The organism is Candidatus Kryptoniota bacterium (assembly GCA_036567965.1).
In the GTDB taxonomy this organism is placed as follows: domain Bacteria; phylum Bacteroidota; class Ignavibacteria; order Kryptoniales; family JAKASW01; genus JAKASW01.
Map to the genome: position 1 here is coordinate 173,014 of DATCTN010000007.1, position 115,343 is coordinate 288,356.

98 protein-coding genes, 4 tRNA genes and 1 riboswitch (2 of these 103 only partly in view) are annotated in these 115,343 nt (G+C 49.5%); of the genes, 64 read left to right on the forward strand and 38 right to left on the reverse strand.

Translation table 11 applies throughout. The features are described 5' to 3' along the window. The 21 genes from VIS48_02385 to eno all read left to right on the forward strand — a co-directional run. Positions 1 to 776 carry the 3' portion of a hypothetical protein gene (locus tag VIS48_02385; protein ID HEY9164990.1) on the forward strand. It extends 382 nt beyond the left edge of the window, so the window shows 776 of its 1,158 coding nt (coding positions 383-1,158); the start codon falls outside the window, past its left edge; its stop codon occupies positions 774 to 776. After that, on the forward strand, positions 773 to 1,687 hold the full coding sequence (locus VIS48_02390; protein ID HEY9164991.1) for a diacylglycerol kinase family protein: 915 nt from the start codon (positions 773 to 775) through the stop codon (positions 1,685 to 1,687). Before VIS48_02385 ends, VIS48_02390 begins: the two co-directional genes overlap by 4 nt. Positions 1,688 to 1,795: 108 nt before the next feature. Next, on the forward strand, positions 1,796 to 2,212 hold the full coding sequence (locus VIS48_02395; protein HEY9164992.1) for a ubiquinol-cytochrome c reductase iron-sulfur subunit: 417 nt from the start codon (positions 1,796 to 1,798) through the stop codon (positions 2,210 to 2,212). A gap of 5 nt (positions 2,213 to 2,217) precedes the next feature. Beyond that, complete coding sequence (locus tag VIS48_02400) at positions 2,218 to 3,264, forward strand: cytochrome bc complex cytochrome b subunit (protein ID HEY9164993.1); 1,047 nt, start codon at positions 2,218 to 2,220, stop codon at positions 3,262 to 3,264. After that, complete coding sequence (locus VIS48_02405; protein ID HEY9164994.1) at positions 3,261 to 3,458, forward strand: hypothetical protein; 198 nt, start codon at positions 3,261 to 3,263, stop codon at positions 3,456 to 3,458. The genes VIS48_02400 and VIS48_02405 overlap by 4 nt, the downstream gene beginning before the upstream one ends. A 77-nt stretch (positions 3,459 to 3,535) precedes the next feature. Further along, positions 3,536 to 3,928: a dihydroneopterin aldolase gene (gene folB / locus VIS48_02410; GenBank protein HEY9164995.1), complete on the forward strand. Its 393-nt coding sequence runs from the start codon at positions 3,536 to 3,538 to the stop codon at positions 3,926 to 3,928. Next, positions 3,912 to 4,433: a 2-amino-4-hydroxy-6-hydroxymethyldihydropteridine diphosphokinase gene (gene folK, locus VIS48_02415; protein ID HEY9164996.1), complete on the forward strand. Its 522-nt coding sequence runs from the start codon at positions 3,912 to 3,914 to the stop codon at positions 4,431 to 4,433. Before folB ends, folK begins: the two co-directional genes overlap by 17 nt. Next, positions 4,426 to 5,085: a deoxynucleoside kinase gene (locus tag VIS48_02420; GenBank protein HEY9164997.1), complete on the forward strand. Its 660-nt coding sequence runs from the start codon at positions 4,426 to 4,428 to the stop codon at positions 5,083 to 5,085. The genes folK and VIS48_02420 overlap by 8 nt, the downstream gene beginning before the upstream one ends. After that, positions 5,085 to 5,276 carry a hypothetical protein gene (locus VIS48_02425; protein HEY9164998.1) on the forward strand — a complete coding sequence of 64 codons (192 nt, stop codon included), beginning with the start codon at positions 5,085 to 5,087 and terminating at the stop codon, positions 5,274 to 5,276. The genes VIS48_02420 and VIS48_02425 overlap by 1 nt, the downstream gene beginning before the upstream one ends. A gap of 34 nt (positions 5,277 to 5,310) precedes the next feature. Continuing rightward, complete coding sequence (locus tag VIS48_02430; GenBank protein ID HEY9164999.1) at positions 5,311 to 6,414, forward strand: glycosyltransferase family 9 protein; 1,104 nt, start codon at positions 5,311 to 5,313, stop codon at positions 6,412 to 6,414. Further along, positions 6,411 to 6,812 (forward strand): CBS domain-containing protein, encoded by a 402-nt coding sequence (locus VIS48_02435; GenBank protein HEY9165000.1) that lies wholly within the window; start codon positions 6,411 to 6,413, stop codon positions 6,810 to 6,812. The genes VIS48_02430 and VIS48_02435 overlap by 4 nt, the downstream gene beginning before the upstream one ends. Further along, entirely contained in the window at positions 6,781 to 7,605 is an 825-nt protein-coding gene (locus VIS48_02440) for an RNA methyltransferase (GenBank protein ID HEY9165001.1), read from the forward strand. The genes VIS48_02435 and VIS48_02440 overlap by 32 nt, the downstream gene beginning before the upstream one ends. Positions 7,606 to 7,793: 188 nt before the next feature. After that, on the forward strand, positions 7,794 to 8,117 hold the full coding sequence (locus VIS48_02445; GenBank protein ID HEY9165002.1) for a hypothetical protein: 324 nt from the start codon (positions 7,794 to 7,796) through the stop codon (positions 8,115 to 8,117). A 74-nt stretch (positions 8,118 to 8,191) separates the two neighbouring features. Beyond that, a protein-coding gene (gene prfB / locus VIS48_02450; GenBank protein HEY9165003.1) for a peptide chain release factor 2 occupies positions 8,192 to 9,311 on the forward strand; the annotation gives its coding sequence in 2 pieces (ribosomal slippage) (positions 8,192 to 8,260 and positions 8,262 to 9,311; 1,119 coding nt in all). A 3-nt stretch (positions 9,312 to 9,314) separates the two neighbouring features. Continuing rightward, positions 9,315 to 10,547, forward strand: coding sequence for an ABC transporter permease (locus VIS48_02455; GenBank protein ID HEY9165004.1), 1,233 nt, complete (start codon positions 9,315 to 9,317; stop codon positions 10,545 to 10,547). Then, positions 10,547 to 11,785 (forward strand): ABC transporter permease, encoded by a 1,239-nt coding sequence (locus tag VIS48_02460; GenBank protein HEY9165005.1) that lies wholly within the window; start codon positions 10,547 to 10,549, stop codon positions 11,783 to 11,785. The genes VIS48_02455 and VIS48_02460 overlap by 1 nt, the downstream gene beginning before the upstream one ends. Positions 11,786 to 11,791: 6 nt before the next feature. Continuing rightward, positions 11,792 to 12,469, forward strand: coding sequence for an ABC transporter ATP-binding protein (locus VIS48_02465; protein ID HEY9165006.1), 678 nt, complete (start codon positions 11,792 to 11,794; stop codon positions 12,467 to 12,469). Positions 12,470 to 12,513: 44 nt separating this feature from the next. Continuing rightward, a tRNA-Arg gene (locus tag VIS48_02470) sits at positions 12,514 to 12,587 on the forward strand. Between the two features lie 203 nt (positions 12,588 to 12,790). Continuing rightward, complete coding sequence (locus tag VIS48_02475; GenBank protein HEY9165007.1) at positions 12,791 to 13,060, forward strand: hypothetical protein; 270 nt, start codon at positions 12,791 to 12,793, stop codon at positions 13,058 to 13,060. A gap of 145 nt (positions 13,061 to 13,205) precedes the next feature. Beyond that, entirely contained in the window at positions 13,206 to 15,800 is a 2,595-nt protein-coding gene (locus VIS48_02480; protein ID HEY9165008.1) for a patatin-like phospholipase family protein, read from the forward strand. A 97-nt stretch (positions 15,801 to 15,897) separates the two neighbouring features. Beyond that, positions 15,898 to 17,199: a phosphopyruvate hydratase gene (eno, locus tag VIS48_02485; protein ID HEY9165009.1), complete on the forward strand. Its 1,302-nt coding sequence runs from the start codon at positions 15,898 to 15,900 to the stop codon at positions 17,197 to 17,199. A gap of 98 nt (positions 17,200 to 17,297) precedes the next feature. Here the strand turns inward: eno and VIS48_02490 are convergent, their stop codons facing one another. The 3 genes from VIS48_02490 to VIS48_02500 are packed head-to-tail and all read right to left on the reverse strand — an operon-like array spanning position 17,298 to position 21,402. Beyond that, positions 17,298 to 18,224 (reverse strand): phosphatase PAP2 family protein, encoded by a 927-nt coding sequence (locus tag VIS48_02490; GenBank protein ID HEY9165010.1) that lies wholly within the window; start codon positions 18,222 to 18,224, stop codon positions 17,298 to 17,300. Beyond that, positions 18,211 to 18,996 carry a 16S rRNA (adenine(1518)-N(6)/adenine(1519)-N(6))-dimethyltransferase RsmA gene (rsmA, locus tag VIS48_02495; protein ID HEY9165011.1) on the reverse strand — a complete coding sequence of 262 codons (786 nt, stop codon included), beginning with the start codon at positions 18,994 to 18,996 and terminating at the stop codon, positions 18,211 to 18,213. The genes VIS48_02490 and rsmA overlap by 14 nt, the downstream gene beginning before the upstream one ends. Before the next feature lie 57 nt (positions 18,997 to 19,053). Further along, positions 19,054 to 21,402, reverse strand: coding sequence for an AsmA-like C-terminal region-containing protein (locus VIS48_02500; protein ID HEY9165012.1), 2,349 nt, complete (start codon positions 21,400 to 21,402; stop codon positions 19,054 to 19,056). 130 nt (positions 21,403 to 21,532) lie between these two features. Here VIS48_02500 and tmk point away from each other — a divergent pair, with 130 nt between their 5' ends. From tmk to VIS48_02635, 27 genes are all read left to right on the forward strand, one after another. Continuing rightward, entirely contained in the window at positions 21,533 to 22,174 is a 642-nt protein-coding gene (gene tmk / locus VIS48_02505; GenBank protein HEY9165013.1) for a dTMP kinase, read from the forward strand. Next, entirely contained in the window at positions 22,164 to 23,816 is a 1,653-nt protein-coding gene (locus tag VIS48_02510) for a S41 family peptidase (GenBank protein HEY9165014.1), read from the forward strand. Before tmk ends, VIS48_02510 begins: the two co-directional genes overlap by 11 nt. 57 nt (positions 23,817 to 23,873) lie before the next feature. Beyond that, positions 23,874 to 25,025, forward strand: a complete 1,152-nt coding sequence (locus VIS48_02515) for a citrate synthase (GenBank protein ID HEY9165015.1) — start codon at positions 23,874 to 23,876, stop codon at positions 25,023 to 25,025. A gap of 131 nt (positions 25,026 to 25,156) precedes the next feature. Further along, positions 25,157 to 25,606 carry an HIT domain-containing protein gene (locus VIS48_02520; protein HEY9165016.1) on the forward strand — a complete coding sequence of 150 codons (450 nt, stop codon included), beginning with the start codon at positions 25,157 to 25,159 and terminating at the stop codon, positions 25,604 to 25,606. Continuing rightward, entirely contained in the window at positions 25,603 to 26,931 is a 1,329-nt protein-coding gene (icd, locus tag VIS48_02525) for an NADP-dependent isocitrate dehydrogenase (GenBank protein ID HEY9165017.1), read from the forward strand. The genes VIS48_02520 and icd overlap by 4 nt, the downstream gene beginning before the upstream one ends. 130 nt (positions 26,932 to 27,061) lie before the next feature. Further along, positions 27,062 to 27,538, forward strand: a complete 477-nt coding sequence (locus tag VIS48_02530; GenBank protein HEY9165018.1) for an Lrp/AsnC family transcriptional regulator — start codon at positions 27,062 to 27,064, stop codon at positions 27,536 to 27,538. Positions 27,539 to 27,551: 13 nt separating this feature from the next. Continuing rightward, positions 27,552 to 28,988 carry a type I glutamate--ammonia ligase gene (glnA, locus tag VIS48_02535; GenBank protein HEY9165019.1) on the forward strand — a complete coding sequence of 479 codons (1,437 nt, stop codon included), beginning with the start codon at positions 27,552 to 27,554 and terminating at the stop codon, positions 28,986 to 28,988. A gap of 126 nt (positions 28,989 to 29,114) precedes the next feature. After that, positions 29,115 to 31,829 carry an aconitate hydratase AcnA gene (acnA, locus tag VIS48_02540; protein ID HEY9165020.1) on the forward strand — a complete coding sequence of 905 codons (2,715 nt, stop codon included), beginning with the start codon at positions 29,115 to 29,117 and terminating at the stop codon, positions 31,827 to 31,829. Between the two features lie 85 nt (positions 31,830 to 31,914). Then, on the forward strand, positions 31,915 to 32,148 hold the full coding sequence (gene rpmE, locus VIS48_02545; protein HEY9165021.1) for a 50S ribosomal protein L31: 234 nt from the start codon (positions 31,915 to 31,917) through the stop codon (positions 32,146 to 32,148). Between the two features lie 226 nt (positions 32,149 to 32,374). After that, positions 32,375 to 33,763 (forward strand): 16S rRNA (cytosine(967)-C(5))-methyltransferase RsmB, encoded by a 1,389-nt coding sequence (gene rsmB, locus VIS48_02550; protein HEY9165022.1) that lies wholly within the window; start codon positions 32,375 to 32,377, stop codon positions 33,761 to 33,763. A gap of 61 nt (positions 33,764 to 33,824) precedes the next feature. After that, a complete protein-coding gene (locus VIS48_02555) occupies positions 33,825 to 35,174 on the forward strand; it encodes a class II fructose-bisphosphate aldolase (GenBank protein HEY9165023.1) in 1,350 nt (449 codons plus the stop codon). Between the two features lie 42 nt (positions 35,175 to 35,216). Then, positions 35,217 to 36,605, forward strand: coding sequence for a cation diffusion facilitator family transporter (locus tag VIS48_02560; protein ID HEY9165024.1), 1,389 nt, complete (start codon positions 35,217 to 35,219; stop codon positions 36,603 to 36,605). Next, complete coding sequence (locus tag VIS48_02565) at positions 36,602 to 37,789, forward strand: alanyl-tRNA editing protein (GenBank protein ID HEY9165025.1); 1,188 nt, start codon at positions 36,602 to 36,604, stop codon at positions 37,787 to 37,789. The genes VIS48_02560 and VIS48_02565 overlap by 4 nt, the downstream gene beginning before the upstream one ends. Further along, a complete protein-coding gene (locus VIS48_02570; protein HEY9165026.1) occupies positions 37,782 to 38,057 on the forward strand; it encodes an acylphosphatase in 276 nt (91 codons plus the stop codon). Before VIS48_02565 ends, VIS48_02570 begins: the two co-directional genes overlap by 8 nt. Next, positions 38,054 to 38,521, forward strand: a complete 468-nt coding sequence (ispF, locus tag VIS48_02575) for a 2-C-methyl-D-erythritol 2,4-cyclodiphosphate synthase (GenBank protein HEY9165027.1) — start codon at positions 38,054 to 38,056, stop codon at positions 38,519 to 38,521. Before VIS48_02570 ends, ispF begins: the two co-directional genes overlap by 4 nt. Next, positions 38,518 to 39,129, forward strand: coding sequence for a DedA family protein (locus tag VIS48_02580; protein HEY9165028.1), 612 nt, complete (start codon positions 38,518 to 38,520; stop codon positions 39,127 to 39,129). The genes ispF and VIS48_02580 overlap by 4 nt, the downstream gene beginning before the upstream one ends. Continuing rightward, on the forward strand, positions 39,122 to 40,324 hold the full coding sequence (locus tag VIS48_02585) for a hypothetical protein (protein ID HEY9165029.1): 1,203 nt from the start codon (positions 39,122 to 39,124) through the stop codon (positions 40,322 to 40,324). The genes VIS48_02580 and VIS48_02585 overlap by 8 nt, the downstream gene beginning before the upstream one ends. Before the next feature lie 7 nt (positions 40,325 to 40,331). Further along, positions 40,332 to 41,954: an apolipoprotein N-acyltransferase gene (lnt, locus tag VIS48_02590; GenBank protein ID HEY9165030.1), complete on the forward strand. Its 1,623-nt coding sequence runs from the start codon at positions 40,332 to 40,334 to the stop codon at positions 41,952 to 41,954. Between the two features lie 17 nt (positions 41,955 to 41,971). After that, positions 41,972 to 42,988 (forward strand): GntG family PLP-dependent aldolase, encoded by a 1,017-nt coding sequence (locus VIS48_02595; GenBank protein HEY9165031.1) that lies wholly within the window; start codon positions 41,972 to 41,974, stop codon positions 42,986 to 42,988. Positions 42,989 to 43,052: 64 nt separating this feature from the next. Then, positions 43,053 to 44,552 carry an anthranilate synthase component I gene (trpE, locus tag VIS48_02600; protein HEY9165032.1) on the forward strand — a complete coding sequence of 500 codons (1,500 nt, stop codon included), beginning with the start codon at positions 43,053 to 43,055 and terminating at the stop codon, positions 44,550 to 44,552. Beyond that, positions 44,549 to 45,118: an aminodeoxychorismate/anthranilate synthase component II gene (locus VIS48_02605; GenBank protein ID HEY9165033.1), complete on the forward strand. Its 570-nt coding sequence runs from the start codon at positions 44,549 to 44,551 to the stop codon at positions 45,116 to 45,118. Before trpE ends, VIS48_02605 begins: the two co-directional genes overlap by 4 nt. A 1-nt stretch (position 45,119) precedes the next feature. Next, positions 45,120 to 45,824: a TIGR00730 family Rossman fold protein gene (locus VIS48_02610; GenBank protein HEY9165034.1), complete on the forward strand. Its 705-nt coding sequence runs from the start codon at positions 45,120 to 45,122 to the stop codon at positions 45,822 to 45,824. Beyond that, entirely contained in the window at positions 45,802 to 46,968 is a 1,167-nt protein-coding gene (locus VIS48_02615; protein ID HEY9165035.1) for a transglycosylase SLT domain-containing protein, read from the forward strand. The genes VIS48_02610 and VIS48_02615 overlap by 23 nt, the downstream gene beginning before the upstream one ends. 153 nt (positions 46,969 to 47,121) lie before the next feature. Next, on the forward strand, positions 47,122 to 50,358 hold the full coding sequence (locus tag VIS48_02620) for a hypothetical protein (GenBank protein ID HEY9165036.1): 3,237 nt from the start codon (positions 47,122 to 47,124) through the stop codon (positions 50,356 to 50,358). Between the two features lie 268 nt (positions 50,359 to 50,626). Further along, positions 50,627 to 50,731: riboswitch (TPP riboswitch) on the forward strand. Between the two features lie 65 nt (positions 50,732 to 50,796). Further along, positions 50,797 to 53,364 (forward strand): TonB-dependent receptor, encoded by a 2,568-nt coding sequence (locus VIS48_02625; GenBank protein ID HEY9165037.1) that lies wholly within the window; start codon positions 50,797 to 50,799, stop codon positions 53,362 to 53,364. 7 nt (positions 53,365 to 53,371) lie between these two features. Further along, a complete protein-coding gene (locus VIS48_02630) occupies positions 53,372 to 53,995 on the forward strand; it encodes a thiamine diphosphokinase (GenBank protein HEY9165038.1) in 624 nt (207 codons plus the stop codon). Positions 53,996 to 54,001: 6 nt separating this feature from the next. After that, complete coding sequence (locus tag VIS48_02635; GenBank protein ID HEY9165039.1) at positions 54,002 to 55,444, forward strand: sodium:solute symporter family protein; 1,443 nt, start codon at positions 54,002 to 54,004, stop codon at positions 55,442 to 55,444. A gap of 10 nt (positions 55,445 to 55,454) precedes the next feature. Here VIS48_02635 and VIS48_02640 read toward each other — a convergent pair whose 3' ends face one another. From VIS48_02640 to VIS48_02660, 5 genes are all read right to left on the reverse strand, one after another. Then, a complete protein-coding gene (locus VIS48_02640; GenBank protein HEY9165040.1) occupies positions 55,455 to 56,054 on the reverse strand; it encodes a DUF5683 domain-containing protein in 600 nt (199 codons plus the stop codon). Beyond that, positions 56,041 to 56,412, reverse strand: a complete 372-nt coding sequence (locus tag VIS48_02645; protein ID HEY9165041.1) for a RidA family protein — start codon at positions 56,410 to 56,412, stop codon at positions 56,041 to 56,043. Before VIS48_02645 ends, VIS48_02640 begins: the two co-directional genes overlap by 14 nt. 4 nt (positions 56,413 to 56,416) lie before the next feature. Beyond that, on the reverse strand, positions 56,417 to 57,310 hold the full coding sequence (locus tag VIS48_02650) for a ParB/RepB/Spo0J family partition protein (protein HEY9165042.1): 894 nt from the start codon (positions 57,308 to 57,310) through the stop codon (positions 56,417 to 56,419). Positions 57,311 to 57,345: 35 nt separating this feature from the next. After that, positions 57,346 to 58,191, reverse strand: a complete 846-nt coding sequence (locus tag VIS48_02655; protein HEY9165043.1) for an AAA family ATPase — start codon at positions 58,189 to 58,191, stop codon at positions 57,346 to 57,348. Positions 58,192 to 58,309: 118 nt separating this feature from the next. Next, entirely contained in the window at positions 58,310 to 59,014 is a 705-nt protein-coding gene (locus VIS48_02660; protein ID HEY9165044.1) for an SDR family oxidoreductase, read from the reverse strand. An 87-nt stretch (positions 59,015 to 59,101) separates the two neighbouring features. On the opposite strand from VIS48_02660, the gene VIS48_02665 reads away from it, so the two are divergent. Then, positions 59,102 to 61,123, forward strand: a complete 2,022-nt coding sequence (locus VIS48_02665; protein ID HEY9165045.1) for a (Fe-S)-binding protein — start codon at positions 59,102 to 59,104, stop codon at positions 61,121 to 61,123. A 24-nt stretch (positions 61,124 to 61,147) separates the two neighbouring features. Beyond that, a complete protein-coding gene (locus tag VIS48_02670; GenBank protein HEY9165046.1) occupies positions 61,148 to 61,969 on the forward strand; it encodes a hypothetical protein in 822 nt (273 codons plus the stop codon). On the opposite strand, the gene VIS48_02675 is transcribed toward VIS48_02670, so the two are convergent. The 4 genes from VIS48_02675 to VIS48_02690 are packed head-to-tail and all read right to left on the reverse strand — an operon-like array spanning position 61,945 to position 66,061. Further along, positions 61,945 to 62,844 carry a DUF4340 domain-containing protein gene (locus VIS48_02675; protein HEY9165047.1) on the reverse strand — a complete coding sequence of 300 codons (900 nt, stop codon included), beginning with the start codon at positions 62,842 to 62,844 and terminating at the stop codon, positions 61,945 to 61,947. The two genes, VIS48_02670 and VIS48_02675, sit on opposite strands and share 25 nt — an antisense overlap. Next, positions 62,828 to 64,414, reverse strand: coding sequence for a GldG family protein (locus VIS48_02680; protein HEY9165048.1), 1,587 nt, complete (start codon positions 64,412 to 64,414; stop codon positions 62,828 to 62,830). Before VIS48_02680 ends, VIS48_02675 begins: the two co-directional genes overlap by 17 nt. Then, positions 64,411 to 65,124: an ABC transporter permease subunit gene (locus tag VIS48_02685; protein HEY9165049.1), complete on the reverse strand. Its 714-nt coding sequence runs from the start codon at positions 65,122 to 65,124 to the stop codon at positions 64,411 to 64,413. Before VIS48_02685 ends, VIS48_02680 begins: the two co-directional genes overlap by 4 nt. Then, entirely contained in the window at positions 65,114 to 66,061 is a 948-nt protein-coding gene (locus VIS48_02690; GenBank protein ID HEY9165050.1) for an ATP-binding cassette domain-containing protein, read from the reverse strand. Before VIS48_02690 ends, VIS48_02685 begins: the two co-directional genes overlap by 11 nt. A gap of 58 nt (positions 66,062 to 66,119) precedes the next feature. Between VIS48_02690 and VIS48_02695 the strand changes: the two genes are divergently transcribed. The 5 genes from VIS48_02695 (at position 66,120) to VIS48_02715 (ending at position 72,032) form a co-directional block, all read left to right on the forward strand. Beyond that, positions 66,120 to 66,749: an RNA polymerase sigma factor gene (locus VIS48_02695; GenBank protein HEY9165051.1), complete on the forward strand. Its 630-nt coding sequence runs from the start codon at positions 66,120 to 66,122 to the stop codon at positions 66,747 to 66,749. After that, entirely contained in the window at positions 66,739 to 67,188 is a 450-nt protein-coding gene (locus VIS48_02700; protein ID HEY9165052.1) for a zf-HC2 domain-containing protein, read from the forward strand. The genes VIS48_02695 and VIS48_02700 overlap by 11 nt, the downstream gene beginning before the upstream one ends. After that, positions 67,189 to 67,530 (forward strand): hypothetical protein, encoded by a 342-nt coding sequence (locus VIS48_02705; GenBank protein HEY9165053.1) that lies wholly within the window; start codon positions 67,189 to 67,191, stop codon positions 67,528 to 67,530. A 28-nt stretch (positions 67,531 to 67,558) separates the two neighbouring features. Next, positions 67,559 to 68,674, forward strand: a complete 1,116-nt coding sequence (locus tag VIS48_02710) for an efflux RND transporter periplasmic adaptor subunit (protein HEY9165054.1) — start codon at positions 67,559 to 67,561, stop codon at positions 68,672 to 68,674. Between the two features lie 226 nt (positions 68,675 to 68,900). Then, entirely contained in the window at positions 68,901 to 72,032 is a 3,132-nt protein-coding gene (locus VIS48_02715; protein ID HEY9165055.1) for an efflux RND transporter permease subunit, read from the forward strand. A gap of 71 nt (positions 72,033 to 72,103) precedes the next feature. Here the strand turns inward: VIS48_02715 and VIS48_02720 are convergent, their stop codons facing one another. The 4 genes from VIS48_02720 to VIS48_02735 are packed head-to-tail and all read right to left on the reverse strand — an operon-like array spanning position 72,104 to position 75,866. Next, the gene (locus VIS48_02720) at positions 72,104 to 72,655 is read right to left on the reverse strand and encodes a nucleoside deaminase (protein HEY9165056.1); all 552 of its coding nucleotides are present in this window, start codon (positions 72,653 to 72,655) and stop codon (positions 72,104 to 72,106) included. 25 nt (positions 72,656 to 72,680) lie between these two features. Continuing rightward, on the reverse strand, positions 72,681 to 73,493 hold the full coding sequence (locus VIS48_02725; protein HEY9165057.1) for a methyltransferase domain-containing protein: 813 nt from the start codon (positions 73,491 to 73,493) through the stop codon (positions 72,681 to 72,683). Continuing rightward, on the reverse strand, positions 73,466 to 74,980 hold the full coding sequence (locus tag VIS48_02730) for a radical SAM protein (GenBank protein HEY9165058.1): 1,515 nt from the start codon (positions 74,978 to 74,980) through the stop codon (positions 73,466 to 73,468). Before VIS48_02730 ends, VIS48_02725 begins: the two co-directional genes overlap by 28 nt. Continuing rightward, the gene (locus VIS48_02735) at positions 74,973 to 75,866 is read right to left on the reverse strand and encodes a hypothetical protein (GenBank protein HEY9165059.1); all 894 of its coding nucleotides are present in this window, start codon (positions 75,864 to 75,866) and stop codon (positions 74,973 to 74,975) included. The genes VIS48_02730 and VIS48_02735 overlap by 8 nt, the downstream gene beginning before the upstream one ends. A 325-nt stretch (positions 75,867 to 76,191) precedes the next feature. Here VIS48_02735 and kbl point away from each other — a divergent pair, with 325 nt between their 5' ends. After that, positions 76,192 to 77,385 (forward strand): glycine C-acetyltransferase, encoded by a 1,194-nt coding sequence (gene kbl, locus VIS48_02740; GenBank protein ID HEY9165060.1) that lies wholly within the window; start codon positions 76,192 to 76,194, stop codon positions 77,383 to 77,385. Between the two features lie 54 nt (positions 77,386 to 77,439). Here the strand turns inward: kbl and VIS48_02745 are convergent, their stop codons facing one another. Further along, positions 77,440 to 78,315 (reverse strand): deoxyribonuclease IV, encoded by an 876-nt coding sequence (locus VIS48_02745; GenBank protein HEY9165061.1) that lies wholly within the window; start codon positions 78,313 to 78,315, stop codon positions 77,440 to 77,442. A 29-nt stretch (positions 78,316 to 78,344) separates the two neighbouring features. On the opposite strand from VIS48_02745, the gene VIS48_02750 reads away from it, so the two are divergent. After that, on the forward strand, positions 78,345 to 79,526 hold the full coding sequence (locus VIS48_02750; GenBank protein ID HEY9165062.1) for an anhydro-N-acetylmuramic acid kinase: 1,182 nt from the start codon (positions 78,345 to 78,347) through the stop codon (positions 79,524 to 79,526). A gap of 65 nt (positions 79,527 to 79,591) precedes the next feature. Here VIS48_02750 and VIS48_02755 read toward each other — a convergent pair whose 3' ends face one another. From VIS48_02755 to VIS48_02770, 4 genes are all read right to left on the reverse strand, one after another. Further along, positions 79,592 to 81,877, reverse strand: coding sequence for a PAS domain S-box protein (locus VIS48_02755; GenBank protein HEY9165063.1), 2,286 nt, complete (start codon positions 81,875 to 81,877; stop codon positions 79,592 to 79,594). Positions 81,878 to 82,235: 358 nt separating this feature from the next. Then, complete coding sequence (locus tag VIS48_02760) at positions 82,236 to 82,781, reverse strand: YceI family protein (protein ID HEY9165064.1); 546 nt, start codon at positions 82,779 to 82,781, stop codon at positions 82,236 to 82,238. A 36-nt stretch (positions 82,782 to 82,817) separates the two neighbouring features. Continuing rightward, positions 82,818 to 83,381 (reverse strand): NAD(P)H-dependent oxidoreductase, encoded by a 564-nt coding sequence (locus VIS48_02765; protein HEY9165065.1) that lies wholly within the window; start codon positions 83,379 to 83,381, stop codon positions 82,818 to 82,820. Positions 83,382 to 83,433: 52 nt separating this feature from the next. Next, positions 83,434 to 83,895 carry a MarR family transcriptional regulator gene (locus tag VIS48_02770; GenBank protein HEY9165066.1) on the reverse strand — a complete coding sequence of 154 codons (462 nt, stop codon included), beginning with the start codon at positions 83,893 to 83,895 and terminating at the stop codon, positions 83,434 to 83,436. A 163-nt stretch (positions 83,896 to 84,058) separates the two neighbouring features. Between VIS48_02770 and VIS48_02775 the strand changes: the two genes are divergently transcribed. The 4 genes from VIS48_02775 to VIS48_02790 all read left to right on the forward strand — a co-directional run bounded on the left by VIS48_02775 (position 84,059) and on the right by VIS48_02790 (position 85,562). Then, positions 84,059 to 84,130 (forward strand) — tRNA-Gly (locus VIS48_02775). A gap of 13 nt (positions 84,131 to 84,143) precedes the next feature. Beyond that, positions 84,144 to 84,218 (forward strand) — tRNA-Val (locus VIS48_02780). Positions 84,219 to 84,220: 2 nt separating this feature from the next. Continuing rightward, positions 84,221 to 84,493, forward strand: coding sequence for a GIY-YIG nuclease family protein (locus tag VIS48_02785; GenBank protein ID HEY9165067.1), 273 nt, complete (start codon positions 84,221 to 84,223; stop codon positions 84,491 to 84,493). 295 nt (positions 84,494 to 84,788) lie between these two features. Then, positions 84,789 to 85,562: a hypothetical protein gene (locus VIS48_02790; protein HEY9165068.1), complete on the forward strand. Its 774-nt coding sequence runs from the start codon at positions 84,789 to 84,791 to the stop codon at positions 85,560 to 85,562. On the opposite strand, the gene VIS48_02795 is transcribed toward VIS48_02790, so the two are convergent. The 9 genes from VIS48_02795 to VIS48_02835 form a co-directional block, all read right to left on the reverse strand. Continuing rightward, positions 85,550 to 87,841, reverse strand: a complete 2,292-nt coding sequence (locus VIS48_02795; protein HEY9165069.1) for a DNA polymerase domain-containing protein — start codon at positions 87,839 to 87,841, stop codon at positions 85,550 to 85,552. The two genes, VIS48_02790 and VIS48_02795, sit on opposite strands and share 13 nt — an antisense overlap. Further along, complete coding sequence (locus VIS48_02800; GenBank protein HEY9165070.1) at positions 87,786 to 88,139, reverse strand: hypothetical protein; 354 nt, start codon at positions 88,137 to 88,139, stop codon at positions 87,786 to 87,788. Before VIS48_02800 ends, VIS48_02795 begins: the two co-directional genes overlap by 56 nt. A 15-nt stretch (positions 88,140 to 88,154) precedes the next feature. Then, complete coding sequence (locus VIS48_02805; GenBank protein HEY9165071.1) at positions 88,155 to 88,841, reverse strand: hypothetical protein; 687 nt, start codon at positions 88,839 to 88,841, stop codon at positions 88,155 to 88,157. Next, positions 88,834 to 89,832: a DUF72 domain-containing protein gene (locus tag VIS48_02810; protein HEY9165072.1), complete on the reverse strand. Its 999-nt coding sequence runs from the start codon at positions 89,830 to 89,832 to the stop codon at positions 88,834 to 88,836. The genes VIS48_02805 and VIS48_02810 overlap by 8 nt, the downstream gene beginning before the upstream one ends. 343 nt (positions 89,833 to 90,175) lie before the next feature. Further along, positions 90,176 to 90,562, reverse strand: coding sequence for a DUF4345 family protein (locus VIS48_02815; GenBank protein HEY9165073.1), 387 nt, complete (start codon positions 90,560 to 90,562; stop codon positions 90,176 to 90,178). Between the two features lie 638 nt (positions 90,563 to 91,200). After that, entirely contained in the window at positions 91,201 to 92,010 is an 810-nt protein-coding gene (locus tag VIS48_02820; protein ID HEY9165074.1) for an alpha/beta hydrolase, read from the reverse strand. A gap of 338 nt (positions 92,011 to 92,348) precedes the next feature. Then, positions 92,349 to 92,942: a dihydrofolate reductase family protein gene (locus VIS48_02825; protein HEY9165075.1), complete on the reverse strand. Its 594-nt coding sequence runs from the start codon at positions 92,940 to 92,942 to the stop codon at positions 92,349 to 92,351. 444 nt (positions 92,943 to 93,386) lie between these two features. After that, positions 93,387 to 93,842: a hypothetical protein gene (locus VIS48_02830; protein ID HEY9165076.1), complete on the reverse strand. Its 456-nt coding sequence runs from the start codon at positions 93,840 to 93,842 to the stop codon at positions 93,387 to 93,389. Positions 93,843 to 94,734: 892 nt separating this feature from the next. Next, entirely contained in the window at positions 94,735 to 96,108 is a 1,374-nt protein-coding gene (locus VIS48_02835; protein ID HEY9165077.1) for a hypothetical protein, read from the reverse strand. Between the two features lie 593 nt (positions 96,109 to 96,701). On the opposite strand from VIS48_02835, the gene VIS48_02840 reads away from it, so the two are divergent. Both VIS48_02840 and VIS48_02845 read left to right on the forward strand, forming a co-directional pair. After that, positions 96,702 to 97,313: a LysE family transporter gene (locus tag VIS48_02840; protein HEY9165078.1), complete on the forward strand. Its 612-nt coding sequence runs from the start codon at positions 96,702 to 96,704 to the stop codon at positions 97,311 to 97,313. A gap of 784 nt (positions 97,314 to 98,097) precedes the next feature. Continuing rightward, entirely contained in the window at positions 98,098 to 100,890 is a 2,793-nt protein-coding gene (locus VIS48_02845) for a hypothetical protein (protein ID HEY9165079.1), read from the forward strand. Positions 100,891 to 101,656: 766 nt separating this feature from the next. Here the strand turns inward: VIS48_02845 and VIS48_02850 are convergent. The 3 genes from VIS48_02850 to VIS48_02860 form a co-directional block, all read right to left on the reverse strand. Beyond that, complete coding sequence (locus VIS48_02850; protein HEY9165080.1) at positions 101,657 to 102,706, reverse strand: uroporphyrinogen decarboxylase family protein; 1,050 nt, start codon at positions 102,704 to 102,706, stop codon at positions 101,657 to 101,659. Between the two features lie 143 nt (positions 102,707 to 102,849). Next, a tRNA-Ile gene (locus VIS48_02855) sits at positions 102,850 to 102,926 on the reverse strand. A gap of 490 nt (positions 102,927 to 103,416) precedes the next feature. Then, positions 103,417 to 104,232 carry a hypothetical protein gene (locus VIS48_02860; protein HEY9165081.1) on the reverse strand — a complete coding sequence of 272 codons (816 nt, stop codon included), beginning with the start codon at positions 104,230 to 104,232 and terminating at the stop codon, positions 103,417 to 103,419. A 625-nt stretch (positions 104,233 to 104,857) separates the two neighbouring features. On the opposite strand from VIS48_02860, the gene VIS48_02865 reads away from it, so the two are divergent. Next, a complete protein-coding gene (locus VIS48_02865) occupies positions 104,858 to 108,553 on the forward strand; it encodes a P-loop NTPase fold protein (protein HEY9165082.1) in 3,696 nt (1,231 codons plus the stop codon). Positions 108,554 to 108,714: 161 nt separating this feature from the next. On the opposite strand, the gene VIS48_02870 is transcribed toward VIS48_02865, so the two are convergent. The 5 genes from VIS48_02870 to VIS48_02890 all read right to left on the reverse strand — a co-directional run. After that, positions 108,715 to 110,163, reverse strand: a complete 1,449-nt coding sequence (locus tag VIS48_02870) for a glycoside hydrolase family 125 protein (protein ID HEY9165083.1) — start codon at positions 110,161 to 110,163, stop codon at positions 108,715 to 108,717. Between the two features lie 138 nt (positions 110,164 to 110,301). Beyond that, on the reverse strand, positions 110,302 to 112,302 hold the full coding sequence (locus VIS48_02875) for an oligopeptide transporter, OPT family (protein ID HEY9165084.1): 2,001 nt from the start codon (positions 112,300 to 112,302) through the stop codon (positions 110,302 to 110,304). Between the two features lie 122 nt (positions 112,303 to 112,424). Next, a complete protein-coding gene (gene pepT / locus VIS48_02880; GenBank protein ID HEY9165085.1) occupies positions 112,425 to 113,660 on the reverse strand; it encodes a peptidase T in 1,236 nt (411 codons plus the stop codon). A gap of 267 nt (positions 113,661 to 113,927) precedes the next feature. Beyond that, positions 113,928 to 115,031: an ROK family protein gene (locus VIS48_02885; GenBank protein ID HEY9165086.1), complete on the reverse strand. Its 1,104-nt coding sequence runs from the start codon at positions 115,029 to 115,031 to the stop codon at positions 113,928 to 113,930. Between the two features lie 46 nt (positions 115,032 to 115,077). Beyond that, on the reverse strand, positions 115,078 to 115,343 hold the 3' portion of the coding sequence (locus VIS48_02890; GenBank protein HEY9165087.1) for an MFS transporter. Its footprint extends 883 nt past the window's final position; the window shows 266 of its 1,149 coding nt (coding positions 884-1,149); its start codon lies off the right edge, out of view; the stop codon is at positions 115,078 to 115,080.

Genomic DNA, 115,343 nt, shown 5'->3' on the forward strand with positions numbered 1-115,343 from the left:
TTCAAGTATACGACTCAATTTTTCTCGGACTGCTCTTCATCGGTTATATGTATGTGCTTCGTGTGCTCCCTAAGGAGGAAGAGGAGAAAAAGGAAGATCTGATATCCATGCCACGGTACCTTGTTGACATTCCTGAGGCAGCCAAACGAGGTATCATCATCGGTGCGATCTTCGTTGCAGGTGGAGCGACAATGTGGGCGGTAGCCGATCCGTTCCTGACAAGTATGAAAGAGGTTGCGTCCGGGTTAGGCCTGAGTGCGTTCGTGTTTGTACAATGGGTGGCGCCGTTCCTGTCCGAATTTCCGGAAAAAGTAACCGCCTTTTACTGGGCGCGGACGATAAGACTCGCCCCGATGGCCCTTCTTAATATGATCAGCAGCAAAGTTAACCAGTGGACGCTGCTTGTCTCGATGATTCCAATTGTGTATTCATTTTCGATGGGGGCTGTGACCACGATTCCCCTCGACGTTCATCATCAGGAAGAAATTCTTCTATCGATGATGATGACCTTTTACGGATGCGCAGCACTTGCAAAGTTGAAGTTTACAAGAATGAATGCTATCATTTTGTTTGTAATGTGGCTGGCCCAGTTTCTGTATCCGGTTAATTTCTCGTTTCTTCCGGAATTTCCGCTCGTCGGCAACAGCTCACGTTTGATCACTTCGATATTATTTGGCCTGCTGACAATCTACGAGATCATGGCACACAGGAAGGAATTCAGGATTCGCTCCGGCATTAGCGAGACGCTGCGACTCTCCAGGGAGAGGGCTCAATGACCGATCACATCGCTCAGCTGAAAAGGGAAACGGTCAAGTTCATAGTCAACCCCGTCTCGGGAAATGGCCGCACACGGAGAATCCTTCCGCGGTTGATAAGTGCGGCAGAAAAGTTTGGGTTTAAGTTCGATGTCCAGATCACAAAGGCGCCGGAGCACGCCACCGAGCTTGCAAGGGACCCTGCAAATGAATTCGACGTGGTGGTCGCGGTTGGGGGCGACGGAACGGTAAACGAAGTCGCGGCCGGAGTCGCTAAATCTGAAAGAGTCATGGGAGTAATTCCTACGGGGTCGGGAAACGATTTCGCACATGCTATCGGCAGGCTGAAGAGCCTCCAGGATTACATTCACCGTATAGTTGCAGGAAAAATCAAGTCGATAGATGTCGGAAATCTCCGTATGGAGGGCAAGGACTTCTTCTTCGTCAACAGTGTGGGAGTTGGTTTCGACGCTGAGGTTGCACGTGAGAGCTTGCGCGTCCATCGGATCCGCGGAATTGCGAAATACCTTCTTGCACTTGTCAAGACACTGTCCAAGTACAAATCGGCACAAATGAAGATAGACGTCGACGGAAGATCCATAAATCTCAAGACATTTCTGGTGGCAATTGGTAATGGAACTTCGGCTGGAGGCGGATTCATGCTGACTCCTGAGGCCGTACTGGACGACGGCCTTTTTGACGCATGCATCGTCTCGGACGTCTCGATACCCAGAGTACTCCGCGTCCTGCCGAGTGTTCTGAACGGAACGCAGGCAAAACATCCTGAAGTTACTATGCTCAGATCGAGCAGTATCAAGATCGAGAGCGAGAGCCCTGTTTCGATCCACAGGGACGGTGAGATCCCGCCGAACCGGGTCGACAAATTGGAGGTCCGCGTCATTCCAAAGGGATTGAATATCTTGGTTGATTGACGAGCGTGTTCTCCGTCAATATCACATGAGAGAAATCTCCTGATCCGGAACAAGTCACAGATGGTTTGTTGTTAGAGAATCATAATGGCAACGTCTCGGCGACAATTCTTGAATCGGATTCTTAATACGGGGGTCGCAGCAATTACGGCATATGTTGTGTATCCGGTAATCCGATTTCTTATCCCGCCACCGGTTGCTCTCGATGAGCAGTCACGTGTCGTGGTAGCTTCAGTCGGTGAACTGAAACCGAATTCCGCAAAGTTTTTCAGATTCCTCGATAAACCCGCAGTCCTTGTGAGGCTTCAGAGCGGAGAGTACGAAGCGCTTTCTGCGAAGTGCACGCATCTCGGTTGTACGGTCGATTTCGACCGGACCAAGGATTTCTTCTTTTGTAACTGCCACGGAAGCCAGTTCGATATAAACGGAAAAGTGCTGAAGGGTCCAGCGACGAAACCTCTCCCTCAGTATCTCGTGTCAGTTGCAGACAACAATATTTACGTTTCTGTCCGCAGCGATGTCGCCTGATGTCAATGAAAAATAAACTTACTGGTTTCATCGAAGAGAGATTCAATCTGGCCGACCTTAAGGAGTGGGTTGCCCATAAGACGGTTCCACAGCACAAACACTCGATGTGGTACTACTTCGGTGGGCTCTCGTTGTTCCTGATAGTCGTGCAGGGAATCACCGGCATCTTGCTTGCTTTTTACTACTCACCGAGTCCGGCCGCTGCAAATGAATCGGTAAGATACATAATGGAAAATGTCCAGTACGGATGGGTCGTACGCTCCATCCACTTCTGGTGCGCGAATCTTCTTGTGGCGGTCGTGCTTGTCCACATGTTCTCTGTGTTCTTCATGAAAGCATACAGGAAGCCGAGGGAATTGATGTGGGTTCTCGGCGTGGTCATCCTGATTCTCGTTCTCACTTTTGCTTTCACCGGGTACTTGCTCCCCTGGACAACGCTTTCATACTTCGCGACGAAAGTCGGCGTCAACACTCCGCTCGTAGTTCCCCTTGTTGGCGATTTCCTCAGCCGAGTAATGCAGGGAGGCGACGACGTGGGCGCGGCCACACTCACGAGAATGTTCACGCTTCATACGATCATCCTTCCATTCTTCGCGCTGATGTTCGTATCGCTTCACGTATTGCTGAGCCAGATCTTAGGGACAAGCATTCCCGCGTCTCAAAGCTGGAACAGGCACGCAACGAAGTTCTTTCCTGATTTTATGATGCGCGATGCTGCCGTGTGGACCGGGACATTTGCTTTGATACTCGGTGTGGTCGCATTATTTCCCGCCGGACTCAGCGCAAAAGTCAATCCTCTTGAGCCTGCTCCGGCGGGCATCAAGCCGGAATGGTATTTTTTGTTCGTATTTCAGACTCTCAAGAGCATGCCGGAACTCGCCGCCGTCGGTGTCGTCACTCTCGGAGCAATAGTGTGGCTTCTTGTACCATTCCTCGACAGACCGCTGCAGAAGCGGAAGATGGATGTCTTCCTTACTCTTTTCGGAATTGCCGTTCTGCTTTATATTCTCTCGATGACTCTGATCGCTTACATCACCACAGCACAATCATGATTCTCATTCTCTTGATCCAGGCGAAAGACACTCTGGCACTGAGAATACCTTCATTTTCGGACAGGCTGAATTTTCTTCTGCCGCTTATCGTGATCCTGCTGATAGTTATGTTCTTCCTGCTTCTTAAGTCGTTCGCTGCAAAGGAGCAATCGAAAACGAACACCGCCCGGAGCAGAGGGAAGTCCCCTATCTGACTCGCCGGCCGTCCCCGCGACACGTCGGCGCCAATCCTTGAAAATTCCTCCATACGATTCTATATTGATTAATACCGATGAAGCAACAATGTATCAGACTGAACAACGCCACATTCTACGCGTACCATGGAGTACTGACGAACGAGCAGGCATCGGGCGGAAAATTCGAAGTCGACGTCGAGATGTATGGCGATTTCTCGAGGGCGTCTCTCAGTGATCGGCTCAAAGATGCCGTAGACTACGAAAGAGTTTACCGGTCCATAAGGGAGCTCGTGACCGAAAAACGCTTCTACTTAATTGAATCACTGGGGGATCAAATAGCCGACAGCATACTGGTTAATTTTGTCTCAGTTGATCGTGTTATAGTACGCGTGAGAAAGCACACTCCACAGGTAGGGGGTGTGGTTGATTCAGTGGAATTCGAGACTGACAAAGCCCGCGGGACACCGGACGATGAAGGAAGAAGTTGAATGCTTCCTGTCGCTCGGTTCCAACCTCGGCGACAGGTTGAGGTACCTGGATGAAGGAGTTAAGGCTCTTGGCTCGCTTGAGAAAAGCAAGCTCTTACGCGTCTCCTCGATTTACGAAACTGAACCGGTAGATTATAAAGATCAACCTCAGTTCCTCAACCTCGCTGCCGGAATTGAGACCAGTATTGAACCGTTGGATCTTCTGGATCGAATCAAAGCGATCGAAGAAATAATGGGCCGAAAGCACCGGGACAGATGGAGAGAACGGGAGATAGATATCGATATAATATTCTTTGGTAACGAAACCCTCAACACAAACAACCTGGAAGTCCCACACCCCCGGGCTCATCTTCGCAGGTTTGTCCTGCAACCGCTGAGCGAGATTGCCGGTGACTTTGTGCATCCCCGCTTGCATGAGAGCGTGAATAACCTGCTGAGGCATTGCGGAGACAATTCCAGGGTTGAGCGACTGAGTTATACTCTTCATGCGGAGGCGCATGACTGACATCGAAGTCATAACGCCCGAAATAGGGCACATCGCAATAGAGGGCGTGATCGGGGCGGGAAAGACAAGTCTGACCCTGAAGCTGGCAAAATACCTGAACGGGAAAGCCGTTCTTGAGAAATTTGAGGAAAATCCTTTCCTCGAAAAGTTCTACGACGATATAGAACATTACGCCTTCCAGACGCAGATATTCTTTCTCCTAAGCAGGTACCGGCAACAGCAGGAACTAACTCAAATAGATTTATTCGATCAGTTAATTGTGAGTGACTATTTATTTGAGAAAGACAAAATTTTCGCTTACCTGAATCTGCAGGATGACGAGCTCAAACTCTATGAGTCGCTGGCAGTTCTCCTGGAAAAAACGGTTCCGAAGCCCGACCTCGTTGTTTATCTCCAGTGCAACGTCGAGCACCTGATGACAAACATTAAGAAACGAGGAAGAAAATACGAGCGGAATATTTCCAAGGAATATATTCAAAGTTTAAATGAGGCCTACAACTATTTTTTCTTTCGGTATAAATCCGCGCCACTGCTCATTGTGAACGCCGATCAAATCGATTTCGTAAACGACGAAAATGATTTTCAGAAACTTGCCGCGGAAATACTTAAGCCTCGCAAGACGGCGGAGTACTACAATCCGATAATGAAGTGATGATTAGATTACTCATCTGGATAGTTTTCATTTATGCGATTTACTATTTCATAAAGACTGCAATTCGCGGCGCCGTGAATAAGGGGATTAGAGACTATGAAGCCCGGAAAGAAACGGAGTCGAAGAAGCGGAGGGAAGTGAAGGTGGATCGCCGCGATATCGAAGATGCCAAGTACGAGGATTTGAAGTAGGCTCCAGTCGTTGAACGGTTGGAGCCAACAGGCCGTGAAAAAAATCAACCTCGAACACGTCACGAAGAAAGCTGCAAGATGGCTCCTTTCCCAACTTTCGACCAGACATCACGTAAAAGCGCGAACAGACAAAACCGAGCGCGCAAAGAGGATCATAGTAATACGACAACACAACCAGTTCGGTGATGTACTTTGCACCGTCCCGTTGCTGCGCGCGCTTCATCGGCATTTCAATCCCGAAGAGCTGGCAGTCGTTGTATCGCCTGCAAACATGACGGCATTAGAGGGTTGCAGGTACGTTACGAGACTCATCAACTACGACAAGCTCGCTTTCTACCGACATCCGAAACTCCTCCTGAGATTCATAAAGGAACTTCGCAGAGGATACGATCTTCTCCTGGTCCCCTCAAACGTGTCGATCTCCCTGACCAACGACGTGATTTCTTTTTTCACGAAGGCTCGCACGAAGTTCGGCCCCCGAACTCTCGAGACAAAATCGAACCGGACAAGCTCCGTTTACGACATTGCGGTTGATCTTCGATGGGGGGACAAGATCGAGCATCAATCTTTCAGGAACATGGAAGTTGCGGCCCCACTTCGAATCGAGACTCATGAAAGAGACGGTGAGCTCGAATATGCGATTCCCGCTGATGCCGCGGCCGAGGTGGACCTTTTCATTTCTAGGGTCTCCAACCGCGCAGCGAAGAAAGTCGCGATCCATGCCGGCGCAGGAAAGCCGGGGAACCAGTGGAAGCCGGAGAACTTCGCTGCGGTAGCAGATATGCTCCATCACGAGTTCGAGATCGAGTTGTATTTGACGGAGGGGCATATGGATCACGAGGTGATCGATTACCTGACCACGCTTCTCAAGGCGCCATTTATCCGTGTGCGAAACATGTCAATTCCGTTTGTCGGGGCTCTTCTCAAAAAAATGGATCTTGTAATATCGAACGACACCGGGATAATGCATCTGGCGGCTGCGGCCGGTGCTCAGACGCTCTCACTCTTTGGGCCGACGGATCCTCTTCAATGGGCGCCGCTAGGACGGCAGCATAGATTCGTCCTCGGTGCGAAGGGTGATATCAACACCATCCAGGTCGGAAGGGTTGTGAACGTCGTGAGAAAGATGCTGACGTGAGAATCAGCCGCCGAATTCCTTCTCTCTCGGATATTAAAGACAGAATTGTTGCGAACCTTTCCAGATTCCAGTTTTCTCAGGAGCCTGTTCTTCTGATTTTCGCGGCAGTCACCGGAATCCTCGGCGAAATTCGCCAGGCGCTCACCGATAAAGAGGTGAAGAATCTCCTGGATGTCCTGGTTGTCAAGGATATTTTGGTTCCGACTAAATTAAGTGTTACTCAGAATGAAGATCTCTCTTTTGCACTCAAGCTCATGATTGATGCCGGCGTGCCTTCTGTACCGGTTGTAAGAGAGGGAAATCAACTAATGGGAATGCTCTTTCTCAACGACGCGACACAGGCGTACGACAAGAAACTACTTATGAGTGAGGTGTCAACTGAGTCTGACAAACGCTGAACTTAAGATTCTTTCGGCTCTCAAAGATCGAACTGAAAGACACAGGCAGAAGCGATTTCTCATTGAAGGGAAACGGAGCGTTACGGACGCGCTTAAAGCGAACGCGAGCGTATCCAGGTTAATTCTGAGTCTCGGCTCCAGAACCGATAGGTTTACCGATGTTCTTAGTCTTGCGGAACAAAAAGAGATCGAAGTGGTCGAATTGCCGGCCGATAAGTTCAGGAAGCTCACGACGACTGAGACAAGCCAGGGAATAATTGCCGTCGGCGATATCCTGGAAAGTTCGGTCGATGAATATGTTTCAAAGGCACGGTCGAAGAGACAGGCAATTCTGATCATTCTCGACAGAATTGCGGATCCAGGCAATCTTGGGACAATCCTCAGATCGGCAGTGTGGTTCGGAGTTGAAGCGGTCATCACTGCCCAGGGAAGCGTCGATGTCTACAACCCGAAAGTGGTCCGTTCCGCAATGTCCGCGCTGGCAAGTCTGCAGGTGATCGAGGATGCCGATCTTGGTGAAAGCATTGCTGCGCTGAAGAAAATCGGATTCAAGATTATCGCCTCTTCCCAGGACGGCAGGGATGAATACACGAGCTTCGATTACCCTCCGAAAATTGGATTAGTCTTCGGATCTGAAGCGACCGGAATAAGAAACGAGATTCTCTCCGCTTGCGACTGGACTGTCTCGATACCGCGTCGCGGAAAAATGGAATCGTTGAATGTGGCCGTCGCCGCTTCCATAGTTCTTGCCGAGATGTGGCGTCAGACAAGCTCAAGGGTCGTGAAGAAGTAGCCGGGCGACTGATCTAGGTACGCCTTCCATAGCCCGGGTCGAGTACTTGAGCTCCCTGTCCAACTAGAATATTCATCTACCTCTCTTCTGCATTTTCAGCAGATCGAATGCGACTGTCTCTGCCGTTCTCGTGCGATCAACCTCCATCTTCAATCTGAATAATGTTAGCCGATTGCCTGATATTCGTAGTGCATCTGAATAACGATGTGGTCGTACCAGACAATTGGCTGGAAGGGATGATCGAGTGCACGGAAAGTTTTCTGGAAATTTGTATCGTCGGACCAATGAGCAACAGGATAAGCGGTTACCAACTCGAATCGAATGCAGCATACAAGAAAGTCAGTCAGATGCACCGGTTCGCGGCGAATTATCGAAGGAAGAACAGGAGAAAATGGATGAAAGCTCCGAGGATTGCCTGGTTCTGCATGCTCATCAAGCGAGAGCTCATTGACAGGATAGGCGGACTCGATGAGGCGTTCGGGACACGGAGACCGTTTAAACCTCCTGGTTAAAGTCTGAATCGGGAGAACCGAAACATTGTCTATGTTCGGTGGAAGGGTTAAATTAACCCTAAAAAGGGACAGAAATGTTCGAACCGCACAAGCAGAAAGCATCAGACCTCAGGACCAGGATCGAAAACCTCCGGAGGTATCTTTGACGTCGAGGGCAAACAATCTGAAATAGAAAAACTTCATCAGAAGACCCAGGAGCCTAATTTCTGGGATGATAACAGGGCGGCACAGGCGGTGATGGGGCAGCTCAACGATCTGAAAGCGTGGGTTGATGAATGGGGAGAAGCTTCGCGAAATGTCGACGATGCGATAGCGTTCATTGAACTCGCGGAAGAGTCGGGAGACGAATCGCATACTAAAGACGTTGAGACAGAACTCGATAAGGCGGAGAAGCTCGTTTCCGATCTCGAGTTCAAGAAGATGCTCGGGAGCGAAGACGACGAAAAGAACGCGATCCTGACGATTCACGCGGGAGCCGGCGGGACTGAAGCCCAGGACTGGTCCCAGATGCTCATGCGAATGTACATCCGCTGGGGAGAACGAAACGGGTTCAGTATGGACATCGCGGACATTCTAGAAGGTGAAGGCGCAGGAATCAAGAGCGCGACAATTGAAGTCATCGGGAAATACGGATATGGTTATCTCAAGGCAGAGAACGGTGTGCACAGGTTGGTAAGGATTTCGCCCTTCGACTCCAATGCAAGGCGCCACACAAGCTTTGCTTCGGTGTTCGTTTATCCCGAGGTTGAATCCGATGTCGAAATTGAAATCGACCCGAAGGATATAAGGTTTGAAACATTTAGATCGGGAGGCCACGGCGGTCAGAACGTGAACAAGGTGGAGACAGCTGTCAGACTAATCCACGTCCCTACGAATATCGTTGTTGCTTGCCAGCAGGAACGCTCGCAGTTTCAAAACCGGGAGCGCGCGATGAAAATGCTCCGGTCAAGGCTGTACCTCCTCAAGAAGGAAGAAGAAGAAGCAAAGAAGAGCGTGATCGAAGGCTCGAAGAAGAAGATTGAGTGGGGAAGTCAGATAAGATCGTACGTGTTTCACCCGTACAATCTGGTCAAAGACCATAGGACCGGAGTTGAGACGAGCGACGTGCAAGGCGTCATGGATGGCGATCTTGATCAATTCATAAGAGGATACCTGATGGAGTTCGGACTCGCCGGAGGTGAGGGCGCCAAATAGGAAATGGGATACCCCTCGTTCATAGCAGGACGTTTTCTGCATTCGCGTGTCCATAACAGGTTCATATCTTTCCTTACGTTCTTCGCTACTGCCGGCCTTGCTATTGGGACGATGGCGCTTCTCATCACCGTTTCCGTTCTCAACGGCTTCCAGAAAAAGATCACCGAAAATGTGTCGAGCTTTACGTCGAATATTGAAATTCAAGGGTTCGAAGGGGTCCCGCTTCCCGATTATAAATCTGCTTTGAACAAGATCATGAAAGTAACAAACGTGAAATCTTCTTCTCCGTTTGTTTCGCATGAGGCAATGATCAGGGCAAGATCGGCGGGCGCGTCGTCTTCGACGGACGGACTCCTTCTAAAAGGGATTGATCCCGCGTACGATAGCAGCAGTCTCCGCAACGAAGTCGTGAGTGGACGCTACAATTTGTCGCCACTCGGATCGATGAACCCGCTCATGCTTGGGTCGAAACTTGCGAGGAGACTCGGGGTCAGTGTCGGCGATACCATGTTCGTGTTCGGGGTCGAAGGCCTGCCGTCGCCGATGAACCCGCCAAGAGTCCTGCCGTTCGTGCTGACCGGAATTTACGAAACCGGCATGTCGGACTACGATGATATCTACGGGTACACGAACATTTCTTCCGCTGCATATCTCTTCAACCTTCGCGCGGGTGAAGTGACAGGTTATGACATAATGGTGAACGACGTCACCCAGGTGGATAACACCTCAAACAATTTGAGGAGAGCACTCGGATATCCTTTTTACCCGCGGACGATGTTTCAAATGTACCGGAATCTCTTCGCATGGGTGGAATTGCAGAAGAAACCAATACCGATAATAATTGCGCTTATCATCATCGTGGCGACTTTTAATATAATCGGAACACTCCTGATGATGGTACTTGAAAAGGTCAACGCGATTGGGACGCTCATGACGCTCGGTGCTACCAGGGGAGCGATCACTCGCATATTCCTGGCCCAGGGTGCCTTCATAGGTATTCTCGGAACATCCGTCGGCGCGATCATGGCATACGTGCTGCTGGAGCTGCAGAAGAAGTACGAGTTGATCAGGATACCCGGAGATGTCTATTTCATGAACACGGTGCCGGTGTCAGTGCACGCCGGAGATTTCATTCTCATCGGTGGTACAGCTTTCATTCTCTCGCTTCTTGCGTCTTATCTCCCGGCAAAGGCGGCATCATCTCTCGACCCTCTCGAATCGGTGAGGTTTCATTAATGTCGTATTCAAGTTTCATAGCGTTCAGATACCTCAAGTCCAAACGAAAAGTCGCATCAGTTTCGATCATCTCGCTTATATCTCTGATAGGAGTGATCGTCGGGACCGCGGCGCTGATTGTTGTCATATCCGTATTCAACGGTTTTCAGGAAATTGTCACAAATATTTTGATAAATTTCGATCCGCACGTTCGCGTTACTTCGATGTCGGGAGAATACCTGTCAGATCCTCAAATCACGCTCGCGAAAGTTGAGCAGCTCCCGGAGGTCAAGAATGCCACGATGTTTCTCAGCGGAAAGGCAATGATCGTATCGGGCGGAGTAAATAGGGCAGTGAACATAGAAGGCATAGTGCCCTCGGAACACGATCGCGTCTCGAGCTTGTCAAAATCCGTGGCGCTGGGTCAATTCCTGGATCCGTCTCGAGACGACCAGATTCTAATCGGCCTCTCCCTCGCCGACGTACTCGGCGCTGTCGTCGGTGACACAGTCGCAATAATTAGTCCCGCAGGAATTGAACGGAGCCTTACACAGTTCTTCGAACCGAAAGTGGTGAAATACGTCGTCGTCGGGATTTACCAGTCTGAGAACAAGGATTATGATGCTTACTATGCCTACATGAATCTTGCTTCCGCTCAGCAACTCTTCGCATCGCCCGGTGCCGAGGCTTCTGTCGGAATGGTAAACGGAATTGATGTCCGACTCTGGGATATCGGGAGGTCGGCTGAAGTGAAAGCGAAGCTTCAAGACAGTCTGAGCGGCGTGAAAGTCGAAACCTGGTTCGATCTGCACAAGGATCTCTACAGGATGATGGAGATCGAGAGGATAGTTGCGTTCATCGTTCTGTCCCTGATCGTCCTCATCGCGGCATTCAATATCCTCGGCTCACTCACAATGACAGTGATAGAGAAGAGACGTGAGATTGGCGCACTAAAGGCTATGGGGGCCACTCCTATCGGGATTATGAAGGTGTACTTGATAGAAGGTACGTCGGTGGGCATAATTGGAAGTGTGATTGGACTGGTCCTCGGATATGCCGTCGATGAAGCTCAGATAAAATTTCAACTCTTCAAACTTGATACGAGCGTTTATATCATTCCCGCTATTCCGATATCGATGCACCTTATGGATTTTATCATCGTGGGTTTGACCGCAGTTATAATTTGTTCGCTCGCGGCTTTGTATCCTGCTCGACGTGCCGCAGCAATCGATCCGGCAGAAGCAGTGAGATGGGAGTAATAGACTTTGGCTAAGAGAGTCCTTGAAGGATCTGAAATTCACAAAAGTTATTTCATCGGGAGGAGCGAACTTAAAGTGCTCAAGGGCATCTCGCTCGATATGAGGGAAGGCGAGATTGCTGCGATCGTCGGTGTCTCCGGAGCGGGAAAGAGTACGCTCCTGCACATCCTCGGGACGCTTGACCGCCCAACCTCCGGCACCGTGAGTTACGACGGCAAGGACGTGTTCAGCATGAGAGACGATCGACTTGCACGTTTTCGCAATCTGAAGATCGGATTTGTTTTCCAGTTTCATCATCTCCTTCCGGAATTCACGGCTCTTGAGAACGTTTCGATGCCCGGGCTGATTGCCGGGAAGAAAATGTCCGAGGTGAAGAAGAGCGCGGCAAAATTACTCGATGAAGTCGGCCTGGGTGAACGCTTGGAGCACCGGCCGTCGGAGCTGAGCGGCGGCGAACAACAAAGGGTTGCCGTGGCAAGAGCCCTTGTAAACTCTCCGCAGGTCGTTCTTGCGGACGAGCCATCTGGAAATCTCGACATGGTAAACGCCGAATCCCTCCACGAATTAATCAGCCGTATATGTAAGAGCCATGGAACAACATTTGTCATCGCGACGCACAACGAGCACCTGACGAAGCTGGCGAACAGAGTTCTCAAGATCCAGGATGGCATGCTGACGTCATGACCGGCACAATTGTTTCATGTTTGCCTTCTCCTTAACTTCTAGAAGGGCACGTAGCTCAATTGGACAGAGCGTTGGCCTCCGGAGCCAAAGGTTGTGGGTTCGAGTCCCACCGTGCTCACGGTGACATAAGCTGCTACTTGCAGAATTTACGTTGAGTAAGAAAATTGCAAATGTTATTCGTGGCGTCCGTTGGCGGAGGGGCAAATCAAATCTATGGGTGAAGTTTTTTGATCATTGTTAACAGAGTTAACGCGTGGGCTCCAGCATGTTTGGAGTCGAGCAAACCGTACGCGGCTGTTGCTGCCCGGATCGAGACGACTTATGAAATTCGGTAAATGTCCCGATTGCCTCGCGACGGCAAGGCTTCAGTCGGACTATCCGAGTTCTTTCCTTACTTCTTTTCTCAAATCGATCGGTCTCATCAGAATCAAGAGATGCTCGAACTGCAACGCTGAGGTCTTTGTCGTAATTGGACTGTTCACAACTTCTCGCAAAAGGTTCAAGGTCATCGGTAATCGCATTTTTTGGTCGGCGTTCATCCTCTGGCTCTTGATAGTAGGTTATGTAGTCATTGAGGCAATGGTAAAGTAGGAGCGGGCACTTTCCGGCCCGGACATGTGGATCTTCAGCCGGTCGTCCTCCCGTGCGACATGAGTGCTGTCGCTCATCGTTCCTTCCATCAGTCGACGCGCTTCCATATATTTTAGATTGTTATGAAGAGCAATTGGTCTGTGTCATGAGGAGAATAATAGCCGGGTGGAGGTGGGTGCTACTTCTGCTCCTGGCAGCTTTATCCGGCACCGCTCCGGGCCAGGAAGGAGCGATGAGGATTGCGGGCAAATATTTTGTCCGACTGGAAAAAATTCGCCCGCGAGTTGCTCTTGTCCTTTCGGGTGGAGGATCGCGCGGAATCTCGCAGGTGGGCGTTCTTGAAGCCCTGGAGGAAGCTCATATCCCGGTTGACGTAATAGTGGGCACAAGCATGGGAAGCATTATCGGGGGATTATACGCGTCCGGTTATAGTGCCGATCAGCTTGACTCCATCGCCGTCTCGCAGAACTGGAACGAACTGCTCGCTCTATCAGATGCCGTGAACCGAAGCAATTTGTTCCTGCAGCAGAAATTGGAGGAAGAGCAGAGCTTTCTCGTTATAAGACTAAACGGCTTCACTCCGGTTCTGCCGTCTGCCCTGGTCAGCGGGCAAAGACTCACCACCTTGCTCACTCAACTTGTTTTGAACGCGCCGTATCGGGTCATTCGAACTTTTGATGATTTGAAAATACCATTCAGGTCGGTCGCGACCGATATGGTTTCCGGCAAACGGATTGTTATTTCGAACGGTGATCTCGCCCAGGCTATGAGAGCAAGCTCTACTGTCCCGGTGGTTTTCACACCAATCTATTCCGACTCTCTCCAGCTCGTTGACGGCGGACTCATTTCAAACATTCCGGTCGATGTCGCCAGGGATCTCAAGGTGGACATAGTCATCGCCGTGAATACTACAAGTCCACTGCGTTCTGTAACGAATATCGAAACTCCCTGGGATGCCTTGGATCAGGTCACGAGTATTATGATGCAGCTTTCAAACAAACTTCAGTTGGAGAAAGCCGACATCGTGATCACGCCTTCTCTCCAACGGCACATGGCTTCAGATTTTTCAGGACTTGACTCGCTGATTTACGACGGAAAAATCGCAACCGAAGAAGAAATGTCGAGGATCGATTCACTATATGAGGCCGCGGCATTGCGTCTGAAAGAAGATCCGTTGGCCAGAATTAGGCAAAATTCAAATGCGGCCACCTCGCCGTTTCAGGTTGACGACACTATTCAGCCGATCAAGCCTTATATGTATAATTCGCTCCTGCAGATTTCAGATGTCAATTTCTTTGGGGCCGAACGAATTCCGGACTCCATCCTGATCAAGCCGTTTACAGATTTGCTCGGCCACTTTGTAACGCCCAAACAGATTGACGACGCGTGCGAGAACCTTATACGCGTCTATCGCGACAACGATTTCGGGATGGCGCGATTGCTCGATGTCAGGTATGATTCGACCGCGGCTGTCCTGAATGTCGACCTGGATGAAGGAGATATCCAAGACATTTCGCTTCGAGGAAACGATGTGGCCAGACCCTTTCTTATCGAACGTGAATTTCCGCTGGCGAAAGAAAATATTTTCCTGACGAGCAGAGCTATCCAGGGCATCAACAATATTTACAGTACAAACCTGTTCAGCCAGGTGCTCCTCTCGACCAGGTTCGACCCCTCACCGAATCTCACCATCGATGTCACCGAGAAGAGCTCGCGCCTCCTCAGGCTCGGCCTTAGGGTGGACAACGAGCGGAACGGCCAGCTTTATGCCTCTGTCTCTGACGAGGATTTGTTTGGCTCCGGTACCCGGGCCGGCATTTCACTCTCCGGCGGATTGAGAGACAGACTCGCCGAAGCTTCCATCGGGACGACCAGGATACTGAACACCGAGCTGACGTACGACCTTAACGCATATACCGGATTCAGAAATGTCTACAGCTATTCGGACCAGCCCGTGCCCGGTGAACCCACTCTTTGGAATCTCACTACGGACGGCGAGTATCGGATGATAAGATACGGATACGAATTCTCCATCGGAACACAAATCCGGAGATTCGGCACAGTCAACGCGACTTTAGGTTACGGCTGGGACAGGTTGAAGCCGCTAAGGACTTACACCGAGAGTTATTCGGATCGAATCGTGTCGCTCAAACTTGGCTCCAACGTGGACACTCGCGACCATGCGGGATTCCCTAGCTCGGGAATTCTGAGCAACGTTTACTTTGAAACCGCCTTGAAAGGACTGAGCAGCCAAATTTCGTTTACCAAGATCTTCTTCAATTATCAGACGTACCACACTCTCTTTTCGACGGTCACTCTTGGGCAACATTATGAATTCGGCTTCGGTGATGCATCGCTCCCTGTCACACGCCAGTTCAGTCTTGGCGGGGAGGATCTCTTTTACGGTCTGCGTGACGACGCACTTCGCGGAAAGCAAATCTTTCTCGCAAGTTTCGAGCTCAGGACCAAACTCCCGGTCAAGCTTTTCTTCGACACTTATCTTTCCGGTCGATTCGACATCGGAGACGTTTGGGTGCAACAGCAGAACATAATTCTCAAGACCCTCAAGCAGGGAATTGGCGGATCGCTCGGGTTCGATACGCCTATCGGTCCGGTCGAATTCAGCGCGGGAAAAGGTTTCTATCCCGGAAGAGATCCGAAAATTCAAACATTGTCAACACCGTGGATATTCTATTTCAGAATCGGAGTGGAGCTCCCCGCGATTTCACTCTTCCCCTGAGTGGGGAAGGGGGAGTCAGGGACCAACGGCGCATAATTGATTACCTGACATGCGCAATGTAATTTTGTAGACAAAATATTTCAAACATGGAGAAAAAATGAAAATCAAATCACTGGATGCACTCGAAATTCTTGACTCAAGAGGCAATCCCACAGTAGAAGTCGACCTGGTTCTTGAAGACGGGACACACTCGCGCGCGATGGTGCCGAGCGGGGCTTCAACGGGCGAGAAAGAAGCAACAGAACTTCGCGATGGGGACAAAAAGCGTTATGGCGGGAAGGGCGTAAAGAAAGCTGTAGAAAATGTCATAAAGAAAATTGCGCCCGATGTCACCAAAAGAAATTTTGATTCTCAGCGGGAGCTTGATTATTCCATGATAGAATTGGATGGGACCCCGAATAAATCGGCTCTCGGCGCAAACGCGATTCTCGGAGTTTCAATGGCTTACGTCAGAGCGTGCGCGGACAGCGCCGGTGTGCCGCTCTATGAGTTTATCGGTGGAGTGAACGCCAATCTGCTTCCGGTTCCCTGCATGAACATAATCAACGGCGGGAAACACGCGGACAACAACGTCGATTTCCAGGAATTCATGATCGCCCCGCATAACGCCCCGTCGTTCGCCGAATCTATCCGCATGGGCGCTGAAGTGTTTCATAGCCTGCAGTCCGTCTTGAAATCGAAAGGTCTCAGCACTGGCGTAGGAGATGAAGGCGGCTTCGCTCCTGACCTCAAATCGAACGACGAAGCTGTGGAGGTGATACTGGAGGCGATAACGAAAGCGGGATACAAGCCCGGAAAAGATGTGAGCATCTGTCTCGACCCTGCTACCAGCGAAATGTGGGTCGACGACTCGACTCGTCGAGACAGCGGAAAGTATTTGTTCTTCAAGAGCTCCAAGACGCGCAAATCCAGCGACGAAATGGTAAAACTCTGGGAAAGCTGGACGAAGCAATACCCTATCGTGCTGATAGAGGATGGACTCGCTGAGAACGACTGGGAAGGCTGGAGCAATCTCACTAAAGTCCTGGGCAGTAAAATAGAACTCGTCGGCGACGATCTCTTCTGCACAAACAAGTCAATTCTCGCGAAAGGAATCGAGAAGGGAATCGCGAACTCGATATTGATTAAGCTGAACCAGATCGGGACCGTAACCGAAACCCTGGAAACGATCGAGCTGGCATACAAGAACGGCTATCGCGCATTCGTATCACACCGGAGCGGGGAGACAGTCGATACCATTATCTCTGACCTTACCGTCGCCGTAAACGCCGGTCACTTGAAAACAGGAAGCGCGTCTCGTGGTGAAAGGGTTGAGAAATTCAATCAGCTCATGAGGATCGAGAAACAGCTTGGAAAGGCTTCAAGGTTTGCGGGGAAGAAGGCTTTCAAGAACGCCTGATCATGTAAAAGCTTCATCATGCTTAAAGCCGGATCGCAATCGGTCCGGCTTTTCTTTTGGATCGATGGATTGCGACGACACGTCTCGAGGAAGCGGGATCAATTGACTTCAGGAAACTCGCTGCCTCGTTTTCTTTCAAGCTTTGATCTGAGCCATCCACCGGTGGACAGGACGAGAATCGCAAACAACACGCCTGCAATGACATCAACGGCGTAATGATATCTCATATAGACGGTCGCGAAAATCAGGCCGGCCCCGAGTGGTATGATTACCATCGCCGACTTTGCGCGGTATTTGATAGCGGCAGCAATCGTAATTATCGTCATCTCAGTGTGGCCGCTCGGGAAGCAATCGCGCTGCGCATGGACCGCCGCCTCTGCAACATTCCTGATAGATTCGCCTGAGTTGATGACGTCCCTCAAGAAATGTGTAATGACCAGTCCCGGCAACTCCGCGTCCAGGTTCGAGAAATCGTGGAGTGTGAAACGCGGTCCAATCGCGGGAACAAGAAAATAACCGACGTAAGATGTATAGAAGCCGTACATAAGCACGAATAAGAAAAAGATGAATCCTTCTTCATTGCGGTCTCTTAAAAGATCGAACCCGAGAATTACCCACATAAGGTAGAAGCTGCTGTAACAGATCTGCAGGAACTCTGTAAGCCCGGGAGTTGCGATACGATCCAGATAAGCTGTGGGGTCAGTCCCGAAAATTGTCTTGTCGAGTCCAATCAGTAGATAATCCAGATCGTGTGGGTTGATCGGATGAACCATTAAGTACAATTCCTTGAAAGTCAGAAAGATCAGGGGAAGGGAATACCACTGAACTATGAATCTCACAATTGAGTTGTGATGCGTGGCGTCATAATCAACGATTGCAATTATCGCTACCCCCACAGTGATATTAGCAAGCACTATTGCCAGAAACATTTCGATCCGCGCGTGGAATATGATCGCCACGATAGAAATTCCGGCTAATCCGATCAGGTTTAACTTATCGAGCGAGCGCAATTCAGATAATTTCAACTTTTTTCTCCAGGCTCTCGAATAGACTGTAGATCTCTTCCGGCGAAAAAGTTTCGACTCTTCTGGTCTTCCACTTTTCGTCCAGGGCATTTGCCGCAGGTTTTCCATAGTAATGTGAAACGAAATGTCTGAACATCTTTCTGCGCATTCCAAATGCTCTCTTTACAAATGTCACGAATTCCTTTTCGGTAGCGATCGCCCTGCGTTTTCCAAATGAGATCCTGATAACTCTCGAATTGACCCTTGGCATTGGTCGGAAGCATGTGGGAGGCACAAGGAACAGTTTCTCAACGTCTGCAACAAGCTGAAGCCGGATTGAAAGTGCGCCATATTCTTTTCCTCCCGACTTTGCGGAGAGTCTCGCCGCAACTTCATCCTGCACCATCAACACGGCAGAGTAGATCCTGTCACGCTCGTCCACAAGCTTGGAAACGATTTCGCTGGTGAGATTGTAAGGAATGTTCCCGATTACCTTGATAGGCGCTTCCGTAATCGGAAAATCATATTCGAGAAAGTCTCCCTGGATCGCTTTAACATTTTGGTTGAGCCGAAAACTGGTTGCCAGTCCCGCGGCAAGTTCATCGTCCTTTTCTATTGTCTCGATCCTGATTCCCCGTTCAGCCAGGATGCGAGTGAGTGCCCCTTTGCCCGGCCCGATCTCCACTACAAAATCATTCTCTTCCGGCGACAGGGCGTCGACGATTTTCGCGGCGATATTCATATCCATCAGAAAATTCTGGCCGAGCGATTTCTTCGGGATGTGGCGCTTCACCGGAGTGTCATCAAGAGGTTTAGGGTAATGTGACGGAGCGATGATTAGTAACGCCTATCACCTTGAGAGTAATACGTATTGCGGCTGGCTCGTGCGAGTCCCTGCTATTTTTCCGCCGAGTGCCACGATAGTGAAACGTGCGTCCGAAGTAGTGCCGCCCGCAACCAGTCCGAGTGAAAGTCCGCCGTCGGCATTTGGAGTCAAGTCCGGGTAAAGCGTCTTGAGGTGCGACCCAACCTGAGTGCTCACGGGCGGATAGATTCTCATCGTGAGTTTATAATCCAGTGTGCCGTCGAACCCGTGCCAGCCGTCAAGCCTGAAGTCGAACGGCTTCCCGTACGAAACCAGCCTGTTAAGATATACCCTGCCGTCTGTGATGTCGAAATTGAAATTTGAACTCGCGACCTTCACGGAATCTCTTCCGTCCGCTCCAAGGAAGGTGTATAGTTTGTTCAAAACCGAGTAGTCTTTGATGATCGCGTTTGAAATCTTCAGCGCGCCCTTTCCGCCTAATGTCGCTAGGTCGACTTTTCCGGAATCGTCATACACGCCGTTCAACGCGATCAATCCGGCACCGGCGCCTCCGGAAACGTCGACCCTCCCGAGATACCTTCGGATCAGCCCTCCAAAATTTGAAGTCGAAACGCGGGTCCTTATGCTGAAGGTCGTCTTGTCCTCCTGGCTGTAATCGCTCCAGCCGGATACGGAGAAGTTTCCGCTGGAGGATGAGTAGTCCATTTTGTTGAGTCTGACGAAATAGTCGAGAAGATCGACGTTGCCGGTCACTCTCGAGAGAGTGTCAAAAGGGAGAACGCATTTGCCGATCGAGAAGAGGAGCGAGACGTTCGCTGTCGGGAGCCAGCCGAGTGACCCCCTGCCTAGGTTGAAATTCAAATGGGGGAGTAAGCCGATGGTGCTGAACGTCCGTGACAATACGCTCAATTTTAATGACGGCATTATCGCACCTCTGCCCAGGAAGACGCTTTGGTAGTTTGTCATTGTTCCGCTCAGAACCAGATCGCTTGCACCGAGACGAACGAGCATCTTGTTGATCGTCGCGCGATTATCGCGAATCGATATGCTCCCATCGACCTCACCTCTGTAAAGTGTATCGATGCCGACTGGTATCTGGGCCAGGGCATTTTCAAATACAACTAAACCGCTCGCTTTCGTATTTTTCACGCTCCCGCCGTAATTCAGATTGTATTTTGCTCTGATAGAACCGGAGAACCGATTATCGTTCGAGATCTCGAGACTGTGTGCGAGTTTTCTCAACTCGACATTTACAAGAAGCTGAATCGTCGCGAATTGGGGAGGAGAGAGGACAAGATTTAGCGACGCATAGTTCTCGCCCAATACCGCGCCCGGCATGTAAAGTCTGAAGGCCGAAGAGTCATTTTGAAGACTGTAGTGCGTGTCCAAGTCTCCAACCGAAAGTGTGTCACCTGATCTCAGTTCCGCTCTAAAATTCTTCAGGTGAGCATAAAGATCTGCTTCAGGCGTCGATCCGTTCAGTTCATACCTAAATTTGAGGCTCAGCTTGCCTTTAATAGACTCCTCAATCACCTGGTTCTGGAGAAGTTCCGGGAGAAAACCAAACAAACTGCGGGCGGACGAATCCGTCGAGGCCGTGTAGAACGAAATCTGTGTCTGAGGATAAAATGCCAGATAAACCGATGAGTGAAGTTCGATCCCGAAAACAGAAAGATGATCCGACTCAATGTGAACCTGGTCATGTCTCGTGTCATAATCTAGTTTCGAGCTCGCGTTGATTCTTGTACCGTTGTATAAGTTCGAGTTGTCCTTCCATAGTTCGAACCTCTCGACATTGAGTCTCGAATTCAGAACAAGCTTATTCTCTTCCACCACCGTCTTTATTTTCGAGGCAAAATCGATATTCAGGAATTTTGCGGATATTCCCGTCCTGCCGTTGTACCATATTATGTTTCCGTTCGAGATCTCGAAATTTGAGAGTAGAAGACTTGAAAGTGATCCCCTGATATTTCTATTCTCCCTGTAGAATGTCTCGCTGAGTAGTTGCTCGGTATTGAGCCTGCCTCTCTGATTTTCCTCAATAAAAATTGTCGGTGAGTAGAAGATCACGTTGTTTATTTCAAGCCGGTTCTTGAGCAACGGCAGTATCTTCGCGTCGATCACCACTGCCTTCGCATCCAGCAGGTACGGGCTGTCGAATTTTCTGTAATCAGGATTCGATACTCTGAAGCCCGTTATCCTGATCCCAATGGTTGGGAAAAAAGAAAGCTCGACCTGCTCGGCGGATACGTCTCGATTCAGGAGCCGACTTATTTGAGGAAGGACCAGCGCAGAAAGCCTATCGCTGCTGAATATTAGCCGGGATGAGACAACGACAATAAGAATCAATGTCCCGATCAGGGCGAAGGCCAATTTGACGTATCGTGAGTTATGTCTCATCTAGATGAAAATATAGGTTTTGATGCGTCTAATATCAATTTGCCTGCCGAAAATGTATGCCCGATTAGATTGGAAAGACTTTACCGGGAAGTTATTTTAGCATGTGTTTATCGTATTTGAAGGAATCGACGGAAGCGGGAAAACCACTCAAGCTGAGTTGCTGTTCAAGCGGCTCTCCGGGCTCGGTACTCGTGTTGAGCTCCTTCGCGAACCGGGTGGCACAAAACTTGGCGAAGGCGTGCGTGAACTTCTCCTTCACCGGGCGGACCTGGACATAAATGCCAATACCGAATTTCTTCTCTTCTCCGCGAGCAGGGCACAGCTCGTGGCTGAAAAGATAATTCCGATGCTGAACCAGGATATTACGGTGATCGTGGATAGATATTTCTATTCGTCGATCGCTTATCAGGGATTCGGTCGAGGCATCCCGATCAGTAGCATAGAAGCTGTGAGCGAATTCGCCACTCAGGCCTTAGCCCCTGACATTGTATTCCTGATTCGGCTCGACGCAAAAACAGCTGTGCACAGACGAAAGACTGCCAAAAGGGAAGCCGACAGGATGGAAGATTCCGAAATAAGATTCTTTGAAAAAGTAAATGAGGGCTTTGAATATTGCGCCCGGAAGGAACCTGACAGGTTCGTAATTGTTGATGGAATGAATACAATTGAAAAGATTGCGGAAAATATTTTTGACGCGGTTGCGTTGAGAATGAAGAGAGCCATGGAGGAAAGAAATGCAAAGTAAGATTCTTTGGGTATTCACGAGCCTTCTTATCGCGACTAGCATAGGCTTCGTTGCAATACAGGACAGCGACACCTTCTACCAGGTCAGACAAAGCATTGACCTGTTTGGGAATGTCTATAAAGACGTTGTGGACAATTACGTCGACCCCGTCACTCCGCAGCAGTTTGTCAGAAAAGGGATTGATGCGATGTTATCTTCTCTTGACCCGTACACTGTTTACATGGATAAAGAGAATAGCGGCGAAATCGATCTGCTCACGACCGGCAAATACGGTGGTGTGGGAGTTTCCATCGGCACAAACTCCGGGAAGGTCATAATCACAGGTGTGCTTGACGGCTACAGCGCCCAACGGCAGGGACTGCGAATCGGCGACGAAATATTAAAGATAAACGGGACTGACATCACTTCTACCAAACTCGACAAAATAAGTGAGATGGTGCGCGGAGAGCCGGGAAGTCAGGTAACCCTCACCGTAAAGCGCGAAGGCGAGGAGAGACCTTTTGATGTCGTTCTCGTGCGAAGCGAAATTCGTGTGAAGTCCGTTTCCTATTACGGAGTCATCGATTCAGGCATAGGGTTCATAAAGCTCGACCAGTTCTCTCGCGGTTCGGATGAGGAAGTTAAAGATGCACTCACAGATCTTATGGCGCGTGAAAACCTCAAAGGTTTGATCGTGGACCTTCGCAATAATCCCGGCGGCTTGTTGGAATCAGCTGTCAATATTGTCGAGCTCTTCGTGCCGAAAGGGAGTTTGATAGTGATGACAAAGGGACGCGATCCGGCCTCGAACAAAAGGTATGTGTCGGACCAGGATCCGATCGCGCCTAATCTCCCGCTTGCCGTCCTCGTTAACAACAACACCGCCAGCGCCAGTGAGATTGTGGCGGGGGCGCTGCAGGATCTCGACAGGGCCGTCGTAATCGGAACTACAACTTTCGGCAAAGGACTCGTGCAGACGATCCTGCCGCTCGGGTATGAATCACAATTGAAAATTACTACGGCAAGATATTACACCCCGAGCGGAAGATGCATCCAGAAGATCAACTATGAGCGGAGTCGGGATGGCGAGGACGCCATTCTGCCGGACAGCCTGCGAAAGGAATTTCACACGCTGGACGGGCGCGGAGTTTATGAAGCAGGAGGCATAGCACCCGACTCGACCGTTGCTCCCGAAAAACATTCCGATTATGTGATTCAGTTAATGCGCGGCGGGTACATGTTCGACTTTGCGACTGAGTTCCGCTCTGCGCATGATTCCATATCTTCCGATTTCAAAGCCGGAAAGGAAGTTCTGCAACAGCTCAAGACGTTCGTTCAGAAGAGCGATTTCACTTACACATCACGTCTCGCACAGGTGATCGGCGATGCTCACAATCTCGTTTCTTCCTCTTCAAATTACGATCCTTCGATAGACAAGGATATCGTCGCGCTTTCGGATAAAATCAGGGGCGACGAAAAAGAACTGTTCGATAAGCACGCAGAAGAGATATCGGAAATCCTCACGGCCGAGATCGTAGGTCGGTTCGAAGGGAATAGCGGACAGGTCATGGTCACGCTTGGCTACGACAACCAGGCTAAGACTGCAGAGTCTGTTCTGGTTCAGCGTCCGGTTTACAGAGAAATGCTCGGCCTGGTAAATTGATTCTCCCGCCGCCGTCGGTTAAATTATTACAATCTCTCATGGAGGTTACCAAACTAGATGTCTAATCCAGCTTCAACTGCTCAAGCACCATCGACATTCGCTAAGGGTCTGGACGGAATTGTAGCAGGTCAGTCGTCTATTTGCTTTATAGACGGATTCAAAGGAGAGCTTGTTTACCGCGGCATAAACGTCGATGAGCTTGCCTCGAATGCGAGTTATGAAGAAGTAGTCTATCTGCTATGGCACGGTAGTCTTCCCAACAAAGATGAGCTCGTGAGGCTGCAGAAAGACCTTATCGCGAACCGACCACTGCCGGATCAAGTAGTCTCATTTTTGAAGGGTGTTCCAAAGAATTCCAACCCGATGGATGTCTTGAGAACTGCAGTGTCGCTTCTCGGCGTGTACGATCGCGAAGCGGACGACAGCTCGGTCGAGGCAAACTGGAGAAAGTCGGTAAGGCTGGTAGCCCAACTTCCTACGATTGTCGCGAATTTTCATCGGATCAGGCTTAATGGCGAATACCTGAAACCGGATACGGCTCTCAGCCACTCCGCGAACTTCCTGTATATGCTGAATGGAGTGGAACCGGGCGCAACCGCTTCGAGCACATTCGATTGTGCTCTCGTGCTGCACGCCGATCACGAGTTTAACGCGTCTACATTCTCTGCGCGAGTTACGGCAGCAACGCTTTCCGACATCTATTCCGCAATTACATCCGCAATCGGTACTTTGAAGGGGCCGCTTCACGGCGGCGCGAACGAAGAAGTTATGGAAATGCTTCTCGAGATTAAAACTGTCGCGAACGTGGAACCTTACCTGCAGAAACTCTTCGCAGCAAAGAAGAAAGTTCCGGGTTTCGGGCACCGTGTCTATAAAGTTGAAGATCCGCGCGCCAAGCACCTTAGGAATTTCTCAAAGAGGCTCGGTGAAACTATCGAAAATCTGAAATGGTTTGAGATTTCAGAGAAGATTGAAGAGTACGTAAAAAAAGAAAAGGGGCTCGCTCCTAACGTCGATTTCTACTCTGCGTCAACCTATTACTATCTGGGAATTCCTATTGATCTGTTCACGCCGATCTTCGCAGTTAGCAGGGTAGCAGGCTGGACCGCACATGTGATGGAACAGTACGTAAATAACAGATTGATAAGACCGATTTCCGAATACACGGGGCCTCGGGATGTGCACTTCTTACCCATCGACGAGCGCTGAGTAAGCCTTATCTCAGGTCACTTGATGTTATTCGAATTTCGCAATTGTGTTGTTCGGTTCTGGATCAGTGCACAACATCTCAGAGGCTGTTCCTGAGTATTATTATTTCCATTCCTTGAAAATGATTCATCATGCAGATTGATAATTGTGCTTTCTGTAAAATAGTCAGAGGGGAATCGTACGCTCAGTTTCTATACGAGAGCGCCGAAAGTGTCGCGTTCCTGGACATAAATCCCATCAATTTCGGCCACGCGCTCGTTGTCACGAAGGATCATTATCGCACGTTCCTCGATCTTCCGCTGCCTGTCCTCACGGATGTGGTCGAATCGTTGAGAGTAGTTTCAAGAGCGATCACAGAGACTCTCCAGGCGGCAGGACTCAATATCTTTAGCAATAACGGAAGTGCAGCGGGTCAATCAGTTTTCCATTTCCACTTTCACGTTACACCGCGATACGAGGACGATGGGCTGAAGATTCGTCCGCATCTGAAGATGTACGAGTCCCTCAGCCAAATGACTGATTACGCCGAACGAATACGCGCCACGATTCAAGTCTACGATAAACCAGGAGTACGATCATGATTACTTACGAGAAACTGTCAGCACATACAAAAGGCGGGAAGATCGAAAATGTGGACGGAAAACTGAAGGTGCCCGACAATCCGATTATTCCATTCATCGAAGGTGATGGAACAGGTCCCGACATCTGGCGAGCAAGCAGACTTGTGTTTGATGCGGCGGTTCACAAAGCATATGGCGGCAAGAAGAATATCGAGTGGATGGAAGTTTTTGCCGGCGAGAAAGCGAATAAAGTTTACGGCAGGGAGGTGTGGCTCCCGGACGACACTGTGAAAGCTATAAGAGAATACGTTGTTGCGATAAAGGGACCGCTAACTACGCCGATCGGTGGTGGAATTCGGTCGCTAAACGTGGCGCTTCGACAAATGCTCGACCTATATGTCTGCCTTCGCCCGGTAAGATACTTTAACGGCGTGCCATCTCCTGTGAAGCATCCGGAAAAAGTCGATATGGTAATTTTCCGTGAGAACACGGAGGATATATATGCAGGAATTGAATACGCCGCGGGGACTTCGGATGCCCAGAAGATTCTAGACTTCCTTGCAAAAGAATTCCCGAAAGGCTTTGATAAGATCCGCTTCAACACAAAAGCAAAAGCCGAGGAATTCTGGAACGCTGTGGGTGCAAAGGACTTTCCAAGCGAAGTCAAGATCGGAATTGGGATAAAGCCCGTGAGCTACAGCGGAAGCGTCAGGTTGATTCACAGTGCCATTTCATACGCGATCAAGTACAAACGCAAATCAGTGACAATAGTACATAAAGGCAACATTATGAAATTCACGGAAGGCGCGTTTCGTGATTGGGGGTTTAGTGTTGCCAGGGAATTCTTCGGTGCGGTCGAAATCGATAAAGGTCCGTGGTGCAGAATCCCGGATGGGAAGGCCGGTGCAGGCATAATCATAAAGGACAGCATTGCAGATATAACATTGCAGCAAGTGCTCACCCGACCGGAAGATTTCGATGTGATTGCAACGCTGAATCTGAACGGCGATTATTTGAGCGATGCTTTGGCAGCTCAGGTGGGCGGAATAGGGATAGCACCCGGGGCAAATATAAATTACATAACTGGTTTCGCAGTATTCGAGGCGACGCATGGCACCGCGCCTAAGTATGCGAATCTCGATAAGGTCAATCCGGGATCTCTCATCTTGAGTGGCGTGATGATGCTTGAGTATCTGGGCTGGAATGAGGCGGCGCAGATGATCACTTCAGCGATGGAGAAGACGATCAAGTCAAAAACAGTGACTTATGACTTTGCGAGGCTCATGCAAGGCGCAACGGAAGTCAAGACATCCGAATTCGCCCAGGCTATCGTCCGAAATATGTAAGTCAGCCTTTCAAAAGTGGTTTCGAGGCGGCTTCCGGCCGCCTTTTTTATTTTCCCTCTTGACAATTCAATCTTATTATTTTAACTTAATTGGGTTAAATAGCTTAATTAATTAGAAGACTACATCAATCATGTTAACCGGCGGCGACAAGAAGCTCGACCCGATCGATCATCGGATCCTCGAAATACTCCAAAAGAATGCGAGGACGAAACTAAACGAAATGGCGCAACAGCTCGGGCTGACGATCCCGACCATCTCGGAGCGAATCCAGAAGCTTGAAGACCGCGGCATTATCAAAGGGTACACCGCCGTTCTTGATGCGAAAAGGCTAGGCAAGGACATCACTGCTTTTATCACAGTCTCAATCGACTCAAGCAAACACTACCAGATGTTTATGGAACGTGCGAGGGAGACCGAGGAAATACTCGAGTGTCACTCCGTGACCGGCGAAGGGTCGCATCTTCTGAAAGTCCGTGCCGAAAACACAAACTCCCTCGAGAAACTTCTTTCCCGCATCCAGTCGTGGCCCGGCGTGTTAAGCACCAAGACGAGCGTCGTTCTATCGACAATCAAAGAGTCAACAGTAGTAAAAACACAAAACAATTAACCAGGAGGAACAAATGGCAAAAGGGGCCAAGTCCGCCAACGATGTTGACAAACTGCTGAAGTTTGTCAAGGACAGCGGCGCTGAAATTATCGATCTGCGATTCACGGACATCCCCGGTCAGTGGCAGCATTTTTCAATTCTCCCTTCCGAACTTGGTGAGAATTCTTTTGAAGAGGGAGTAGGATTTGACGGTTCAAGCATTCGAGGCTTCCAGGCGATCCAGGAAAGTGATATGGTTCTGATTCCCGATGCGAAAAGATATTTCATGGATCCTTTCACCGTTCACAGAACTGTCAATATTGTGTGCGATGTAAAGGACCCCATTACCGGGGAGCCGTACAGGCGTGACCCGCGATTCATCGCTCATAAAGCCGAAGCTTATTTGAGATCGACCGGACTCGCAGACACGGTTTACTTCGGACCCGAAGCCGAGTTTTTCATTTTTGATAATGTCAGGTTCGATCAGACAATAAACAGCGGATTTTACGAGATCGATTCGGAAGAAGGGTTCTGGAACAGCGGAAGGAGTGAGGGCAAGAACCTCGGCTACCGTCCTAGAACCAAAGAAGGATATTTCCCGGTTCCACCGACGGACAGTTTGCAGGATATCAGGTCAGAAATGGTGCTGACTATGAAGAAGGTTGGAATCGATGTGGAGGTCCATCATCACGAAGTAGCTACGGCGGGTCAGACTGAAATCGACATGCGATTTAATACCCTTACTCACATGGCCGACAATCTCATGACCTACAAGTACATCACGAAGAACGTTGCGAATAAGCATAGCAAGACTGTTACGTTTATGCCCAAACCGCTGTACGGCGACAATGGGTCAGGCATGCATGTGCATCAAAGCTTGTGGAAAGCGGGAAAGCCTCTTTTCTACGGCAATGGCTATGCTAACCTGAGCGAGATGGCGCTCTACTACATAGGTGGTCTCCTGAAACACGCGTCTGCTCTTTGCGCAATAACTAACCCGACAACGAATTCCTACCACAGACTTGTGCCGGGTTTCGAGGCGCCTGTGAACCTCGCTTACAGCCAACGCAACAGATCAGCTTCCGTCAGAATTCCGATGTACTCGAAGAATCCGAAAGCGAAGCGAATCGAGTTCCGTGTGCCTGATCCATCGACGAACCCCTATCTGGCTTTTCCCGCACTCATGATGGCGGGACTGGACGGCATTCTCAACAAGATCGATCCGGGTGAACCGCTTGACAAGGACATTTATGATTTGTCACCTGAAGAATTGCGAAACGTTCCGTCGACCCCAGGTTCACTCGAGGAAGCTCTGAAGGCTCTCGAGAGGGATCATGAATTCCTGTTGCGCGGAGACGTGTTCACCGAGGAACTTGTCAACCTGTGGATAAAATACAAGATGGCGAACGAAGTCAAGCAGGTTGCGTTGAGACCTCACCCGTATGAATTCATGTTGTACTACGACATTTAATCGTCCTTTCTGCAAGAACTGTCGAAAAGGCTGCCCGGGAGGCAGCCTTTTTTTTATCTCATTGAAAGAGCGAAAAAATTGTGATAAATTTTTCCATAGCACGATAGTAACAATGGAGTGATTCAAATGGCTACCACGACCAATTCGTTCAGCACCCAGAAAGAATTCAAAATCGGAAAATCAAGTTTCAGAATTTTCCACCTTGCGGCACTCACTGAAAAGAAATACGATATCTCCAGACTCCCGTACTCGATTCGAATTCTTCTGGAAAATCTGCTGCGGCATGAAGACGGAAAGATAGTTACAAAGTCTGACATCGAAGCACTTCTGAACTGGGACGGCAAGCATCTTCCTGAAAAAGAAATCGCATTTATGCCGGCAAGGGTTCTCCTCCAGGATTTCACGGGCGTGCCCGCAGTGGTCGACCTGGCAGCCATGAGAAGCGCCGTCAAGAGATTGAAGGGAAATACTGAGAAGATAAATCCTCTCATTCCTTCCGAATTGGTCATAGATCACTCGGTCCAGGTCGATAATTTCGGGACCGTCGACTCATTTCAGATAAACGCTGATCTCGAATTCAGCAGGAACACCGAGAGATATTTGCTCCTCCGATGGGGACAAAAGGCTTTTAAGAATTTCAAGGTGGTTCCACCTGATACCGGGATAGTTCACCAGGTCAACCTCGAGTACCTGGCCCGGGTAGTGGAGACGCGCGTCCAGCGCGATGTGGTCCATGCGTTTCCCGATTCGCTGGTAGGAACGGACTCACATACGACTATGGTAAACGGTCTTGGTGTTTTCGGGTGGGGTGTAGGTGGAATTGAAGCGGAAGCTGTCATGCTTGGTCAGCCTTACTTTATGCTAACGCCGGAAGTTGTCGGCGTCAGACTGACGGGAGAACTCCCGGAAGGATCTACCGCTACCGACCTCGTTCTCACAGTGACGCAAATCTTGCGGAAGAAGGGAGTGGTCGGCAAGATCGTGGAGTTTTTCGGTTCGGGATTGGAGAAGCTGAGTCTCCCCGACCGCGCCACCATCGCAAACATGGCGCCTGAGTACGGAGCTACGATGGGATTCTTTCCGGTCGATGACGAGACTATAAGATATCTGGTTCTTACAGGGAGGACTGATGAGCAGGTCGCAATTGTTGAAACCTATTGTAAGGAACAGAAACTTTTCTGGCATGAAAATGACCCGGAGCCGGTCTACAGCGATCTTGTTGATATCGACATGCGGAGCATAATTCCGTGCGTCTCTGGGCCGAAACGCCCGCAAGACAGAGTTGAATTGAAGGACGTAAAATCCTCTTTCAAGAAATCGCTCACTGCCTCTACGGCAGAGCGCGGATTTGAATTAAATAACGACCAGGCTACGAAGTCAGTCCAAGTGAAGAAAGACGGTTCGTCTTTCGAGCTGCATAATGGATCGGTCGCGATTGCTGCTATAACAAGCTGCACCAACACCTCCAATCCCAATGTCCTCGTCTCTGCGGGACTCCTTGCGAAGAAAGCAACGGAGAAATACGGTCTGCGCTCCAAGCCTTGGGTAAAGACAAGTATCGCTCCCGGCTCGCAGGTCGTGATGGATTATCTGAAGGAGGCGGGATTGGTCAGCGCTTTGGAGAAATTGAAATTCAATCTTGTCGGCTTTGGCTGCACGACATGCATCGGAAACAGCGGTCCTCTTGATGAGAGTATTTCGGCCGCAATCGAAAAAGAGGGACTTGTCGTGGCATCTGTATTGAGTGGAAATCGGAACTTCGAAGGTCGCATCAATCCGCATACTCGAGCGAGCTATCTTGCTTCACCTCCGCTCGTGGTTGCTTATGCGATTGCGGGAAGAATCGATTTTGATCCAATGAACGAACCCGTCGATTATACTAAAGACGGAAAACCTGTTTACCTCAAAGACATCTGGCCTACTCAGTCGGAAGTTGCAGATGCCGTCAGAAAATCTGTGAAACCCGGTATGTTTCGCGCCCGATATTCCCATGTGTTTGAAGGCGACAAAAACTGGAAAGGGTTAAGAGTTCCTGACGGGGATGAGTACAAGTGGGTAGCTGATTCGACATACATCCAGGAGCCGCCTTTCTTCAAAGAGATGTCCCAACAACTTTCCGACGTTGGTGACATTTCAAATGCGAGAGTTCTGGCGCTTCTCGGCGACTCGGTAACGACAGACCATATTTCACCTGCAGGCTCGATTCCCGCGAAGAGTCCCGCGGGCAAATATCTTATTGACCACGGTGTCCAGCCAAAGGATTTCAACTCATATGGCGCGCGCCGCGGGAACCATGAAGTCATGATGCGCGGTACGTTTGCCAATATCAGGCTGAAAAATCTTCTTGTCCCCGGTACCGAAGGCGGTTGGAGCGTTCACCTCCCGGACGGCGAGAGGATGACGTTGTATGACACATCAATGAAATATCAGGCGGAAGGAATACCACTTCTCGTGATCGCGGGGAAGGAATACGGCAGCGGCAGCTCCCGCGATTGGGCCGCAAAGGGAACTCTACTCCTCGGGGTCAAAGCTGTCATCGCGGAAAGTTATGAGCGAATCCACAGAAGCAACCTCGTGGGACTCGGAGTCCTTCCACTTCAGTTCAGACATGGAGAAAGCGCAACGTCGCTCGGTCTTACCGGCAGGGAAGTCTATTCGATTACCGGTATCGCGGATCGCCTTAGTCCCCATAAGATCCTGAACGTGGTTGCAAGTGATGAACACGGGAATCCAAAGACCTTCGAAGTTATCGCGCGCCTCGATAGCAACGTCGACGTTGAGTATTATTTGAACGGCGGCATTCTTCTTACGGTATTGAGGCAGATGTTGCAGGTTAGCTGAAACAAAAGCGTCAATTTTGGCAAACCGCCGAAAATTTGGAACTTTGGCAGTTTTTTAATAGATTGGTGACCTAATAGGAGATAAAATGAGAGCCGGAATTCATCCAAAATATCACACAGTGACGGTCACATGTGTCTGCGGAAATACATTCAAGACAAGATCGACAGAACCGGGTCAATTCCTGAAAGTTGAAATTTGTTCCAACTGCCATCCGTTCTTCACGGGCAAGCAAAAGCTCATAGACTCTGCGGGAAGAGTCGAGAAGTTCATGCAGAAATACGGCAAGAAGGTGAAGTCGGATCCTGCCGCTTCTGCTTAGGAGCAAACAGTCGATTCTCTATCGGGCGCCCCACCGCCGACATTGAGAGACGTTTTCGGTCATAGTTGTGTTCATGAAGAGCAGGCGTTGCACAAACGAGAATATTATCCCTAGCAATTCGAGCAGACCAATTATTCGAGTTCGTTGATCCAGACCGGGCATGCGTTGAATTCGAGTAAGTGGGCCGAGGGCTACCGCAGGCAAAGAAAGGTCAGGGGATGCAGAGATGGAACAGCCTAGAAGACATTACGGTTCTCCAAACCAAGAAGCCGACGTTGTTCTCTACGACACCGCAAGGGAAATTGCAATTAAGGTTCTAAACAGAGTCGAGAGAACCGATTCATATCTCGACAAGCTCCTCGATTTCGAATTGCGAAACTCTGACATGAGCAGGGTAGATAAAGCGTTTCTTACTGAGCTGGTCAACGGTACGATACGGTGGAAAATGCGGATCGACTACGTAATCTCGCAATTTTACCGGGGCGACTATCCTAAGCTGGACATCAATATCAAAAATGCTATCAGGCTGGCGATGTACCAGATAATGTTCCTTGAACGCGTGCCTCAGTCCGCGGCGGTGAATGAGTCGGTCGAGTTTGTCAAGAAGCTCCGGGGACAGTATCTGGCAAATCTGGTGAACGCCGTCCTGCGTTCGGCTATCAGGAAACTCGAGGTGGTCGAATATCCATCCGTCGAAGAGGATCCCGTCAAGGCTCTTGCGACTGTGCACTCATTTCCGTTGTGGATGGTCAGACGATTCATCAATCGCTTCGGAGTGTACGAGACGGAGCAATTACTGTCTGCGCTGAACGACAGGCCGCGGCTGTCAATCAGGGTTAACACGGGAAGGATCTCCGTCGATAAGCTCGTGTCAGATTTCGAAACCGTAGGACTCAAGGTGACGCGCGCACATTATATTCCGAATTTTCTTTACGTCGAAGGTCTTTCCAGGATCAGTGAACTCGACTCCTTCCGGGGCGGTCAGTTCACAGTTCAAGATGAAAGCGCGGGACTGGTTTCCAAACTTCTTGATCCGCAGCCCGGCGAACGGATCCTCGACATGTGTGCAGCCCCCGGAGGGAAGACGACTCATATCCTTGAGTTGACCGGCGGTGATGTCGAGCTCACGGCAATCGAAAAGTACGAGACACGCGGACGGCTGATTGTCTATTCTCTCGAAAGACTCGGGTATACAAACGTGCAGGTTGTTACAGCGAATGCCGCGACTTACACTCACCCTATGCTATTTGACCGTATAGTTGTTGACGCGCCTTGCACCGGCATCGGGGTCATAAGAAAGAAACCCGATTCCAAGTGGAAAAGATCTGCCGAAGATTCCACGAATCTTCATGAGGTCCAGCAGCAGATACTCGAAAACGCATCGACTCTTCTTAAACCGAACGGCATTCTCGTTTACAGTACATGCACCATCGATTCCGAAGAGAACCAGGATGTCGTGACGGAATTTCTCGGCAATCATCCCGACTATCATGTGGAAGCAGCTGACCAGTTCGTCGACCGTGCATTGGTGGGACGTGAAGGATTCGTGGAGACTTTTCCGCACCGGCACGATATGGACGGCGGCTTCGCCGCACGACTCCGCAGGTCCGCTTGATTTTCTTGTATACGATTAATCCGTTTAATAACTTTCTATCGAAAACATTTTGGAGGTGTAAATGATTAAGAATGTTGATGAACTGAGCAGCAGCGTGAAAGGTGTCGTTGATGTTGACGGCTGGAAGAGTGTGAAGATCGGAAATCCCGACAAGCTTCGGGCTTCGGTGATCGATACACTCGTTAACGAGTCGGTTTTCAATCCGAGCGAAGAAGTGAAGACGAAGACGAGATGGATGATAAGAGAGCTAGCGAGGAGTCTTGGCTGCGGTTCGGCGTCGATCCAGAATTTATACTCAGCATACGGAAAGGGTGAAGTGTCAGGATTTACGGTGCCCGCCGTGAACATACGAGGAATCACGTATGACTTCGCACGTGCGATGTTCAGAGTAGCAAAGAAGAACAATGTCGGACCTTTTGTTTTTGAAATTGCGAAATCGGAAATGGGTTACACCGACCAGAGGCCTGCTGAATATTCAGCTTGTGTGCTTGCTGCCGCAGTGAAAGAAAACTACAAGGGCCCCGTGTTCATACAGGGCGACCATTTTCAGTTCAATGCAAAGAAATTCGCTCAGGATCCCCAGAAAGAGGCGGAAGGAATACGCTCGCTTATCAAGGAAGCGATCGCGGCGGAGTTTTACAATATCGACATAGATTCCTCTACCCTCGTCGATCTCAGCAAGAAGACCACCGAGGAACAGCAGCGGAGCAATTTTGAACTTGCGGCTGAGATGACCGCGCTGATTCGCGAAGTGGAGCCGAAAGGCGTAACTGTCTCAGTTGGCGGAGAAATCGGGGAAGTGGGCGGAAAGAACTCCACTCCTGAGGAATTCAGGGAGTACATGCGCGGGTATGTGAGGACTTTAAATGCGAAGAAGAGCGGCGCGACAACAATCAGCAAGATAAGTGTGCAAACCGGCTCGAGCCACGGCGGAGTGCCGCTGCCCGACGGCACGGTCGCGCAGGTCAAAATTGACTTCGGCGTACTCCAGTCGATATCGGAAATCGCCCGCAAGGAATACAAGATGGCGGGAGCGGTGCAGCACGGCGCGTCAACTCTTCCCGAAGAATTGTTCGACAAGTTCCCGGGTGTCGGGACCGCTGAGATCCATCTTGCAACGGGCTTCCAAAACCTCCTGTTCGACGTCTTCCCCAAAGACTTCCGCAACACGGTGTACGATTACCTGAGAAAGAACTGTGCCGACGAGAAGAAGCCCGATATGACCGATGAGCAGTTCATTTACAAGACGCGCAAGAAGTCGTTCGGACCATTCAAGCAGCAGATGTGGAACCTGGGGAAAGATTGGTTCGCCACGGCCAACGCAGAGCTTGAAAAAAGACTCGAGTTCCTTTTCTTGAAGCTCAACACAAAGAACACGAAGGCCGTTGTGGACAAATACGTCAAGGTGTAATCCGATCCACGACCTCCCCGGGAGAAGGGATCAATTCGCCGATTGACGAACACAGCGTCTCATGAGAAGATCAAAGCGGCTATCAGTTCACTGGTAGCCGCGGTCTTTCTTACGACGTTCAAGCTCGCGGTGGGACTCACCACCGGGAGCCTTGGCATACTCAGTGAGGCTGCTCATTCAGGTCTCGACCTCATGGCGGCAGGCATGACATTTTTCGCGATACGTGCTGCCGATAAACCCGCCGACTCCGAACATCATTACGGCCACGGTAAGTTTGAGAATCTCTCCGCTCTTTTCGAAACGCTCCTCCTCCTTATTACTTGCTACTTCATTGCGCGTGAAGCCGTGCATCGTCTAATGGTCAAAGGTGTCGCGATCGACATTACGTTTTGGAGCTTTGCTGTCATGGCAACATCGATCGCTGTGGACTTCACGAGGGCAAGGATGCTTTCTCGCGCTGCAAAAAAATATCATAGCCAGGCGCTTGAAGCGGACGCTCTTCATTTTTCGACTGATATACTCAGCTCGGGTGTGGTCATAATCGGCTTGATCGGCGCAATGAGCGGATTCAATTTCGCCGACCCGATCGCTGCGCTCGGTGTGTCGGTCATCGTAGTTGTGATAAGTTTCCGCCTCGGCAAGAGGACCATTGATGTTCTTGTAGACAGGAGTCCGGACCCCGGCCTTGTGGAAGCAATAAGATCGGCTGCTCTAGGTACCGATGAAGTCCAACTTCTTAAGAGTCTTCGCGTCAGAGTCGCAGGCGGCAGAATCTTCGTCGATATGGTGGTCGGTCTTCCACGACTCCTCCCGTTTGAACGCGCGCACTCGCTCGTTGACGAAATCGAAAGACGAGTACGAGGTGTAAGAGATGGTGTCGATGTGGTCGTACATGCCGAGCCGGTTGAAACTCAAAAGGAAACGATAATCGACAAGATCAAGCTCTCGGCCGAGAGAACCGCGAGCAAAATTCATGAAGTTGAAGTCTTCTCAACACAAACCGGTATAGTTGTAGACCTTCACCTTGAAGTAGATGACGTCGACTCGATTGACGCCGCTCACGGGAAAGCGGACAACCTCGAAAGAGAAATCAGGAACCAGGTTCCTGCTGTGGACCAGATTTTCGTGCACATAGACACGTCGACTTCCCGTCCAAGAACCGCTAAGTCGGTTGATTTACGGAGCAGCGACCTCCCGGAAAAACTCACTAAGTATGTTCGATCCCGCCGCGGAGTAGTCACGTGCTCCAACCTGAATTTCGCCGAGAGTGAAAAGGGAATTCGCGTCGCGATGACATGCCAGTTTGATGAAACTTTTTCATTTGAAGATACCGTTAGAATCGTAAATGAGCTCGAAGAGTCGATAATCAAACAATTTCCGGAGATTTGGAGAGCCGTCATCCACCAGGAACCGATTTCACATTCCAAATGATGAGACCGTATTACACCGACCCGTACACATTGGAATTCAAGTCTGAAATTCTTAAGTCAATCATTGTTCGCGGCAAGCCGGCGGTAATCTTGAGCGAGAGTTATTTCTATCCGACCTCAGGCGGGCAGGAGCATGACACCGGAACTATTAACGGCACTGATGTAGTCGACGTTGTCGAAGAGAATGGTGAGGTTGTGCATGTTCTCGCTGAGAAGTTGAACGAAGGCCCAGCGGACTGCAAGATTGACCGCGAGCGCCGGGTTTCCAATATGCAGCAGCATACCGGCCAACATATTCTTTCCGCCGCTTTCGAGAATCTTTTCGGCATAGAAACCGTTTCATCCCGGCTTGGCGAAACCACAGGAACAATCGATCTTTCGCGTCAGCCCACTCCAGACGAAGTCTCCGAAGTGGTTTCGAAAGCGAATGAGGTGGTCCGCGATGACAGGAAGGTCATCGTTCACTTTGCCGATAAGTCGGATATTTCTTCGTTTAAGTTGAGGAAACCTCCTAAAGTCGAAGGGACGGTACGAATCATTGAAGTAAAGGACTTCGACTTCTCAGCGTGCGGCGGAACTCACTGCACCCACACATCCGAGGTAGGCCCAATACTCACGGGCAATCTTGAAAAAATAAAGGCGTCTCTCACCAGGATAGAGTTCTATTGCGGTGGCAGGGCGATCCACCAATACAACATGCTCAACGGCATCGTCCTCGAGAGCACAAGACTTCTTTCGACGCAACCGACCGAACTTTCGGTTGCGATCCAAAAATTGAAGAACCAGTCACAAGAGAAAGACGGGAAAATAAAGGCGTTGAGCGAACGGGTACTTTCCGCTCTCTGCCAGCGACTTTCGGAACAGCTGAGGAAATCTCAGGAGCAGCTTGCAATCGTCGATTTAAATGAGGAAGTTGCAGATTCGAATGAGCTAAGATATGTTTCAAGTTGTGTGGCAAGAGAAATCGATAAGTCATTTATGTTTCACAGGCAAGAACAAAACGTCTGTCAAATCAATCTGAACCTAAAGGGAGACGACAGGCAAATCCAGATCCTGATCGACTCGCTGCGCAAAGATCATGATGCAAAAGGCGGAGGAAGAAACGGTTTCTACACTTTGAACTTCGAGAGCTCGAAACTCCGGGAAATTATTGCTGTTATTAAGAAGGCACTCCTGAATGGCTGACGCACGCGCCCATCTTTTGGTAAGCGGTTCCGTTCAGGGAGTCGGCTATCGATTCTTTGCCATCCGGAAGGCGGATTTGTTCGGGCTCAAGGGATTTGTCAGGAACCTGATAGACGGCAGGGTGGAGATCGTTGTGGAGGGCGACCGAGGTCTCATCGAGGAGTTCCTAAAAGAAGCGAGGGTCGGCCCGATGGCAGCCCATGTGACGGACGTGAGAGTCGAATGGGACAAGCCGACGTACGAATTCAAAGGATTCAACAGCAGATGAAAATTGGTTTCGGTTTTGACGCGCACGTTCTTGTCGAGGGGAAAGCTCTGAAGCTCGGTGGAGTATTGATTCCCCATCCGAAGGGACTGCACGGACATTCGGACGGCGATGTTGTGCTCCATGCGTTGAGCGACGCGATTCTCGGAGCATGTGCGCGTGGAGATATCGGAGTTCACTTTCCGGACATTGACGCCTCCACTACGGGAATAGACAGCAGGGAAATACTCGCCTTCTGCCTGAAAACTGCTCTAGAGAGTGATTTGAGGGTGAGCAACATTGATATCGTCCTGATAGCAGACGAGCCCAAAATGAATCCGCATTACGAGAGTGTCCGGGAATCTATCGCCGAACAGTGCAACGTTCCTCCGAATGTCGTGTCGGTTAAATCGAAAACGACCGAAGGAACACTGGTCGGCCGAACCGCCATCGCGTGCATCGCAGTTGTCCTTATGGATGAGCTTTGACTGACCTCGAAGCTGCCATAAATTACTTGAGCCATACACAACCGGCGTACCTGTATTTGTCGCTGTTCTTCTTCGCCTACCTTGAAAACTTATTTCCGCCATCACCGAGCGATCTCGTAATAGCGTTCGTCGGTTCCCTCGTCGGAGCCGGAAGATTGAATCTTGCGGTGGCAATACTTTGCGCAACGGCCGGTAGCACGGCCGGCTTTGCGACTATGTACTACGTAGGATTTCTCATCGGGAGGAGGATCATCGACTCCGGCCGGATTCGGTTCCTTCCGCTCGGCAGGATCAAGACTGTAGAGGGTTGGTTCGCAAAATACGGGTATGGACTCGTCATCGCAAACCGCTTTCTGTCGGGGACGCGTGCCATAATTTCGTTCTTCACCGGCTTGTCGGAACTCCCGATCCGCATAGTGCTTCCTCTTTGTGCTGCCAGCGCACTCCTGTGGAACACAATCCTTATTTCCGGCGGCTGGTTTCTCGGCCACAACTGGAAACGATTGGAAATGTACCTGGAGATTTATGGGACGGTGGTACTAGTTCTGCTGGGATGCACCGCATTGTTCTTCATACTAAGATTTTTTCTGAAGCGTGCCCATGCTTAAGAAGATATTGACATGGATCGGACTTCTCATTGCTTTAATAATTATTTGTTCAGTGGGAAACGACTTGATGACGTACCAAATATTCCGCCAGGCAGGAGTGAATTTCGGGAAGTATCATGAGTATTCAGGTGTCATACATATTCATACGCAATACTCTGATGGAAGCGGAACTTACGCGTCGATCGCCAGAACATGCGACTCCCTCGGATTGCATTTCGCGATCTTCACGGACCACAATACGGTCCAGCCGTTTAGAGACAGTCTCAACAGGCGATTCGGGATGACGTTGGTCGTGCCCGCAGTCGAGATCTCGACTGACGGAGAACACGGTCATTTCCTGGTGATCGGAGACAGCGTCCCGCTGATTCCTCGCAACGGTGTGACTTCCGACTCGGTCTTTCACCAGGCAGTCAGGGACCGTAGCACCATAATACTGGCGCATGTGTTTCATCCGAGAAACACTTTGGACTGGGACAATTGGAATATCGGCAATTTCACCGGAATCGAACTATATAATTTCGATGAAGGCTGGAGGAACACACTTAACTTCTTCAGGATAAACAAACTTATCGGCGCTTGCATCGCATACCGATTCCAGGACGAGTCGCTAAACTATTTGCTCGATTTTCCTGAAAAGGAAATGAGAAGATTTGACGAGCTGAATCAGAAGCGTAAGGTCGTGGGCATCGGATCTCTTGATGCTCATTCCAATCTCAAGATTGGAAAGAACTCGTACATCGATTTCCCATCTTACGTAAGCCTCTTCAACCTGGTACAGACCGTGGTCGTAACGAGAGAGCCGTTCAACGGGAACTACGGTCATGACAGAGAAATCATTCTGCGCGCAATCAATCAGGGAAACTCCTTCGTCTCATTTTCCGGATTGGAGGAAGCTCGAGGCTTCCTGTTCACAGTGATGTCGGGGGATACTGAGGCTGTAATGGGTGACAGTATCAGACTCACCGATCAAATGCATCTTGATGTCATTCTGCCCGACAGCGGATATGTGGAGGCTGAGATCCTGCGTGACGGCACGACTATCGGCAAATATGACAACAAGGAAAGCATCAACCTAAGAATAACTGCGCCGGGAGAATATCGGGTCCAGGTTTTTCAGAAGAGAGCTATGCTGCCACTCTTCATAAAACGCTCGTTCCCCTGGATCCTGTCTAATCCGATCTACGTTTACAGGTAAGACATAGATGCCAAGATTATCTGACGTGCTGACATCTAAGATCGCGTTGTGCGCCATTTCGGGACTTATCCTCGGGCTTTCCTTCCCGCCATTTCACTTCAGCTGGCTTGCGTTCGTCGGATTCGTCCCATTTCTTATCACAATTGAAAAAGCTGAGAACTACAGAGACGCATTCAAATTATCGTACGTTGCTTTTCTTGTTCTCAATGTGGTGGTGATATACTGGATCGGTGGCTGGTCGAGGGAAAGTGATCCGTTCATGATGATCGGTGGCGTGGCGCTGATGCTCGGTCACCCTCTTTTCTTTACAGTCCCGATCTTGTTTTATCATTTCCTCCGAAAGAGACTTGGCAGGAGCACAATATTCATCTTCCCATTCATATATCTTTCGTTTGAACATCTTCACTCCATTAGTGAGGTCGCGTTCCCCTGGCTCACCGTCGGCTATTCTCAGTCATATAATCTGGCAGATATCCAGTTCGCGCAGTTTACCGGCCTTTTTGGGATTTCCTTTCAGGTTCTGCTCGCGAATACTTTTTTCGCGATAGCTGTTAAATCGTTCACAACGATGTCGGACTCCAGGTGGATGAAGGTGGCTTGTTGCACGATCGCGGGCCTCCTTCTGATTATCATCCCGGAAATATACGGCCTGAATGTCCTGCGCCATGCCGACACTTCCAATGCATCTCATATCAAAGTCGCGGTGGTTCAACCTAACATAGATCCCTATGCCAAGTGGAGCGGTTCTCCCACTCAGATACTGAGGACTTATGAAGGAGAAACGAGGAAGATTCTCAAGTCGAAGCCGGACCTTGTAGTATGGCCGGAGACGGCAATCCCATTCTACATTCTTCTTCCGCAGCTGACTTACTTTAGGAACGAACTTGAATCGTTTATCGACTCAAATGATGTCTGCCTGCTGAGCGGAGTTCCGCTCGCCTACTACTTTTCTGCCGCCGACAGTGCAAAGCCAAGCAGTCATTACGATTCGATTGAACGGAAGTACTACGATGCCTATAACGGGGCAGCCCTCTTCGAGCCGCATAGCGGAAACTTTCAGACTTACGGGAAGATTATACTTGTTCCATTCGGCGAGAGAATTCCATATGCCGACGCGGTCCCCTACCTGATCAAACCCCTCGAGTGGGGCGTCGGGATTAGCAACTGGGCCCGCGGTTTGGACACCACAATCTTCAAGCTCCCCGATGGGAATCAATTCGGAACAGTGATCTGCTATGAAAGCATTTTCCCGGATTATGTAAGACAGTTTGTGAAAAGGGGGGCGAACTTCATTGTCATCATAACGAATGACGGTTGGTTTGGCAAATCATCCGGCCCGCCACAACACGCAGCGTACGCTTCAATACGAGCTGTAGAAAATCGGAGGGCAATTGTCAGATCTGCTAATACGGGGATATCTGAAATGATTGACGAGTACGGCCGATTCATAGGAAAACCAACCGGACTCGACATAAGTGCAACTTTGGTCGCCGATGTCCCGTTGGCAAGAAGACTGACATTCTATACCAGACACGGAGATGTTATTGCTCAAATTGCCGAAGGAGTCACGTTAGTCTCTATTCTTATCGCGCTTTTTCTTAAATTCAAGTATAAAGAGAAGGAGAGTTAGTCACGAATTACATCGATCTGAGAAGTGATACTGTCACGAAACCGAATGACGAAATGCGAAGGGCAATGGCCAACGCGGAAGTCGGAGACGATGTCTTCGGCGAAGACCCGACAGTCAATCGGCTTCAGGAGCGAGTTGCCGCCCTCCTTGAAAAAGAAAGCGCCGTTTACGTTCCTAGCGGCGTGATGTCTAACCAGTTGGCACTCAAGACACACACCAACGCCGGCGATGAAGTAATTGTCGAGAAAGATTCGCACATATTCAATTATGAGACTGCGGCGCCCTCGCTATTGTCCGGAGTTCAGCTCAACCCTGTGCAGGGAATCAGAGGCCTGATGACCGCCCGTGATGTCGAGGAGGCTATAAGACCTGACCTGTACTACATGATGCCGACTCGACTCGTCTGCGTGGAGAACACACATAACAGGGGAGGCGGTACAATTTATCCGATGAAGACGATCGAGGAGATCAGGGATGTTGCTCGCCGACATAGTCTAGGTTACCATCTTGATGGTGCAAGACTTTGGAACGCGTCGGTTGCCACGGGCATTAGCGTCGCTGATTACGCACGACAATTCGATTCGGTTTCGGTCTGTCTTTCAAAAGGTCTCGGTGCACCTGTCGGATCGGTTTTGACCGGGACGAAAGAGTTCATAAACAGAGCACGGCGGTTCCGCAAGATATTTGGCGGCGGAATGCGGCAGGTGGGAATCCTGGCAGCTGCCGGACTTTACGCGCTCGATCACAACATCGGCAGACTTGCTGAGGACCATGAGAAAGCAAAAACCTTTGCGCGGATCATTGCTGAGTCGCCGTTGTTTGAGGTTAACATCGACCATGTCGAGACAAACATAGTTATCTTCGGAGTCAAGCCGCCCCTCAATGTGAATAAATTGATAGCCGACGCGAAAGGGATCGGCGTTCTTCTCTCCGCCGGCAGTGCAGGAAAGGTCAGAGCGGTCACACACCTTGACGTTTCGCGTCAGGATGTCAAGAAGGCTGCGGAACTTCTCGCGAAATATAGTATCGACTGACGGCGCTTGATGAGATATCATATTCGGGCCATGTATGCGAAACGGGCCGGGGAATTCGCGACGGATGACGCCTGACAATCTGAGAATTCCGGCACTGAGGGAATTGGAAGCTGCGAAATCCTCGGGTTATACACACTACCCGGTGGTGTCGGAGATCTTCGGCGATATCCTTACCCCGGTAGGATTGTATCTGAAATTACGTTCTCTCGGGAAGGACAGCTTCCTTCTTGAGAGCGCCGAGGGGGGAGAAAAGATCGGAAGGTATTCTTTCCTTGGTGTAAATCCATTCGCCACGCTCGCCGTGGAAGAGGGCACCGTACGCATCACCACAAAAGGTAAGACCACAAAACGGCCGGGGAATCCGATCCTCGAGCTGAAGGAATTCTTCGGGAGCTTTAGAGTAGTGCCGACCCAGGGTCTTCCGAGGTTTTCTGGAGGAGCAGTCGGATATTTCGGATATGATTTTGTAAAGTACCTGGAGTCCATCCCGATACCGAAATCAGAAGACCCTCTCCCGGACCTTCTTCTGAACGTCTACGATACGGTGGTAGCGGTGGATAATCTCAAAAGAAGGGTTGAGCTTATCTCGTTGGTTCCCCTGCAGGGCGATCCACGTGATCTTGGGAAAGCACTTGACATTCGCATAGCCGACCTGAAAAGACTTGAAGACACACTGGTGCTTTCTCACGTCGCTACAGAGGCGGATGGATTTGATTCTAACGAACCGAAATTCAATATCTCGAGGGAGACTTTCAAACGAAATGTCGTGCGGGCCAAAGAGTATATCGTTGACGGGGACATATTTCAGGTCGTCCTCTCTCAACGTGCTGACTTCGAATACAAGGGGGATCCATTCCTTCTTTATAGAGCCGTGAGGGCACAGAACCCCTCGCCGTACATGTTTTATCTTGAGTCAAATGTAAGTGGGAAACGGCTTGCTGTCATCGGTTCATCTCCGGAGATGTTTGTACGGAAAGAGGGTACAAGAATCGAGATGCGTCCAATTGCCGGAACGCGACCGAGGGGATCGACGCAGGAGGAGGATGAAGCCTTGACGCGCGAGCTTCTCAACGACGAAAAGGAAAAAGCCGAACACGTCATGCTAGTGGATCTCGGGCGCAATGACATTGGCCGCGTCGCGTCAACGGGGAGCGTATACGTCGAGAATTTCATGCACGTCGAAAAATTCTCTCATGTGATGCATATCGTCAGCGACGTCGGCGGAGGCATAGAGAAGGGAAGGGATGCAGTCGAGACCCTTGCTGCCTGTTTTCCTGCCGGCACCCTGAGTGGAGCGCCAAAGGTGCGGGCAATGGAAATTATTACAGAACTTGAGAAGAGTGCACGCCAAATTTATGGAGGAGCGGTGGGTTACATCGACTTCAATAACAACATGGATACGTGTATCGCAATCCGTACCTTCGTCGTACACGGCGACCTGGGCTCCCTGCAGGCAGGCGCCGGAATCGTCTACGATTCGGATCCCGACAGAGAATACGAAGAAACACTTAACAAGATGAAAGCTAATCTCGAAGCTCTGAGGTTGGTCAAGAATTTCAAATGATCCTTTTAATTGACAATTACGATTCGTTCACGTACAACTTATACCAGTATCTCAAGGAACTCGGTGCGGAGGTCTATGTTTCCAGGAATGATAGGATTACCATAAAGGACATAGAGGAAAAGAAACCTGAAGCGATCGTGATATCGCCGGGGCCTAAGACTCCTGCTGAAGCTGGGATCTCCGAAGAAACGATTCGGCGATTTTACAGATCAGTACCAATCATGGGTGTTTGTCTTGGTCATCAAGCGATCGGGGAGGTGTTTGGCGGTAAGATCGTCAAGGCACGGATCCCGATGCACGGAAAGACGTCCCAAATAATTCACAATGGAAAATCGATATTCAGCACGATGCCGATTCCTTTTGCAGCTACACGTTACCATTCGCTGATAGTTTCTGGCGTGGATTTACCCGAGGAGCTTGAAGTGCTTGCATGGGCCGATGGAGGCACTATAATGGGCTTGAAGCATCGGGACTATCCCACCGTGGGAGTGCAGTTTCACCCCGAATCGGTAATGACGGAAAATGGAAAAATACTCTTGCAAAACTTTTTGGATGGAAAGATTTGAAATGAGCACAACAGTAAATCATTTTCAGAACAACGATCGGATGTCGATGCTGGAGGCACGCCAGAGGGATGTCTGGAGAATATTCCGGATCATGTCCGAGTTTGTCGACGGGTTTGATTTGATGGGCCGGGTCGCGCCGGCGGTCTCCATATTCGGATCGGCTAGGATGAAGGCCGGTTCTAGGTACTATGAGCTGACTCGTCAGGTCGCACACGATCTCGCGAAAGCCGGGTATGCAATCGTAAGCGGCGGCGGAGGTGGTTTGATGGAGGCGGCCAACCGTGGTGCTCGAGAGGGCGGCGGAGAGTCCATCGGGCTGAATATCGCGCTCGACTTCGAACAGAAGGCGAACGATTTCATAGACAAAGATAAGCTTATGACTTTTCAACACTTCTTCGTAAGAAAAGTGATGTTTGTAAAATACGCGCAGGGGTTCGTGGTGATGCCGGGCGGTTTCGGAACTCTTGACGAATTTTCAGAGGCGATAACGCTGATCCAGACGAGAAAGACAAGAGAGTTTCCTGTCCTCCTCATGGGAAGCAAATACTGGGAGAAGCTCCTCCTCTGGATGGAAGAAACTGCGCTCGCCGAAGGATGTATTGCCGAAGAAGATATGAAGATGTTCCATCTTTGCGATGACCCGGATGAAGCAGTTACAATTATAAAAGATTTTGGGATACGTCATGGTTACGTCACGAATTTCTAAGCACCCCCTGCAACTAATATTGCCTGTTGGATTTCTCGTTGCGACCGGCGTCGGGTTAGCTCTGCATAACCATTTGGTTGCCGACGCGCGCGCGCAAGTCATCATGAACCCACAACACGTGAGTCGCCTCTCATCGTACAGGATTCCCGATTCACTTGAGTTCTGCGGCGAGCGGGTCCCGCTGGAAATACCTGATGTCCGGGAGCGGATGGAACAGGCGTTCTATGTGGAACTCTCGGACGCTCAGATTATCCTCGATCTCAAACGAAGCACAAAATATTTTCCCTTCATCGAACAGAATCTCAGGGATATGAATCTGCCTGAGGATCTCAAATATCTTGCTGTGGCGGAAAGCGCGCTGAGAAATCTCATTTCCAATAAAGATGCGGCAGGAATCTGGCAATTTACAGACGACACCGCGAGGAGGTATGGACTCATAGTTAATGAGTACGTCGACGAGCGTTTCAACTTCCATAAAGCAACGCAGGCGGCGCTCAGATGCCTTAACGACTTACGTACTACTTTTGGAAGCTGGTCGCTCGCTGCCGCTGCATACAACATGGGTGGCGGTGGGATAAAATCAAGCCTGGACTACCAAATGGTGAGGAATTACTACAGCCTATACCTGAACGATGAAACCTACAGATTCGTCTTCAGAATTGCGGCGATCAAGCAGATCATGGAACACTATCAGTCTTACGGCTTTGATCTTACCGAGTCAGATTTTTATCCGCCTGCCGAAACGAAGCTCGTCGTCGTTGCTCGAATTCCTGACATTGCTACGTGGGCGCGCCAACAGGGATCCAGCTACAAGGAAGTAAAATATCTGAACCCCTGGCTCGTGAACAGGAGCCTCCCGATTGGAACGTGGGCCGTTGAGCTTCCGAAATATTCGCAGCCGGTCGTGTTCACAAGTGCTGTGCCGATAATTGACGACACGACATCCGTCTCAGGCGCGCGCCAGTCCTCCTCACAGGCATTCCTTTACCTCGTGAAACCAGGTGACACTCTTGAAAGGATAGCTGAAAGATACGGGATCTATACGAAAGATATCAGAGAATGGAACGGAATGGGCAAACGAACATCGATCCACGCCGGGCAGAGGTTGAGAATCTACCTTGACAGCCAGGCGGTTGAAAAATGAAGAGTTAGAAACACCGTTCTCCGATCGGCGGACTTTCAGCTAAGGTCGTACAAGGCAGAAGAAGAAAATGAAGATTGATCCGGCGCCAACATAAGTCTCACTTACGAATACTTAGTGAGAAAGAAAATTCCCACATTGAGAAGGAGGAGGACGATGTCAATCAACACACCATTAAACGGGGCAGTGGCCGAGCCCGGAATCGCTTGGTCGCATCCAGTGCTTTTACTTATCGCGCTTTTTTTATCGGCTTTCGCGCCAGTCATCGGCATGCCACAAAAGGATACATCGGACGTTCTGCAGAATATTGAATTTCGGAATATCGGGCCGGCAGCTGCAGGTGGAAGGGTCAGCGCAGTCGTCGGAATCGCTGGACAGCCGAACATTTACTACGTTGGAGCCGCCGGCGGCGGCGTCTTCAAAACCATCGACGGCGGCATATCGTGGAAATCCGTGTTCGACAAGGAGCCATGTCTCTCGATCGGAGCGATTGCGTTGGCTCCGTCCAACCCAAATTACGTATGGGTCGGCACAGGCGAAGCGAATCTGAGGAACGATATAATCACAGGAAAGGGAGTCTATTTCTCTCCTGACGCGGGAAAATCCTGGGAATCAATGGGACTGAAAGATGCCGGTCAGATATCAAGGATCGTGATCGATCCCACTAATCCCAACGTCGTCTTTGTCGGCGTCATCGGGCATGCCTGGGGCGCAAATCCTGACAGGGGAGTGTTCAGAACTTCCGACGGCGGAATAACTTGGGACAAAGTCTTGTACGTTAATGACACGACCGGCGCTTCAGACCTCGTGATGGATCCAGGAAACCCAAAGGTTCTATTCGCGGCGATGTGGCAGGTAATGCGTTATCCCTGGGCACTTAACGACGGCGGAACGGGAAGCGGCATATATCGGTCTACCGACGGCGGTACAACTTGGAAACACTTAACGGAAGGATTGCCGAAAGGACCTCTCGGCCGGATCGCGCTCGCAGCGGCGCCGAGCGACCCGAATCACATCTACACACTTGTAGAATCGAAGGAGGGTATGCTCTGGGATTCGAAAGATCTCGGAGATAATTGGAATATGATTACTAATAATCATACTCTGGACGTTCGGCCGTTTTATTTCTCGAGATTCGTTGTCTCTCCTGAGAACGAGGACCGACTCTTCTTTCTGTCGTTCTTGATTTCCGAATCGACCGATGGCGGCAAAACTGTAAAGAGCGTCAACGGGAGAGTTCATGTCGACCACCACGACATATGGATCGACCCGTCCGACCCGAACCGCATAATCATTGGAAATGACGGCGGCGTTTATCTTTCTGCGGACCAGGGACAGACATGGCGGTTCCTCAACAACCTGCCGATTGAACAGTTTTATGAAGTTGCCACGGATGACAGCAATCCATACAATCTCGGCGGAGGATTGCAGGATAACAATGCGTGGTACGGCACCTCGAACAATTTGTACGGAGGAAGTATCACAGGCCAGAACTGGTACACCGTTGCAGGCGGCGACGGTGAGTATGTCGTCCCGGCTCCGAGCAACCCGGATATAGTCTATGCCGAATCGCAGAACGGCTGGCTCTCCAGAATCAATGTCAAGACCGGGATCTCTAGAGACATCCGTCCGTACTTGTATGACGCACCGGATATGCCTCCATCGCGGCTAAAGTACAGATTCAACTGGACAACTCCAATTGCCGTTTCACTGACTAACGAGAACGAGGTCTTCCTCGGAGCCAACGTGCTTTTCAAAACTGATGATGGCGGACAACATTGGGACGTCATCGGCCCCGATCTCACGAGGAATGACAAATCAAAACAAATCCCGAGCGGCGGAAAAGTCAATCTCGACATCAGCGGTGCGGAAAATTACGATACGATCCTATCGATCGCGATTTCTCCACTAGATTCGAATGTCATTTGGGTGGGAACAGATGATGGTCTGGTCCAGGTTACGCGAGATGGCGGAAAGAGCTGGGACGAAGTCGCGAAGAATGTCTCTCATCTACCCGAGTGGGGACGCGTTTACCAGGTTGCCCCGTCTCCAATTGATAATGGTGGATGTTATATCGCAGTCGACAGGCACGAGCTCGACGATAACAAGCCGTATGTATTCAAGACTGCCGACTACGGAAAATCTTGGACATCCATTTCAACGGGATTGCCCGCGGATGATCCTGTGCATGTCGTAAGAGAGGACCCGAACAGAAAAGGATTTCTGGTTGCTGGGACAGACGCCGGCATGTATTTTTCAACAGACAACGGAAGGGAATGGAATCAATTCAGAACCAACTTTCCGTCGGTCTCTGTCTACGACCTTAAGTTTGTAAAACAGACTCATGACCTGATTGCCGCAACACATGGACGCGGCATTTTCATCATGGACAACATTTCAAACCTTGAACAGCTAAATGAGGCGGAGGAAAGTGACGCATTTCATTTATCTGCTGCAATCCCATCCTACGCGTACCACGTGTGGGGGAAGGATGCGTTCAACGATCTTAGCACATATTCGGCGCCCAATCCACCTCACGGCGTAATAATCGACTATTATCTCAAGGACACGCTATCAACGACCAAGTCGGAAAAAAGCGAGCACGAGACGCCGGTGAAAATAGACATCAAGGACACATCAGGGACACAGATTGCAACGCTGTACGGCCCTGCAAAGAAGGGGTTCAACAGATTCGTATGGAACATGAGATATCAGAGTCCTGTTCCTCTGAAGATAGGCTCAGCCGAGGCATCTCGTGCGAATCCGTTCACAACGTCGGGCCCACTTGTCTCGCCGGGCATGTATAAGATTGTGGTATCGGCTGCTGGAGTTACTCAATCCACCGATGCCCAAGTTCTCGCGGATCCGCGATTTGAGGCCCCGGTGGAATATTTCACTTCAAATGCACGATCGGGCCTCGAAGCCCGAACAAATATTAATGCGCTCAACGAACTTCTCAATCGAACCCAATCACTCCAGGATCAAATAGCCACAATCAAGAAGTCGCTCGCGACTGACGAAGAAGGAACCCGGGCCGGCAAATATAAATCGATAAGTTCTCAGCTTGACTCATTGGGCAAGTCGATCGCCTCCATAAAGGATTCCATATACAACGGCACGATCCAGCACGAGGTTGGCGAGGACGATATCCACGCCTTTACGGATTTTCATTCTAGCCTCACCGGGATCATGTACGCATTCATGTCGCCTTACGACGGGCCGCCGTCAGACATAGCCTTGGAGATGCTAACTCAGCTGACGGTAAAACTCAGCCAATACTTGAACCGGTTCAACGACATCTTGACCGTTGACATACCAAGCTTCAACAGGTCGGCACTCGCTGAGGGCACTCCGACAATATTTGCAGGACCTGTAATCGAGCTTAAGAAGTAACAAAGAGCTGCAAGGCGGAGAGGCTGGCCGAAAGATGAGACGGATCCAGCCTCCCCGGTTATGCGTAAGTGGTGGTTGTAGAATCAGTGTTATGTTACTCTACCTCTTCTCATGCGCAGCCTCGCCCTTTGAAGCTTCTTTGCTTCTTCCTGCATTAATTTACTTCTCCCCTCCGATCCGTGACTGGGCTGAATCTTCTACGCGAGCAATAATATCTCTCCTCTCGTTAGCACGTTCTTGATTCTCTGCCGAAGCTTTCCTAGATTCCTCTGTCCGTTAGGGGTGCTGTCCCGAGCAAGTACGGGACGGCTGAGATAAACCCTACGAACCTGATCTGGGTAATACCAGCGGAGGAAAATGGACCTTGCTCTCCTCGAAGCCGTTTTTGTCTGCTGGCTCCCAGCACTCGGAAACGGCTTTTTTAGTTGAGGAAAACCAGTGAAGAAGCGGATAATTACACCTATTCTTTTCATGTTGTTAGGAGTACCCTCAGTCCAAGCCCAGCAGATCTACTCCATTGTTGGAACAGTGCTTGACGGCGCAGATGGAGGTCGCGTCGGCAATGCCATCGTCAGAATAGCTCAATCAAATCTGTCCACTCGTGCTGATTCTGCCGGCCACTTTCGGTTATCGGGCCTTGGTTCCGGCGGGTACAAGCTCATCGTCTCCGCGGACGGTTATTCGTCCGCTGACACAAATGTCACGGTGCCGGGACCAGAACTTACTATAATTATTTCCCGAAGGACCTACAGGTTGCAGCCGGTTCTGGTAACAGCTCAAATCGCCAGCGAACGAAAATCACCGGTGACGTTCTCCAATCTCTCCCGCAAGGCTATTCAGGATCAGTTCATTGTGCAAGATGTGCCCGTCATCCTGTCTCAACTTCCATCGATGATCCAGTACTCAGAAAACGGTGAAGGCGTCGGATACAGTTATGTCACCATGAGAGGGTTCGATCAGAGCCGGATTTCGGTGATGATAAACGGCATCCCACAGAATGATCCGGAAGATCATAACGTCTATTGGATCGATGTGCCTGATCTTCAGTCAAGCACACAATCGGTTCAGGTTCAACGTGGCGCCGGAAGCGAATTTTATGGACCACCGGCGATCGGCGGATCAATAAATCTCCTGACCTCAAATTTCTCAAGCGAGAAAAAACTGAATGTCACGTTTGGAATAGGCACGACTGGAAGTCCCGGTGACATCAAATTCGTGTCCCCTATTTTATCAAGCGAGTCTGGTCCCAGCTCGAGCGGGATAATCCAGAAATACTCGGCGACGTTCAGCTCGGGCATCGTTTCAGAAAGCTACTCATTCTATGCCCACATTGCCAAGACGCTGTCCGATGGCTACAGACAGGATTCCTGGGTGAATCTTGACAGCTATTTCCTAAACGCAACAAGGTACGACGATGATGCGACTACCGAGATAAACATATACGGGGGGCCGATCGCGGACGGTCTGTCTTATCTTGGACTACCCAAATTCGCAGCGCTCGACAGAACACTGCGAACGCAGAACTGGGATGATTGGAGTGCAGACAGTAACTCGGTGAGTTACTCTTCACATGCGACCAGGTACATTTCCGCCGATGGCCGCGACACAGTCTTTGCAGTTCCGAGGAGACAGCCGGAAGTAGAAAATTTTTCCCAGCCACACATTGAATTATTAAATGAATGGAAAATTTCTCCATCAGTCACCCTGAATAATTCCTTCTTTGTCGTCGACGGATCCGGGTTCTTCGACTATGACGGTTCCTGGGCAGACACCAGCTATTTCCGGATGACTTACCAGAATGGTTTTAGCCCTGTTCAGAACCCCACTGACGCGCTGATCCACGCATACGAAGACCTGCAGCAATTCGGTTGGCTGCCCAGGATCACGCTTGAGCACGACAATGGCACACTTGTCCTCGGCTCAGAGTTAAACCGCAGCTTTTCAGACCACTGGGCGAGCATTCGTTCCGCCGACAACCTGCCTGCCGACTTCCCTCTCGACTTCCGTTACAACGAGTGGCACGCACGAACCGACGTCGCGGCTTTCTACGGCCATGAATTGTATGAGCTTGCAAGTCGCACTACCGCGATGGTCGACCTAGAATACGAATTTAAGCAGTACCTATTTTACGGAGAAAAGTTTGTGGGCAATCGTTTCACAGTGCCGTACCACTTTCTTAACCCGCGCATCGGGATCAATTACGATCTATCCAGTACATCAAATATATACGCAAGCGCAAGCCGTACATCGCATGAACCCCAGCTCTCGAGTATCTACAACGCAGATGAATCGAGCGGCGGCGAGATTCCCCATTTCGGGTTGAACCCCGACAGCACGATTAATTTCGGTCACCCACTTGTCACACCCGAAACTCTCAACGACTTTGAAATGGGTTATGGTTACCATTCCGCTCAGCTGTCGCTCGGTGTCTCTGCCTACTGGATGGAATTTTACGATGAATTAATTTCAAACGGCTTGCTTGATAAGTACGGTCAACCGATCGCAGGAAACGCTAAGCGAACGAGGCATGTCGGCCTCGAGTTGGAATCAAACTGGGCCGTCAACCAAAACATATCCTTGTATGGTAACTTCACTCTCAGCCGAAATCGTCTCATTAATTTCACCGCGTACTCAGACGCAGATGGTAACCCGGTTGCGGCTGGGATCCTCCTTGACGGAAACAGGATTTCAGGATTTCCCGACTTGCTGGGTAACATTCGAGCGACGTACTCGACAGGCGATTTCTCATTAATGCTGTTGGGACAGTATGTCGGCTCTCAATATACTGACGATTTCCAACTTTCGTCGAGAGAGATAGATCCTTATTTCGTGATGAGCGCGTGGATAAGCTATACCATCAGGAACGCGTTGGCATTTTCTGCAGTCGAATTCAAATTGTACGTTAACAATCTGTTTAATACCATCTACATCGCCCACGGCGAAGGAATCTACTTTTATCCGGCAGCCGAGCGAAATTTCTTTTTGAATTGTTCAATCAATCTGTGATTCCAAGATGACCTTCGAAAACTTTGTCCTCGTGTTTTGTAATGGGATTTCGCAATCAAAAGCGCGATTAGAATCTCTCTTGCCGAAACCTTCCCTGGTGGCATGTGCTGACGGTGGAGCAAGTATTGCGATATCACTCGGGTACAAACCGGATTTCATTGTCGGCGACCTGGATTCGCTGGACCCAGGTCTTGGTAACCTTCAGAATACTAAAATCGTTAAAGTAGAATCGCAGAACGACACTGATCTCGAAAAGACACTTGATTTCCTGCTTGGTAAGGGATGCGATCATTTCATGGTCACCGCGTTTTCAGGTGGCCGAATAGACCATACGCTCGCCAACATCGAAATCGCCTGCGCCTTCTCGAGAAAGTGCACGATAGTTCTGGCCGATGAATCGTACATTCTGTTTCCCGTCACTGAACGGTATGAAGGAGAAGTTCCACCCGGAACGACGATATCCGTAATTGCCACGGAGGACGAGACGGTAGTTACAACCACGGGTCTATTCTACAAGTTGGACCATGAGAGACTCGCCAAAGGCGGTCGTGGGATAAGCAACTATTCTGTAAACGGACAGGTTGGCGTCGAGGTCCACCGCGGCACCGTTTTAGTCATGCTAAATGTCTGAACGTTGGTGAAGGCGACTCTTTCTCCGGCCGACTGGACAGTACTGGCGGTCTATTTCGTAGCTGTGGTATTCGTCGGCTTCAGGGCGGCAAGGAGGGCGCACGGTCATATCGACGAATACCTGGTGGCAGGACGAAGTCTCACATTGCCGATATTCGTTGCCACTCTTGTATCGACGTGGTACGGCGGGATACTCGGTGTCGGGGAGTTTTCGTACAGGTACGGGATTTCCAACTGGTTCATCTTTGGCGCGCCATATTACTTCTTTGCGCTTCTTTTCGCGATCTTCCTTGCCCCGCGAGTCCATAAGGCGGCGCTTCACACGATTCCGGATAAACTCAGGGAAAGTTACGGGAATCCGACCGCCACAATGGGGTCGTTCCTAACCCTGTTCATAGTCACTCCTGCACCGTACGTGCTGATGGTGGGAATAATAGTAGAAATGCTTTTCGGCTGGTCTCTTGCTGCATCGGTGACCTTCGCTACAGCTGCATCTGTGGTATATCTATATTCAGGCGGCCTTCACTCGGATGTAAGAACCAACACACTCGAATTCCTTCTGATGTATGTGGGCTTCGGAATCATTCTTCCATTTTGCTTTCTGAACTACGGAGGTCTTCCCTTCATACGGTCGCATGTCCCTGCCGGGCATCTTACTCTCACGGGAGGAAACTCATGGCAGTACATAATCGCCTGGTTTTTCATCGCAAGCTGGACTTTGATCGATCCGGCATTTCACCAGAGATGTTACGCCGCGAAGTCAGCATTCGTCGCGAGATATGGAATCATAACCTCAATTGCTTTCTGGTTCTTTTTCGATTTCATGACTTCCACAACAGGATTATACGCCCGCGCAATCGTACCCGGACTCGCTCAGCCGGCAATGTCATACCCAGCGCTTGCAGAAGTGGTGCTTCCCGGATTCGTCAAGGGGTTGTTCTATGTCGGCATGCTCGCGACAATCATGTCGAGCCTGGAGAGCCTGACGTTCATCTCCGCAGTAACTATCGGAAAAGATATCCTCTACAGGATGCTTCATTCTGCTGATGTTGGAATTGATTCGAGGAAAAAGATATTAGAATATTCGAGAATAGGAATTTTCGCGACCGCGGTCATCTCGATTGCGATCTCCCTCTTTATTCCTTCGGTGATCGCCATGTGGTACGATCTCGGCACCGTATTCGTCCCAGGACTCCTGATTCCACTCGTGACCAGTTACTTCAGTCCTCTGCGTGTTTCAGGGAAATACATTTTTCTCTCGATGACTTTCGGGTGGTTGACATCGATGTGTTGGCTCACCGTCGGTCTGCTAAACGGCAGTTCGCTCTCACCTTCCTACATGCTCGGCATACAACCTATGTATCCGGGACTCACACTCTCTGCGGTGTTTTATGCCGTCGGATTGGTGGACAAGAAATTAAACAAGAGAACGGGAATCACACGAGGGTAACAGGCTGCCGTCAAAAACTCTTTTTGAGGGACAGAGCCACACTCACGCGACCATTCGGAGACACGGAAAGACCCGGAGAGACGTCAAAACCCGATAGTTCGGCGTCAACATAGGCGTCCAGCATTGACAGCAAGTACACACCTGCGATGTACCACGCATATGAATCCCTTTGGTCATGGTACATATCTCTTTCACTCAATAGAGCTGTGCTATCCGTGTGCTGGCTGTAAAGAGATCGGTAGTTCTTGTAGTTCTTGTTGTTTGAGATCCACTGTGAAACGAAGAACGCCTGGACCCCGAAAATCACCGGCACTTTCCAATAGCTGCCGTTGTAGACCTGGCCTCCTCCTGGGATGACGGCTGAAAGGAGAACTGCCACGAGGGGAGATTTCAGTTTTTCTTTTACTGCCTCAGTATCGCCTGAGAAACTGACGCCGGCCAATGTGGTGTCGGGGATCGCGGCCGATAGGCCCAGCGCCTCTCTCAAGTCTAGACAGTTACTTGTGACGATCTTGTCGTTCAGACTCTGACTTGACGCCTTGAGCGGAGCGAACAAAATCAGAAGGATACAGATCAAAAGTAATGATCGAATTATTTTACTTCCGGGCAATTATCTCAATCTCAATAAGTGCGTTTCTAGGAAGGCCCGACACTTCAACCGTGCTTCGAGCGGGAGGATTATTCTTAAAATACTCAGCGTAGATTGCGTTGAACTTGGCGAAGTCAGACATATTCTTCAGATAAACGGTAGTCTTCACCACGTCTGAAAGTGAACAACCGCCGGCATTCAGAACCGCCGAAATATTCTTGATTATCTGGCGCGTCTGTTCCTCCAGAGTGTCGGGAAGTTCTGCGCTTTCGGGCTTCAAACCAATTTGACCCGAGAGGAAAAGGAAGCCGCCGCTTTCGACAGCCTGTGAGTATGGACCGATCGGTTCAGGCGCCTCTTTTGATTTGAGAGTCTTCACCGGTTCATTCCTCCCGATCTCCGAGTATCAGCTCAACGACGCGACCAAGATCCTCTTCGCTGTAAAACTCTATCCTCACTTCACCCTGGTTGTTCTCGCTATAGTTAATCTTCACTTGTGTGCCTAAGTGCCTTTTTAATTTATCTATTAGGTCTGATACGATTATGTCCTTTCTCGAGGGCATTTGATCCACCGAGCTCATTTCCGCCGGTCTGGACGATGCCTTGATTTTCGGGATAAGGATTCGCTTTACTTCTTGCTCAACCTGCCGAACGCTCAATTTCTCACGCGCGATCTTGTTAAACACCCTGAACAGTTCTTTCTGATCCTCAATCGCGAGTAGGGCGCGGGCATGACCAGCGGATACCTCGCCTGCCGCAAGACTCTTTTGAATCTGAGGCGGCAACTTCAGGAGTCGAAGGAAGTTCGTTACCGTTGCTCTATCCTTCCCCACCCGCTCGGCAACTTTCTCTTGCGTCAGCGCGCATTCATCAATTAGTCGCTGATAGCCGGTCGCTATCTCGATAGGATTGAGATCCTCGCGCTGAAGATTCTCGGTCAAAGCAAGCTCAAGAAGCTTAGCATCCGAGTCGATTTTGATAATGTATGCGGGGATTTCCTCGAAACCCAGCTCAATGACCGCCCTGAGTCGTCTCTCACCTGATATTAACTCGAATCTCCCTTCCTCCACCTGTCTTACCGTGATTGGCTGGACAAGCCCGTTCTCCCTGATCGAGCTCTTGAGTTCTTCGAGACTCTCGCGGTGAAATTCTTTCCTCGGTTGATATTTGTTTGCGCTGATCCTTCCTACCGCGATCTTCGATATCGAATCTGGCGCATGGACCTTGGCGACATCCAAAACCGATTTCTCGACATGCCCAGAATCTTTCCGAATCAATGCGTCTAATCCACGACCAAGTCGAATATTAGATTTCATACGCTTGAGTTTTCTCTATTCTTGACGATAGGAGTCTCAGCCGGCACCTTCCTAACTTGAGGGTCCGGTTTGAGGTTTATCGAGTTGCGTTCCAGTAGCTCACGCGCCAATTCCATATAATGCCTGGCACCTAGCGAGGCGGCATCGTAAAGAATAATCGGCTTTCCAAAACTTTGCGCTTCGCTGAGTCTCACGTTGCGGCCGATAATGGTTTTAAAAACCATTTTCTCGAAATATCGGCGGACCTCTTCGACCACTTGGTTCGATAATTTAAGCCTCGAATCGAACATTGTCAGGAGGACCCCCTCCAACTCGAGTGTCGAATTCAGATTGCGCTTGACCATGGCGATAGTATTTAGAAGCTGTCCCAAACCTTCCAAAGCAAAGTACTCAGTCTGGACCGGCACCAAGACACTGTCAGCCGCGACAAGTGCGTTCACAGTAAGAAGACCCAGTGAAGGAGGACAGTCGATGAACACGTACTCGTATTGATTCCTGACTTCGGCCAACGCTTTCTTCAGGAGCGATTCTCGATTCTCAATTTCCACGAGCTCAATCTCGGCACCTACCAGGTTGATATCGGACGGCATCAGCTTGAGAAAGCCCAGTGACGTTTCCCTTACCACCTCGGAGGAGTTCGTTGAACCTATGAGCATTCCGTATGTGCTCGTGTGCGGCTCATTCTTGTCGAAGCCGAGGGCGCTCGTCGCATTCGACTGAGGATCTATGTCGACGAGAAGGACTTTATGTTCCAATGCGGCCAGGCACGCACAAATATTGACTGTCGTGGTCGTCTTGCCGACGCCACCCTTCTGATTCGCGACAGCTATTACTCTTCCCATTTTGCCGTCAGAATGTTATTTCCTGTGGGATAAATCACTTGAACGAAATATATATCTAACCGTTCTGATTTTCAATAAATCGACAGGAATAAAAGATCGTCCGTAATCAAGATAGATTCTATGCGACCCGGATTCGTGTGCCAGTGACACACCGGGACTCATCCGAGGCAAGGAACACAAAAGATTCTGCAACTTCGCTGGGCTCCTTCAGCGAGTTCGGGTCGAGATCGGGATAGGCTTTTCGTATCATGTCCGTTCTTGTCCGCCCCGGATCGACCATATTCACTCGCACACCAGTGTCTCTCAACTCTTCAGCCAACATCAGGGTCATTCCCTCAACTGCGAACTTTGAAGGGAGATACGGCCCCCAGTTAGGATTAGGTCGAGCAACCACGCCCGATGTCACGTTGATTATGGAACCCCGCCGCTGCTTCAGCATTTCAATTGCAGCGAGCTTGCTCAAGAGAAAGCTCCCGGTGACATTAGTTGCAAATATCTCTTCCCATTCCGCGACCGAGACGGATGTAAGGCCGACGCGATTACCAAGCAAGCCGGCCGCGTTGACAAGAACGTCAACCCGCCCATGAAGATTCATCGTTTCCGAGACCACGAGTTCACAGTCTTTCACTTTTGAAATGTCGGCCGCGATTGCTTTCACTCTTGAACCATTTCCTGATACTCCGACAACCAGAGAATCCAGAAGTGCGACATTTCTCGCGACCGCCACAACCTTTGCCCCCTCTTCAATGAACCTGAGAGCAACTCCCCTGCCGATGCCGCGGGATGCGCCCGTTACGATCGCTACCTTGTCCTTGAGCCGCATTTGTAAAATTTACTCAAGTGAATACTCGCCTTCAATTGATTGTATTGGCGCATGTCGATATATTTTCTAAATGATGCTTCGGCGAGAATGAAACTGGCCGCTTTCGCGTTGGTCTTATCGGGTGCACTCATTTTCTTTTTGGTCAATGTCAGGAGATTGGTGCGCTATCTACAGACCGGCAAACCTGAAGATCGATTCGATCGTCCCCTTGAACGGCTGAGGAAAGTACTTACAATTGCCCTCGGCCAGAAAAAGCTACTCCGGGAGCCGCTAGCCGGTTGGATGCACTTTTTCATATTCTGGGGATTCGTAATCCTGCTGACGGCGATACTTGAGACTTTCCTCCAGGGGTTTGGAAATGACCTCTCCTTTAAGTTCCTGGGAATTCTTTACTCTCCACTTGTCTTCATGCAAGATATCATGGGCGCCTTGGTCGTCATCTCCGTCATCGTAGCGTTATATCGCAGAAACATCGCTCATGTCAAACGTCTCCGCATGGCGGGTCATTCCCAATTCGACGCTAACGTGATCCTGTGTCTCATCCTCCTGATAATGATCACCATGTTCCTTCAAAACGCGGCGCATATTTCCATCGAAGCCGCAAGTGCGGGAGCTTCCGACACCTTAAACGCCCGATCAAGAATTTTCTCCAGCGCCATTTCGGGTATCTTTTTTGTTTACCCACTTGCGACCCGGGAAACTATTTTCCAGCTCTTCTGGTGGTTCCACGTTCTACTCGTACTGGGGTTCCTGAATTATCTCCCCTACTCGAAGCATCTCCACATCGGTTCGTCGTTCTTTAACGTCTACTTCTCAAGCCTTGCGCCGCGTGGAGAATTGAAGATGCTCAACCTCGAGGCCGAGAACATAACGCGGTTCGGTGCAGGCGATATCGAGGACCTGTCGTGGAAGCAGCTCCTCGACGGCTACACCTGCACTGAGTGTGGTCGATGTGACTCAGTCTGCCCGGCGAACATTACGGGCAAGCCGCTTTCGCCTCGGAAGATCATCACCGACATTCGCCGCAGGACAATGGAGAAAGCTCCGGCGATCGTGGCCGGCGAAAATGTGGACGACTCACACATCGTCGACAAATTCATCAGCGAAGAAGAGTTGTGGGCTTGTACCACGTGCAGGGCGTGCATGGAAGAATGCCCGGTGATGATAGAGCACGTGGATTCTATTGTCGACATGCGCCGGTTTCTTGTCCTCAACGAATCGCGATTCCCGACTGAGTTGGGTGCGGCATATCGTAATCTCGAGAATAACTTTTCCGTGTGGGCGTTCAACTGGCGTGACCGCGCGAAATGGACGGAAGGATCCGACATACCCATCGCGGCGGAAGTCAACGATGATTTCGATATTCTTTACTGGGTCGGTTGCGCCGGGAGTTTCGATGCACGATATCAGAAAGTCGCGAGGGCATTCTCGGAAATAATGAAGAGAGCTGGAATTAAGTTCGCCATTCTGGGCAACGAGGAAAAATGTACGGGCGACCCGGCTCGAAGAAGCGGGAACGAGTATCTGGCACAAACACTTATCAAAGAGAACGTTCAGACCCTGTCCAAACACAAAGTAAAGAAGATTGTCGCTTCTTGTCCTCACTGTTTCAATACCTTGAAAAACGAGTATCCGGATTTCGGAGGCAACTACGAAGTACTCCACCACACAGAACTTATCAATGAGTTGATCAAATCAGGCAAATTTAAACTTGGTGCAGACCAGAAAGCAAAGATCACATATCACGACAGCTGTTATATCGGACGATATAACGGCGTTTACGATGCTCCTCGTGAAGCGATGTCGCATATGGGCGGCGTGGAGCTTGTCGAGATGAAGCGCACGAAGGATAAAGGGCTGTGCTGCGGTGCGGGAGGCGGAAGAATGTGGATGGAGGAGACAACAGGCAAAAGAATTAACATCGAAAGAACGGAGGAGGCACTCGCGACCGGCGCAGGTGTCATCGCTTCAGCATGTCCGTTCTGCATGACGATGCTGACAGATGGTGTGAAGGCAAAGGAAGCATCTGCAGTGCAAGTAAAGGATATCGCCGAGTTGTTACTGGAAGCAGCCGGAGGAGAGCAGCTAAAGAGTTCTGCAACATCTTAAACAAAACATAGAACGGGAGGCAAATTGAAACCACGTGCAATCGTGTTAGTGATCATGTTTATGGCCAGTGCGAGCGTCATGGCCCAGCACAAACTTGAGTACAAGTCGTCCGGCGGTGTGCCGTTGCATTACAAGGCCCATACTCTCCTCGGAACCACTCAGTCTATGATGGGACAGGAGTCTACTGCTCAGATCGTGTCGGATCAAAGCATGACTGTGTCCAGCACAAAGAGCGGTGATGAGCTCGTCTTCGATATCACGGTCGATTCCAGCAATAACAAGACGATCCTGTCGACCGGCGACACGACACAGACCCCGTCCCCTGCTGTCGGCAAGACGAAGGAAACTCACATCCACCCGGACGGAGAGGAAATCTCGTCAAAGTGGCTCGACACCACATTCGCGAATTCGCAGGCGGGACAGTTGCGGGATCTGGGAAATTTCTTTTTCAAGCTGCCGGCCGAGGAGGTGTCATCCGGATCAACATGGAATCAGAAAAAGGACGACACCGTTCTTACGCCTGGCGGCCAGGGACAGATTTTGGTCAACACCGACACTGATTACAAGTTGACGGGTGAAGAGGAAATTGACGGTGTTACGTGCGCGAAAATTGAATATACCGGAAAAGTCAAGCTGAAGGGCGCAGCGACAATTCAGGGAATGGACCTCGCAATCGACGGCGGAGGTACCGTGACAGGAACTGCCTACTTCGATTATGGAAACGGCCGGGTTGTTAAAGTAAGCGGCGACTCGAATCAGAATATCGTTATGGCAACCTCGGGTGAAAACGCAATGACCATACCGATGACACAGAAGACGAACTACTCTCTCTTTCTAGTGAGGTAGTCCTTCCGGATTTGTCTCAGTGACCTGAGAAGGTTCTCTGGAAGCGTGGGACTCACCACGTATACTTGATTCGTGGCTGAGCTGGACAGGCAATCTAGCTCAGCTACTTTGAATATCTTGCCCGAGACTTGGCGTCCGCTGCTCTCCGAAAACTCAAATTCTACGAGGGTATTCGCGGCGGAAACGACTGAGTCGATGAAGTCCATTGCCTCAACCCCTACAAGGCTTTCGGTCGGCTCAGTTATTCTGGACGATGGCAGCTGGCGTCCATTAACTTCCCACACGGTGTCCTGCCTTACGAAGTGGTACAGAGTGTCGCCAACTTCAAACTCGACAGACTGAAGATCAGACAGGTTGGCAGTGAAAATGCGCTTCTCGCGCCAATCCTTCAGTGGTTCATCGACGAACGTTCTGAGATTTTCCGACAACTCGAGCACCTTCGATTCGCCCGCGACCTGGACGTAACATCCTTCAAAATCAGGAGTAGTGCCTCCGATATTCAAGGAAACTACTTTTCCCCCGCTCGTCTTAACGGTCAACGTCGAGGATCTAAAACCGTACGCGGCAGTATCAGATAAGTCGCTAGCAACTGCAAACCCTGAAGGGTCGGTGGAAATCTTTGAGAGAAGCATTTCAACTTGCCCCTGGTCCGCCGGATTGGCCACGGGCGATTCAAGCATCCACCTTCCCTGCTCCCTCTTCAGTCTGATTGCGAAGCGGCCGTCCAGAGATATCTCATTGATGGTCGATGTATCCAGACCGGCAAATAAATGGGTGCGGGCGGTAGTTGAAGTCCTGGACGTAAATCTCTGTATCAAGTAGCCGGCGGCCAGAACAAGAACCGCGGCCACGAGAATCTTAGTTGACTTCTTCATTTTTGTTTTCTTCATCATCCGCCAGACTTGCCTGATAAGCTTTCCGCCGGTTTACGGACCTACGCCAGTATACCAAACCGAGCACGAGAACAAGAAGTGGGGGGATTGCGATAATCGAGTCTTTGGTTGTTGCACGCGCGCCCTCTGAAACTGGCTTCAACGGCGGCGGCAGGAACGATTTCGACCGGATTGAAACCAGCCCGAGATCGTCGGCAAGATAATCGGCAGTGTTCAAGAATACTGAAAGATTTTCCGGATTGCTCAAGAAGACGTCCCGTATAAAATTTCCATTTCCCATCACCACGATTCGCTCAGTTCCTTCCTTGCGTCTGTCGGGATTCATTATCGCAAAGCGATCCGAGTCGGATACGGCGGTGTGAATCTTTCCGCTTATCGCCGCGCCGAGCAAGAGGTGATGGTCGAGGAACATGTCCTGGGTGAAATGGACGGTCGGATCAAGGTTATAAAAACCGGTCTGGATGCCGCTGTGATCGCTCGTGAAGGCAAAAGGGGTTACGTTCAGATGGAGCCCGTGTGCAAATGAAGTATCCACTTCGCTCGCGAACGGAAAAACAATCTGATGTAGATTCTGCGTGACGGTAAATGATTTATCGAAGTTGCTCACGATTGGGATGTATGGATTCGGTAGCGCGGTCTGTATGGTGAAGCCCCCCTCACGCTGCATCACCGATACTGATGCACAAGCGGCGTCCCGCACAAGATCTTTCCGAATATTGAAACCGTATGATCCGAATACACCGTTGAGATTTAAAGGCAGATCCGATGCGTACTGGCTCTGCATCGACGCGCTCGACATGCCCATCAGGAAAGCCGCCCTTCCGCGATTCATCATGTATTGATCGAGGTTGTAAAGCTGAGAGTCCGCGAAAATTGTGGTGGGCTGTATCAGAATCAGAGCGGAGACGCTGTCAGGAACAGGGGCGGAGAAATTCACCGGGAGAAGGATGTAGCGACTAGTCAAAGCGTCCTGGGCTTTCTGGATATCGGAGAAGGCCGGCTCGCCGTTCCCTTGAGCGATCGCGATCGTCTTCCGGTTCGGATTGATCAGCCTGTCGATTCTCGAAGCTACTTCGTACTCAAAGTTTGAGAGATCCTCAATTACAGGTAAGGATTGTTTTCTCGCGCGGTACTCGATCACCATCCCCATGAATGCGCGTTTCACTTCCAGTTTGTCATTGTTTACAACCTGCACCTGAATCTGGGGGATACCATCGGACATCGCCTTGTTGACATCGGCGTCGCTGGTAGGATCATAGATCTCGTATTCCAGTTTTCCTCCCGAAAGGCTGCGAAGTTCCTGAAGCATGTCGACCAGAGCCCGTCTGTTATTCACGTATGGTGACGGCAGATCCGAATTGAAATAGACTCTCACAATCATGTTGTCCTTAAGACTTCTCAGGAGTGCTTCAGTCGCAGATGAGAGAGTGTTTACTCTGTCCCTTGTCAGATCGATCCTTAGGAAAAGATTGCTCGCAACCACATTGGCAAGTACGACTACCGCAAAATAGAGAACAAGCTGAACAATCGAATCTCTCGAGGACTTTTTCATTTCGATCTGAGCTCCAGCCATTTTGAAGTGAGGCTGTAGAACAAAAGTATCACACCGCCGAAATAAACAACGTCCCTTAGATCGACGACGCCCTTGTAGAAGTTCTCGAGATGGAAATCGGAGCTCGCGTACTGGAGAACGAAGGCGACAGGCCCCGCGGTCAATGCCGTCACCTTGTCCAGGATGAATAAGATGAAAAGGATGAAGAGGCAAATTATGAAAGACGCGACCTGGTTTTGAGTCAGGCTCGAAGCAAAGATCCCTATCGAGACGTAGCTTGCCGCGAGAAACAGCATCCCGATGTAGCCTGCAAGAACGGCACCCGTATCAATATCACCAAGCGTTGCTATTACTATATAGTATAAGATGGTTGGGATCAGCGCAGCAATGACAATCGCATAGCACGATGCCATCTTGGCCGTGATCAGTTGTCCCCTGCTTACCGGATGAGTTGAAAGCACCTCTATCGTTCCGTTCTTGAACTCCTCCGCGAATCCTCGCATCGTGAGGGCCGGTACGAAAAACAAAAACAGGATTTCGGTAAGCGAGAAGAATGGCCGGAGTGTCGCCACATTCGACAGGAACAGGCTGTCCGCGAATAGGTATCCCGAAATAAGGAGGAAGACGATGATGACGACGTACGCCGTGGGAGTTTTCAGAGAAATCAAAATCTCTTTCTTCACGATCGAAACGAAACCGCTACTTTTCACTTTCCTCCGATCCAATTGTCAATTCCCTGAATACCTTTTCCAGATCTGAGCCGGCTCCGGAAAAATCCAGAATCTTGTAGCCGTTGCCGACGCATGTATCAAATATCCTCTCTCTTGCAGATTCGTCATCATCGATCGACAGCTCTATTATCACGCTTCCCTTCTCTTTGTAAGAAGAAATCCTGCGAGGGTGAAATGCAATCTCGAAAATTGATTTGACCGAATCGACCGGCGCGGTCGTTTTCAGGCGAAGTATGATGCTGCCTGCGTTGTTGTGTTGAAGTTCGTCGGAAGTCGCGTCGAGTACAAGTTTCCCCTTGTTTATGATCAGCACCCGATCGCAAAGTGCACGAACCTCCGAGAGAATATGAGTGGAGAGAATTACATATTTTTCTTTTGCCAATTCCGAAATCAAATTCCGTATTTCGATCACCTGGTTCGGGTCGAGCCCGGAAGTCGGCTCATCAAGAATCAATATCTGTGGATCGTGGATGATTGCCTGCGCGAGACCGACCCGCTGCCTGAAACCTTTCGAAAGATGGGAGATCGGATCGAAAAGCACGTCCCTCAAACCACACCGGAGGGTCACGAAGGCAAGCCTCTCCTTCACTTCCGCGTCGGTTAATCCCGAAAGCTCCGCTACGAAGCGTAAGTATTCTTGCACTTCCAGCTCGGTATAAAGCGGGTTGCTCTCCGGCAAATAACCTATCTTCTTCCTGAGTCCGACGGAATCCGTCGTGACATTCTCTCCATCGATCGATACGGCTCCAGAAGAGGCCGCGAGGAAGCCGGTTATGATTCTCATGGTGGTAGTCTTCCCCGCTCCGTTTGGTCCGAGGAAGCCTACCACGCTCGGGTTTGTTATCTCAAATGAGATATTGTCCACTGCGGGAGTGGAACCGAATAATCTTGTCAATTCCGCGACTTTAAGACTCATAACGGTTGCAAATTTATCCCTGTTGAGCAAAATTGTCAACACTGAAATGCAGAAAAAAATGAACCAGGCGCCGCCGGCTTCGTCTATTGTGAAGAGACAAAATGATAAGCGTGTTGAAGGAGAACTTCTCGATAGAGCGGTCGAAGGCGACGAATTGGCGTTTTCGGAGATCATCCGGCTTTACAGAAACAAAATCGCTGCGACCGTATACTCCATCCTTGGTAGAGAATACGTCGAGGAGGTCTCACACGAGGCGTTTATCAGAGCATTCAATTCGATCAACCGGTACAGGAGGGACTCGTCATTTTACACGTATCTCATTCGAATAACTGTAAACCTGTGCCGCGACGAAATTCGCCGGAAGCAAGTAAAGCGGATCTTCAACTTTTCGGAAGTCTTCTCTAAGGATGATGACGACAGGCCGCAGGAGCAAGTCCAAACCGGGACTGCCAGCAATCCGGTCAACATTTACGACTCAGAGGAGACTGTCAGTATTGTGAGAGAGGAAATGCAGAGCCTTCCCCCAATCCTCCGCGTGGCAGTGGCCTTGAGGGAAATTGACGAGATGAGTTACGATGAGATTGCGAAATCGCTGAAGATCAGTGTCGGTACTGCCAAGACTCGCGTCTTTCGCGCGAGACAAATTTTGCGCTTAAAACTAGCTAAGAGGCTCAACTATGAAGAATAGTTGTCGTTATCACGATCTTGCCGACAGATTTGTTCACGATGAACTATCGACTGACGAGAGAAAGGACTTCGAGAACCACATTGTAACCTGCAGTGAGTGTTCAAATGAGACTAACGGCCTTCTCCGTCTCAAGGCTTTTGTCGGAAGCGCCTACCCTGTTCAGCTCGATGAGACTTTTAACTATCGAGTCTTGACATCGTTGAGAGCTGAGCGAGAAACTTCCGTCGCGAAGGAAATGCCCGAGGCACTGGGTGATATTGCCATCAGCCTGGTGACGCTTCTGGCGATAGCCCTTCTAGGGCTTCAGCTGTTTTCGCCGACGCCGAGGATCGCGCCTGTCGAAATGGTCGGAGGACTCACAACTACCGAACAGCTTTCTCTCGAACCGTCCAATCTATCCAACGATCAAGTAGTTGAAATTGCTCTGAGGAGTAAGTAGGTGATTACCCGGAAGACATTGTGGATCGCGATCATAATTTCAATGATCGCAGGTGGGATCGCAGGGTACTTCATCGAAAGTACAAACTTCCACCGTGACAATTCTCATTTCCAGAAATCGAGGTATATCAATTACATGACGAAGGAGCTCCAGCTCAGCACGACACAGCGGCAGGAGTTCGATTCTATCGTCACAGAGGTTCACCCTAAGTTTCAGATAATCAGAGATAAGTTTAATTCTGAGATGCACATGCAAGCCGACTCGACGAGAAAGATGATTTACCGAATATTGAGCCCCGAACAGCAAGCCAGGTTGCAGGCGTTGAACAAGCAGAACCAGTAAGTAATTCTATCAGCAAACAGGATCTTAAATGAGCAAGAACAGAAAACGCGCGTTCGCTTTTATTGCCGTCGTAGTAATTCTCCTTGCGCTTTTCTCTTATTTCAGGATCAGGGCCAATGCCAGTGATCCGATAAGGAATGCAAGACCGATTCCGGTGGTCCAAGTCGCGACCAGTCAGCGCGGCTCCATCTCGAGAACAATTCAGTTCACGGGCGATATTGAAGCTTATCAAACGGCTAACATCTATCCGAAGGTAAACGGCAACCTCGAGGTGGAATCTGTCAATATCGGAGACTACGTTCAGAAGGGACAGCTGCTCGCGCTGATCGACACTACTATCTATTCAGAAAACGTCGGACAAGCCAGAGGAACCTACATGCAGGCAGAGGCGACTCTGACGAACGCTAAGATCACGTACGAACGGAACAAGAGTTTGCTTGATCAAAACCTTATTGCGAAGCAGGACCTGGACAATTCAGAGACCGCGTACAAAGTGGCTGAGGCTCAGGAGGGGGCAGCGGAAGCAAATTACAAGAACGCGGCTACACAGCTCAGCTACTGCAGGATCACGGCAACGTTTGCCGGATATATAACAAGGCGCTATTTCGACCCGGGCGTATATGTCACCTCATCGACCAATTCACAAGGTTCGACGCTGTTTACACTTGCTGAAATACAAAAAGTCAAAATCATGGTGAATGTCCTGGAAGACGATGTCCAACACCTGGGGAATGTCACAGCAGCCGATGTCACTGTCGGCGCTTACCCCAACCAGGTATTCAAAGGAATTATCACAAGAGTGAGCCAGCAATTTGATCTTGCAACTAGAACGATGCCGGTAGAAGTCGACCTGGACAATTCAGAGCATTTGCTGAAGCCGGGTATGTTTGCAAACATAAACCTGGTCCTTGCGCAGCAGAACAATGCTCTTGTCTTACCTGTTCAGGATGTAATGAAAGATGATTCGGGCAGCTTTGTGTATATCCTGGCGAAAGATACCACGGTTCATAAGACCTATGTCAAAGTAGGAATCTCACAGGACAACCGTGATGAGATCCTTTCAGGAATTAGCGACTCCGATCGAATCTTGACAGTCGGTCAGGACCTGGTAAATAACGGAATGAAGGTAAGAGTGACGAGATGACTTCGATAATCGGGATTCAAGCGGACCAAGGAATTTCGAGATTGGGAGAGAAGAGAACAGTTCTTGAGTAATCTTCGCGTTCTCCGAACTTCCATGTGTCGCCGACGGTGGTTCACGAATTCCGCAGAGATGCTTGCCCTACTGACCTTCTGCAAATTATTGCCGAACACTTATCCTTTTGTTTCATAATGAACTGATGTCAGACCTTACATAAGCAGATACAAATATGTGGTTAACTCGACTTGCGCTGAAGTATCCGATCTCGACGTTGATGGGGGCTATAGCCATCTTTGTCTTGGGGTTGGTGTCATTCCTACAACTTCCGATCGACATGCTCCCGAACATACAAATACCGGTCGTTTCTGTAATTACATTTTACAACGGCGCGGCTCCAAGCGACATGGAACAGTCTGTCACCGTGCCGTTAGAACGTTCCGTCAGCAGCACGAACGATGTCAATTACGTTCAATCCCAGACTCGTGAAGGCGTCTGTCGCGTCTATGTTTATTTCAACTGGGACGCAAACACGGATGTCGGACTCGTAGACGTTATTCAAAAGGTAAACAGGACTTTCAGCCTTCTTCCAACCGGCGTATCTCAGCCTGTCGCATTACGATTTGATATCTCAAATCTCCCTGTGTGCACCGTCGTTCTAAGCAGCGACATGGATGAACGGCAATTGTACGATCTTGCATACAACGTGATTGAGCCGCAGATAGAACATCTAGACGGTGTCGCGTCAGCGGCGGTCACCGGCGGTAGGATTCGTGAAATCCATGTCGTCCTGGACAGAAACAAGATTGAAGCGCTGAACCTCCCACTGCAAGATGTCACCAACGCTGTTGCCCAGTCGAACCTAATCATTCCGTCCGGAGATTTGAAGACCGGGGTCTTCGATTACTCGCTGACCACGGAAAGTCAGTACAACGTCGTCCAGCCGATGGGAAATATGGTGGTGAAGGTCATCAACGGGGTGCCAATTCGAATTAAGGATATCGGACACGTCGATGATTCTTTTCAGGAACAAACCGAGGTAGTGAGGGTCAACGGCCAGCACGGCGTTGTACTTAGGGTCTTGAAGTCTCCCGACGCAAACACTGTTGATGTCGTCGACGAAGTGGTAAAAGGCATACCGAGACTTCAAGGCGTTCCGCCGTCCGTCAAGTCATCTCTCGCGTTTGACCAGAGCCAATATATCAGGCAGTCAATTGACAGTCTTCAGCGGGAAGCCGCCATGGGCGCATTACTCGCCGTAATAGTAATTCTCCTCTTCCTCCGAAATGTGAGAAGTGCGATTGTAATCTTCGTCGCAATACCGCTTTCAATACTAGTTACGTTCATCTACTTCAGATTTAGCTCAACGACCTTGAATATCATGACGCTAGGCGGATTGGCACTAGGGGTCGGCAGACTGGTCGACGACTCAATCGTCGAGCTCGAGAACATAACACGGCACTACAATCTGATGGCCAAGGCGAACGTGAGCAGAATGCAGGCCACACTTGATGCTGCCCTTGAAGTGGCGGGACCCATCTTCATCTCGACTCTTACGACAGTGATCGTTTTCTTGCCTGTAATTTTCCTGAGCGGCGTCGCAAAATTACTTTTCCTTCCGTTGGTCCTAACAATTACCGTCGCACTCTTTGGTTCGTTCTTCGTATCACGAACGGTAACTCCTCTCCTCTGTTACCGCATCATCCAACCGGAAAGAGAAATCGACCCGAATTCAACCAGATATATCGACAGGCTGAGATTAAGTTCGAAGAATTTCTTCGAAGAGGTGGACAACACTTACCAGCAAATAATCCGATACGCACTGAGGCATAAGGGTTACGTCGTCTCCGGCATCGCGGGCTTCGCAATTCTATCGTTTGGATTGTTTATGTTAGTCGGAACGGAGTTTTTCCCGGATAGCGACGAGAGCCAATTCAGCATTTCAGTCAAACTTCCGGTCGGCACTCGAATCGAGGAAACAGAAAAGTATGTCACCAGAGTTGAGAATGTTATCAGGCAGAACGTTCCGGAAGTAAAAACATTAATCGCAGATTTAGGAATTCCGAGCCAGAAAAGCGGTAGCCTGTTCAGCTCGAACCCTGGCACGTATGCTGCAAACGTCCAGGTTCAGTTGATCGACCCGACGAAGAGAGATCGCACCGAAGCGGAAATCATAAACGCGCTAAGGCCCAGATTGTTGGCGATGGCCGGAGCCCGGATGTATGTCACGCCTGGCGGGTTTCTGCATTTTCTGTTGAACTTTGGCTCGGCAGCTCCGATCGATGTCGAGATAATGGGATTCGATATACCGACGGCTTCTCGTCTTGCCCAGCAGGTATCCAACATGGTACGCTCGACTCCAGGCGCGGTGGATGTTCAGATAAGCCAGGATCCTAATCTTCCACAATTACGAGTGATCGTCGATAGAGACAAGGCGGGCGCATTAGGTGTGAACGTCGGCGACGTTGCGAATACGGTTGCAACCGCGATCGATGGATCTGTCGCTTCCCTCTATCAGGATCCTCAAAACGGAAACAGCTATAACATTCTTGTCCGACTTGATGAAAGTGACCGCAACAGGATTGACGACATCCGTCGTCTGACCGTTAACAGTACATCGGGACAACTGGTTACACTTGGAAATATCGCAAACGTCGTGATGTCAAATTCCCCAGTCGAGATAGACAGAAAGTATCAACAACGTATAATCGATGTGACTGCAAATGTTGCGGGCAGAGATCTGGGAAGCGTTTCCGCCGACATCCAGAAGAAACTTAACACGCTGGCCGTGCCGTCCGGATTCCAAATTGTACAGGGCGGAAATATCGAACAGCAGAACAGTACGTTTAAATCTCTGGGCCTTGCCCTTATGCTGGCCATAATAATGGTCTACATGGTGATGGCTTCTCAATTCCAATCGCTTATTGATCCGTTCATAATAATGTTCACTATACCACTTGGAATTGCCGGAGTTGTATGGGCGCTGTTCCTGACCAACACCACACTCTCGGTCACGTCTTTTGAGGGAGTGATCGTGATGGTCGGGATAGTCGTCTCGAATGGAATATTGCTGATCGACTATATCAACCGCTTGAGAAAAAGAGGATTTGAATTGCACGAGGCTGTGATGACCGGTGGTAGAACACGACTCCGCCCGATCTTAATGACTTCCCTGGCGACCGTGTTCGGCTTGATTCCGATGGCGATTGGAGTGGGCGGCGAAAAATCACAAGCCCCGCTTGCGATTGCGGTCATTGGCGGACTTACTGCTTCAACATTTCTCACTTTGATTTTCGTGCCAGCTCTCTACACAATATTCGAAGAGAAGTTCAAGAGAGAGTTGAAGGGACAACAGGAGGGATAGGGTTGTCGTTTTCGGGAGTATGACTCCGCCGCGCAAACCCAACAGTGCGCTGTGGTACGCCAATCAACCGGTTAAAGTTTCTGCTTCGCAAAGCCGGGATGTCTCCTGAAGAGATAGTCCTGAATTGAATCGGGGACAGCCTTTCGCTCGCGAAATCTGTAAACCAGGGTTGACATCTCTTCTTCCAGTCGATATCTTATCGACTTCTCCTTAAGAAATTGCACACGTTTTATCCTGTACAGGGCGATTGCGTCTCTGCACATCGGGCACGGTTCGTAAGTGGAAACCAGTTCGAGCGAATCCCTGTCGAGCTTTTCAAACGACTCGAAACCGATTTGCCTGATCGCAGAACTAATCGCATTTATCTCAGCATGACCTGCAGCGTTCCCGTTCCTGACCACCGTGTTATACCCCTCTCCCACAATTCTGTCTCCGTACAGAATCACCGCGGATATCGGGACATCCCCCGAAGCGATGGCTGAATCACCGAGTGCAATTAGGACATTTTGAACTTCTCCGCTTATCGTCCTCGCCGGAAAGAGAAGATCCGGTCTTAAATAAAAGTAAATTGCACAGACTGCTACAAAAATAGTCGCAAGCAAAATCGGAATTCTTCTCTTCATGAATACCAACTCCTCCCTGAAGTGGTCAATGTTTCTGGAAGACAAGGACCATGAAATCTCCTGATGCTCTAAGGACTGGCCATCGCCTGATCTTAGAGTCGGCGTGTTCAAGCAGCGCACTGAGATCGGAGTGGCGCGTGAAGAAATCATCTGCCCATAGAGGGGGAGCAAGTATGTTCAATCCGAAAGAGTCGATCAGTTGAAAACCGTTCTCCGCTGCCGCATTTCTAAACGATGACATCGTGTGATAAAACAGTTGAACATTTTTTCCCCCTATCCTCGCGTTACCTCCTGCAACCCGCCGAGTCGCTTTCGAGAATTGCCCCTTTGACAGGAATATTAAAAATTCGAGGAGACAAAAGTGCGTCACTGAATTTATCAAAAAGATTCCTCCCGGCCGAATGTCCATTCCCATATTTGCGAATACCGGAGAAACCGATTCCGAGAAGTTTATTCCTCCGAAGTTGGAGATAACTGCGTCGAATTTCATATCGGCAAACCGAACATTTCGATAATCCCCCACATTGGCCTCTGCCCTGTCTGTTAGTCCTGAATTGTGAATTGACTCGTTCGCAAATGCGACCATTGTCGAGGAAATATCTATTCCCCGAACAACATGCCCGTGGCGGGCAATCTCGACAGTATCGATGCCGGTCCCACAGTTGATGTCGAGAACTCTGCTTCCGCTTCCTAGAATTGAAAGGAAATAATCTAAGACGGTTTTCCTTGCGCGAAGGAAGTGGGGCGAATAGAGATTCTCCCTATAGTCAAATGCATAACGCTCAAGAGCAGCAGCAACCTCTGCAGCGTTCAGGATGTCTTCAACGCCCTTATCGATTCCGGTTCTCCTCCCGAACGGCTATTGGGTTCCTGTAATCCGAGAGAAATCCGATTCGGATTTCTCCTTCTCATCAGTTGGAGTCCGATGAGATAAACCGGTAGAGACAACATACCATACGCCAGAGCTGCGATAGATCTCGGCTTCCATTTTTCAGACCCACTCACTATGCGGCGGATCCGGTGGAGCCTGTGAACCACCTTGTGCAGGATCCGGTAAAAAGCAGGGCGGAATTCTCCGGGAAATAGAAGCGCGATGTCGTCGCTGTCGAACCAATTTTGTTTTTCGCCCAGACGATTCTTAACCATCGCATGAAATTTGGTGCTCGGTAAAGGATACGAAACCGAAATCCCAATCTCGTCGGGCATTTCCTGCTTTACCATTTTAAGTGTATCATTTACATCAGCAAACGATTCCCCCGGAAATCCAAATTGAAGAAAATACCCGACCCTGATTCCCCGCCACTTCAGCTGGCGAGTTGCGAGTCTGATCTGGTCAACAGTAGTTCCTTTCTCCATCGAGTCGAGGATCTTCTGTGAACCGCTTTCGGCACCTATCCACACAGTTTCGCAGCCGGATGCCGCAAGCGCGTCGAAGCTGTTGTCTTTCAGGAGCAGATCGGGCCTTGAGAGGCACTTGTATCGGAATTTCAATCCGGCACAATCGACCTCGCGTCTGAATTCTTCCAGCCAACCTCCCTTCAATCCGAAAATATCGTCGCAGAACCAAATATGGTCGGGAGCGAATTTCCGAAAAAGAAAGCTTAACTCAGCAACAACCTTTGCCGGAGATCTCGAATTGTACACTCGTCCATAAACGGGTTTAGCACACCAGTTACATCCATATGGGCAGCCGCGCGTCGTCACGATATTCATTGAAAAATAGCCGGACGACCAGCACTTACGGTAAGACTGAATATCCGCAAGGTCCCAAGCGGGCATTGGGAGTTCATCTAGGTTCGCAACTGTACGACGCGGCTTCGTTCGCACAACTTCATTATCAAATTGAAATGACAGGCCATCTATTTCATCGAAGCTCCCATTCGACCTTCCGAGAATGCTGTCGCACAGTTCCAGCAGCGTGCGTTCACCTTCTCCCAATATTATGAAATCAGCACCCCGGTCGAGATATTCTGCAACATGGTCGGCCGAATCCGAAGTCGAGACTGCGACGATGCATCCCGCTTGTTTCGCAATCTTGATCATCCTGAAGGCGGCAATTCGCATTCTGCCGAGACACATCTTGGTCAAATAGTTGAAGCTGTCGTCATATATCGCGACAACCTTCGGAGAATGCATTCGGATAGCGTCGATCAACTCATTTTCCGATTGCGCAAGCATTGAATCGAAAAGAGCTACCTCAATACCGCCTTCCCTCAGCACACTTGCAGCGTAAAGAGTGGCCAGAGGAGGGTAGGGTTGGTTTGTCTTACTCTGCTTTCTATCGAACCGCAAGAAATACGAATGTGTCAAAAGTACTTCAGCCATCTAACCGTGTCAGCCTTTCAAGGTTTTCTGTTTTAAGTCGCTCCTCATACGCATCTAAAACAATCGACTGGTAGTCTTTGGGGTGCACCTTGGAAGAGTATGGCGTGGAACGAAATAGGAATTCTCTTTTCTCTCTAACAAACTGACGGTATCTCTTCGCCCATAGCTTCCTGTAATACTTCATTAACTTATTGTCAAGTTTCTCGGTGTATCCGTCGCTGAGAGGAAGCTCGAATACTTTTTGGACAAATGACCTCCGCAACCGCTTGGTTTCCCATTTCAATTTGAAATTCGGATAGAAGTTGTAAATCCATTCATTTGCGGCTAACAGTTTCCTCAAAAGCTCTTCGTTGTGAAGAGGCTGGAGAGTGACGAGCTCGGTAGCGGTGAAGACGTTTTTCTCAGGAATTTCGAGGTGGTTCTCGGACAGGAAATAGTTAAGGCACAAAAACTTCTTGCTGTTCAGAAAGAATATCTTCTTGAACATCGTCAGTATTGCCCTGCAGATCCAAAGTCTGCTCTCAGCAGTGATGATGAAGAAATCAATGTCGGCGTCACCGCTGTCAACACCTTTACTGAGTGAGCCTGACAGGTACACTCCTCTGACGAACGGGAAATGACGGATCAGATTGCCCATGAATCTGGCAGCAGCGAGCATCTTAGCAGCCCTTGCCTGCTGGGTCTTGCGAAGTGAGGCGATTTCGTGGCCTTCCCTCAGATGATAAAGTCCATCCGAGGATCTGAGTCCTGCTTTTCTCAACTTCAACGTAAACTCCTCCTTGTGTTCCTTAACTGGAAGAAAGCTGTACAGCTCTTCCTCAGTCAATGGAAAGTCGAATAAGTCGAAGTATAGCAGTGCTGCTCGCGCGTTACGCTCAAAACTCATTTCCAGTTTCAACTTCCCACCAGAGGCGCAAGTTCCGACACCGGTGTGAATTTCGTCATAGAAGTTCTGACGAGTGATCTTTAGACCCGAGATCGCATGCGAGACACGACTCTTAAATGCCGGGCACATATCGGCAATTTCAAGAATTGCTGAAATTGATTTTTCAACATTCGACTACTAAAATTGAACCGCCACTATTGCCGGCCTTGAAAGCGGCAGATTAAATCAAGCCGGAGACTCGGCCAGACCGGCCGCCGGAGTAATATTCAGAAGCGCGCACGGTAAAGCCTTTGTCGACTAATACCAGATAACCGAGGAGAAAAAAATGTACGGAAAGTTTCAGGAATACTTGAGGGATCAGCTAAATTCAATTCGTGATGGGGGTATGTACAAGGAAGAACGTATAATCGCTTCCGCACAGGGGCCCGTGATCCGGCTGAAAGATGGGCGTGAAGTATTGAACTTCTGTGCCAATAACTATCTCGGTCTTTCAAGCCATCCAAAGGTAGTAGAAGCCGCAAAACGCGGACTCGACCGGCGGGGGTACGGATTGTCCTCCGTGAGATTCATATGTGGCACACAAGACATCCATAAGGAACTTGAGCAGAAAATTTCAGGCTTCCTCAAAATGGAGGACACAATTCTCTATGCCGCGTGTTTTGACGCGAACGGCGGAATTTTCGAACCGCTCCTCACGGAGCAAGATGCGATAATATCGGACGAGCTCAATCATGCGAGCATCATCGACGGGATTCGGGGTTCTAAGGCCGCAAGGTATCGGTATAGGCACGCTGACATGACCGACCTCGAAGATAAGCTGAAGGAGTCCTCACAATCCCGGTTCAAGATGGTGGCAACAGACGGCGTCTTCTCGATGGACGGTGACATTGCAAAGCTTGACCAGATATGTAACCTTGCCGAGAAGTATGGTGCGTTAGTTATGGTGGATGACTCCCACGCGACCGGGTTTGTTGGAAAGACCGGGCGTGGAAGCATCGAATACAAAGGGGTGATGGGGAGAGTCGACCTTGTAACTAGCACCCTCGGCAAAGCCGCGGGCGGAGCTTCCGGAGGCTTTACAAGCGGCAGGAGAGAGGTTATAGAATACCTTAGGCAAAGATCCCGACCCTATCTGTTTTCTAACACATTACCACCCCCGATCGTAAGTGCAGCGATAGCAGTCTTTGATCTTCTTGAGTCCACTACGGCGCTGCGCGACAAGCTAGAGCAGAATACAAAATACTTCCGTGAGGCGATGACGCAACGTGGATTTGACATCAAGCCCGGCGAACATCCTATAGTACCGATCATGCTTTATGAGGCGAAGCTGGCTACAGCGTTCGCGAATGACCTACTCGATGAAGGAATTTACGTTATCGGCTTCTCATTTCCGGTAGTGCCGAAGGACCACGCAAGAATCCGTGTTCAGTTATCGGCGGCACACACCAAAGAGCATCTCGACAAGGCAATCGAAGCGTTTACTCGTATCGGGAGGAAGCGCGGAACAATAAAGCCCTGAAATGAAATCATCAGGCCCGGAATAAGTTTACGTAATGTAAGAGGATAGTCACGATTACTTGACCAGCGACAAAAGGGTCTTAATGTTCTTTATGTCGAATGTGTACCCGTCCTCACCCTTAGGAGTTTCGAGGAGCTTCGGGATTCTCGAGAAGCGCTTGTCGTTCATGATAAAACCAAATGCCGTCTTTCCAATTTCCCCCTTCCCGATATGCTCATGTCTATCAACTCTTGATCCAAGGGGTTTCTTGGCGTCGTTAAGATGGATTGCGTGGAGCTTGTCAAATCCGATAATCTCGCCAAACTTATCCATGGTCGCGCGGTAAGTTTCGCGTGTGCGAATGTCATATCCAGAAGCAAAAATATGGCAGGTATCGAGACAGACTCCGACTCTCGAGACATCCTTGATGTGGGAAATCATCTCGGCTATTTCCTCGAATGAGCTTCCTACCGTGGTCCCTTGTCCCGCCGTGGTCTCGATCAGAGTCATCACCTTAAAGTTCCTGGTCGACTCGTGTGCCTCGTTAAGCGACTCCGAGACCAGCAAGATGCCCTCTTTCCTCTCTCTGGTCGTGTGAGCGCCAGGATGAAAAACCAGGTAGTCGATGCCGAGCGCATGACACCGCATGATTTCTTTTGTGAACGAATAACGTGATCTGGCGAGTATCGACTCATCCGCAGCGCACAGGTTTATCAAATATGAATCATGCGAAACGACTATCCCAACTTTTGACTTATTCCTTGCGTCGAGGTATTTTTTGATGTCATCAACCGACAGCTCAGGATCTTTCCACTGATTAGAGTTCTTGGTGAATATCTGAATTGCAGTGCAACCCACCGCATCTGCCCTTTCAAAGGCGGTGTACAAGCCACCGGCCGTCGACATATGCGCACCGAGCAGAATGTGCTTATCAATTTTAACAGGTTTCATCGTGGAATTTAGTTCAACGGGAAATCAAAATGAAACTACTTGAAAGACTGGCTAAGAAACGATTAAAGCTCGCCGTCGGTCTGATGAGTGGAACAAGTGCGGACGGGATCGACGCGGCGCTTGTCAGGATCGAGGGACGCGGTGTCAAAACAAAGGTCCGGCTCATTGACTTCCTCACCGAGCCTTATCCGAATGGATTAAGGGAGATGATTCTTCGAAATTCGCAGCAGCACACGGGAGATGTCGCCGAGATCTCGCAACTGAATTTCCTGATTGCCACACTTTCATCCGAACTAGTGAAAAAACTCCTAAGTCATTCCGGTGTGAAACGGGAAAGGATCGACTTCATCGGATCCCACGGTCACACAATCCATCACATTCCGAGGCCCGTGGATTTCTTCGGTCATAAGGTATCTTCCACGCTTCAGATAGGCGACCCGTCTGTCATCGCTAAACTTACGGGAGTTATCACTGTGGGCGACTTCCGGGTCGGGGACGTCGCGGTAGGAGGTGAAGGTGCCCCGCTTGTTCCTTTCTTTGATTATATCTTCTTTCGCTCGTCGAGTGTGACGCGCGGCCTCCTAAACATCGGAGGCATCGCGAATATTACTCACCTTCCACGGCGCTGTGACACGGACGACGTCGTCGCATTTGACACCGGTCCCGGAAATATGATCATCGATCAGCTCACCAAAATGTTTTACGGAACTCCATTTGATGACGGCGGGAAAATCGCGTCCAGCGGTCGTGTACATGAGAGCGTCATGGAATATCTTTCGGCGGATGACTTCATCAGTGCACCGCCGCCCAAATCCACGGGTCGTGAAAGGTATGGAACGGAATTTGTGTCGCGACTGGTTTCGAAGTTCAATCAACAGGCGCCCGCAGATATGATTGCGTCAGCAACTGATTTTACCGCCAGATCAGTTTACACAAACTATGAAAGATTCTTGCGCAAGAACGGGAAGATCAAGGAGCTTTATGTTAGCGGAGGTGGGGCGCACAACCCGTTCATGCTCGCGTCACTGGAACGATATTTCGCAAATACGAAGGTGCAGACCGCGGAGAAGATCGGAATGTCCTCAGATGCGAAGGAGGCAATTTGTTTTGCGGTGCTGGCGAACGAAACGCTCTCAGGAAACCCCGCAAATCTTCCTCGAGTAACTGGAGCGACGAGGAAAACAGTTCTTGGGAAAATCTGTCTTCCCTGACAGTCACAAGATCGAGCTTGTGTTCGGCAGTCTGAGCCGCCGATGGTGAGTCTTGGCGCGAAATCCTATTTCAACACGTCACGAATCGCCTTGGCGAGCGCACGCGGCGTGAATGGTTTTTGAATGAAATTTATCCCTTCATCCAAAATCCCGCGATGTGCAATTACATCAGCGGTGTAGCCCGACATGAACAACGTTTTGATTGCAGGTCGCATCTTCAACACTCTGTCTCTTAATTCTTTACCGTTCATCACGGGCATGATTACATCGGTCAACAGCACTTGGATTTCCGCATTGTATGCTTCGCATAGCAGAATAGCTTCTCCGGGCGTCCATGCCGATAGCACTTTGTAACCATATTCCTCAAGACTCTTCTTCGCCAGCTCCAGCAAATCCGCCTGATCTTCCACAACAAGTATCGTCGCATTCCCTGCCAGATTATCCGTGCCTTGAAGCTCCTGGCCCGTTTCTTCCCTGCCATATGCCCTTGGAAGGTACACTCTGATCGTCGTGCCTTTTCCGGGTTCACTATATACGTTTATGTTTCCTCCGTTCTGCTTGACGATTCCGTAAACGGTGGACATACCAAGTCCTGTCCCAGCCCCTTTGGGTTTCGTCGTAAAGAACGGCTCAAAGATCTTCTCCTGTGTGTCTCTGTCCATTCCGCGTCCATCATCTGTGAACGAGACAACCACATACTCTCCAAGCAGAAAGTCTCTGTGTCCCAGTACGTAATTCTCCTCGATCTTCACATTTGAAGTCTCGATTGACACGGTGCCCACATCGTCGATCGCATCGCGGGAATTCGATGACAGGTTTATGAGTATCTGGTCGAATTGCGTCGGGTCGATCTTTGTATTCCAGAGTTCCTTCTTCAGGTTAAGCGACAGCTTGATGTTTTCGCCCATAAGACGTTGCAACATCTGCCTGATAGATTCGATAGCCGGATTCAGATTAAGAATCTTCGGGGAGACGATTTCCCTGCGCGCGAAAGCAAGGAGCTGTCTGGTGAGTTCACCTCCTCGGCTTGCCGCATTTAAAATCGCCTCCAGATCATGGTACAGAGGATCATCCTTGCGAAGCTTGGTTACCGCTAGTTCTGCATACCCAAGGATGACGCCGAGAATGTTATTGTAGTCGTGGGCGACACCGCCGGCCAGTCTTCCTATGCCTTCAAGCTTTTGCGCCTGGATAAGTTGTCTCTCGAGAGACTTGCGTTCGGTCTCATCAATCAAGTATTGCCTGATCTTGACAAGTTTACCTTCCCCGTCAAAGATCCCGACAAAATTCGCGCGAATGAAGAGCGAAGTCCCGTCCACCCTCTTCAGCTCCAGTTCGTGCTCGGTGAGCTTCTTTTTCATCCTCAGAAGTTCCAGTAATGATGCTCGATTTTCTTTGTTGGGATACAACCTGAGAATACTTGATCCGAGGGCTTGTTCACGGGACTTGAAACCGAACATTTTAACGAACGACATATTGCATTCGCTTATTGTGCCATCAACGAGCGTGAGAGCATCGGCCGTAGCATCCTCTTCAAAGAACGTTCTGAACTGCTCCTCGCTTCTTCTTAACGCCTCTTCCATTTGCTTGCGGTACGTCATGTCCTGGACGGTGGTCCTGATACCGAGAATTGACTTTGAATCATCGACCAGGATGCGATCTTCGACAAGCAGAGGTAATTCTGAACCATCCTTTCGCTTGAACTCTCGCTCGTAGCTTTTACCGGCGGGTTGTTCGCCTGCGAGCTTCCTGAGCGTTGCGCCTTTGGATTGTTCTGAATTCGCGGCAAACTCCCAGATAAAATGACCGAACATATCGTCGAGATCGTAACCGAGTAGATCGAGCTCAGTACGATTGACGCTGACAATTCTTCCACTCCGATCCAGTTCGTGGTAACCGACTGGAGCCTCATCGAACAGGCTCCTGTACCGCTCCTCGCTAAACCGGAGATCTTTCCGAAGAGCGTGTTCTTCGTTCATATTGTGTACTACGATGAGCAGGCCGCTGCGACTCTCGAACTGAATAGGATAAGAATCAATTTCAACCGTGAGGACTTTTCCCGCCGCGGAGCGATGCGAAAACGGTCCGGACCTGACAGAAGAAGAGACATTTCTCAGGAGATCTTTCGGATTCTCCGATATAAACGAAGGGTGCCAGAGTTGAGTCGCGTCCAACTTGAGAAACTCTGTCCTCGTGTAGTCATAAACTCGGAGCGCAGCGTCGTTAACCGCAAGAATCCTGAACTTATCAGAATCATGAATCCACATTGGAAGTGGATTGCAGTCGAAGACAGCGCGGTACAATGCGTTGGCATCTGATGATCTACCCGCTGACACGTCTTGCCCTGACATTTACATACTCCAAAAATGAAATTTCCAATTCTGAGCGCATTTACCTGCCACAGGATAAATGTTGCGGCCCCCGGGTCATCGCGCAAGATCGCGAAATAGCAAGCGTCTAGCCTTTGCCGCTGTTAGAGGAGGAAAACCTCCTGTGCCGTACACCGTAATCATGTATTGGACGGCGTACGGTCGGTCCGCAAGATTGAAGTTATGTTTCGTACCCAAGACATTCAACGCTCGGCATCACACTCTCCGAAGCAAAGCCACTTCTCTCTTGAACTATCACTTAGATGGATTTCAATTTGAGGTAACGAGGAAGACGATGGTGCTCAAGGTCTGAAGCCTCCATCATCTTCCCAAAAAAGTGTCAGGCCGCTTTTCTCGCCTCAGAAGCCAGGACAAACTCGGCAGCAATTTCGATTTTTACTTCGTCACCGACCACGATACTGCCTGCTTCGGTGATTGCATTCCAGTGAAGACCGAAGTCAAACCTGTTGAGTTTGCCCACGGCCTCGAATCCAACGACCTCCGACCCGTCGAATGACCGGGCAGAACCGTTGTAAGTAACATCCAGCGTAACCTCTTTTGTCGTGCCCCGAATAGTTAAATCGCCAAGCACGATATAGTTGTTATCGGATTTTTTGGTCACGGATTTCGAAAGGAACGTCATTCTAGTATGCGAGGCAGCGTCGAAGAAATCCGGCGACTTAAGATGCCCATCGCGCTGCTCGTTGCGCGTATCGATTGTGTTGACATCGATATCCACACGAATCCTTGCATCTGAAAAGTCTCTTTGATTGGATTCAATTTCGGCGTCAAACTTCCGGAACTGTCCGGTAACATTTGAAACCACAAGATGTTTCACCTTGAATTTTATTTCCGAATGAACCGGGTCTATTTTCCACGTCGACATTTTGAAATATCCTTTCGATATTGATTGTTGTTGATTTTATTTTGAATGATTTAACATTTTCGTTTCAAGGGCCAGTTTCTTGAGGGCGACGAGTTGTTGGCGTACAATTTCTTTCGTCTGTTCATGTAATAGTTTACCCTCGGGATCAAACTTGTTAGGTGCATCCGCGACCAGCACTTCAGGTTTGTTCAGGGGGATCATGTCGAGATACAGGAACACAGGTCGAAATGCGAGCTGCATGCGAACGGTGCCCCACATTCCCGTGGTAGCGCCCATAACTGCGACAGGTTTACCGGCGAAGGGACGATCGGGCCCCCGGGATCCCCAATCAATCGCGTTCTTGAGTCCGCCTGGAATCGAATAGTTATATTCAGGCGATACAATAAGAAATGCATCCGCGCCACGGATTGCCTGTCGGAATTCCACGACCTGTTCCGGTGCCGAAGGAATCTCGAGGTCCGCATTGTATAAGGGGAGTCCGCCGATATCCACGATGTCTATATGTACATCGTCGGATAAGAGTTCACTCGCTGCGCGCAGGAGTGCTGTGTTGAATGAACCCTTTCTAAGGCTTCCCGAAAATCCAACGAACCTAAGCATATCTGTCATTAACTCCTTTTGTCACAAACGCCATGTGCGTTATCGGTTCTATTCACAATCTTTCCTTAAGAGCCAGCCCGAATTTCTTCAGTAAACCCGAAAGTCGCGTGATTTCTTCTTCTGACAAAGAAGAGCTCACGAGTTCTTCGACATATCTTGCGTGTTTGACAAAGATCTCGTTAAATAACCTGGTACCTTTTGGGGTCAATCTCAGGATGTAAGCTCTGCGGTCATCGGGTGCGTCCATTCTTTCGACGTAGCCATCGCGCGTGAGGTTATCGACGACCACGGTCATGTTGCCTCCGGACGAGAGTTTTTTCGAGCAGACTTCCCCGATCTTCATCGGACCAAGATGGCCGAGAGTTTCCAGGACGCCGAATTGGGCCTCGGTGAGGCCATAACCGGCGATGTCTCTCGTGGTCAATTTTGACATGGTATCGGTCGCGCGGGCCAACTTCACCCAAAGACTCAGAGCCATGTCGGCTTTGCGACCGTATTTCCTGGTTGTCTTCATGAATAGCGTCTTTGTCTAAATATCACTAATTCAAATATAACTAATTCGAAATATCTTGTCAAGTCCAACGTGACATTTCCGCTCTGGACCCGGTCACTATTCATTGAAAAAGATCTGAAAACGGTGCATATTCATTTGAGAGAAGATTTTCGGCACTCCGCATGCGCGAGTAATTCAGTGGTAGAATGCCAGCTTCCCAAGCTGGACGTCGCGGGTTCGAGTCCCGTCTCGCGCTCAAATCACAACGCGGGCAGTTAGCTCAGCTGGTTTAGAGCACATGCCTTACACGCATGGGGTCGGGGGTTCGAATCCCTCACTGCCCACGATGTTTTATACTTACATAATCCTAAGCCTCAAGACGGGTAGATATTACGTCGGTAGCGCGTCAAATCTCGAACGCAGAGTTGATCAACACAATAGGGGTAAGACAACCTCGACACGAACGGGTATTCCCTGGAAACTTGCCTACTCCGAGGAATTCGATTCAAGAAAGAAAGCTGTAGAACGGGAGCGGTATATCAAGTCTCAAAAGAGCAAGATCTTCATCGAGCATCTTATCTCGAACGCCTCAGCCGGGCATGTAGGCCAGTTGGTTTAGAGCATCCCGATTCAACTCCTTGAATCGGGAGGGTCGGGGGCTCTCCCGTCCCGTAGGTCCAAAGGACTCCTTCGGAGGATCCCTTCGGGAAAGGGACTCCTTTCCGACGGAATCCTTCGGATCGGAGAAATCCCTCACTGCCCACAACCTTTACCCGCTCCATCCTTTGTCTTACCTAACGTTAGCTGGAAGTCGCTTGGTTTGCCGGATACCTGACCCCCATCGTGACAAGTCCGCGCGTACCAGCTTGCATTCTTTTGTGAACGCTTGTCTCCGGGAAATTGTTGAGATACAGATGCCTGAAAAACATGAACAGAATCGGAACAGTGGGAGATTGCTCGCAATCGTTCTCGCTTCATCGTTCGCCCTCTTCCCTTTCACCCTCTTTGCCGGCCCGCCGTTCCGCACAGACGACCCGGTTCCGGTGCCGTACATGCACGGAGAATTGTATCTCTTTTCATCCGGCGTCACTGATGCAAGCGCGACCTCGGGTATTGGCCCCGCAGTGGAGTTTAACTTCGGAGTCTTCCATAACACACAATTCCACGTCGTCGTGCCCCTCGCGTACAACCTCCCAAGATCCGGCACTTCATACGCAGGTTTGGGTGATACAGAAGTGGGTGTTAAGTTTCGATTCCTTAATCAGTCAGATATCGTCCCGGACGTGGCAACGTTTCCTTTGGTCGAGCTGCCGACCGGCAATGAGTCACGGAGTTTGGGCAATGGCAAGGCACAGATTTATCTCCCTCTCTGGCTGCAAAAGGACATCGGCAACTGGACGATTTACGGTGGGGCCGGGTACTGGATTAATCCAGGGACGGGTAACAGGAACTGGAATTTTTCGGGTGTACTGGTACAGTACAATTTCTCCGATGATTTTTTTCTCGGGACCGAATTGTTTCACCAGACTTCGGCCGCGGTCGACTCACCGTCATTTACCGGTCTTCACTTCGGCGGAGGAATTCCTGTTGTGAAGAACTACCAGGTATTATTTTCATGCGATGCGGGAAACGGGATCACTTCGTACAAACACTTTGCGTATTATTTGGGTTTGTATCACACGTTTTGAATCAGCTCGCCGATTTTCTCTTCCTTCTTCTTGCGGATTACTTTTCTTTCAACACCTTTCGCGGGCGGTGTCCATCCGAGCGGTACCAATAGCACCTCAATTGCCTTCATCGCGAGGTCGGTATATTTCTCAACGTCATATCCGTCTTCCGTACGATAAAAAACAAACGGCACTGCCTTGCGGCTGTCCTTCTTACCGGTGTGATCGACGATAATATATTCTGCCGTCTCACCCGGCTGAAGAGCGACTCCAGCTTCGGACATCGATTTCGCGACAACTGCCTGTGCGCTGTTGTGCTCGTATTCGTCGGCGTCCTTTGAAATTGTATGCCTGATGACAAGTTCCATCGGTGCGACGCGGCCGCTTTTCAGGTTTTCCAGATGAGCACTTAAAATGTCGAGAGCAGCCGGTATCATTTTTTTCAATTCGGCGACCGACCCGGCAGTCGCGAACAGATCGAGTATCTCACCCTGCATTTTCCTGACAAAGAGCGGGATGTCTCCGCGCCTGACCTCAATCCCGCGCACCTTCACTTCCCCGTTCGTGTACGCGCCGACATACCGGTTCGCAGTCGGGATTTCCGGATCCATTCGAGAAGCAGGAAACAAGATCCATTTATAAATTCCTTCAAGTGAAATAAGGACCCCTACAGACTTTGATATCTCCTCTCCCAATTTTTTGTAGTCGTTTTCCGTCGCGCCGGCCTTTGCAAGCCACAGGCAATCCACGATCCCATGAATTACCGAGTAACCGTTTCTCTCGGCGATAATTTTCGCTTTAAGAAGCGCTTCGCGCGAGAACGCGTTTACCGATTCATGTGCTTCTATCTTTCCGAACCGCGCGTTTTTATAACCGAGGTAACCGAACGACGTGACAAGGAGCCACTTCAAGGAGGTCTGTCTCTTGTGATATTCCTTCTTCTCGGCTTCAGCGGTTGCTTTTCGCTCACGCAACTTGTACGCTGCGCGTTTCTTTAAAACGGGATCAAGCGTTTCAGCAATAATACCGCGCCTCTTTTCACAAAGCGTGTAGTGCAGCTCCGGCACTTTGTCGTTCTCGCAGCACTGACAGTTTACTGTTTCCGGAGAAATATTGTGCATGACCATCAGGCTCGGATACATCGACGCGAAGTCGAGCTCCGCCACCTGCTCGTGATAACCCATCTTTGGCAGATATATGAGTCCTCCCCTGTCCGCAAGTAGAAGTTGGGACGCGGATTTAAATTTTTCCCATTCCTGTTTCTTCGCGGGAATCAGAACATCGTGCCGATAAGCCCAAGCAAGTTGTATCGATGACAGACCTGTTCCGATACTTTCGCGAGCCTGCCGCTGAACAGGAATTCTCGTGATGCGCGCGAGCTCAAGAAGGCCGGAGAGGTCGGACTCGTCCATGATGAAGGAATTGTACGCGTCGAGATGCCACCGTCCGGCAAGCTCGAACGACCCGGCGCGGTGCACAACCTGCCCATAACTCCAGTAGCTGATCTCTCTTGTGTGCTGATAAGCGACAGATTCGTCGCGGTTTAGGTGGATCGGGACCTTCACTTCCTTCGACAAGGTCAGGAGCATCGGGAGAATCGTATGGTCGCCATATTCGGTGATCAGGACGTCAGGATCGCATCGATCAATGTGGCTGTTGATCCGCGTGATGAGTTCTTCGGACGAATCGGCTTCGATTGAATAAATGCGTCCGTCGTATCCCGCCTCGAGAGAGATGTTGTTCCTGTATTTGGGAGCCACTTCCGAAAACGACGGGCGGAGCGTCATGATCGTAAGAGGTGGAAGAGTGTAATCGACCGCGGTTATGTCGTCATCGAGCTGTATGTCAATCAGCTTTCCGTTCCCGTCAAAAGAATAGTCACCTAATGCGAGCGGAAATATGTCGCGTTCGAACATGAATGTCTGGACAGGAAGTAGATCTGAATTAAAAAAAACGTAATATGGAAATTGGGATTCGAAGTGACGGACTATCTCCCTGAAGTGAAGAATATCCGGCACAACAACTTTGATTACTTTCAGGTGTTTGTCCGAATACAGATCTTTCTTCTCGGTCCATCCTTCGGTGACAACGCATCGCAGCCTTTTCGCGACGGCTTCCACCTGTGGCCTGGTACTTTGGTCGACGTGCACAAAAAAGGAAGGACTAAACGGGGCGTACCCGCGGACGCTTCTCCCCGATTCGTCTATGATCCAGACGACGACCCCGCCTGCTGCGGGATAAATATCAAAGAGCCATCCTCTGATCTTCAGCACGGAGCCCTGGTCTTTCCGGGAAAGCATTTCCATCTTCTATTTCATCCGCGGCCTTGCCGCAACCGTTTACAAGTCGTGTGAGTTCAGTTAGTTTATGTTCGAGGACCGCAATCGCTTTTCTCTCCTCGACAAGCATGGACATTACAATATTCTCGAACGGGATCGGGTTGACCGCATAAGCGCATGCTGCAAGATGGATTTTCGGAGCCCTGAAGAGCTCGTCAAAAATTTCCTGGTCTTCCTTTCTCAGCGCCTCCCTGAATTTTTTCCATCTCGATTCCTGTTCGTGAATCACCATCGTGAACGTCGGCACTGTGCGTCCCATCGCAGTCTCTCCTTATTAAATTCTCATCGATGCTTTTCTTGCGATTGCTTGCCGTCCCGAATGGGAAGAGGTAACTCTTCTTTCAGCCGGATACGCCGCGTTTCCGTCGAGGACGTACAATTTGTCTGCCATATCCAGCATGCACTTTATAAGACTCTTTCTTTCCGGTTGGCGAGGGATGAGGTTTTCAGAGGCAAGCACAATGGAAATTCCATTCTGCTTCATGTTCTCGAACCGTGAACGTATCCTGAGCAGGCTCTTCTGTGCTTCCCTGACGGGTACCTGGTCATCGAACAGCGTGTGGAGGAGACCGAAGACAAACACTACTCTCGAACGGATCAGCGCGAGAAAAGGAGCAACGCCGTTTGTCAGCACGGCATCCATCTGGTAGCCGGTGAAGACACGCGACAGGTATATCCTGTCCAGAATTTCAGGCGGAGCGAAGCCGTCGATCTGCGCGAGCCGGGCAAGAGTATACAGGTCAAACCTGTTCGCACCGTCGATGAGTGCGACCGAGTCTGTGCGTTTCAGAAGTTCCTCGACCATGAAAAGAGATGCACGATAGACGATCGAATCACCGTAAAGAAGGAGCGTTTTCCCCGGCGTGATTACGCCGATGTCCTTCGCAAGCTCCACGTAGCTTTCGGAAAGCGATTTACTTTCCAATTCATCATGCGATTCGTCAAATTTCGTTTCAGGCATTTTGCTCACCATTGAACATGTCCGGTTCCGGGCCGACGTCCACCCTGTCCGCGATCGCGCCGAGCTCCGGGAAATACCGGATCAAGGTGGAAGGAATCCTGACGCGGTCCTGGTCTCTCAAGCGCTTGAGGAGTTCCAGCGCGTTCGCGACAGCTTTCCCGAGAGGATGGTTGTTCGCGACGACATACAGCTTGTCACATCTTTCCTTAACCACTCTGATCTTTCTTTCTATTTCGTCGAGCTCGCCGGTTGTATACAGGTAATTGTACCTGTCGTTTCTTTGCTCATCGGCGATCTCGATTCCTTGTGCCAGCGCTTCCCTGCTCTCCGACCATTTTACGATGTTCCTGCCGTGGAGGCGGACATACCCATACTTACCCAGGTACTCCGGCTCAAATCCGACCATGCCGTTCAACATCGGCTGGTCGACAACGACAAGGTTCACGTTCAGCTTTTTCAAAAATTCCATGTCCTGATTGCTGTACCATGACAGGTGCCGAAGCTCCACGAAAAGACGATAGCCTCTGAACTCGTGGAGGAGAAACGCGAGATAAGATCTTGATTCCTCACCGGCTCTAAAATATTCGGAGAACTGTACGAGTAGCCCTCCAAGTTTCGCGCTTTCCACGAGCGGAGCAAGATATTCTTCTACTGCCGATTTATCGTCTCTGAACCCACTGGCCGGCGAACGCTTTCCGTGTGTGAAATTCTTATAGAGTTTGATTATGAATTCGAAGTTCGCATTCCCTTCCACTTCTCCCAGCCATTTTTCAATCGTCTTCGGACCGAAGTGGCGGTAGAAAGTACTATTGACCTCCACGCAGTCGAAAAATTTCGAATAGAATTCCAGTCTTGAAAATCCTTTCTCCGGGCGCTCGGGATAGAAAGGCCCGACCCAATCCTCGTAATTCCATCCGGCTGTACCCACTAACACGTCAGGTGATTTTACGTCGCTTCCGGAACTTACATTCGGTTTATATTTTCCAGTCATAAACTTCAAACTTCAATTTGAGCAAGCGGTAATTTCGATTTTTATCGATAGTAGACAAATGTTCACCTACAGAAATCTACGCTCCCCCGAATGAAAAGTCAAGATGTGGAGCAAAGTCGAGAATTATGCTACTAATACGCTGTATTCCAATATGTTATAGCGAAAACATAGAAGCGATTATTGTGAGCAATGCAGAAAAAAAGGAGTTCGAACTACAGCGGTATCAGCAGGCCGCAAGACATATCGTCGGCGATTGACGATTCTGCTGCACTCCTTAAGCCTCTATGCGCGGACGGACTGAGATTCGGCCGGATCCTCTAAATCTGTCGCATAGATCAATTCATCAGGAACTAAGATAGTGCGCCACCGCAATGATGAAAGGAATAAGCAGCTCCGGGATTAGATAAGCACGCCATACCCATTTGGGTTCTGGCAAGCCAACTTTCCAAATCGACAGTACCCTGCCGAGACCTGCCATCAGGACACCAAGAGCAAGGAGGTAAATCAGGAAGCCTTGCTGCCGAACTGTAAGCGCCGCCCAAAGAGAAATAAAACCGGTCGAAAGATATACACCTGCCCTAAAGCGATGAACATTATCGAGGCGTGGCGACACCTTGGGCTCTCCAAGATAGAACTGGAGAGAACCGCCGATAATCGCGATGGCACTTACTATGAAAAGACAAATCTGAACGACGACCTGGCCAGCGGTGATGCTAGCTTGCGGGGCCATATCCACCTCCTTAGTTTCGTTTCACGAACCGTTGGACTTCGGCTCACTCCGCAGCGAGCGGCGACTTCATTTCCTTAAATTAAGAGATGGCAAGAAGTGTCACAAAACCTGGAGGCCATAAAGCAACGGGAGAATTTTGTTTGGTTGGGAAGTTCATGCGAGGTTCCATTGTCAGGTCATCACTTCAGCTCCATGTGGAATTCAGCGGGTTGTCGCATCGCTCACGTTTGTACGAAACTCTAATCCAAGAATGGTGTATAATTTCGAGACAGGTCTCGGGACGCAAGGTGGCAAGAACCTATTGCCAGCAGCATTACAAATTGGAACCAATATCTTTTAGTTCAATGATTTGAAAAAGATTAAGTCAACAACGCAAATCTGACCTGCCCCCAATTGATGCACGAACGCTATGTCAATAATCCGCTTATGCATCACCATTGTCAAAGCGAGCGTCGTGATGAGGCACGTTAGGCGCCGTTTACACGCTTGCATGGAGTTATGTGTCCGCTCATTTTTCATACACTTTCATCACGTTGCGGTAGGGTGTACCAGTCTTGAGATCATCAGTGAAGTCTTTGATAGTGGAATTGATAATTTGTGGCACATCAGTCGTCCAAAGGTTTCGCGTTCTAGCGCGTTCACGGGTCAATCACTGTACCAATTAAACGTAAGAATGATTTGACGACAACCGCAAAGCGCTCTGGCTGGTCATAGTGGACCCCATGACCAGCTTCCCGGATTTGTTCAATCTGAAATCTCCGATTAAGACGTTGCAATTCTGCGGCCACAGCAGACGAAACCACACCTTTATCACCAATCACGAGTAAGCTTGGAACGTCAATCGCACTCACTAACTGCATATAGTCGGGGTTCGGTGGCGTGAGAACGTCGAAAGCACTCATGCTGGTTTGAAGTCGTGCCCGGGCAATTAGCTCGATGGTATCCGATGACCGATCAGGGTGTCTAATCCGGGCTTCTGCCACCACTTCATCCAATGAAGTATTGAGAATTCGCCGATGCTGATCGGCCACATCGCTATCGCGAACTTCGCGCTGAACTTTTGGACTCAAGAACGTTGGGTCAGCTAAGATTAGGCCACGAAGTATCTTTGGTTTACGACTGGCCACTACGGCTGCAGTCATGCCTCCCATGGAGTGTCCAAGCAGAATCGGAGGAGGAAGTCTTAGAGCCTGTATAAGACCGACTACATCATTTGCATGGTCTTCGTATCGGTATCCATAGTCAGGCACACTCGACTTTCCATGACCCCTGGCATCCGGCATGATTACGTCATGTTCTCCCTCTATAGCATGTGCGAAGGAAGTCCAGCAGGCTCCATTAGCAGCTAATCCGTGTAGCAAAATCAAAGGAGATTTGCTTCCTCCGGTTCTCGTATAATGTATCTTAATTCCGTTTGTTTCGCAGATTGCTGTGCTCCAGTCGGTCATTTGTTTCTTCCTTCGAGCGTAAGATTCATGGTTCGGTTTGTAATTGATGTCAACGTGGCAGCCGAGACACCCGCGTGCTAATGACGGCTAACGTCCCGCGCGAAAAAGTTCGTCCCGCTTGCCGCCATAAATATTGCTTGGCATCCAAAATGCGGCAAAGCGGGATGAAGCGAACTCCATTTATAAAAATGATGAGCGTTTTCTTCTCGCTAGTTATGCGTTCGTTGCGTTGCGCATAGTTGCTTTGTGAGGTTCTTCCTAGTTCGTCGTCGGCTTTGGCTAGCTATGAAGAGGCGTTACACCATGAAACAAACAATTTTTTCTCATTTTATTTCTTCTTAAGATCCAATAGTACCTGTCTTAACTTTTCCAGCCCGCTTGTAATTGGCAATAATAACTCCACTTGGTGTAACAATACTCTCTATTAATGTAAATGCCGCCGGAATCGCGCCATTGTCAAACAACTTTTTTCCTTTACCAAGAGTCAACGGGAAAATTTTGAGCCAAAGTTCGTCCACTAAATCATTCTTAAGTAGCAGTTGGACGAGCTTACCACTGCCCCAAACTTTAATGTCGGAGCCTTTTGAATTTTTGAGCTTTTCGATATCTGCCAAGCTTTTGAGGAAAACTGAATTTTTCCAATCCGACTTCTTCATGGTCTTGGACAGGACGTATTTTGTGACATCATTGATACCTGGCCATCCATTTTCATGCTCTGGCCAGTAGGAGGCAAAAATCTCAAATGTTTTTCTGCCCAAAAGAAGGTCTGCAGGTTTCATCTGTTTTTCGATGACCCTGCCAATAACATCGTCACCATAAGGTGCAACCCAACCGCCATATTTGAAACCACCTGATGTATCTTCCTCAGGTCCACCAGGTGCTTGCATTACTCCATCTAATGTAATCATTGATAAGACGATTATTTTTCTCATATTATTTCTCTCCTTTTATTATGACTGTCTTATGATAATTGCTTACACCAAATAGTCGTTCAATGAAACACAGAATCGACAACGCAAGCACAGGAAGTTCGATTGAATTAATGGCGCGCAGCGCGATGACGCATAACGTATGCCAGCACCAAGCAGTGGCGCCGCTCCATGTATTCTAATGACGGCGTCATTGAGCGATCCATAATAGCCTGCCTGCGGGCTGAAGTGCCCTTCGGCACGCAAGCCTGTCCCGATGCCGCTTCACGGCATCCCGACATATAAATAATTTGGACGGGACATGTTCTTGGTCGGGAAGCGTCGTGATGCGGCTTATTAGGCGCGGGAAAAGTTCCATATCAGTGGCGGTTTGCGACACAAAACAAGTTCGTTAGTGGCTGAAGCACTCACCTACCGTGGTCCTCAAAAAATAACTTCCTGAATCCATCATTTTAAAGAATCATATCGGGTCTGCAGCAAGGGCGACAAGTCCCTCTCTTTGTCTAGTAGGACAGATACCTCTTGGCAAAACGCAGCGGCCTGAGCCCCGATGTATTGTTCATATCCCGATGTCTTGATCGTTACAAAAGGCGTCCAATTGCCATTGCCTTCTTTCTGCGCCGGGAGAAACTGGCCGCACAACATATATTGCTTTTCTCCACTGGGAGTTATGAAGTGCCCAATGTGGACATCGCGAAAGCTGATCGGATGTGGGCCGTAATTATAAAAATCAGTCGCAGCTGATGTAATCAAGAACTGGATGACAGAATCTATCGACGCTTTCTGTGAATCAGGGGTGACTCCCTGAGTTTGACTGACAGCTTGTGATTGAATGCTCGCGGCTGGAGCCGTGCTGCAGGCTGTGAGCACGGATATTGCAAATAGAACTGGAAGATATCGCATGATTCTCCTTAGGCGTTAATTATAGTTTATGTTGTTTCCAGATAAAGCCGTTTTCTGGGTTGATTGGTGGTGCAGCAAGACGTCCAATCAAATGAACTTTGCTTGCGCCTAACGTGTGCTGCAATCACGTCGTCGCGCGCATTCCTTCTTGAGGTAATATAGCGAGCGCGCGATGAACCGAGCACGATCATTCAAGATAATCGAGGGTCGTGACTAGCGTTGGTGGGCGAAGTGGTTACTGAACAACCCGTCAATTGAGTCAGTGCGTTGCCTTCTCCTGTATGTAATACGGCGTGGTAACAGTAAAGCCGTATTCATCAGGCGCTCCTTTTACTACAAAATGGATCGGGAATGAGAGGCCGTGCTTCACGGGCTTTCCCCTGAAAATTGCAGGACGCCATTGTGTCGACAAGACTGCTTTACGTATCGGCGCGACCAAGATTTCCGGGCAATCCCCCACGTGGACCGAGTCCATGACGGCTCCACTGCTATCTATGACAAACCGAACATATACGCAACATTGGATATTTGCCCGTCGAGCGAGTTCGGGGTATTGAATCCGCAGAGCCAGAGAATCCCAACCCCCGACGGGATATGGCCTCGCTGAGTTAGACGAGTCAGTTCCTTGTGCAAAAACTGTTGAGCACAACGTGACGAGAAAGAAAAAAACAAAGAACTTCATTATACCAGTCCCTCCTTCTTGAAATTGCGAGCGACCATTTCGCCTAACGTCTGCGGGAATCACGCCGTCCCGCGCTCCTTGAAGCCTACTGCGTGCGCGGCATGAAGTCGAAGACCCGCCGCAGGCTTGCCGAAGGCGGGCGAGTTCGATCTCATAAAATAATCGAGCGTCATGATTCGCGTTGTTATGTGCAGTTGCGTCATGGTTGATCTAACGTGTTATTTGTTTAATGATTTCCAAATTAACTGAGGATTTGTCGTCAGTCAGATAAGGAATATTGTCTGAATCAATCCTGAACCAACCGTAAACATCCTTGAGAAGTTTGGCGGAATCCTTCGCCGCATCGAAATTAATCGCACTCAACTCAACTTCTCCCAATACGGAATCACTCGGAGCCTCAAACAAGTTATATCCTCTTCCTCCGATCCGGTCTATGGGGCCTGGAGCCAGAGCGGTGGCTTCGTTATCCTGATGCACATTCCTAAAGAACCACCATGCTTTCAGCTTGTTGACTGGCGGCTTGAGTTTCTTGAGTACCAATTCGTAGAAGTTGAAAAACATGTATGTCAATTCTATGAGAGTAAGAGAGTTAATCCGAGTCCTTCCAAATACATGGCCCAGCAAACTTTCGTCGCCGCGAAGAACGCAAACAAGGGTTCCGTCGCGCCATAAGTCGAGTATTTTATATTCGTCGCTCTTGGCCCTCCTCAGGTCGCCGCCCACAAGATCGGCACGGCCGCTCGTGTACATATCCCAACCGTTTTTTCTTAGGACAGGGGGTTGTTCCATCTTTCTTGCAATACTGTCGGAAGCTGAACTCAGAAACGCCTGAACCATTGACGAATCCACGGGGCAAATCGCTAAACCGTACGCGCGATAAGGTCCAAGTCCTGCTGCCTCGATAGCAACATCTACTTTCTTCTCGACTACTCCTTGGAGGTTTTTTCGTCTCTCCTTGTCTTCAGGTGGCTCGGAGAGTGTGAATTCAATGGCAGCGAGCCTATTGGCCACTTCTTCTCTCCAACGATTCTCCCTACCGTGGCGCAACGTGGTGTGAATCGTTTTCGCACTGGCTGGATTGCTCGAATGAGATACCCGCTCGACGTATCCGAAAAGTATCTCTTTCCGTTTGAGATTAGTGGCTGGATCAACATCCTTTGTGATGAGAAAGGGTCGAGGATCTTCCGGTTGAGCCGGTATAAATATATAGAACAGTCCCCTCGTAGGGTCGCTCTTTGATAGCGCCCAATCCGCCTCTATTCTCTCAGGTATAGGATAAATCCATTCTTTCATGACATTATGGTAGTCGGTGGGATTGATAGTCGATGTTGGAAGTAGGCTTATGGATTCAACTCTCCTTCCGAAGAAAGCTGGATTGTCGTCCTTGGTCTTTGCGCCGATTACAATGATTCCGCCAGATCGGTTGGCAAAAGAGGAAACATCCTTCGCCAACTCTTGCTTCCCTGCCTCGCGAGAAAAATCATACTTACCGCTCTTGGCATCAAAATGTTCGTCCTCGATCATTCCGATCAGGGAGTCAAACTCCCCTAAGAGTAGCTTATCTTTCAGTTGAAGAAAATCCACAAGTCACTTCCTCCTAAGATGCAATTGCACATAACTACTTGGTTAACGTATTCGTTAATCATGCTTCTTTGGCGTGGTTAACGAACTGTTTCGTTTATTCGCTTCTTGATTGTAGTCCACGACATTATTCCCACTGCCCTTTAATCGATGGAGAAAATGTAAGCGACACTTGGGCAATTATCAAGCTTGTCAGCTCTATTCGACGAACTTGTGCGTCGACATCGGGAAGTGGCCATTCACCATCCTGAAAAAGAATTCCTGGTCCACCTGCTCCTCCCCATACATGGTAACTAGCCGCAGAACAGATTGCGCTATCCCTGCTAATATTGTCGCGGAGAAGGATCATAAGAAAATTGTCCGACCGGAGATTAATCTGGAAGCTGTCAAAGAAGAACTTTTATACCTATCTTAAAGACGTGACGAGTCGTTTCGCGGGTGCGTCGCCAATAAAAGAAAATGGAGTGCCTGTTTACTTGTGTCTCAATAAAAGTGTCAGCTATAAAATCAATTACATTGCAAGAACAAACCAAACAAGCTATCAGATAATGTACAAATGGCCCTTTACACTGAACTCGTGATTGAGATCTCATAGTATGGATCTCACTGTTTTTCTCAAGGGGGTTCTTGTCGGTTTTGGGATGGCAGTCCCAATCGGTCCCATTGGAATTATGTGCATCCGCAAGACACTTGCGGAGGGACGAATTCACGGGCTGATAATAGGCCTTGGAGCTGCGACCGGGGATTTGATTTACGGTTGTGTTGCTTCATTTGGACTTACGGTCGTTTCAAACACGCTGTTTACTCAGCGATTTTGGATACGACTGGTTGGAGGAGCGCTACTCCTATTCATGGGGGTAGGAACATATTTCGCACACAGCGTCGATCCCGATATTCACATTAACAAGAATGGATTTCTAAGATCATATCTCACTATTGTTTTTCTAACGCTCACTAATCCATTGACGATCTTTGGTTTTATCGCCGCCTTCGCTACGTTTGGTTTAGGAAGAGGCCTCGGTTATTTTTCGTCATCAGTTCTAGGTGTCGGAGTGTCCGTTGGTTCGTGCTTATGGTTTCTGTCCCTCATTTCCGGCGTTACACTTTTCAGAAAGAAGTTGAACCATGTCCGACTTCGATGGGTGAACAGGATTGCCGGCATTTTGATATTCATCTCCGGCTTAATTGCCATCGCAAGTGTGCTCTGAATAACGCGTTACCCTCTTAGATGGAATCGCAGTTTCGGATCGCCATGTAATTACTGAGGGCTCTACCACGTGTGGACGGCGAGAACCGCAGGCGGTGGTGGTGTGCCATTATCTGGACTTCCCCGCTACGAATGAGTTCAAGCGCAAAGGTCACTCAAAGTGGGGGATCTTGTGGGCCCTGAGGGACTTCTCCCAGGGAGTCCCTTTCCCGAAGGGATCCTCCGAAGGAGTCCTTTGGACCTACGGGACGGGAGAACTCCGACCCGCTGATCGTGAGTCAGCATGTGGCGACAGATATCATTGATAGCTGAAGAGTTTTCGCGGGATTTTTTGGGACGTGTGCCCAATTTGTGTCCAGCCTTACTCCGCAATCCTTCCAACACTATCCGTATCTTCTTCACATTCATTTACTTCTTCAGAGTCTTCCTCTTGATATCAGTACATTCTCTCGGTGTCCTGTTTCTCTGCCATAGCCCTTCTCCTCCGAAGGAGTCCTTCACGTCCCGAAGGTCCAAAGGACTCCTTCGGAGGATCCCTTTGGGAAAGTGACCTGCGGTCGGACCTTTCTAATTAACGTACTCAAAGCCATCTCTTATTTTTCCGCCCATTTCGGTTCGGGATGCTCTGAAGGTTAACACCAGATAATCCTGACATGGAGTGAATCTATGTAAGTGCTCCAAATCCCGGGCCGCGCGTTTAATCTAAGAACTCAAAGTTTAAGGCTAACAAATAACTTCTCGCTGCATTAAATTCAAATACAAAAGAATCCTTTGAAGGTCAACAAATGTCGGCCCGACAATCATATCTTACCGAATCATTCATGAGAAGAGTCATTCCATTTATTAAGTCGTTTTCAATCCTCCTGATCCTCTTTTTGAGTTCAGCCCCGATGGCTCTCGGCAATGAACTCGGTGACGTGAGGTTTAAGTTGTCAAACAACGTGGTCGATCTAACCATCCACATCAAAGACGGGATTCTGTCATCGGAAAAGCTTGAACTATCCCCTGGCTCAATTACAGTCGGTGGTCATTTGACAACGGTCGTCACTGATGGTGGTTATTCAATAGATTTGTTTTGGACGGATTGGAGCGCTCCAGGGAAAATAAATAATGCCGACGACGAAGTGCAGATTAGTCAGAAGGATTTCAGATACGTCGGCAGCCAGAGAGAGGACAGTGCCGACGGGGGGAAACAACTCAAACTCTACTTCAAGGGAATCAATCTCCCTTTCGAGTTGGAAGCAAGCTATAAACTGGATCCGGGCGCATTCTACGTTCACAGGAGAATATCAATAAGAGATACGGTCGCCGGACTCCACTTCTTGAATCGGGTTTGGGCTCTTGACGCTGCCCTTATAGGTCCCCAAGAAGTGGTGAAGGAGGGCGGCTTCGGACAGCCGATTTCGCTGCTCGACCCGCACGGAGGAAGTAGCTTCTGGGGACTGGAATATCCTGCGAGCGAAAATAAAATACATGAGGAAAAAGATGCGATTCACATCAAATGCGGCGAAGACTTTGGTGAGAAGATCGGGCACAGTTGGCTGAGGACAGACTGGGTGGTTGAAGGAGTGGCGCCTAATAGATACGCAAAACTGTGGTTTATGGAATATGTAAAGAGAATCCGTGTAGCGCCCGCAGAGCCCTACACACTTTATAACACGTGGTACGATCTCCGCTCCCCACGTTTTCATAATCTTTCACCTGATCATGTCATGAACGAGACAAATACCCTTCGGATAATCGATCTCATCCGCCGGAATATGATTGACAAACATGGAATTACTTTGAACGCATTTGTGCTTGACGACGGCTGGGACGAGTATCAGAGCAACTGGAAGTTGAGAGATAGCACTTTTCCACACGGCCTGGCTCCGATCGTCTCAGACCTAAAGGAATCAAACACCGCTCTCGGGCTCTGGCTGGGACCGGCCGGCGGTTATTCGTTCAGTAACCTCCGAGTCGATTGGATGAGAGACCACGGATACGAAACCGTCGGCAGTGAACTGTGTCTCGCTGGCAAGAACTACAGCCAGCTCTTCAGGAAAAGAGTTGTCGACTTTGCCAAAGACGAGAGCGTTGGATATTACAAATGGGATGGAATTCAGTTCTCATGCAGCGAACCCGATCACGGTCATCCCGTCGGCATTTATTCGAGGCGGGCAATACTCGACACGCTCATATCTATCTGCAACACGGTTCGGATGGCGAACCCGAACGCCTACCTCAATATTACTTCAGGGACATGGCTCAGTCCTTGGTGGGTGAAATACGCGAACCAGATTTGGATGCAAGGCCAGGATTACGGGTATGCCGATGTTCCTTCCTTGAGTCCAAGAGATGCAGCGATGACATATCGGGACTTCGTGCTGTATGATGATTTCGAAATTGATCATATGTGGTTCCCGATTGCGAACCTGATGACTCACGGCATAATAAAGGGAAGCCTTGAAGAACTGGGAGGGGAAAACGAACCGCTGGACAAATTCACAAACGAATCAGTCCTCTACTTTGCACGCGGCATCTCTATGTGGGAGCTGTACATCTCTCCTGACATCATGTCTGAAGAGGAATGGAACGCGATATCGCAGTCAATCAAATGGGCAAAAGACAGGTTCCCGATAATCTCACAAACAGAGATGGTCGGAGGGGATCCGACGAGAAGGAAACCCTACGGCTATGTCCACTTTAAGGGTAGCAAAGGAATAGTAGCAGCAAGGAATCCTTGGATAGAACCATCCCGGCTAGTTGTGAATTTTTCTCAAAGTGTTGGGCTTGATCCCTCCTCGAAGGATCTGGTCGTCGAACGCGTCTATCCTGACCGCTGGATTTCGCCGAGACTCTACTCAGTAGGGCAAAAACTGGAGATCTCACTCAGCAGCTATGAGACTGCCGTCTATGAAATCTTCCCGCTACGCAGTGCAAACGAGCCTCTGCTTGCAGACGTGGTGTTCGAAAAAACCGAAGACGATGACACGGCTTACGCGATTGATTGTTATGACGCGGGGACCGATCTGAAAATCCTGAACCCCGCAAAAATCCTTTCGATAAAATCAGCTGGCGCCCAAGTCAGCTCACTTAATGCCGTCAAGACACTCCGTATGCACACACCCCCTGTCACAGTAAGCAAAATAATAAAGGGGAATGAAAGACCTTTATCGGTCTCGTTTGAGTTGACTGTCGACAAATCTGTGAAAGAGACTAACCTGGCAATTCTCCTTGAGCCGGCGGCAACATTGAGGATTTCGAAGATGCCTGGTGTCATTCTAAACATTGATGGCACACAATCGATATTGACCCAAGTGCTGTCAGACTCCAGGTCGAAGTGGTTCCCGGCATCGATGGGACCCGGCAAGCATGTGGTGCAAATCCGATTGTCTGCTCCGGCCGACAGCTCAATGTGGACAGGAAAGGCATCGGTCTGGGTACTATGCAAACAAATGCTTCCGGATAGAAGACTTGCGTTCAGGCTGAAGAAGCCATTCAGAGAGTCACCGATGCCTCCGAGATCACTTCCCTCGAACGAATCGGAAACGAGCGTGAAAATACTTGAGCAAAATATTACCAGCACGTCGAATTGATCTGCCCCCGATTGATGTACCAATGCAATTTTGGTAATAGCCCAATTGAAGCATCACTGCAAAACATCCGCACGACAGTCGGGCCTATTCGTCAAGGTGAACGGTCTGCTCTAGTGTGGCTCTCTATTCCTTGGACTGATTTTGAGGTGGTGCCTTCTGAGATCTTCTGTTCCTCGCGATGAACCCTAGTATAATCCAGACCAGACCCACGCAAATGAAGACCACACTTTGCTTGGATAGGAGGCCAGCAACTATACAGAGTAGCCCCACGACAAAGAAGGCAGCGCCCGAACTAAAGAACTTTCGCATTTAATCCTCCAACGAGTTTATATGGTTTGTCGACACCTAACTTCGAGATCCACACGCATGCACAGTATGGCATTCCCCTGGCAGAAATGCCATCTCAATCAGACATTAATTGGAACGTAAGTCCATCGTCCAAAGAAGTATTGTGCGATTATCGGCAACTGTAACTAACCACTGCGGACCCGCCATATGGCGTATATTCCGTATGCTGAACATGAAGCACAACATATGTCGCCCATTTTCTTTTTGAATGTTGATTTCCGACTTACCACTTTTTCAGCCCTAGTACCGCAGAAATTTACCTGGACACTTAGTCAAACGCAACACGCCCGCCAGTCGAGCCACTTTTTCTCACCCACAAAAAAAATCCCGGAATCTCTCATTCATCCAGGATTGTACCATCATATACGCGTAAGCATCGATGTACGACTTAAAAGGGAGAGGTTTTATTTCATCAAGATCATCTTCTTGAGTCGTGTGAATGTTCCTGCTTCGGCTCATATTGACCAAAATCTTTCCATGCACTAATCATGGCGCGGTAGTTATCCATCGGCACTTCAGGCTGGACAGCGTTGGAGGCACCCAAGACCAGTCCCCCTTCAGCTTTGCAGGTTGCCAGAAGGTTTCGAGTTGACTGATAGACATCATCCGGCAGCCCTCTGAGGAGCAGGCCACAATCGATATTGCCGCAAAGACATAGGCGACGCCCGACGATATCTTTTGTCTTGCGCATGTCCATGCCGGCCACAGGATCTATGGCCTGAATGGCATCCAGCCCTGTCGACGCGATTGCATCCATGTATTGTGTGAGATTTCCATCGGTATGAAGAATGGCGTACAATCCCATTTCCTTGACCGCATTGGACCACTGCGTAAGGTACGGCAATATCCAGCGGTTCATTTGCTCCGGGTTGAAGAACGGACCGTGGTTATCGGCAATATCCGAGGGCGAGACAACGGCTTCTGCGCCACAATCACGAAATCGCTTCGCTACCTCGATAGCGTTTCGAAGACGGTCTTGCGCCATCGCGTCAACACTTCCTGGATCGTTAAAGAGGCGATAACAGAATTCAGCTGAATAATCCGCCTCGATGATGCCCCCAGTGATAGCAACCAACATGAGGTTTGCGGGGGCAAGTTTCCGCAGAATGATCGACTGCCGGAAACGGGTGTCACCTGGCAGGCAGTAGTATGCAAGTTGACCCGGTGCCTGATTCCAGTATGCATTGGGAACAGTGAGTGCCGCAAACTCCATCTCTGCTGAGACGGCGATCATGATCTCGGCATTGGTATACATCGCCTTCTCTTGTTTAACTGGGGAGAGCGATTCAAAATCGTGACCCAAGACGACTCGTTTACCAGACGCCGCATCCCATGCCTGAAACTCGAGTTCCCAGATAGGCACCGCGCTTTCAGGCACTCGCCGCTCAAAGGCGGCCACTATGTCATTTCTTTTTCCCACGCGTGATTCCTGTTTGTTGCCTAACGGACTGGAACTAACCTGCAACAACTGATCGGCTCCCCATATTGTGTAGCAATGATAAGTTAGTGATCCGGTCAGGCATTGGCAACCTGACGAGAATTGTAGTAATAAGCTTCTGATGCTGGAGGTCTGTAGCCGACTGGCAGTAGAGGTTAAGGAGGTAATAAAGTTGGTGGGCCCTGAGGGACTTGAACCCCCGACCCGCTGATTATGAGTCAGCTGCTCTAACCACCTGAGCTAAGGGCCCGCGCAAAATTCGCAGGTTTCTGTGGCACTGTCACCATTTTGTCACCACTTCATTTCGTGATCTACGTTATCGGGCGACGTATCATGGTACAGCTTTCACCGTTGAGAAACAACTTTTTGCTTGATTAAGATAACAGCCCAACGGCGTAGAATCAACCCTTCATTCCCCCGGGCCGCTCATCATTAGACAACGATTTCTCCCTCTCCATATCACGCGCCTCAGAGCTTGCTTATCGTGTCGTTCCGTTCTCCCTTCATCTCGAATCTACTCAAATCCATCACCTGTTTTCTCAGCGCTTTCTGTCCGACAGGCTCCGAAGTCTAAAAGTCAAACCCATTTCACTTGCGCGCACTATTGGCCCCGATCAGTGCCAACGATGCAATGAACAAATTGAAATCGATGCCCTGGTACCGATGCGTGATCTATTTGTCTCTTGACCTTCTGAGAAGTGTTTATGTCATATGATGTTTGTTTCCCTTCGCCGATCATTTCACAGATTTACTCCGAAAGTCAAATCAAGCATGCCAAATGCCGTTGTTGATGAGCTATTGTTGTTCCACATAATACTGGAATCGTTTGGATGAACAGTAGGTGTTACGGAGAGCGTGGTGGCGGCTCCAAGCGTCGCGCCGACATTCAGAAAGAAACCCTTTGAAAGATCAAATTTGTAACCACCGTCACAAGCTATCACCAGGAAGCTACTACTGTTTTTCCACTCATCAGTATAACCTTGACTGTATGTTGCTGACCCGAACATATATTCTAAGAGACCACCGAAATAAAAGCCTTTTCTTACTGACGCCGAATAATATTTAACGTCTGCACCAATCCCCAGTCCACTTATTTTATCGGCCGCTTGGCCATCGCTCGAAAAGGCGGCATAAGTCAACAAGCCAAGTGATGGAATCCGGATATGAGCACCGACAGATAAGTTCTGGGCCGCCGCATCTTCCGCACCCAATACAGGACCAAATTGGAGAAATCCAAGAGGCATTATATACAGGCCAGTAGCACCGGGGTTCACCGGCTCCGGATTTTCCGACCCGACACTTGCGCTTTCGTTGCTCGCGGTCATAACTTCCTTAGTTCCGTTCGCATACTTAATCATGAACACATCCGATTTCAGGATAACAATAGTCGGGCCTTCAAGATTATCGAATTTCTTGTACTTGATCTCTGTAGGAGTTATTTCAACCACCTTCGACTTGATCTCGTCTCCATTCTTGAGCACAATAACGTCCTGTGCAAAAGCGGTGGTGACCGCAGTGGAAATTGCAAACACAGTTATCGCAATAAATGTTTTCATTTCTTCCCCCTTGAGTAGTGATTGTATTGCTGTTTGTAGGTTGCTTGCAGCTGCTGGACATTTTTCGCAAGCCAACTAATCGGCAGTTGAATTTGTATTCCGATGTGTGAATGAAGTCCGAAAATTTTCTGCCTCCGCCGAAGAACAAATTCAGTACAGCAAGAATTATGCTTGTCGATCTATACGAAATCTAAAATACTCTTTTGTTCTCGGGGAACCTGGAGAGTTTACCTGTTGTCCCTGAACACTTCCCTGCACTGTCCCGCACTCTCCTGCACTACGGCCCTAGATTAACTCTCAACACCATAGTTCGACGGTAGTATATGCGGTTCACTTGTCATTTTCAACCTCTGGCGCTTAAGACTTAACGACTAACGCTAGAATCTAGTCTCGCGGAAAAACAGGTGACTATCTGGAAATCTCACGTCAGATATTGATGCGCAGCACTGACGTTTTGACTTAGAAAACCATTGCAAGTATATTACAACCGCGATTCGTAGGGCGAGAAATGACGGCAGGTAACCCGTTTATCCGCAAACCTGCCAAATTTGGAGAGTCCAAGATCCATCCGCTAGTTGGCTTAGTTTTTCATTCTTAATGAGCGTCCACAAGTAAGGGAGAGAGTATGAAAGATCTGAATATCATCAGAGATATTCCATCCTTTGCAGATGGGAGTTACTCTAGAGAAGATGATGCTTTCGATCACGAAGCAATAGCCGAGACAGTGTTCAGGGTGCTCAATGAGAATGACCCTCCAATGACGATAGGATTGTTTGGGAGCTGGGGAGTTGGGAAGACAAGCATCGTCAATTTGGTTGAGGCTAAATGTAAGAACAATCCCGAGGTGTACCATTTTGTCAACTTCAATGCTTGGGCATATTCAGGGGACTCGTTGCGCCGCCAGCTGCTATTGACATTAGCCGATTCCTTCATCAGAGATCCCGAAAAGAAAGAAGAGGAAATAGGAAAGCTCAGAAGGTTAAACTACGCTAAGGCCCTCGAGGATTCTCCGGGGGATTCAATTGAAGATCTGTTCAAGCGTCTGCACGAAGAAGGGTGGTCCGCTTTTTTCAAAAAAGTAAAAGCTAATTTCAAAGAAGCATTCCGCGACGTTACGCTTTCTAAAGCAGGGTTGGTTTCACTCTCCTTCTCTGCCCTGTTCTTGCTTGCTGCAGTTGTGTTTCTTGCCTATGGTTTCGCAATGAAGGATGGAGAAATCCAGAGGTGGAGCCTGCTTTGGTTTACATTGAGTGCAGCCAGCTTTTTCAAACCAAAGGTAGAACAGGTGCTGGTCTTAAAACGACAGGAAGTCTTCGATGCGAAACTCATTTTCCCGGAACAGTTTGAAGAACATTACAATTTGCTATTGCATGAGTATGCTAACGACGTGCAGAAAGTCGTCATCGTAATTGATGACCTCGACAGATGCGATCCGGACACGATAAGAAGTGTGCTTGTGACGCTTAAGAACTTCATGGGGAAAGGTAAGACTATATTCCTCGTCCCAATGGATGATTCTTCAGTCGTCAGGATGTTCAAAGAGACAAACCCCAATTTTGGTTATGAACAATTAAGAAAATATTTCAGCATATCAGTTAGAATTCCACCATTTCGTCAGGAGGATCTTCTGGATTTCGCCCGGCGGGTGTCAAGGAAGATCGGAATACCGCCAAAGGTTGCCTGGGTAGCTGCCCAGGGATATTGTCATGATGCCAGGGAGATGAAACACTTTTTCAACCTTTATAAACTGAAGTACGCACTCGCCGAAGCCAGATTGAACAAAAAGTTTTTGCCCGATGTCGATTTGGAGAAGATCAGTGAGGAGCTTGCAAAGCTGGTAGTACTGGAGTACCAGTTTCCGGAGTTTTACCATTTCATCTCGTCGAACCCTGAGAAGTTTGAACTTATGAGTGATTTGGCGCGCGATATACCGAGACCGGAATTGGACAAAGTGGATCTCAAAGAGGTTAGCGGGGATCTCGCAAAACTGGACAACCCAAAGATCTCCGATCTCTGGAGGACTCAATCTGGCCTGAAGGGGTTTCTCAGCAGAACCTTCGATATTGCTCTCGAGAATTTTGATGTCATTTCAAAACTAAAGACGAGCAATCAGGAATATGCCGTAAGTGACTTTGCACGAGCAATTGGAAGTGCGGTGACAGGTAACGAGAAGATTAATCTGGACGGATACTTGACGGAAGAAATTGCCAGGACAAATGGCTCGTCTATCACCGATGTCATAACAAGTTACTTTGATCCCGATTTCCCTCGACCTACGCGGGTAGCTTTCCAAATTTCTATAGATATCTTAAAGAAAAATCTGCTTGATCATGACCAGCAGTCGGAGCTCTTAAGGAGTGCCGTCAGCATTGCGACAAATCCGAGCTGCAGTATCAAGTTGAGCGTGAACGAGGCGCTCGTTTTCCTGGACAATCTGAGCTATCTGGGAAGCCGTCAGCAAATCGAATTTGGGAACAAGATTCTCTCGGATGTATTCCTCGGAGCCTCTTATCATCCGGAGTATTGGAGGATTCTAAACCATCCGGCGGTCAAGAAGATACTATCAGCCAGCAAAAATGTTGGACAAAGAATTGCTGCTGCCACTGAGAAATGGTTTGGTGGCCTCAAAGACAATGATGCAAGGAAGATATTCCTTGAAGGAATTGCTCATCTCGATTGGCCAAAGGACGAGCGCGCTTTAATGGGTCTCATTTTTCCATCCAACAATTTGCTTTCCGAATTGACCGCTTTGCTGATGACAGATGTTCCGGACTTCGATCATCTTATTGTTGACACCGTATTGAACAAGAAAAACCCGGAAGATTATTCTGAAGAAAAAATTGGTCTTGGCAAGAAGATGTCAAATGTTCTGGCACAAAACATTCCTGCCAAAACCATTAATCCGGCTTTCCTGCTCGCTTGCAGTACCATTTACGAAATGCCAGAGTGGTTGGACGAACAGACTGCCATCATCATCGGATCTCAAATAATCAATGCGTTCCCCGACTTTAAGCACGACAAGGGAAAACAATTATTGTTGGACACGTTGCTCGTAGCTTATTGTTCTCTCGACAAATACTTGCCGAAGAAGCGGGAGTTCGGAGAAAATTATCTACTGTATTGTGATGGTCTCGCCCCGGCGGAAGTGATTCTTCAGGCAGTTAGAATAAAATCAGGCGCACTCGCAGGTGAAGAAGCGGAGAAAGCAATCCTGCCACAGTTGTTTTTGAGAAGATGGTCCAGCGTTCTAAAAGAAATCGACTCGCCTAGTGAATCGACAATTGAGAACGCAAGATTGTGTCGAGAGTTTCGGTATCTTATCCCGGCTTCAGAATACAAGGATTTGATTTTGCATCTGACAAAACTTCCAAATCAAGGAGCTTTGGAAAAGTGGAGTGCTTTCTTCACCGAGGAGTTAAGGACTTCTGAACTTTCGGAATTGCACTTATATCTCGATCAGTTGCGAGAGAGCTTGTCCTCAAAATCACTCGCGACGGAAATGAGGCTCGCTTATGGCGAACTGCTTATTAAGCTGCTCCTTGAATTTCCCGTGGATGAAGTCAAGCAGCATTACGAAAAGCTCTTTCTCTTGCTCTCGGATGAAGACACTATGAATGTTACATTTGTCGCCGATCAGTTTCCAACTCTTAGTAGGAGATTCGGGAACGATGTCCCAATACAAAAAGCAAATGAGGTTGCAGAAACCCTCCTTAACAGGAATGATATTGGGCGATACTCCAGATCTATCAAGATCCTTCTGGGATTTGCGACCACCGTAAGACAGTCTATATGGGAAATCGTTGCTAACAAAGTAATAGCTGACCTACAAAATGAGTTAAAGGACGTTGAACACAGATGGCAGCTGTTGGAGCTCCTTTCTGGTCTCAGAACTCCGGTTTCTCATTCCGACCAACTGACTAAGACGTTATATGAATACAGAGAGGCTGGCAAGGTTGATCAGTTGAAGAAAAAAGCGAATGAATTGTGCGGCATCCTTACCGGCAGAAAAATAATGCAGCCATACTCACCGCGTCGTTCTCATGACACCACAGCACCATCTGGTTTCCCGGGAAATGGCGACAGATCGACGTCCTCGCTCAAAGTCACTAATGCGGTATATGGGACCGTCTCTAAGTCGGTGGATGTAACTACAAAACTGAACGGGCTTATTCGCAATAATCACTTGTCTGCAACTGCATCGAACGCACTTGGAGGAGATCCAAACCTAGAGGGTTTGAAACGGTTAGTGATAATATATGAGGTCGGTGGAAAGATACTTAAGAGAGAGTACGTCGAAAACGAGAAGGTTGAATTGCCTTAAGTTCTGCTCCCGAGCATCTGTTCTGAAGGAAGACCTTCATGCTCCATGCCGGCGCGCACTGACGTACTTCCCTACTATGTATCAAAGTCGAGTCGGTGATCCGATGACGCAATGGCAGGGTAGTGCTATCGTAACGGAGTTAGGTGCCAGGACCACTTTGGTCAACTCTTCAACAGATGCGGTTTGTTCTCATACAGATCTATGATCATCTCGCCGAAGAGCGTGTTAGCCCAGGCGAACCAGCTTCTCGTAAATTTGTGAGCATCGTCCCTGTCGAAGGACTCGTGCATGAAACCTGTCCCCGCACTTCCGTTCACGAGTGTCTTGAGACAATCTGAAATTTCCTGATCATTCCGGGATGTTATTGCCCGCATGATAACACCTATCGGCCATATTTTTCCGAGTCCGGTGTGCGGGCTTCCAATTCCCTCGCCTGCCTTCCCTTTCGAGAAATAAGGGTTGTCATCGGACAGCACAAGCGCTCGAGTATTGAGATATGACTTTTCGTCGGACGACACGCAACCTAGATATGGAAGCGAAAGAAGACTCGGCACATTCGCGTCGTCCATAAAAAGGCGGTTGCCGAAACCGTCAACCTCGTAAGAATATACCTCACCGTAGTCCGGATGATTTACAATGGCGTACTTGGAGACAGCATCGCGGATCTCGTGTGATAATTCCAAGCAGCTATTTGCGAAATCAATATCGCCCGTGAAGGCTTTTGACATTTCAGAAAGGTGTTCGAGTGACAGCGCCGCAAAAAGATTTGAAGGAATCAAGAACGGGAAAATGGTCGCGTCATCTGAAGGGCGAAACATGGAACAGACTAATCCAACCGGCCTGATGGGGTTTCCGTATCCTCCGCCCGCGACCGTGTCGCTCTGCCAGGCAGTCACACGTTCGAATTTGTAAGGACCCGGTCCATCTTTGCGCTGTTGCTGCTTGAACGTATTGAGCACCAATTTCATCGCGCTCTTCCAATTGTCGTCGAAGCACGAAGTTTCGCCGGTTGTCTTCCAGTAGCCATATGCGAGTCTTATCGGGTAACACAGAGAATCCATTTCCCACTTCCGCTCATGAAGTTCCGGCTTCATATCTGTCAGATCTTTGTCCCACTCGCTTCCAGTCGGTCCGAAGTTGAACGCGTTTGCGTACGGATCGATCAGGATGCATTTATTCTGCCTGTTAATAACTCCCGCGAGAAGCGATTCTAGTTTGGCGTCATGCGGCGCAAGCGGCAGATACGGCCATACCTGCGCGCTCGAGTCGCGAAGCCACATCGCATTGATATCTCCGGTAATGACAAATGTGTCGGGCTTCCCAGCATCGACGCTGTAGTTAATCGTCGTATCAAGTGTATTCGGATAGCAATTTGCAAAGATCCACGCGAGTTCTGCGTTCCCGATTCCGCTTGCCACTTGCCGGATCTTCTCCTCAACTGCGTCGCTTACGAACTTTCTGTCCTTGAGCGGCGGTCTCTTTGAAACAAACCCGTCGGAGTAGGCGATAGGCGAAAAATTAATACCATCTTTCATAACTCCCGCACGCGCTAGTGAAATTCCGGCGACAGCTAGTCCACCCCTCTTAATGAAGTCCCTTCTAGAACTCATTTCTCCTCCGGATATTGGTCGGACAATTAACAATCATTTCTGATCTTACATTTCAAATTCACAAATCACAGAAATGAAAGCAAGCCTGAACAAACCGTCTTCAGGAGGGGTGATATTAACCGGTAATGTGAGTGGTCTTCAGCTCTCTTTTGCCCGCATCGAATCCCAGAATGCATAACCGCAAAGAAGAACGAACATGAATAATCCGATCAGTTCTCCGTTTGTGGAATCAGCCCAGCGTGCGTTGTACCATCCTGAATATCCGAACCTCCACTGCTGGTCGGTAAATCTCAGGAACGCGTTGAGGACTCCGAGAAGTGCGCCACCGGCAATAAATCCGGACGCGATCAGAGTTCCCCTGTGAAGTCGGGCCGTGTTTAGTTTCTCGTTCTTCGAGCGAGTAGATACGAACCATGCTATCGCGCCTCCGACGAGGAGCGGAGTATTCAATTCCTGGGGGATGTACATTCCGAGTGCGAACGCAAGAGGCGGGACTTTCAATATCACGAGAAGCAATGCGATAACGGCTCCTACAGCGTAAAGCATCCAAGGTGTTTCTGCATTCGACATAAGTGGCCTGATCACGGCGGCCATAGCATTCGCCTGTGGTGCCACGAGCCCGTGCTCGCCGGTAAAGCCATATGCCTGGTTCAGAATTAGGATAACTCCTCCAACGGTCGCTGCAGAGACCGTGACGCCAAGGAATTTCCAGGTTTCCTGCTTTTTCGGAGTGGAGCCAAGCCAGTATCCGATCTTCAGATCAGTGATGAACGATCCCGCAACGGAAAGAGCTGTGCACACAACTCCGCCGATTATCATCGCGCTCAGCATCCCCGCCTCGCCTGTGAGTCCGATCTGAACCAATACAAGTGAAGAGAGTATGAGCGTCATCAGCGTCATTCCGGAGACCGGGTTCGTTCCAACAATTGCGATCGCGTTCGCGGCGACCGTAGTGAACAGAAACGAAATGATTGTCACTACAAGAAGCGCGACGAGCGCCTGTCGCGGCGACGGAACTACTCCCAACCAAAAGAATGCAAAGATAGCGAGCGCAGCAATGATCACGAGAGTGACGACCCAAAGCATCCTGATGTCAGTTTGAGTCCTCAATGACAACTCACCTTCTCCGGACTTGCGGTGAACAATTTCCTTATATGCAAGCTTAAAGGCGCCGGCGATTATCCTGGAAGAACGGATTATTCCCACGACCCCCGCCATTGCTATCCCGCCGATTCCAATAGGTCTCACGTACAGGCGGAATATTTCCTCCGGACTCATCTGCGAAATCAACTTTGTTGCAGCTGCACCCAGCGGGCTCGTCAGATGCTGGCCGATGTCGTACACAAGCGGGACAAACACAAACCACGAAAGGAACGAACCAGCGACGATTATGGCTGAATACTTAAGACCGATGATATATCCCAATCCGAGCACCATCGCGGATACATCCAGTTTAGCCACCAATTTCACTTTATCTGAGAGAAGTTTTCCCCAATCGAACATGCGAGTCGTGATAACTTCGGACCACCAGCCGAACGCGCTGAAGAGAAAATCGAACGCACCTCCGACGATCCCGCTTATCACCAGGACCATCGCTTCCTTTCCTCCCTTTTCACCGGCGACGAGTATCTCCGTTGTAGCTGTTCCTTCGGGGAAAGGAAGTATTCCGTGCATATCCTTTACGAAATATCGTCTGAACGGAATCAGAAACAAGATTCCGATAAAACCGCCCAGCGCGGACGCAACGAACATCTGGAAATAGCTAGCGGGAAGTGCAAGAATATAAAGCGCGGGGATCGTGAATATCGCCCCTGCTACTACGCTTCCCGAACAACCTCCGATAGATTGGATAATGACATTTTGCCCGAGGCCGTCTGCTTTACGCGCGAGTCCGGTTACTCCGACTGCCAGGATCGCGACCGGTATTGCAGCTTCGAAGACCTGGCCGATCTTCAGTCCCGAGTATGCCGCGGCTGCGGAAAAGAGCACAGCCATTACCAGTCCCCAGCCTACTGACCACTTTGTCACCTCCGGGTATTTCTTCCCAGGCGACATTATCGGGTTGTACTCTTCGCCTTCCTTGAGTTCCCGGAACGCATTTTCAGGAAGTCCTTTAATACCCGCATCGTTCTGTTCCATGAAGCCTCCTTTGGGAAAGATTACCAGACCCGGCCGGGACGACCGACCGTTTACAATTGAACCGTTGTTCTTTTTGCAACCCGCCTGACAACTTCGATTGTAAATGTTTTAGTAGTGCAATATCAATTCGAGTTTTCAGCCCAAATTTGAGCCACGTTGAGGACGGTTTCGACTGCCTTTTCCATTCCCCACACATTCACCCACTCAGTGCGGCTGTGATAATTTGCGCCGCCCGTAAAGATGTTTGGTGTTGGCAATCCGCTTTCGGTAAGCTTCGATCCGTCTGTGCCGCCGCGGATCGGTTTCCATTGGGGCGAAAGACCGGCTCTTTTCGCCGCATCGAAAAGATAGTCTGCTACACGCGGATCCTTTTCAACGCCGTCACGCATATTCCGATACTGTTCGGTAACCTGCACGTTGATCTTCGCGTTTGGAAACAAGGGCTGAATCTCGGAGATTACTTTATCCACAATTTTCTTTAGTTCCTCAAGACCGTCCGTTTTGAAATCGCGGAAAAGGATTTTCACGGAAGACTTGCCGACGCCGCCTTCGAGTACATACGGATGAATATAGGGCTCATAGCCTTCAGTCATTTCCGGCGAGAGGTTCTTCGGAAGACGGGCTATGATTTCCGAGATAACGCGGACAGAATTCACCATGATACCTTTTGCCGTTCCGGGATGAATGTCGCGGCCGTGAACCGTGATGACACATGAATTCGCGCTGAATGTCTCCTTGTTTAGCTCGCCAGGCGTGTCACCGTCCACGGTGTATGCGAACTGAGCTCCAAATTTTTTCATGTCGAAATATTTTGTACCGGCGCCGACTTCCTCATCCGGAGTAAATCCGATTTTTAATTCACCGTGAGGAATATTCTTATTAGCCATAAATTCCTGGACAGCAGTCATGATCACAGCTACTCCGGCCTTATCATCTGCGCCCAACAGTGTTTTACCATCGCTTGTAACAATGCTCTTTCCAATCGCAAGTTTCAATGAAGCATTTTCCGATTCCCGAATAACTATGTTACTATCTCCCGGCAGTACGATATCTCCGCCTCTGTAGTTCTCGATAACCTGGGGCTTCACATTCGTGTCACTAACTTCAGGTGATGTGTCGACATGCGAGATAAAACCGATCGGCGGTACATTCTTCGTGACATTTGATGGTAACTGTGCCATAACATAACCATACTTGTCGATGCTCACGTACGAGGCGCCGAGTGACTTCAACTCCGTGACTAAAAGGTTCAATAAATCGAATTGTTTTGAGGTGCTCGGATATGTAGTCGAATCTTCTTTCGATTGAGTATCTATCACGACGTATCTAAGGAACCTGTCCAGTACAGTCTCGCTCATGACGATTTCCTCCTATTCAGTAGTCATTTTTCAAGATTCAACTCCAATGACGGAGATCCACAGATTTCAACCCTGACGACATTCTGCATTCCGCACGACCAGGTCTCCACAACTTTATGTTCGAAAGTTAGGTTCCCGAAATCTCAAATTCAATGTTGAGAAGATCCCTCAATTTGCGGTCAAGCTATCGTAATCCGGGGAAACAATAATTTTGTCGGTAACTTTCGGACTCCTTTCCCCTTCTTTCGATTCAATCGGTCTGACAGATCATCTATCTAGCATTGCTAAAGCGAATGCGTATGCTCCGATGGAAACCGCTTTGCTTGTGCCGATCTCAGAGATCCCGACGCCGATTCTTTTTTCCGGATCGTACTTCACACGTTTGCTCGTCCCGTAAACGGGAATCTCTTTCGTTGAACCCTTCAGAAATTTCTGAAGAGAATCGGTATCCTGAAGATCGTAGACATTTGCAAGCAGGCGCCTGAATCTGGATCCATCCGGACTCACAAACGTACTATTCATTTCATTCACCAAAAAAGGCATGAAGACATCCGACGCGCCTGAAAGTCCGCCTCCGATTACGACTAGTCCATCGATCAAGGTGATCGCGTTGGAGATCGCGTCGCCCGCCGCTTCGGCCATCGTGCGGAACGCCGTGAATGCGGCCGGTTTGTTTCCGGGCTTTGAGCCTTTGCAAATCTCATAAATGTCCTTCGGCTCGGGCGACTCTTCGAACCTAATTCCCGCCTCCTTCGCGTAGACTCGCTTCACTGCACGAATGCTTGCGTTCTCTTCAATATTCGTTCTCGGATCGATCTTGTTCCTGAGGAGCCAAATTTCGCCCGCGCAGGAGTTGTCGCCAATGAAAAGGTCTCCATCGCGGACAATCCCGGCGCCAAATCCCGTTCCGAGGGTGAGGCCGAGAAGGTTCTTATATCTTTTAGGACTTCCCGCTTCTTTAAGGAGCCGGTTGATTTTGGGCAAGAAACCTGCAATGGCCTCCCCGTACGCGTAAAGGTCCCCGTCATTGTTGAGAAAGACCGGGAGCCGAAATTTATCGGCCAACATCGGACCGAGCGCGACGCCGCCGCGAAATGCCCGAAGGTTCGGGAGATCTCCGATAATGCCATTCGGATAATCCGCCGGTCCGGGAAACGCAAAACTTATCGCGACCGGCTTCGCCTTCAAATTTTCCTTCATCTGCCGGAAGCCGTCGACAATCGAAGCAAGGCACTTGTCGAGGTTGTCGGCATTCGACGGGAGAGTGATATCGTCGACGACCTGCTTGTTTCCCCGCATCGCCGTGAATACGAAGTTCGTGCCGCCGGCATCCAGAGTCATCACCGTTCGCTTGTCACTCTTGAAATCCATTTGACTGACCTTTGCTTTTGGATTCATGATAGATCCGTGAAATGGTTCACGCTGCCGCAACCTTGCGCGCACCTTTCAATGAAAGAAGTAGGAGGTACAAGAAGCACAATCCGGGTATGGCATACGCGAGTGCGGCCCATCCGCTGTCGACCAGCTTACCCATGACGAGAGGAATGATCGCGCCGCCGCTTATGGCCATGCACATCAATCCCGACAGTTCGCTCGCCCGCTCAGGTTTCTCTTCGACGGTTATCGAGAACAGCATCGGCCAGATGTTGGCAAATCCAAGTCCGCCAAGGATTGCGCCGGCGA

Coding starts and splice junctions, on each gene's coding strand:
- VIS48_02390 (HEY9164991.1), top strand. CDS start 773: ATGACCGATCACATCGCTCAGCTGAAAAGGGAAACGGTCAAGTTCATA.
- VIS48_02400 (HEY9164993.1), top strand. CDS start 2,218: ATGAAAAATAAACTTACTGGTTTCATCGAAGAGAGATTCAATCTGGCC.
- VIS48_02405 (HEY9164994.1), top strand. CDS start 3,261: ATGATTCTCATTCTCTTGATCCAGGCGAAAGACACTCTGGCACTGAGA.
- folB (HEY9164995.1), top strand. CDS start 3,536: ATGAAGCAACAATGTATCAGACTGAACAACGCCACATTCTACGCGTAC.
- folK (HEY9164996.1), top strand. CDS start 3,912: ATGAAGGAAGAAGTTGAATGCTTCCTGTCGCTCGGTTCCAACCTCGGC.
- VIS48_02420 (HEY9164997.1), top strand. CDS start 4,426: ATGACTGACATCGAAGTCATAACGCCCGAAATAGGGCACATCGCAATA.
- VIS48_02425 (HEY9164998.1), top strand. CDS start 5,085: ATGATTAGATTACTCATCTGGATAGTTTTCATTTATGCGATTTACTAT.
- VIS48_02455 (HEY9165004.1), top strand. CDS start 9,315: ATGGGATACCCCTCGTTCATAGCAGGACGTTTTCTGCATTCGCGTGTC.
- VIS48_02460 (HEY9165005.1), top strand. CDS start 10,547: ATGTCGTATTCAAGTTTCATAGCGTTCAGATACCTCAAGTCCAAACGA.
- VIS48_02475 (HEY9165007.1), top strand. CDS start 12,791: ATGAAATTCGGTAAATGTCCCGATTGCCTCGCGACGGCAAGGCTTCAG.
- VIS48_02480 (HEY9165008.1), top strand. CDS start 13,206: ATGAGGAGAATAATAGCCGGGTGGAGGTGGGTGCTACTTCTGCTCCTG.
- eno (HEY9165009.1), top strand. CDS start 15,898: ATGAAAATCAAATCACTGGATGCACTCGAAATTCTTGACTCAAGAGGC.
- VIS48_02510 (HEY9165014.1), top strand. CDS start 22,164: ATGCAAAGTAAGATTCTTTGGGTATTCACGAGCCTTCTTATCGCGACT.
- VIS48_02515 (HEY9165015.1), top strand. CDS start 23,874: ATGTCTAATCCAGCTTCAACTGCTCAAGCACCATCGACATTCGCTAAG.
- VIS48_02520 (HEY9165016.1), top strand. CDS start 25,157: ATGCAGATTGATAATTGTGCTTTCTGTAAAATAGTCAGAGGGGAATCG.
- icd (HEY9165017.1), top strand. CDS start 25,603: ATGATTACTTACGAGAAACTGTCAGCACATACAAAAGGCGGGAAGATC.
- VIS48_02530 (HEY9165018.1), top strand. CDS start 27,062: ATGTTAACCGGCGGCGACAAGAAGCTCGACCCGATCGATCATCGGATC.
- glnA (HEY9165019.1), top strand. CDS start 27,552: ATGGCAAAAGGGGCCAAGTCCGCCAACGATGTTGACAAACTGCTGAAG.
- acnA (HEY9165020.1), top strand. CDS start 29,115: ATGGCTACCACGACCAATTCGTTCAGCACCCAGAAAGAATTCAAAATC.
- rpmE (HEY9165021.1), top strand. CDS start 31,915: ATGAGAGCCGGAATTCATCCAAAATATCACACAGTGACGGTCACATGT.
- rsmB (HEY9165022.1), top strand. CDS start 32,375: ATGGAACAGCCTAGAAGACATTACGGTTCTCCAAACCAAGAAGCCGAC.
- VIS48_02555 (HEY9165023.1), top strand. CDS start 33,825: ATGATTAAGAATGTTGATGAACTGAGCAGCAGCGTGAAAGGTGTCGTT.
- VIS48_02565 (HEY9165025.1), top strand. CDS start 36,602: ATGATGAGACCGTATTACACCGACCCGTACACATTGGAATTCAAGTCT.
- VIS48_02570 (HEY9165026.1), top strand. CDS start 37,782: ATGGCTGACGCACGCGCCCATCTTTTGGTAAGCGGTTCCGTTCAGGGA.
- ispF (HEY9165027.1), top strand. CDS start 38,054: ATGAAAATTGGTTTCGGTTTTGACGCGCACGTTCTTGTCGAGGGGAAA.
- VIS48_02585 (HEY9165029.1), top strand. CDS start 39,122: ATGCTTAAGAAGATATTGACATGGATCGGACTTCTCATTGCTTTAATA.
- lnt (HEY9165030.1), top strand. CDS start 40,332: ATGCCAAGATTATCTGACGTGCTGACATCTAAGATCGCGTTGTGCGCC.
- trpE (HEY9165032.1), top strand. CDS start 43,053: ATGACGCCTGACAATCTGAGAATTCCGGCACTGAGGGAATTGGAAGCT.
- VIS48_02605 (HEY9165033.1), top strand. CDS start 44,549: ATGATCCTTTTAATTGACAATTACGATTCGTTCACGTACAACTTATAC.
- VIS48_02610 (HEY9165034.1), top strand. CDS start 45,120: ATGAGCACAACAGTAAATCATTTTCAGAACAACGATCGGATGTCGATG.
- VIS48_02615 (HEY9165035.1), top strand. CDS start 45,802: ATGGTTACGTCACGAATTTCTAAGCACCCCCTGCAACTAATATTGCCT.
- VIS48_02620 (HEY9165036.1), top strand. CDS start 47,122: ATGTCAATCAACACACCATTAAACGGGGCAGTGGCCGAGCCCGGAATC.
- VIS48_02630 (HEY9165038.1), top strand. CDS start 53,372: ATGACCTTCGAAAACTTTGTCCTCGTGTTTTGTAATGGGATTTCGCAA.
- VIS48_02655 (HEY9165043.1), bottom strand. CDS start 58,191: ATGGGAAGAGTAATAGCTGTCGCGAATCAGAAGGGTGGCGTCGGCAAG.
- VIS48_02660 (HEY9165044.1), bottom strand. CDS start 59,014: ATGCGGCTCAAGGACAAGGTAGCGATCGTAACGGGCGCATCCCGCGGC.
- VIS48_02665 (HEY9165045.1), top strand. CDS start 59,102: ATGAAACTGGCCGCTTTCGCGTTGGTCTTATCGGGTGCACTCATTTTC.
- VIS48_02675 (HEY9165047.1), bottom strand. CDS start 62,844: ATGAAGAAGTCAACTAAGATTCTCGTGGCCGCGGTTCTTGTTCTGGCC.
- VIS48_02680 (HEY9165048.1), bottom strand. CDS start 64,414: ATGAAAAAGTCCTCGAGAGATTCGATTGTTCAGCTTGTTCTCTATTTT.
- VIS48_02690 (HEY9165050.1), bottom strand. CDS start 66,061: ATGAGTCTTAAAGTCGCGGAATTGACAAGATTATTCGGTTCCACTCCC.
- VIS48_02695 (HEY9165051.1), top strand. CDS start 66,120: ATGAACCAGGCGCCGCCGGCTTCGTCTATTGTGAAGAGACAAAATGAT.
- VIS48_02700 (HEY9165052.1), top strand. CDS start 66,739: ATGAAGAATAGTTGTCGTTATCACGATCTTGCCGACAGATTTGTTCAC.
- VIS48_02710 (HEY9165054.1), top strand. CDS start 67,559: ATGAGCAAGAACAGAAAACGCGCGTTCGCTTTTATTGCCGTCGTAGTA.
- VIS48_02715 (HEY9165055.1), top strand. CDS start 68,901: ATGTGGTTAACTCGACTTGCGCTGAAGTATCCGATCTCGACGTTGATG.
- VIS48_02720 (HEY9165056.1), bottom strand. CDS start 72,655: ATGAAGAGAAGAATTCCGATTTTGCTTGCGACTATTTTTGTAGCAGTC.
- VIS48_02730 (HEY9165058.1), bottom strand. CDS start 74,980: ATGGCTGAAGTACTTTTGACACATTCGTATTTCTTGCGGTTCGATAGA.
- VIS48_02735 (HEY9165059.1), bottom strand. CDS start 75,866: ATGAGTTTTGAGCGTAACGCGCGAGCAGCACTGCTATACTTCGACTTA.
- kbl (HEY9165060.1), top strand. CDS start 76,192: ATGTACGGAAAGTTTCAGGAATACTTGAGGGATCAGCTAAATTCAATT.
- VIS48_02745 (HEY9165061.1), bottom strand. CDS start 78,315: ATGAAACCTGTTAAAATTGATAAGCACATTCTGCTCGGTGCGCATATG.
- VIS48_02750 (HEY9165062.1), top strand. CDS start 78,345: ATGAAACTACTTGAAAGACTGGCTAAGAAACGATTAAAGCTCGCCGTC.
- VIS48_02755 (HEY9165063.1), bottom strand. CDS start 81,877: ATGTCAGGGCAAGACGTGTCAGCGGGTAGATCATCAGATGCCAACGCA.
- VIS48_02760 (HEY9165064.1), bottom strand. CDS start 82,781: ATGTCGACGTGGAAAATAGACCCGGTTCATTCGGAAATAAAATTCAAG.
- VIS48_02765 (HEY9165065.1), bottom strand. CDS start 83,381: ATGCTTAGGTTCGTTGGATTTTCGGGAAGCCTTAGAAAGGGTTCATTC.
- VIS48_02770 (HEY9165066.1), bottom strand. CDS start 83,895: ATGAAGACAACCAGGAAATACGGTCGCAAAGCCGACATGGCTCTGAGT.
- VIS48_02785 (HEY9165067.1), top strand. CDS start 84,221: ATGTTTTATACTTACATAATCCTAAGCCTCAAGACGGGTAGATATTAC.
- VIS48_02790 (HEY9165068.1), top strand. CDS start 84,789: ATGCCTGAAAAACATGAACAGAATCGGAACAGTGGGAGATTGCTCGCA.
- VIS48_02795 (HEY9165069.1), bottom strand. CDS start 87,841: ATGCTTTCCCGGAAAGACCAGGGCTCCGTGCTGAAGATCAGAGGATGG.
- VIS48_02800 (HEY9165070.1), bottom strand. CDS start 88,139: ATGGGACGCACAGTGCCGACGTTCACGATGGTGATTCACGAACAGGAA.
- VIS48_02805 (HEY9165071.1), bottom strand. CDS start 88,841: ATGCCTGAAACGAAATTTGACGAATCGCATGATGAATTGGAAAGTAAA.
- VIS48_02810 (HEY9165072.1), bottom strand. CDS start 89,832: ATGACTGGAAAATATAAACCGAATGTAAGTTCCGGAAGCGACGTAAAA.
- VIS48_02815 (HEY9165073.1), bottom strand. CDS start 90,562: ATGGCCCCGCAAGCTAGCATCACCGCTGGCCAGGTCGTCGTTCAGATT.
- VIS48_02820 (HEY9165074.1), bottom strand. CDS start 92,010: ATGACCGACTGGAGCACAGCAATCTGCGAAACAAACGGAATTAAGATA.
- VIS48_02825 (HEY9165075.1), bottom strand. CDS start 92,942: ATGAGAAAAATAATCGTCTTATCAATGATTACATTAGATGGAGTAATG.
- VIS48_02830 (HEY9165076.1), bottom strand. CDS start 93,842: ATGCGATATCTTCCAGTTCTATTTGCAATATCCGTGCTCACAGCCTGC.
- VIS48_02840 (HEY9165078.1), top strand. CDS start 96,702: ATGGATCTCACTGTTTTTCTCAAGGGGGTTCTTGTCGGTTTTGGGATG.
- VIS48_02845 (HEY9165079.1), top strand. CDS start 98,098: ATGTCGGCCCGACAATCATATCTTACCGAATCATTCATGAGAAGAGTC.
- VIS48_02860 (HEY9165081.1), bottom strand. CDS start 104,232: ATGAAAACATTTATTGCGATAACTGTGTTTGCAATTTCCACTGCGGTC.
- VIS48_02865 (HEY9165082.1), top strand. CDS start 104,858: ATGAAAGATCTGAATATCATCAGAGATATTCCATCCTTTGCAGATGGG.
- VIS48_02870 (HEY9165083.1), bottom strand. CDS start 110,163: ATGAGTTCTAGAAGGGACTTCATTAAGAGGGGTGGACTAGCTGTCGCC.
- VIS48_02875 (HEY9165084.1), bottom strand. CDS start 112,302: ATGGAACAGAACGATGCGGGTATTAAAGGACTTCCTGAAAATGCGTTC.
- pepT (HEY9165085.1), bottom strand. CDS start 113,660: ATGAGCGAGACTGTACTGGACAGGTTCCTTAGATACGTCGTGATAGAT.
- VIS48_02885 (HEY9165086.1), bottom strand. CDS start 115,031: ATGGATTTCAAGAGTGACAAGCGAACGGTGATGACTCTGGATGCCGGC.